Source organism: Caldimonas taiwanensis NBRC 104434, from assembly GCF_001592165.1.
Classification (GTDB): Bacteria; Pseudomonadota; Gammaproteobacteria; order Burkholderiales; family Burkholderiaceae_C; genus Caldimonas; species Caldimonas manganoxidans.
Window position 1 is genome coordinate 113484 of sequence record NZ_BCWK01000003.1, and the last position, 114547, is coordinate 228030.

Consider the following 114547-nt stretch of genomic DNA (forward strand, 5'->3'; position numbering starts at 1 on the left):
ATTGCAACTCGTTGCGGTAATAGTGGGCGGCGGTGTTGTACAGCCCGCGACGGAACTCCACGGGACGATCACCATAAGTGAAGGACAGCCGCTCGACGCTGAGCAAGGGATAACCGCGCTCGACCTGCAACAACCCGGCACAGGATTCGTCGGCAGCCACCGCACGCAGTTTTTCTTCGGCACGAATCATGCGCACGCCGAATTCCGTTTCGAACAATGCGTACATCGGCCCTCGGTACTCCCCCAGCCGCTCGGCCGTCAGCCCCTTGAAGAGCTGCCCGTTGAGCCAGATGTCGTCGAGCACCACCGGCACCCCCTTGGCGCTGAGCAGACGACGGATTTGCACTGCCGTATCCCCAGACTTGAGATCCAGCGCGCGCCACCTCGGCCGGGGCGCGAAGACGGCGGCAATCGATCACGCGACGCTCGAACGGCGTGCCGCCTGGCTCATCGGGGGTCAGGCGCAAGAAGCGATACTGCACACGCTCCTCGGCATGGGTGGCCACGAAGGTGCCCTTGCCTTGGCGTCGCACCAGCAGGTTCTCGGCCGCCAGCTCGTCGATGGCCTTGCGCACCGTGCCTTGGCTGACGCGATACCGCGCCGCCAGCTCGACTTCACTGGGAATCGCTTCCCCCGGACGCCACTCCCCGCCCTGCAGGCTGCGCGTGATCAGCACCTTGATCTGCTGATAGAGCGGACTGAAGGCCGGCCCCGCCGCATCGGGCGAGGAGGGATCGATCGCGCTCGGAGGGGGCTGCTGTGCCATGGACGGGATTGCAACACATCGCCTGCACGAAGTCTAGAGACAGATGTCTTATATAAGACATAAGATGACAAACCTCGTGGTTTCCCGCCCCACTTTGGCCTAAACTTCAGGCCGGTCACAACCCTCCCTTCCCCCTTGGAGCCAACCATGAGCAAGAAACCCGTTCGCGTCGCCGTCACCGGCGCCGCCGGCCAGATCGGCTACGCGCTGCTGTTCCGCATCGCCTCCGGCGAGATGCTCGGCAAGGACCAGCCGGTCATCCTGCAGCTGCTGGAAATCCCTGACGAGAAAGCCCAGAAGGCGCTCAAGGGCGTGATGATGGAGCTGGAGGACTGCGCCTTCCCGCTGCTGGCTGGCATGGAAGCCCACAGCGATGCCAAGGCGGCCTTCAAAGACACCGACTATGCCTTGCTGGTGGGCGCGCGTCCGCGCGGCCCCGGCATGGAGCGCGCCGACTTGCTGGCGGCCAACGCCCAGATCTTCACGGCGCAAGGCAAGGCCTTGAACGAGTCGGCTTCGCGCAACGTCAAGGTCCTGGTGGTGGGCAACCCGGCCAACACCAATGCTTACATCGCCATGAAGTCGGCCCCCGACCTGCCGCGTCGCAATTTCACCGCGATGCTGCGCCTGGATCACAACCGCGCGCTCAGCCAGATCGCGGCCAAGACCGGGAAACCCGTGGCCTCGATCAAGAAACTGTGCGTGTGGGGCAATCACTCGCCCACGATGTACGCCGACTACCGCTTTGCGACGATCGACGGCGCCTCGGTGAAGGACATGATCAACGACCCGGTTTGGAACAAGGAGGTGTTTCTGCCCACCGTGGGCAAGCGCGGCGCGGCCATCATCGAAGCACGTGGCCTGTCGTCGGCGGCCTCCGCTGCCAACGCCGCCATCGACCACATGCGCGATTGGGCCCTGGGCACGAATGGCGAGTGGGTCACGATGGGCGTGCCCTCCAACGGCGAGTACGGCATCCCGAAGGATGTGGTGTTCGGCTTCCCGGTGACCTGCGAGGGTGGGGACTACAAGATCGTCGAGGGCTTGGAAATCGATGCCTTCTCGAAGGAGTGCATCGACAAGACCTTGGCCGAGCTGCTGGCCGAGGCCGACGGCGTCAAGCACCTGCTGTAAGCTCCAACGGGCGCCCGTCTTGGTCGCGCTCTGACATCGAGGGCCGGCGCCAGCAGGTGCCGGCCCTTTCGTTTGCTTGCCTTGTCCCTCTCGCGGAGCCCATGATGACCTCTGCCGCCCCTGCCCTGCACCCCCGTCAGGCCCTGCTGGACGCGGGTGACCTTGCCCCGGAGCTGCCGGTGTGCGACCACTACGCTGGCGTGGAAGCCCGCATGCGCAAGAGCCTGGCGCTGCAGGCCGAGCTGGGCGAGGCCCATGGCCGGGCCCTCTTCGATGTGACATTGGATGCCGAAGACGGCGCCCCGGTGGGCGGCGAGTTGGAACATGTCGCGCTCATGGCCGAGCTGGTCAACAGCCCGGCCAACCGCTGGGGCCGAGTGGGCGCCCGGGTCCACCCAGGCGACCACCCGGCCTTCGAGGCCGAGGTGGACCTGTTGCTGTCACGCTGCGGTGCACGCTTGGCATATTTGATGCTGCCCAAGCCACGCGACGCCCGTGACGTGGCGCAGGCCATCGAACGCATCGATGCGATCGCCCGCAGCCGCGGCCTGTCGTGTCGGATTCCAATTCATGTGCTGATCGAGACCCACGGCGCCTTGCACGAGGTCGATCGCATCGCGGCCCACCCTCGGGTGGAGTCGCTCTCGTTCGGCCTGATGGACTTCGTCTCGGCTCACCGTGGAGCCATCAGCGCCACCGGCATGAGCGCCACGGGCCAGTTCTCCCATCCGCTGGTGCTGCGCGCCAAGCTGGAAATCGCAGCCGCCTGTCACCGCCATGCCAAGGTCCCCTCGCATTGCGTGGTCACCGAATTCCGCGACCGCCAAGCGCTTGGCCAAGCCGCACACCGCGCGGCCAAGCAGTTGGGCTACACGCGCATGTGGAGCATTCATCCGGACCAGATCCTGCCCATCGTGGAGGCATTCGCCCCCGACGCGAGCGAGATCGAAGAAGCTGGCGAGATTCTGCTGGCGGCACAGGCCGCCCAATGGGGACCGATCCGACATCGCACGCGCGGCGTGGACACCTTGCACGACCGGGCCAGCTACCGCTATTACTGGTACGTGCTGGAACGTGCCGAACGTACCGGCCGTCCGCTGCCCGACGGCATCCGAAAGGCCTTCTTCGGGGTTTCTACCGAGGACGCGACCGGCCCCGCCTCAGACTGAGGCGGAAACGGCAAAAATTCGCACATTGCGGGGTGCCAGCCCCATAAATTCTCTGTGTTACCAAATGCACCTCTCCACAATCGAGGTTGCTGCATCTCGGAGAAGGAGAGATTCATGAATGTCCGACGCATCGCGTTCTGTCTGGGCGGGGCGCTGGCCCTGGCCGTCTGTGGGGTGACGATGGCCCAGTCGTCGGCCTCCGTCAAGAAGAGCACCAAAGCGGCCCCCAGCGCCGCGGCCCTGTCGCTGGCCCCGGCCACGCCGGAACAACTCGAGGCCGCAGCCCGTGTCTACGTGGGCCGCAGCGACTGCGAGTTTGGCCAACATGTCACCGTGACGCCACATCCCGACCACGCCGGGTATTTCACTGTCACCTTGGCCAGCAAGACCTGGGTCGTCAAGCCCGTGCTCTCGTCCACCGGTGCGCTGCGCATGGAAGACGTCCGTGGCCAAGCGCTGTATCTGCAGATCACCGACAAGTCCATGCTGATGAACACCGCGCTGGGCTATCGCGTGGCCGACAACTGCGTGCACCCGAAGCATCGTGAGGCGATGGCCACCCACCAGCGAGAAAGCATCGGCATCGCCGCCAACTGAACGTGCGGCGCGGCTCCGCGCAGTCGCCCGCGCAGCTCATCGGCAACAGCACTCACTCCGACACTCGGGCGCGGGATCGATCCCTGCCCGTTCGCCGGCCGTTTGCTGGCGCAAGTCTTATATAAGACATAAAATACGAGAGCCGGGCGGCCCCGTCGGACCGCCCGATCCCTCCGGAGTGCCCATGCTGAAAAACTACCGCGACCACGTCGCCGAGCGCGCTGCGCTTGGCATCCCGCCCTTGCCCTTGTCGGCCCAGCAGACCGCTGAACTGATCGAGCTGATCAAGGCACCGCCAGCCGGCGAGGAGGACTTCTTGCTGGAGCTGCTGACGCACCGCGTGCCGCCCGGCGTGGACGATGCCGCCAAGGTCAAGGCCAGCTTCTTGGCTGCCGTGGCGCACGGCGACCTCTCGGTGGGCCTGATCAGCCGTGCCAAAGCCACCGAACTGCTGGGCACGATGGTGGGCGGCTACAACGTCAAACCCCTGATCGACTTGCTCGACGACCCCGAGGTGGCCAGCGTGGCCGCCGACGGTCTGAAAAAGACGCTGCTGATGTTCGACGCCTTCCACGACGTGGCCGAGAAGGCGCGCGCCGGCAATGCCAAGGCCCGTGAAGTCATTCAGTCGTGGGCCGATGCGGAATGGTTCACCAGCCGCCCTGAAGTGCCGCGCAAGATCACGGTCACCGTGTTCAAGGTGCCCGGTGAAACCAACACCGACGACCTGTCGCCCGCGCCCGATGCCTGGAGCCGCCCGGACATCCCGCTGCACGCGTTGGCGATGCTGAAAAACCGCCGGCCCGATGCCGCGTTCGAGCCGGAGGAAGACGGCAAGCGTGGCCCCATCCGTTTCATCGAGGAGCTGAAGAAGAAAGGCCACTTGGTCGCCTATGTCGGCGACGTGGTGGGAACGGGTTCGAGCCGCAAATCGGCCACCAACAGCGTGATTTGGCACACCGGCGAGGACATCCCCTATGTGCCCAACAAGCGCTTCGGCGGCGTGACCCTGGGTGGCAAGATCGCTCCGATCTTCTTCAACACGCAGGAAGATTCCGGCGCGCTGCCCATCGAAGTGGACGTCTCCAACCTGGAGATGGGCGATGTGATCGACATCTATCCCTACGAGGGCAAGATCGAGAAGGACGGCAAGGTCGTCGCCACCTTCCAGCTCAAGAGCGAGGTGCTGCTCGATGAAGTGCGCGCCGGCGGTCGCATCAACCTGATCATCGGCCGCTCGCTGACGGGCAAGGCGCGCGAATTCCTGGGGCTGCCGGCGTCCACGCTGTTCCGTCTGCCCAAGGCGCCCGCAGACACCGGCAAGGGCTACACGCTGGCGCAGAAGATCGTCGGGCGTGCCTGCGGCCTGCCGGTGGTCAATGGCAAACAGCAAGGCATCCGCCCGGGCACCTACTGCGAACCCAAGATGACCACCGTGGGCAGCCAAGACACCACTGGCCCCATGACGCGTGATGAACTGAAAGACCTGGCCTGCCTGGGCTTTTCGGCCGACCTCGTGATGCAGTCGTTCTGCCACACCGCCGCCTACCCCAAGGCGGTGGATGTGAAGATGCACCGCGAGCTGCCGGCCTTCATCAGCACCCGTGGCGGCGTCTCGCTGCGGCCGGGCGATGGGGTGATCCACTCCTGGCTCAACCGTCTGTTGCTGCCCGACACCGTGGGCACGGGGGGGGACTCGCACACCCGCTTCCCCATCGGCATCTCTTTCCCAGCGGGCTCTGGCCTGGTGGCCTTCGCCGCGGCCACTGGCGTGATGCCGCTGGACATGCCTGAATCGGTGCTGGTGCGCTTCAAGGGCCAGATGCAGCCCGGTGTCACCTTGCGCGACCTGGTGCATGCGATCCCGCTGTACGCCATCAAGCAGGGGCTGCTGACGGTGGAGAAGAAAGGCAAGAAGAACATCTTCTCCGGCCGCATCCTCGAGATCGAGGGGCTGCCCGATCTCAAGGTGGAGCAGTCCTTCGAGCTGTCGGACGCCTCGGCCGAGCGTTCGGCCGCCGGCTGCACGATCAAGCTCAACAAAGAGCCCATCATCGAGTACCTGCAGTCGAACATCGTGTTGATGAAGAACATGATCGCCGACGGCTACCAGGACCGCCGCACCCTGGAGCGCCGCATCAAGGCCGTCGAGGCCTGGCTGGCCAAGCCCGAACTGCTGGAGGCCGACCCTGACGCCGAATATGCCGCCGTCATCGAAATCGATCTCAACGAGATCAAGGAGCCCATCGTCTGCTGCCCCAACGACCCGGACGATGCCAAGTTCCTCTCCGAGGTGGCCGGCACCAAGATCGATGAGGCCTTCATCGGCTCGTGCATGACCAACATCGGACACTTCCGCGCCGCGGCCAAGCTGCTGGGTGGCCAGCGCGACATTCCGGTCAAGCTGTGGGTGGCCCCGCCCACCAAGATGGATCAAAACGAGTTGATCAAGGAAGGGCACTATGCGGCCTTCGGCGCCGCCGGTGCACGCACCGAGATGCCCGGCTGTTCGCTGTGCATGGGCAACCAGGCCCAGGTGCGCGAAGGCGCCACGGTCATGTCCACCTCGACGCGCAACTTCCCCAACCGCCTGGGCAAGAACACCAATGTGTTCCTGGGCTCGGCCGAGCTCGCGGCGATCTGCGCCAAGCTGGGACGCATCCCGACGGTGGCCGAATACCACGCGGAGATGGGCATCATCAACCAAGATGCTGCCAGCGTGTATCGCTACATGAACTTCGACCAGATCGAGGAGTACGCCCAGACGGCCAAAGAGGTCACGGTCTGAGGCGCAGCACCCACCCGTCACCCGAAACGGCCCCAGTGGGGCCGTTTTTTTGTCCTCGATGGCAAGCCTTGCTCGGTGAGGCTTGACCACAAGCCCCCGTGCGCCCTAACGTCATGATGTGCGGCCACAATGGTGTCGCGTTGCCGCGCTGCTACAACGACCAACCTCTCGCCTCACGGAGTCATTCATGACCCAAGCCGCTGCTCATGCTTTTGCCAAGACCCTGAAGTCCTTCAAGACGGCTTCTGGCAAGTCCGGTCAGTACTTCTCATTGCCCGAGTTGGCCCGACAGTTCCCCAACGTCAACCGGCTGCCGGTGTCGCTACGCATCGTGCTGGAGTCGGTGCTGCGCAACTGCGACGGCAAGAAGGTCACGCCCGAGCACGTGGAGCAATTGGCCCAGTGGGCCCCCAACGGCGAGCGGGTCGACGAGATCCCCTTCGTCGTGGCCCGCGTGGTGCTGCAAGACTTCACCGGCGTGCCCCTGCTGGCCGATCTGGCCGCGATGCGCTCGGTGGCGGCAAAAATGGGACGCAACCCCAAGACCATCGAGCCATTGGTGCCGGTGGATCTGGTCGTCGACCATTCGGTCATGATCGACCACTACGGCAACAAGCAGGCCCTGGACCTGAACATGAAGCTGGAATTTCAGCGCAATCGGGAGCGCTACCAGTTCATGAAATGGGGCATGCAAGCCTTTGACACCTTCGGCGTGGTGCCGCCGGGCTTCGGGATCGTGCACCAGGTGAACCTGGAGTATCTGGCTCGCGGCGTGCACAAGACGGCCCAGGGGGTGTACTACCCCGACACGTTGGTGGGCACCGACAGCCACACGACGATGATCAATGGCATCGGCGTGGTGGGTTGGGGCGTGGGCGGCATCGAGGCCGAAGCCGGCATGCTGGGCCAGCCGGTGTACTTCCTCACGCCCGATGTGGTCGGCTTCGAGCTGACCGGCCGCTTGCGCGAAGGTGTGACGGCCACCGACCTGGTGCTCACGGTCACCGAAATCTTGCGCCGAGAAAAAGTGGTGGGCAAGTTCGTCGAGTTTTTCGGCGAAGGCACGCGCAGCCTGTCGGTGCCCGACCGTGCCACCATTGCGAACATGGCGCCGGAATACGGCGCCACCATGGGCTTCTTCCCGGTCGACGACAAAACGATCGAGTACTTCCGCGGCACCGGCCGCACCAAGGCGCAGATCGAAGCCTTCGAGGCCTACTTCCGGGCCCAAAAGCTGTTTGGCATCCCAGGCACCCCGGACTTCGACGGCGGGCCCATCGAGTACTCCAAAGTGGTTCGGCTCGATCTGGGCACGGTCGCTCCCAGCCTGGCCGGCCCCAAGCGCCCACAAGACCGCATCGAAATCGGGCAGTTGTCGGCCAAGTTCACGGAACTCTTCAGCAAGCCCATCGAGGCCAATGGCTTCAATCAGCCGGCCGACAAGCTCGGTCAGGTCTACACCACCGCCAGTGGCCTGCAGATCCGCAATGGCGACGTGCTCATCGCCGCCATCACTTCCTGCACCAACACCTCCAACCCAGGCGTGCTCTTGGCCGCCGGCTTGCTGGCCAAGAAAGCGGTGCAAGCCGGGCTGAAAGTCGCACCGCACATCAAGACCTCGCTGGCCCCGGGCTCTCGCATCGTCACCGAGTACCTCGAAAAGGCCGGCCTGCTACCCTACCTGGAAAAACTGGGCTTCCACGTGGCCGCCTATGGTTGCACCACGTGCATCGGCAACGCCGGCGACCTGGCCCCCGAGATCAACGACGTCATCACCCGCAACGACCTGGTGTGCGCGGCCGTGCTGTCGGGCAACCGAAACTTCGAAGCACGCATCCACCCCAACCTTAAGGCCAACTTCCTGGCTTCGCCGCCGTTGGTGGTGGCCTACGCGATCGCCGGCAACGTCACCCGCGATCTGATGACCCAGCCGGTGGGCCAAGGCAAAGGCGGACGCGACATCTACCTCGGCGACATCTGGCCCAGCAGCGAGGAAATCTACGCGCTGATGAAGTTCGCGATGGACCGCAAAGCCTTCAAAGAGAACTACGAGAAAGTACGAACCAAGCCCGGCAAGCTGTGGAGCCAGATCGAAGGGGCCACGGGCCAGGTCTACGACTGGCCCAAGTCCACCTACATCGCCGAGCCCCCATTTTTCCGTGACTTCACGCTCACCCCGCCGAGCAAGGATCCAGGGGTCAAGGCCGCTCGCATCATGGCGCTGTTCGGCGACTCGATCACCACCGATCACATTTCACCGGCCGGCTCGATCAAGGAAAGCTCACCCGCGGGTCAGTGGCTAAAGGAGCAAGGCGTGCTCAAGGCCGACTTCAACAGCTACGGTTCGCGCCGGGGACATCACGAGGTGATGATGCGCGGCACCTTCGCCAATGTGCGCATCAAGAACCTCATGATCCCCCCCCTGCCCGATGGCTCGCGCGAAGAAGGCGGCCTCACGCTGTTCCAGCCCGGTGGCCAGAAAATGTTCATCTACGACGCCGCGATGAAGTATTTGGCCCAGGGCACCCCCACGGTGATCTTCGCTGGCGAAGAATACGGCACCGGCTCGAGCCGGGACTGGGCCGCCAAGGGCACGCAGTTGCTGGGCATTCGCGCGGTGATCGCCCGCAGCTTCGAGCGCATCCACCGCTCCAACCTGGTGGGCATGGGGGTGCTGCCGCTGCAGTTCAAAGGCGCGGATTCCTGGCAAAGCCTGGGGATCAAGGGCGATGAGCTGATCGACATCGTCATCGACGGTGAGCTGCGCCCTCAGGCCGACGCCACCTTGGTGATCCAACGCGCCGACGGCAGCCGCCAGGAGGTCACGCTGCGGCTGCGCATCGACACCCCGATCGAAGTCGAGTACTACCAGCACGGTGGGATCCTGCCCTACGTGCTGCGGCAGCTGTTGGCAGCCTGAACTCCCAGCCTGGTTCTACGCAGTCCGCCCGGTCGGCGGACTGCGCCAGCGGCAGCTCAGCACATCAGACGCGCATAGGTCGCCTCGTCGAAACCCACCAGCACGTGCTCGGCGACCTCGATCACCGGGCGCTTGATGACACTGGGCTGGGCCTGCATGAGCGCGCGTGCACCGGCTTCGGTGGATGCGGCCGCTTGGGCCGACGCATCGAGCCGGCGCCATGTGGTGCCTTGGCGATTGAGCAAGCGCTCAGGGCCTACGACCCTCAGCCAGTGGGCCAAGCGGTCCTCGGGCACCCCGAGCTTTTTGAAATCATGGAACTGATAGGCCAGGCCACGCTGGTCGAGCCAGCGTCGGGCCTTCTTCACGGTATCGCAATTGGAAATGCCGTAGACCTTGATCATCTTGCCACCACGGTGGAGCCCCCTGTGCCGCGACGCAGGAGCCAGTGAGCCTCTTCGTCCATCCCCTCACACAACGGATCGACACCATACCCGGTTTGTGTGACCCGCTGCGTGACCGCATCCAGACTCACCTGGAACCAGAGGCAAAACGGCGATTCGTACCGGTAGGACCAAACGAGTTCGTTGCGGCGCGGGATGCGTCGCTCCTCCGACGGGCGCCCCAGCCGGTACAGCAGCTCGTCGCGGCCCATGCCCACCGTCACGGCATTGAAGTGCGACTCGGTCAGCACCTGAGTCCACTGCCTCACACGCCCCTGGGCATCGAGGTCGGCCATGTACGTGTGCCGTCCATAGGGCCCCCGTGCAAACTCCAATCGACGCCGTCCATCGGGCCCGAGATGCTCCCCCGTCGGCGGGCCCATGCGTGCACGCACCTCGGACTCGGTCAGACCGGCGTCCAGCGCGCCCGGGGCATAGCGGATCGCGCAGCCTTGCAGCACGCCGGCCAACGCGAGCGTGGCGGCGACCACGACATGGCGCCCTTCGGCAGTGAAACGGGCAGCACTCTTCACGATGCGTTTCCAGGAGGTGGGTGCACAGTGTAAAGGCGTTGACCTTGGACAAACGCCGATCTGGGCGGTTCCCCCCCGGGGCGGCGCGTCGCCGGTGATAATGAAAGCCTTGGGTCCACGCTTGCTGCCATGTCTGCCCACGCCACCATGAACGAAACAGTCCGTGCATCTGCGTTAGCCGCCTCGAAGCGCACCCGCAAGGCGGCCGCAGCCCCCCGCACCAACGACCCGGAGCGCACGATGCAGGACATCCTGGAGGTGGCCACCCGGGAGTTTGCCGCCAAAGGGCTGACGGGGGCACGCATCGACGAAATTGCCGAGCTCACACGCACCAGCAAGCGGATGATTTACTACTACTTCGGCAGCAAAGAAGGCCTGTACGTTGCCGTGCTGGAGGAAGCCTACCGCCGCATTCGCCAGATCGAGGGCGAACTTCACTTGGAAGACCTGCCCCCCGAGGAAGCCTTGCGCACCTTGGTGGCCTTCACCTTCGACTACCAGAACGCCAACCCCGACTTCATCCGTTTGGTGATGAATGAGAACATCCATCGGGGCGAATTCCTCGCGCAGTCGCAAACCATTCAGCAGCTCAACGTGCCGGCCATCGACGCTGTGCGCGCCGTCTACGAGCGCGGTCGGGCCGCCGGCGTGTTTCGCGACGATCTCGACCCGGTGGACCTGCACATGTCGATCAGCGCCCTGTGCTTCTTCAACGTGTCCAACCGGTACACCTTCTCGCTGATCTTCAAACGCGACATGGCCTCGCCCGAGGCCCTGGCGGCCCGGCGCGCCAGCATCGTCGACCTCATCGTCCGCTACGTCCGTAAGTAAAGCCGCACGGCGCCATCGGCAGCCTCTGGGCGCCGATCCCGCAGTTCGGGAAAGTCCCTAGTGAAAAACTAACCAGTTCGTACATTATTCGGTCATGGCGGATGCCCAAGGATCATCCGCTCGAACCCGGCCATCTGGCCGCCTGCTGCGTCCGCGCGGGCGATCTGGCCTCTCAGACGAGAACTGCGGGTGAACCGACTCTTCGATCGCTATTGCCGCCTGCTCGATGGCCTGATGGCCGCCTTTCTGGCGGTGATGGTGGTGCTCGTGTTCGGCAACGTGGTGCTGCGTTATGTCTTCAATTCCGGCATCACCGTGTCCGAGGAGTTGTCACGCTGGCTGTTCGTGTGGGTCACCTTCCTCGGGGCCATCGTCGCGCTCAGGGACAAGGGCCATCTGGGCACCGATGTGGTCGTGGCCCTGCTGCCACGAGCCGGCAAGAAGGCCTGTTTGTTGCTGGGCCATGGGCTGATGCTGGTCATCTGTGGCTTGGTGTTCGACGGCAGTTGGAAGCAATTGCGCATCAACTGGGACGTGCAGGCCCCGGTCACCGGCTTGTCGATGGGTTGGTTCTACGCTCCGGGCGTGGTGTTTGCCGTCTCGGGAGCCGCGTTGCTGGTGCTCGATGTGCTCAAAGCCCTGCGCGGCCAACTCACCGATGCGGACATGGTGCAGGTGACCGCGTCCGAAGATCTCGCACACGGCCACGGCACAGCGCCCAACGATGCGTCTGCCGCCACCCCCAGTTCCCACGCGCGCTGAAGGAGTCTGCGATGACCGTGGCCGTCTTCCTCGTCTCGCTGCTCGGCGTCATGGCGCTGGGCGTGCCCATTGCGTTTGCCCTGCTGGCCAGCGCGGTGGCAATGATGTGGCATCTCGATCTCTTCGATGCGCAGATCCTGGCGCAAAACCTCATCAACGGCGCCGACAGTTTTCCGCTGCTGGCCGTTCCGTTTTTCATGTTGGCCGGCGAGATCATGAATGTGGGCGGCCTGTCTCAGCGCATCGTCAACCTCGCCTTGGCACTGGTGGGCCATGTCAAGGGGGGGCTGGGCTATGTGGCGGTGATGGCCGCCTGCCTGATGGCTGCACTGTCAGGATCGGCGGTGGCCGACGCGGCCGCGCTCACGGCCTTGCTGCTGCCGATGATGGTCAAGGCTGGACATGACAAGGCCACCTCGGCCGGCTTGATCGCCTCGGCCGGCATCATCGGGCCGGTCATCCCACCCAGCATCGGCTTCGTGATCTTTGGCGTGGCGGCCAACGTGTCCATCGCCAAGTTGTTCATGGCCGGTATCGTGCCCGGTGTGCTGATGGGCGCGGCACTGTGGTGCACCTGGTGGTGGCTGGTGCGCAAGGACAAGATCGTGCCGCCGCCGCGCAAGTCGGCACGCGAGATTCGGGTGGCGCTGCGCGAATCCCTGTGGGCACTGATGCTGCCGGTCATCATCCTGGTGGGCTTGCGGCTGGGGGTGTTCACGCCGACCGAAGCGGCCGTGGTGGCGGCCGTGTATGCGCTGTTCGTCTCCACCGTGATCTATCGCGAGCTGTCGCTGCGTCAGCTTTATCCGATTTTCGTCGCGTCGGCTCGCACCAGTGCAGTGATCATGTTCCTCGTGGCCGCAGCCATGGTCAGTGCCTGGTTGATCACGGTGGCGGATCTGCCGTCGATGGTCATCGATCTGTTGGAACCCCTCATCGACCGGCCCACACTGCTTTTGGTGGCCATTTTGGTGCTCGTTCTGGTCGTCGGCACGGCCATGGACATGACGCCCACGATCTTGATTCTCACGCCGGTGCTCATGCCGGTGATCAAGGCCGCCGGGATCGACCCCGTGTATTTCGGGGTGCTGTTCATCATCGTCAACGCCATTGGCCTGCTCACCCCTCCAGTCGGCACGGTGCTCAACGTGGTCTCTGGCGTGGGCCGCATGAAGCTCGATGCGGTCGCTCGCGGCGTGTTGCCCTTCATGGCCGCACAGACCGCCGTGCTGTTCTTGTTGGTGCTATTTCCTTCGATCGTCACCGTGCCGGCCCGCTGGTTCGGCGGCTGATGCGGGCCGTCGGCCCGCTCCACCACCCCACTGATAGGAGACATCCATGACCCTCAAAGCCCTGACTCGCGTACTGTGCCTGAGCGTTGCGGCCCTGATGCCGATGACGGCCTCGTTGGCCCAAGACATCAAAGAGCGCACCATCAAGTTCGCTTTCCAAAACCAAAAGGGTCACCCGCAAGCCGAGGGCGCACAAAAGTTCGCCGACCTGGTGGCCCAGAAATCGGGAAAGAAGATCACCGTGCGCTTGTTCCCCGGAGGCACGCTGGGCGGTGACCTGCAAACCGTCTCAGCCCTGCAAGGCGGCACCGTGGAGATGACCGTGCTCAACGCAGGCATCCTCACGGCCCAAGTCAAGGAATTTGCGGTCTTCGACTTCCCCTTCCTGTTTGCCTCGCCGCAGGAAGCCGATGCCGTCACCGATGGGCCTTTTGGCAAACACCTCTTGGCCAAGTTGGAAGAGAAGAATCTCGTCGGTTTGGGGTATTGGGACCTGGGCTTTCGCAACCTCACCAACAACCGTCGGCCGGTGACCAAGGTCGAGGACATCGCCGGCCTGAAGATTCGAGTGATCCAGTCGCCGATTTACATCGACCTGTTCAACACGCTTGGGGCAAACGCCACGCCCATGCCGTTCCCAGAGGTCTACACCGCGTTGGAGCAGAAAGCCATCGACGGACAGGAGAACCCGGAAACGACCATCTACGCATCGAAGTTCCACGAAGTCCAGAAGTACCTGACGCTCACCCGCCATGTGTACAACCCCCAAGCCTTGCTGGTGAGCAAGCGCCTGTGGGACAGCCTCAGCAACGACGAAAAGCGCATCTTCACCGAAGCGGCTGCCGAAGCCACACGCTTCCAGCGTGAACTGTCGCGTCAACAGGCCAGCGTGGCGCTGGACAACCTGCGCAAAGCCGGCATGCAGGTCACGGAGCTGTCCGCCGCCGAGCTGGCGCGCTTCCGCGAGAAGGTCAAGCCCGTCATCGACAAGCACACCCAGAGCGTGGGCGCGGACACCGTGGCCGCGCTCAATGCCGAACTGGCCAAAGTGCGCAAGTAATCAGGAAGCATCGCCGTGATCCAGGCTCCCACTCGCGTGGAAACGTCCACCCCGGCGCACCAGACGGTCTGCGTCGAGGATCGCAAGCTGCTCGTCGGCCTCATTGGCGCCGGGATCCAGCGCTCACTGACGCCGGCGATGCACGAGGAAGAAGCTCGCCACCACGGCCTTCGGCTGCACTACCAACTCATCGATCTGGACCGCACGGGCTCGGGCGTCGAGGCCCTGCCTGTCCTGCTGCAGGCCGTGCGCACGATGGGCTTTGCGGGACTGAACATCACCTACCCCTGCAAGCAGGCCGTGATCCCTCTGTTGGACGAGCTGTCCGACGAGGCCCGCGCGATGGGCGCGGTCAACACCATCGTGTGCCGCCACGGCCGACTGGTGGGACACAACACCGACGGCACCGGCTGGGCCTGGGGTTTTCGTCGTGCGCTGCCGGCAGCCGATCTGTCCGAAGTGGTGGTGCTGGGCGCCGGCGGCGCGGGAGCGGCCATCGCTCACACGGTCTTGCGGCTGGGAGCCCAGCAACTCGTGCTGGTGGATCGCGAGACCGAGCGTGCCCAGGCGCTGGCAGAGGCGCTCAACGCGCGCCATGGCCAAGGCCGGGCCCGCGCCGAAGCCGACATCGCGCGCGCGATGCACAGTGCCACCGGTCTGGTGCACGCCACGCCCACGGGCATGGACAAGCTGCCGGGCTTGCCGCTGCCGGTCGAGCTGCTGCGGCCCACGCTGTGGGTGGCCGAGGTCGTGTATTTCCCGCTCGAAACGGAGCTGCTCAAGACGGCCCGGCGCATCGGCTGCCCAACGGTGGACGGCGGGGGCATGGCCGTCGGTCAGGCCGTGGGCGCCTTCGAGCTGTTCACCGGCCTCGTCCCCGATGCACAGCGCATGGAATCGCACTTTCGACGTTTGGTCGCGCAGCGCCGCGGCGACTGAAAGGAAATCGGTATGACGGCATCGACCTGCTCCAACGCGCGCAACCGTGAAGCCATCGACGAGCCGCCCAACCCCCTGGGGCTGGACGGCATCGAATTCGTGGAATTCGCCACACGCCGGCCTCAAGCCCTGGGGCAGGTGCTGGAGATCATGGGTTTTCGGCCCATCGCACGGCACCGATCGCGCGAGGTGCTGTTGTATCGACAAGGCTCGATGAACATCGTCATCAACGCCCATGCCGAAGGAGTTCCCGAGGCCGTGCAACCGGGGGATGCCCCCGAGATCGCCGCCATCGCCTTGCGCGTGCGCGATGCCGGTGCGGCCTGGCGGCGTGCGATCGAGCGCGGTGGCTGGCCGGTGCCAGCACAACCCCAGCCCATGGAGCTCCACATCCCTGCACTGCACGGCGTGGGCCGCAGTCGCATCTACCTCGTCGACCGGTACAAAGACTTTTCGATTTACGACGTCGACTTCGTGCCCATTCCCACGGTCGATCCGCACCCCCCTGCAGTGGCCGGGTTGCACTGGTTCGGTGTGGTGCAGTACATCGGCCTGGGCCGGATGGATGATTGGACCGAGTTCTACGGTGAACTTTTCGGCTTCTCCGCCCTGCCCGACGAGACCCGCTTCGGCATCCTACCCCGCGGGCGCGTGCTGGCCAGCCCTTGTGGGCAGTTCTACTTGCAACTCATCGAGCCGGAACCGGACGCCATGGATGCAGACCCGGACGAAACCCTGCATCGCGTGGCCTTCGGCACCCCGGATGTACGCCAAGCGGTGCGCGAGCTCACGCGTCGTGGCATGAACTTCGTCGAATCCAGCAGCGTACATACCGAGGACCGCGGCGCCCTGACGCAGACATGGCTGGGCAGCGTGGCCTTCGAGCTGGTGCACCATCCTTTGCCGACCGCGTGAGGTGGACCATGCACTTCGACGACTTTGGGATGGACACCATCACCCTGGCCGGCGATCTGCGCGCCAAGCTTCGGGCCGTGCGCGAAGCCGGCTTTGGTCAGATCATGCTCTCGGCACGTGATTTGGTGGGGCATCCCGAGGGCTGGCGCGCGGCCGTGCAAGAGGTTCGTGCCAGTGGCTTGCGCGTCACCGGGTTTCAGGTCTTGCGCGATTTCGAGGGCTTGTCGGGCCACCTGCACGACTACAAGGTCGACATCGCCAAGGGCATGCTCGAGATGTGCCATGCGCTAGGCGCCAAGGTGCTGCTGGCGTGTTCGTCCACCTCACAACATGCCAGCAGTGACCTCGACGATCTGGCCCGCGACCTGCGCAAACTGGCCACGTTGGCCGTGCCCTTGGGCATCAAGGTGGCCTATGAAGGTTTGTCCTGGGGACGGACCGTCAATGAATACACCACGGCTTGGGAGGTGGTGTGCCGCGCCGACCGCTCCAACCTGGGATTGGCCATCGACTCCTATCACCTGCTGGCCGCCAAGACGCCTCTCGATGCCTTGGACGGCATCGATGCGAGCAAGATCTTTCTGGTGCAGCTGTCCGATTTCCTGTGGAACGAGGTGCGCAGCTTCGAAGAGCGCATGACCACGGCGCGTCACTTCCGAGTGTTTCCCGGCGAAGGTGTGCACACGGATGCGCTGGCTGACATCGTGGTGCGGCTGGATCGGCTGGGCTACCGAGGCGACTACAGCTTCGAGGTCTTCAACGACGACTACCAGCAACTGCCCTTGCCCACCGTCGCCCAGCGCGCGCGCCGCTCGGCCGTATGGCTCGCCGAGGACGTGCTGCGCCGCTCCACGCCCCTGCCCAACCGACTGCGCCTGCGCAGTACGTCCTGATCGGCGCCCCTCCGCAAGCGCCAGCGACCTCACAGATCGCGCGAAAACGACGCCGCAACGCGCCACCGTCGCACGGCAGTCGCATGGCTCGATCGACCCGCTTGGGGATCGCTATGGGAGCGCTTGGGGAGGTTGGTGGGCCCTGTAGGATTCGAACCTACGACCTACGGATTAAGAGTCCGCTGCTCTACCAGCTGAGCTAAGAGCCCCAGCCCTTGGGCCAGCGTCTGACCGGCACGGGCCAGACGGTATCGAAGGTGGTGGGTCGTGCAGGATTCGAACCTGCGACCAACGGATTAAAAGTCCGCTGCTCTACCGACTGAGCTAACGACCCGGAAAGCCTGTGATTATAGACATGAACTGGTCAATGCATCAAGCCTCACCGGCTGCCAGCCGGTCGAGCACAGCTCCTGCCGCCACGAGCCCAAAGGTGGCCGTGACCGACACCACCGATCCATAGCCGTGACAATTGAGGCTGCCATCGGTGCTGCAGGCCCCATCGGGCCGCCCGACCGGTTCCTTCGAATACACGCAAGCCACTCCGATGCGCCCCTGGCGCGGCGCCAGTCCTTGCTTGCGCAGGCGTTGGCGCAGCGAGGCGAGCAAGGGGTCATGGGTGACCTCGGCGAGGTCGGCCAGCTCGACCCGGTGCGCGTGACGCTTGCCCCCGGCCGCCCCGACGCAGACGTGCACGAGCCGAGGCTGGCTCAGCGCCCATTGCGCCAAGGCTTGCTTGGCTCGCACTTGGTCGCAGCCATCGATCAAGGCATCGATGGTGTGCCCGTCCAGCAGCGCAGGCCAGTTGTCCGGTTCGACGAACTCCTCGATCGCGCGCACCCGGCAGCCCGGATGGATGCCGGCGATGCGCTCGCGCAAGGCCAGCACTTTGGCCTGGCCGAGGGTGGCATCGAGCGCTTGGATTTGTCGATTGATGTTCGACTCGGCCACATGGTCCAGATCGATCAGCACCAATTCGGCCACGCCACTGCGTGCCAGGGCCTCCACGGCCCAAGAACCGACGCCGCCAACCCCCACCACGGCCACGCGGGCCGCGCGGATACGGCCGTAGCCCGCCGCACCGTACAGGCGGCGCAAACCGCCGAAGCGGCGCTCCAGCTCGAGGTCGTCGGAAGGAGGGACCAGCCCCTCGGCCCAAGAAGCCGCCGGTTCCATGCTCAAGCCATGCGCGCCAAGCGCCACGTCTGATACTTGAACGCCAGCACGGCGCCCATGAGGATGCCGGCCAAGGCCAGAAAACTCCCCAGCGACAGGGTGGAGATGCCAGACAGGCCCTGACCGATCGTGCACCCCATGGCCGTCACGCCTCCCACGCCCATCAGTGCCCCTCCGATCAGATGGTGGGCCGTGTCCTGGACGTCACGGAAGCCCTCCCAACGGAACGTGCCGCTGGCCAGCGCCTGGAGGGCCGAACCGGTCACCACGCCCGCACAGCTGACGATGCCCAGCGTGAGCGTCTTGCTGGTGTCGCTGAAATAAATCAACCAGTCCAGCGCATAAGCATACGGAGCGACGAAGCTGAGCGACTCCATGCGCCGCGAATTGGTGGCCAAGAAGGTGGCCTCGAGCGTCTCGGGGTGCTCGGCCACGAAGCCCAGCCGGCCAGACACCCACCACACCCCCACGATCACGGCGCCGATCCCCAGCCCGGCCAGCAGGGTGTTGCCACGGCGGCCCTCGGGCCGCGCCCAGGCCCACGCCAGGCAGGCGCCGCCGACCAGCAGCCCCCAGGTCCAGGCCGACAAGGACGGCTCCCATCCGGTCAAGCTGCTCCACAATCGGGGCAGATCTTGGCCCATCGGCAGCTCGACATAGACGGTATCGACCGTGTTCACACGCAGCACGCCGGTGATGCCGCGCAAGGTGGCAAAGGCCGCCAAACCGAGCACCAAGAACACCACCAAGGACTTCAGGTTGCCCGCACCGATACGCACCAGGGTCTTGCTGCCGCAGCCCGAGGCCAGCACCATGCCGAAGCCGAAAAGCAGCCCCCCCACGAGGGCCGACAACCACAAAAGCCGCGGTCCGGCATAGAAAGTGTCGGCGGCCGACACCCAGCCCAGGCCCACCATGACGTTGAAGCCGATGATGGCCACCCCCATGGCCATGACCCACATGCGCATGCGGCTCCAGTCACCCATCGTCACGATGTCCGACACTGCCCCCATGGTGCAAAAATGGGTGCGCTGTGCAATGGCGCCGAAGAGGGCTGCGAGCACGAAGGCCGCCCACAGCACCTGACTCGTGAGAGAGGACAGATCGATGTCTTGCATGGGCCTGATTGTAGGCAAGCCCCCATCCCGCACCGGAGGCTCAGGCCCTGCAAGAAGGACTCACTGCTTCAGGGCGGCCAGGCGTTCGCGCGCTTCGCGCGCAGCTTCGGACTGGGGGTAGTTCTTGATCAGGTCTTCCAGCGTGCGGCGAGCGCCGGGACGATCCTTCAGTTCGATCTGGCACATCGCAATGGACAACCACGCTTCGGGTGCGCGCGGATGATCCGGCGCGGTGGTGACGAGCTGCCGGAACGTGGCCAGGGCCTCTTTGTAGTCGCGCCGGCCGTAATGGGCATTGCCCAGCCAGTACAGCACGGACTCGGTGTAGCCACTGCCCGGGTAGCGACGCTGGAAAGACATGAACGCCGCTGCTGCGTTTTGGAAGTCGCCTTTGCGGAAGATGTCCAGTGCTGCCTCGTAGTCACGCCGCTCATCGGGCCGCACGACGATCTCTTTGCCATCGACCACCGTGCGTTGCGGCTCGACCTGACGGATGCGCTCGTCGAGCCCCTGGGCAAGGTCGGTCTGACGCCGCTGCAACTCGGCGATCTCGCGCGCCAGTTCCTCGTTGCGGCCACGCAAGCGGGCGATCTCGCCTCGCATCAGCTCGAGCTGGGTGTTCAGTTCGAGCACACTGCGGCGCAGCTGATCGAACTGCTCGGCAGTACGGGCCTGCTCGACCTTTTGCGCCTCGCCCGCCTGCTCGAATCGCTGGCGCAGATCGAGGATGGCCCGACGCGCTTCATCGTCGCCAAACAAAGCATGCGCCCCGGTGGGCAGGAACAGGGCCGCGGCCACGGCCAAGGCAGCCCCCGCAGGCGCCAGGCGCGGCCCTCGTGCGCGCTCCAGGCATCGGCTCAGAGACTTCGACATCGGGATCCTCAGCGCAGGATCAGTTCGGCCCGGCGGTTCTTCGCCCAGGCTTCCTCGTTGGAGCCGGCCACGGCCGGACGCTCCTTGCCATAGCTGACGGCCTCCAACTGCGACTCACGCACGCCCAGCAGTTCGAGGGCTCGGCGCACGGCCTCGGCACGCTTCTGACCAAGGGCCAGGTTGTACTCGCTGCCGCCGCGCTCGTCGGTGTGGCCTTCGATCGTCAGACGACGATTGGGATCCGCCGTGAGCAGTCGGGCATAGGCCGCCACGGTCGGACGGAACTCCTCCTTGAGCACGTAGCTGTCGAAGTCGAAGTAGATCACACGGGCCAGTTGGCTGGCCGCCTCCAGCTGGCTGCCCGAGCTGCCCGGGGCGGTCACCGTCGAAACCTGCGACTGCGCCTGGGACTGGCCAGAGCCGCCGGGCACCGGGGTGGCCGTGCGCGATTCCACCGGCGTTTCATCGAGCTTGACGTTGGAGCCGCAAGCGGCCAGGACGACCGACAGCAGCACGGTGCCGCCGAACTTGGCCAGGGAACGCAGATTCATGGACTTTTCTCCTTGGAATGACATCGGATACACGAAAGCAGCCCGAGGGCGCCAACGGGCTCAACGCCACAGCGGCCCGCCAGGCTGACACGAGACCGTGATGGGGTCGGGTTCATCGTCCGTAGGGCCCCCAAGCCGGCTCTCGAACATCGCCTCGATTGGACAACAACGTGGCCTTGATGCGGCCATCCAGCGTGGTGGTCATCAGCACGTTGCGGCCATTCTGACGCGTGGCGTAGACGATGAGACGGCTGTTGGGTGCAAAACTCGGGCTTTCGTCGTGCGCCGTGGTGGTCAACGCGGTCACGTTGCCTGTGGCCAGCTCCATCAGCTGCAAGCGAAACGCGTTGCCCTCGCGGGAGATGTAGGCCATCCAGCGGCCATCCGGGCTGATCGCAGGACTGATGTTGTAGCTTCCACTGAAGGTCACACGCTCGGCCGCGCCGCCCGAGGCCGACATGCGATAGATCTGTGGACTGCCCCCTCGATCACTGACGAAGTAGATCTGCCGCCCGTCGGGGGTGTAGACCGGCTCGGTGTCGATCCCCATGCTGGAGGTGAGCCGGCGAAGAGTGTTGCCACTGCGCTGGACGGTGTAGATCTGGGATGAACCATCGCGCGTGAGCACGACGGCGATGTGCTGACCGTCGGGCGACCAGGCCGGCGCACTGTTGGAGCCCTTGAAGCTGGCAATCGCACGCCGCTGCCCGGAAGCCACCTCTTGGGCGAAGACCACGGGCTTGCGCGTCTCGAAGGACACGTAGGCAAGCTCGCGGCCGTCGGGCGACCACGCGGGCGAGATGATGGGCTCGGCACTGGTCAGCGCCACCTGCGCCCCCTCACCGTCCGAATCGGCCACCCACAGCGTGTGTCGCTGCGCGGCCTGGGTCACATAGGCAATGCGCGTGGCAAAAACACCACGCTCCCCGGTGAGTTTCTCATAGACGTAGTCGGCAATGCGGTGCGCGGCCAGGCGCAAGTCGGCATCGGCCACCGCATGGGCTTCGCCGCCGAGGTCCTGCCCCCGCACGGCATCCCAGAGCTTGAAGCGCACGTCGACCCGGCCATCAGCCAGCCGAGTGATGCTGCCGGCCACCAAAGCATCGGCCCCGCGGCTGCGCCAGGCGGTCATCACGGGCATCGCGCGCTCGTTGAGCACGGCCCCGTCGGTGGGCACCATGCGAAACTGGCCAGACCGCTCCAGATCGGCCCGCACGATGGCCGAGACCTGCTGCGTGCGCCCAGCCTCGCCATCGAAGGCCAGGACTGCAATCGGGAACTGGGTGGCCCCCACGCCTGAAATGTCGACCCGGAACTGCGCCACGGCCGGCCAGGCCACCATGGCGGCCGGCACGGCCATGAAGGAACGTCGGGACCACATCCTCATCGAACTCCTTGGACTGATGCTGTTGCGGCGCTCACCCGGCCGACGGCTGCGCGCCCTCCAGGCGTGTGAGCCGGTTCATGCCGACAGGTTCCGTCGGCCTCAACCCCGTATTGTCGCCTGTGCGGGTGCTGCTGCGAGCATGCAGATGCAACAGTTCCCAACGAGGGCCCCGGGCAGACCCGGGGGGCCTTGTGTCTGGGCGCTCACGATAATGGACATCCTGTCCCCGCATCGCTTGCCCATCATGGCCCCTGCTCCCATCAGCCGCTACCCCGTGCCCGAGCTGCTCGACGTTCCCGAAGACCTGCGCCGGCGCTTTCTGGAGGTCCAGGACAAGGCCGGCTTCGTGCCCAATGTCTTTCTGGCCCTGGCGCACCGGCCCGACGAATGCCGAGCCTTCCTCGCCTACCACGATGCGCTGATGCTGCGCGAGTCGGGGCTGTCCAAGGGCGAGAAAGAAATGATCGTGGTGGCCACGAGCGGCGCAAACCACTGCTTGTACTGTGTGGTCGCTCATGGTGCCATCCTGCGCGTCTACGAGAAGCAGCCCCTGCTGGCCGACCAGATTGCGGTGAATCACCGCAAGGCCGACCTGAGCCCACGCCAGCAAGCCATGCTCGACTTTGCGCTGAAGGTCTGCCTGCGCTCGCATGAAGTGGTGGACGCCGATTTCGAGGCGCTGCACGCGCACGGCTTCTCGGACGAGGACATCTGGGACATTGGCGCGATCACCGCGTTGTTCGGCCTGTCCAATCGCATGGCCAACTTGATCAACCTGCGTCCGAATGACGAGTTTTACTTGATGGGACGAGTGCCCCGCTCCAAAGGCTGACGCCGATCACAGCAAGACGATGTCGTATTGCTCAGGCGACAGCGTGGGCTCGGTGCGCAGCGAGATGGGCTTGCCGATGAACTCGCTCAGCCCGGCCAGGTACTGGCTCTCCTCATCCAGCAACATCTCGACCACGGCCGCGCTGGCCACCACCCGGAATTCCTTGGGATTGAACTGTCGGGCCTCGCGCAAGATTTCGCGCAAGATGTCGTAGCACACGCTGCGCGCCGTCTTGACCGAGCCCTTGCCCTGGCAGGTGGGGCAAGGCTCGCACAGCATGCGGGCCAGCGACTCGCGGGTGCGTTTGCGCGTCATCTCCACCAGGCCGAGCTGGGTGAAGCCACTGACGGTCATCTTGACACGGTCGCGCGCGAGCTGACGCCGCAGCTCGGCCAGCACCGCTTCCTGATGGTCCTCGCGCACCATGTCGATGAAGTCGACGATGATGATGCCGCCCAGGTTGCGCAGACGCAGTTGGCGGGCGATGGCCTGAGCCGCCTCGAGATTGGTCTTGAAAATCGTGTCATCGAAATTGCGCGCGCCGACGTAACCGCCGGTGTTCACATCGATGGTCGTCAAAGCCTCGGTCTGGTCGATGATGAGATAGCCCCCAGACTTGAGATCCACGCGCCGGGCCAGGGCCCGCTCGATCTCCTGGTCGATGTTGTAGAGATCGAAGATCGGCCGCTCCCCCGTGTAGAGCTCCAACTTGCGCACCGCTCGGGGCGTGAACTCGCGGCCGAAGGCTTGCAGCGCCTCGAACTGCATGCGCGAGTCGATGCGGATGGATTGGGTGTCTTCCCCTGCGAGATCGCGCAGCACCCGCTGTGCGAGGTTGAGGTCTTCGTACAGCAAGGTCCCGGGCGGGCTCTTGAAAGAACGCTCGCGCACCCCTGCCCAAGTCTTGCGCAAGTACGCGATATCCGCGGCCAGTTCCTCGTCGCTGGCGTCTTCGGCATTGGTCCTCAGGATGAATCCACCGCCGCCGCCGTCTTGGGCTTGTCCGACCAAGCGAGCCATGCGCGCACGCAACTGCTCGCGCAATTCGGGGGAGCCAATCTTCTGCGAGATGCCGATGTGGTCGTCGTGGGGCAGGTACACCAGCAACCGTCCGGCGATGCTGATCTGGGCCGACAGGCGTGCGCCCTTGGTGCCGATCGGATCCTTGATCACTTGCACCGTGAGACTCTGGCCTTCGAAGACGAGCTTCTCGATGGGGGTGGCCGCAGCCGCCTCGCCAGTGCCGTTGCGGTGCACCAAGTCCCCCACGTGCAGGAAGGCCGCGCGCTCCAGCCCAATGTCGATGAAGGCCGATTGCATGCCCGGCAGCACGCGCACCACTTTGCCGGTGTAAATGTTGCCCACCAACCCCCGCTCGAGCGTGCGCTCGATGTGCAGCTCCTGCACCGCGCCATTCTCGACGATGGCCACACGGGTTTCCTGGGGCGACCAGTTGATCAGGATGTCTTGCATGCAACGCTCGAACCGATCACTTCAGACACGCACGCCAAAGCGCTGCAGCAGCAGGCCGGTTTCGTGCAGCGGCAAACCCATGATACTGGAGTAACTGCCGACGATACGGTCGATCCACACCGCCGCGCGGCTCTGGATGCCGTAGGCTCCAGCCTTGCCAAAAGGCTCGCCGCTGGCCACATAGCGGTCGATCTGATCCGGCGCCAGGATCGAGAAACGCACGCGCGAGACGTTGAGCAGCAGCTCACGCCGCGCCCCCTGCCCCACGGCCACGGCCGTCAACACCCGGTGTTCGCGTCCGGACAAAGCCATCAGCATCTCACGCGCCTGCACGGCGTCGGCCGGCTTGCCCAGAATGCGCCGCCCCAAGGCCACCGTGGTGTCCGCGCACAGCACCGGCGCCTCGGGCAAGGCGCGACGAGCCCGGCGCGCGAGTGCAGCGTCCAGCTTGGCGCAGGTGACGCGTTGCACATAGTCTTTGGCGGACTCCCCGGCGCACACGGCCTCGAGGGCCTCTGCGTCTTCGTCGGCCTCGGGCAGGAGGAGCTCGTAGGGCACGCCGATTTGGTCGAGCAATTGCCGGCGGCGAGGGCTTTGAGAAGCCAGGTAGATGAAGTTGAAGTCGGCGCTCATGCGAAGGTCGATGCTCATTCCCGGTGGTAGGGATGCCCCACGATCAGCGACCAGGCTCGGTACAGCTGCTCGGCCAACAGCACACGCACCATGGCATGCGGCAAGGTCAGGTCGGACAACCGAATGCGCTCATCGGCCCCATCGCGCAAGGCCGGGTCCAGACCGTCGGGCCCGCCGATCAGCAACGCCACGTCGCGCCCACCGTGCATCCAGTCCTTCAAGCGCACACTCAATTGCTGGGTGGTGAGCCGATCGCCGCGCTCATCGAGCACCACGGTGCGCGCTCCTTTCGGGCAGGCCGCCTCGATGCGTGTGCGCTCGGCCGCCAGCAAGGTGTCGAGCGACTTGGATCCGCGCGGTTCGGTCTTGACCGCCTTCAGTTCCAGCCGCAGTTCGGGCGGAAAGCGCCGGGCGTAGTCCTCATACGCCGTCTCGGCCCAGCCCGGCATCCGCTGGCCGACCGCGACGACGACGAGCTTCATGCTTTGCTGCGCGAGGCCGCCTTCTTCGCGGCAGGCCGTTTGGCGGGTGCAGACTTTGCGGCGGCGGTTTTTTTCGCCGCCCCGGTGGTCTTGGCGGCCGCCGTTTTCTTGACCGCGGTCGTGCTCTTGACGACAGCGGCTTTCTTTACTGCAGTCGGTTTCTTCGCTGCAGTCGTCTTCGCCGCGGTCGTTTTCTTCGTTGCGGTCGCTTTTTGGGCGGTCGCCGTCGTTTTCTTCGCAGAAGTCGCCGACTTGGCCGGCGTCGATGCCTCGGGCCCACGGGCTTGAGGCAGGGTCTTGGTCTGGCTCAGTTTGAGCCTGACGGGTTTGTCCCCCCAGATCTCCTCGAGGTTGTAGTACTGGCGAATGGCCGGCTGCATGATGTGCGCCACGGCCGCCCCGCAGTCGACGATGATCCACTCGCCGTTGTCCTCCCCCTCGGTGCTGATCACCGAAAACCCTTGCTTCTTGACCTCTTCGCGCACGCTGGCGGCCAGGGCCTTGGTTTGACGGTTGGACGTGCCCGAGGCCACGATCACGCGCTCGAACAGCGGCGAAAGGTGCTCGGTGTTGAAGATCACGATGTCCTGAGCCTTGACGTCTTCCAGGCCATTGACGATGGCGCGTTGCAGTTTGCGGATGTCCATTGAGGGGGTATTGAGGCGTGTCATTCGGTGAGATAGAGCCGATGGCAATCAATATAGCTTGCCACTGCCGGCGGAACCAGAGCGACGATGTCCAAACCTGCGGCCCGGCGTTGCCGCACCAGGGTGGAGGACACGGGTAACGGTGGCAAAGGCAGGGTGTGGAGGCGATGGGGCACCGAGCGCAGGGCCTCGGGCTGGGCTGGTTCGCATCCCTCGCGTCCGGCCACGGCCAACGTCACGCATTGCAGCAGCTCGCGCCAGCCGTGCCAGGTGGACAATGCGGCGTACTGATCCTGCCCCAAGATCAGGAACCACTCTTGCACCCCGGGCCATCGCTCACGCAGCTCCTTGACGGTGTCCAAGGTATAACTCGGGCCGGCTCGACGGATCTCGCAGTCGTCCACCTCGAAGCGCGGCTCATCGGCCACCGCGGCTCGCACCATGGCCAGGCGATGCTCGGCCGGCGCCAGGCGGCGGGCCTTCTGCCAGGGCTGGCCAGCGGGAATCCACACCACGCGATCCAAGGCCAGGTGGGCCAGCGCCAGCCGGGCCAGCGCCACGTGAGCGTTGTGCACGGGATCGAAGCTGCCGCCAAAGATCCCCACGCGCCGGGCTTCCATGGTGGCCGCCTCAGACCCAATCGCGCGGCACGAGAAACTCACTGTACAAACGCGCCTCGGGCGTGCCCGGCTGCGGCGTCCAGCGATAGCGCCATTGCGCACTCGGTGGCATCGACATCAAGATGGACTCGGTGCGTCCGCCAGACTGCAGGCCAAAGTGGGTGCCCCGGTCCCAGACCAGATTGAACTCGACATAACGTCCCCGACGATAGGCCTGGAAATCGCGTTCACGCTGCCCATAGGGCAGGGCTCGGCGCCGCTCGACGATGGGCAAGTAGGCCCCCAAGAAGGCGTCTCCGACGGCGCGCGTCAGCGCAAAGCCGGTATCGAAGCCGCCCTCATTGAAATCATCGTAGAAGATTCCGCCGATGCCGCGGGGTTCGTTTCGATGCTTCAGAAAGAAGTACTCGTCGCACCAGCGCTTGAAGCGGGGGTACTTGTCCGCGCCGAACGGAGCCAGGGCCTCGCGGCAACTGCGGTGGAAATGCACCGCGTCCTCTTCGAAGCCGTAGTAAGGCGTCAGGTCCATGCCGCCCCCGAACCAGGTGACCGGCTGCGCCTCGGCCGGCAAGGCCGCGAGCATGCGCACGTTCATGTGCACGGTGGGCACATAGGGATTGCGCGGATGCAGCACCAAGGACACGCCCAGGGCCTCGAACGGCGCGCCGGCCAGCTCGGGACGGTGTTGCGTGGCCGACGCCGGCAACCGGGGGCCTCGCACATGCGAAAAATTGCAACCGCCTCGCTCGAAGAGACCGCCTTCTTCCACCAAGCGCGTCAGGCCATCGCCTTGCAAAGTCTCACCAGGAGGCCGCGTCCATGCGTCGCGCAAGAAGGCTTGGCCGTCGGCCGCTTCCAAGGCGCTCACGATGCGCTCTTGCAGCGCCAGCAGGTAGTGACGTACCGCCGCGACATCCATGGCGCTTACCGCCGCAGGGCCCGAAAACCGATGTCGCTGCGGTACTGCATGCCGTCGAAACGGATGCCCCGCAGGGTCTCATAGGCGCGCTGCTGAGCCGCTTTGACCGAGTCGCCCAGCGCGGTCACGCACAGCACCCGGCCGCCGGCCGTCCGCAGCTGACCATCGCCATCGAGCATGGTGCCGGCATGAAAGACCATGGCGTCGGGCGCCTCGGCCGGCAAGCCCTCGATGGGATCGCCTTTGCGCGGCTGCAGCGGGTAGCCATGGGCGGCCAACACCACCCCCAGGGCCACCCGGCGGTCCCAAGTGAGCTCGACCTTGTCCAGCGTCCCCTCGGTGGCGGCCAGCAGCACCTCCAACAGATCGCTGCGCAGCCGCATCATGATGGGCTGGGTCTCGGGGTCGCCCATGCGGCAGTTGAACTCCAAGGTCTTGGGCCGACCCTGCGCATCGATCATCAAGCCGGCATACAAAAAACCGGTGTAGGGAATGCCGTCTTTGGCCATGCCCGCGATGGTGGGGCCGACGATCTCCTGCATCACGCGCGCGTGCACATTGGGCGTGACCACCGGCGCAGGCGAGTACGCCCCCATGCCGCCGGTGTTGGGGCCGGCATCGGCATCGAGCAAGCGCTTGTGGTCCTGGCTGGTGGCCAGGGGCAGCACGTTCTTGCCGTCGCACAGCACGATGAAGCTGGCTTCCTCGCCCTGCAGGTATTCCTCGATCACGACCCGGGCCCCGCCGGCGTTGTGCTGCACGCCGAGCTTGTTGTCCAGCAGCATCCAGTCCACCGCTTGATGGGCTTCGGACAAGCTCATGGCCACGACCACGCCCTTGCCGGCCGCCAAGCCATCGGCCTTGATCACGATGGGAGCCCCCAGGCGGTCCACATAGGCATGGGCTGCGGCCGCGTCGCTGAAGGTTTCGTAGGCCGCCGTGGGGATGCCATGGCGCTTCATGAAGTCTTTGGCGAAGGCCTTGGAGCTTTCGAGCTGGGCGGCCGCCTGCGTGGGGCCGAAGATGCGCAGGCCACGGGCGCGAAAGGCATCGACCACGCCAGCAGCCAACGGGGCCTCGGGGCCGACCACCGTCAGCGCGATCTTCTCGGACTGAGCAAAGTCGGCCAGTTCGGCAATGTCGGTGATCGGCACGTTGCGCAAGCGCTTGTCCAGCGCCGTGCCCCCATTGCCAGGGGCCACATACACGGTTTGCACGCGCGCGGACTGCGCCAGCTTCCAGGCCAGCGCATGCTCACGGCCGCCGGAGCCGATGACGAGAACTTTCATGGGGATGTCCGTAAAGCCCAGATCAGTCGTTGATCTCGGCGTTGTGATAAACCTCCTGGACGTCGTCGAGGTCCTCGAGCGCATCCAGCAGTTTGCGCATGCGCGCAGCGTCTTCGCCTTCCAAGGTGACGGTGTTTTCAGCACGCATCGTGACCTCGGCGACTTCGGCCTTCAGACCTGCGGCTTGCAAGGCCTGCTGAACGGTCTCGAAGTCGGCCGGCGCACACAGCACCTCGATGCTGCCGTCCTCATCGGTCAGCACGTCTTCGGCGCCGGCGTCCAAGGCCACCTCCATGACCTTGTCCTCGCTGGTGCCGGGCGCGAACACGAACTGCCCGCAATGCTTGAACTGGAAGGCCACCGAGCCTTCGGTGCCCAAATTGCCGCCATGCTTGTTGAAGGCATGACGCACCTCGGCCACCGTGCGCACGCGGTTGTCGGTCATGCAATCGACGATGACGGCTGCACCGCCAATGCCATAGCCCTCGTAGCGGACCTCCTCGTAATGCACGCCTTCGAGGTTGCCCGTGGCCTTGTCGATGTTGCGCTTGATCGTATCGGCCGGCATGTTGGCCGCCTTGGCCTTCTCGACGGCCAAGCGCAAGCGCGGATTGGCCGAGAGGTCGCCGCCCCCTTGACGGGCAGCCACCATGATCTCGCGGATGACACGCGTCCAGATCTTGCCGCGCTTTTCGTCCTGGCGGCTTTTACGATGCTGAATGTTGGCCCATTTGGAATGTCCGGCCATGGTCGGAAAGCTCCTGGCAGGCCGCACCGGCACGCAAAACCACCGGCGCAGCGCTTGGAAAACGGATTTGTTGGATAGACTGCGATTTTACTTGTGCCACCCACACCAGCTGCTGCCATGGCCGACCCTCTCTTGATCGCCCAGCGCGGCGACATCCAATGCCACCTGCTGCCCGCCCTGGCCAACCGCCATGGCCTGATCACCGGAGCCACGGGCACGGGCAAGACCGTCACCCTGCAAACCCTGGCCGAGAATTTCTCCAAAATCGGCGTGCCGGTGTTCATGGCTGACGTCAAAGGCGATCTCACCGGCATCTCGCAGCGCGGCAGCTTGCCCGACAAGGTGGCCAAGGTCCTGGCCGAGCGCGGCCTGAACCCGCCTGAGCCTTGGGCTTGCCCGACCACCCTGTGGGATGTCTTCGGTGAACAGGGTCACCCGGTGCGCGCCACCATCAGCGACATGGGCCCACTGCTGCTGGGCCGCATGCTCGACCTGAACGAAACTCAGCAAGGCGTGCTCACGCTGGTGTTCAAGATCGCCGACGACCACCAATTGCTGCTGCTGGACCTGAAAGACCTGCGGTCCATGCTGCAGTTCGTCGGCGACAACGCCAAGCAGTTCACCACCGACTACGGCCACATCAGCGCCGCCAGCGTGGGGGCCATTCAGCGGGGGTTGCTGCGCATCGAAGAACAAGGCGGTAACCGCTTCTTCGGCGAGCCCATGCTGGACATCGGGGACTTCATGCAAACCGAGGCCGGTCAGGGCGTCGTCAACATCCTGGCGGCCGACCGCTTGATGAACGCACCTCAGCTGTACGCCTCGTTTTTGCTATGGATGCTGTCGGAGCTGTTCGAGACGCTGCCCGAAGTGGGAGACCTCGACAAGCCCAAACTGGTGTTCTTCTTCGACGAAGCGCACCTCTTGTTCAAAGATGCGCCCAAGGCCTTGCTCGAGCGCATCGAGTTGGTGGTACGCCTGGTGCGCTCCAAGGGCGTGGGGGTGTATTTCGTGACTCAAAACCCGCTGGACATCCCCGACAGCGTGCTGGCCCAACTGGGCAATCGGGTACAGCACGCCCTGCGCGCCTTCACCCCGCGCGACCAGAAAGCCGTCAAAGCCGCGGCCAGCACGATGCGCGCCAATCCTTCGCTGGACCTGCAAGCCGCCATCACCGAATTGGCCGTGGGCGAGGCGCTGGTCAGTTTCCTGGATGAAAAAGGACGCCCAGGCGTGACCGAGCGCGTCTACGTGCTGCCGCCAGGCAGCCAGATCGGGCCGATCACGCCCGAGCAACGGCGCGTGCTGTTGCAACGCTCGCTGGTGGCAGGGGTGTACGAGAAGGTCCAAGACCGGGAATCGGCCTACGAGCTGCTCAAAGCACGCGCCCAGGCAGGGGCCGAGCAAGCTGGATCCCGTGCGACCCAGCCCCTGCCGGGTGCCGACGGTGCAGGCATGCTCGGCAACCTGGGCGACGTGCTGTTCGGCTCCACCGGCCCGCGCGGCGGGCGGCGCGAAGGGGTCGTGGATGCCTTGGCCAAGTCGGCCGCTCGCACCATCGGCAGCACCGTGGGCCGAGAAATCATTCGGGGCGTGCTGGGCAGCTTGCTGGGCGGCTCACGCCGAGGCCGCTGATCGGTCATCGAACCCCAACGCGACGCTGGCGCAGGCGCACGGCATGCTGCGCGTGCGGCAACTGTCTGGGCGCAGCCGGCCCGAGAAGCGGGCCGACAGACCAACGCTGCACAGCGCTGCCAGTCGAGGTGAGCGCGCGCCTCCTCGTCCGCGCCTAGGCCGGCCAGACTTCGATGCCGTTCAATCAGTAATGGGGGTGGCGCCAATGCTTGCGCGGCTTGCCGTAATACGGATAGGGATAGGCCACCACCGGCGCGGGGTGCACCACCACCGGCGCAGGCCGATACACCACCGCAGGGGCGGGATAGACCACGGCAGGGGCGTGATAGACCACCGGGGGATAGACCACCGTCGGCGGCGGCGCAACATGGTAGATCGGGCGGGCGTTCGACACGGTGGTCGTCACCCCGGGCGAGCTGATGCCGATGGACCAATAAACCTTGTCGGCATAGGCCGGCGTGGCAGCGCCCATGGCGGTTGCCGCAAGGGCCAGGCTGGCAAAGACGGTGCGTCGGTTCATAGCGTTTCTCCTTCGGCCCGACGTAGCGCGGACCTTGCCCCAATTAACGCATCGATCGCCGTCGTGGTGGGCTCGATCCGCCCATTTTTACGTTGCTTTACGTTGCAAGCAAATGCAAACCGCTGGAGTCGGCCCCACATGCCGACCATCGCGGCGTGAACCCCGGGGGCTCGACGAAAGTGTCCACTCACGCTCTGCGCCGGACGCCGCGTCTAGTACCCGATCAGCACCCATCCCAGGACGGCCACCAGCACCAGGCCCGCGGCACCGATCCACAGGGCCATCACCTCACCCCGGGTGTCCGCGAGTTGCTCATCGAAGTCCTGCTCATCCATGGCGCAGCCCCAACCGTGTGTCCACCCGTGCAGTCTAGGTCGCCTGCACAGGCGGCGCCTCGGCCTAAAGGGGGAGTCGGCCTCCCTCTGAAGGGGGGGAGGCTCGATAGAATGACCGTTCAGTCATCCAGAATCACAGCAGCCTCATGTCGGCCCCTGCTTCCAAAGACGACGCCAAAGTCAGCAACTTCCTGCGCCAAGTGATCGAGCGCGACCTGCTCCAGGGCCGCTACCATGGCCGCCGCTGGGCTGGCAGCCCCGGCGATGGCAGCCACCACGAAAGCGGTGGCATCGACCCGGCGCGGGTGCGCATGCGCTTTCCCCCGGAGCCCAACGGCTATCTGCACGTGGGCCATGCCAAGAGCATCTGGATCAACTTCAGCCTGGCGCAGGACTACGGCGGCGTGTGCCACATGCGCTTCGACGACACCAACCCCGAGAAGGAGGAGCAGGAGTATGTCGATGCCATTCTCGAGGCGGTGCGCTGGCTCGGTTGGACCTGGGAAGCCCATGGCAGCACCCACCTCTACTACGCCAGCAACTATTTCGACTTCATGTACCGCGCGGCCGAGTACTTGATCGAGACCGGTCACGCCTATGTGGACGAACAAACGCCGGAACAAATGCGTGCTCACCGCGGCACGCTGACCGAGCCGGGCATCGACAGCCCTTACCGCAACCGCCCCGCCGAAGAAAGCCTGGCGCGCTTTCGAGAGATGCGCGCCGGCCGCCACCCCGATGGCGCCATGGTGCTGCGCGCCAAGATCGACATGGCCTCGCCCAACATCAACCTGCGCGACCCGGCGATCTACCGCATCAAGCATGCCACGCACCACAACACCGGTGATGCGTGGTGCATCTACCCGATGTACACCTTCGCACACCCGATCGAGGACGCGCTGGAAAACATCACCCACAGCATCTGCACGCTGGAGTTCGAAGACCAGCGCCCCTTCTACGACTGGGTGCTGGAGCGCATCGTGCCCATCCTGCGTGCGCCGCAGTTCGAACGGGCCAAGCAGTTGATCGAGCGCATCGAGCAGCAAGGCTTGGAAGCGGGCAAGGAATTCGCGCTGCACTGCCACAACCACGCCCACAAGCTGGGCGCCAACAGCGAGCCCGAGCGCCAGATGCGCGCCCTGTTCACGACATGGGAACACGACCGCGATGCGGTGCTGCGCGATCTGCCCACATTCTTCTCGTTGCTCAAGACCCAGGCGCACCAGTTCACGCCCTTGCTCGCATCGGCTCTGGAAGCACACCAGATCGAGCCGTTCAACCTGCCGCATCAGTACGAGTTCGCACGGCTGAACCTCACCTACGTGGTCACCAGCAAGCGCAAGCTCAAGCAATTGGTGGATGACGGCATCGTCAGCGGCTGGGACGACCCGCGCATGCCTACCATCGTTGGCCTGCGCCGGCGTGGCTACACGCCCGAGGCCATTCGGTTGTTCTGCGAGCGTACCGGCGTCAGCAAAGCCGGCGGTTGGATCGATTACGCCAACCTCGAGATCGCCTTGCGCGACGACCTGGAAGGCAAAGCCCCGCGGGCGATGGCCGTGCTCGACCCTGTCAAGCTCAAGCTGACCAACTGGGCGCTCGTGTTTGGCAGCGCCGAGCACCTCGAGCCCTGCACGGCCCCGGTGCATCCGCAGCGACCGGAACTCGGCCAGCGGCGTTTCAGCCTGGGGCCTGAACTGTGGATCGAGCGCGAGGACTTTGCCGAAACCCCACCCAAAGGCTTTTTCCGCCTCTTTCCCGGCAACAAAGTTCGGCTGAAATACGGCTACGTGATCGAGTGCACCGGCTGCGAAAAAGACGACGCAGGCCGCGTGACGGCCGTGCTGGCCTCCGTGCTACCCGATACCAAAAGCGGCACGCCTGGGGCCGATGCCGTCAAAGTCAAAGGCACCATCACCTGGGTGGGCGCGCATGAGGCCCTGCAGGCCGAGGTACGCCTGTACGACCGCCTCTTCACCGACCCCCAGCCGGACGCCGGCGGCAAGGACTTCAAAGCCGTGCTGAACCCCGCCAGCCTGAAGGTCGTGACCGCTTATGTGGAGCCGGTGTTGGCCCAGGCGCAGGCCGAAGACCGGTTTCAATTCGAGCGGCATGGCTACTTTGGCGCCGACCGCAAGGACCATGCCGCCGGCCGACCGGTGTTCAACCGGATCACCGGGCTGAAGGATGGCTGGGGGAAGTGAGCCTCTCGTCCCTTCGGTCCCTCATCGCATCCGTGCCACCCGACGCAGCACCTCCCGGGCTTGCAGTTCGGTGCCCATCGAGCGTTCCAGCGGCTGCAGGCACAGGCCGGCATGCTCGTAGCGCAGGTTTTCATACACCTCGCCGGCGGCTGGGTAGGCATTCAGCACGGCCTTGAGCGCGTCGTCCACGGGCGTGGTCCGCAGCAAATCCTGTAAGCGCCGCACCACGTCGTGGTACTGCCGAGCATCGACGGGTTCGCGGCTGGTGTCCAGCCGCTGCAACAGCCGCGCCATCATCACGAGGCCCAGCAGGCGGGCCGGCACCTGGATGGTCGTGTCGTTCATGGCTGAATGGCAAACACTGTCTCGGTGGCAAAGCTGGGGTCAGAGACCCGGTTTTCAAGACGGTCTGCCCCGATCGCCGGGCATCCCCCCACCGTCGCAAGGCACGACCGAGGGGTGCGCATACTCCCGGCCCACCACGGCGCGGGCATAGAGGTAGTTTTCTCGTGCGCGATCGCTCAAGGCATCCAGGTCCACCCGCCCCTGGGCATCGCAGGGAAAGCACAGCCCGCGCCCGGGATGGAAAAGCGACTGAAAACGCAACTCATAGCGGGTCGCGCAGGCTTGGGGTTCAAGCACGGCTTCCATATGGAACTCCCCGAAAACGGTACGATGAGAACAATCTAGTGGCCACCCTGCGGGAATTCACTGCTTGCATCCCCATACCATGGGTCAGCGCGTTTCCAAGGCACACCTAGGAACTCGTCTGACAGGCTCGGGCCCGATTCGTGACACCCCTCACGCAACGCGCGCTCTTCATGACTGTGTACACCGTGCTCCTCATCCTTCATCTGCTGGCCGCCACCTTCTGGGTTGGGGGCATGGCCTGCATGCACTTTGCCGTGAGGCCAACCGCAATCAGCCACCTCGACCCTGCCCAGCGCCTGCCCTTTCTGACGGCCGCCCTGGGGCGCTTTCTCCATGGAGTGGCGGCCGCCATCGCGGTGCTCTTGCTCACGGGGCTGGCGATGGTCTTCGCGCAAGGGGGCTTCGGTGCGGTCCACTGGAGCGTGCATGCGATGGCCACACTTGGGCTGTTGATGATGGCCGTCTTCGGCCACATTCGCTGGGCGGCCTACCCGCGCTTGCAGCAAGCCGTCCGCAGCGGCCAGTGGCAGGCAGCCGCTTCAGTGCTGCAGGCCATCGGGCGTTGGGTGGCCACCAACCTGGGGCTGGGCGTGGCGGTCTACACCCTCGCGACCCTGGGCCGCATGCTGTGAGCCGAGGCCCGGCCCTTGGGCACGCCCACCGAGTCCCTCAGCCCGCCTCAGGCTTGCATGTCGAGCAAACGGCCCAGCGTGCGTTGATGGGTTTGCAATACCAGCGCATTGGCCATGTAGGCATCGCTGGCCGCCCTCTGCCGAAGCATTTCCTGGGCCAGCGCGACGCCAGGTTGCGATGCCGACACGATGGCGGCCTGCACCCCGCCGGCCGGTTGCGTCTCCAACACCACCTGCTGAGGCCGCAAACCCGGCGTCTGAGCATGGGCGATGTTGTGCGCCGCCACGCCCAGCTGGGTCGAGGCGGCTTGCAGACCGGACGAAGCGATCGCAGGCAGACGGCTCATCGGCTCCCCAGCTTAGCGCCACGCATGGCCGGTGGCTGAGCTCGTCTGGCACGCAAGCCGCCGGGGCCGTGGCATCTTTCACGGCCAGGCCGGCTTTGCCATTCAGCGGTTGCCGTCGGGCAGCTCGATCTTGACCTCCAGCACCTCCAGATGGTCCTGCCGTTCGAGGTGCACTTTGATGTCGTCGGGGTTGACCGACACGTACTTGGAGATCACGGCCATCAGCTCGCGCTGCAACTCGGGCAGATAGTCGGGGCTGCGACTGCGCTGGCCGCGCTCATGGGCCAGGATGAGTTGCAGCCGTTCCTTGGCCGTGCTGGCCGAACTGGGCTTCTTGTCGAGAAAGAATGAAAGAAAGCCCATGGGTCATTTACCCCCGAACAAGCGCTTGAAAAAGCTCGGCTTGGCCGCCTCGACGAAGCGCATGGGTCTGTCTTCACCCAAGAACCGAGCCACCACATCCTTGTAAGCCTCGGACACATCGCTGCCTTGCATGTGGATGACCGGCACCCCCTGGTTGGAGGCCGTGAGCACCGTCTCGGACTCGGGAATCACCCCGATCAGCGGGATGCGCAAGATCTCATGGATGTCCTCCAAAGACAGCATCTGTCCACCTTCCACGCGGTGCGGGTTGTACCGGGTGATGAGCAGATGCTCCTTGACCGGCTCGCGCTTGTCGATGGCGCGCTGGGTCTTGGAATTGAGCATGCCCAGGATGCGGTCTGAATCGCGCACCGAGGACACTTCGGGGTTGGTGACCACCAACGCCTCGTCGGCAAAGTGCATGGCCATCAGCGCGCCAGTCTCGATGCCCGCCGGCGAGTCGCAGACGATGTACTCGAAACCCATCTCCTCCAGCTCGGCCAGCACCCGCTGCACACCGTCCTTGGTCAGCGCCTCCTTGTCGCGGGTTTGCGACGCCGCCAGCACATACAAGTGCTCACAATGCTTGTCCTTGATGAGCGCCTGGTGCAGATGGGCTTCTTGGTGGATGACATTGATCAGGTCGTAAACCACCCGACGCTCGCAGCCCATGATGAGGTCCAGGTTGCGCAGCCCCACGTCGAAGTCGATGACGGCGGTCTTGTGGCCCCGCAATGCGAGGCCCGAGGCGAAGCTGGCGCTGGTGGTGGTCTTGCCCACGCCACCCTTGCCGGAAGTCACCACGATGATTTTGGCCATGGAAGGCAGTCCTTGTGTCTGAGAACGATTCGTCGTTGAACGGGGTCACACTGGCTGGAAGATGAGACGGTCACCTTCCAGCCGGATCTGGGCCGGCTTGCCCAGCACCTCGGCGGGCAACGGCGTCTCGGTGGTGCGGTAGGTGCCGGCGATGGCCACCAGTTCCGGTTCGAGGCAGGTGCTGAAGATGCGCGCATGGATGTTGCCCCGTGCCCCGGCAATCGCCTTGCCGCGCAGCGGGGCGTAGACATGCACATGGCCATCGGCGATGACCTCGGCACCGAAATTCACGGCCGCCAGCACGATCAAGTCCCCGCCCTTGGCATAGACCTGCTGGCCCGAGCGCAGGGGCCGCTCGATCACCATCGTGGGCACCTCCACCGGGACTTCGACGGGCACTTCCACCCTGACCTCGCGCACGACCTCTTGGATCGGCGCGCGGGGCTCGCGCATGCCCGAGGACTCCGGCGCTTCGATCAGCCCCAACGCACGGGCAGCCTCGCGGTCGGCCGCGGTGCCGCCGCGCACGGCCACAGGCTGCATCCGATAGGCCCGCAGCAGCGCCACCAAGGCGGCCAGATCCAACGGCGGCGCATCGTCAGCCACCGGCCCCAGGTCCACCAGGACCGGCTCCCCATCGAAAGCTCCGGGGCTGGCGCCCAGCTGCGCCTGCAGTGCGGCCTGCAGGACATCCAGGTCACGGGTGCGCAAAGACACGGTTTCCAGGGTCAGCGAAGCGCTGCGCAGTTCGAACGGAGCACAGCCGGGTGCCCCGAGGGATGCGGCCATCGGATCGGTGGTGCGCACAGTCATGCCATGGGGGTTTCAAAGGGCCCGAGTTTACCGGCTGGCCCCGAGCCTGCCGACCGGCCGACACATTCAGACACGCCCTGCCCACCGCGCCCACACCCTCGGGCGCCAACACAAACTCGTTTTTTACTGGCGCCCCGGATCCCGGGTCGTGATCAGCCGTCGCCATTCGGCCAGGCGCTCTTTGAGCCGCTGGCGTTGGTCTGGGCCCAAGCGCAGCATCAGCTTGTGCCCGGCCGACAGCGTCTGCAAGCGCGCATCCTCGTATTCGTACATCACCCAGGGCCGCGCTGGCTGCACCGGCCCCTGCACCTCGGGAAGCCGCACTGCCACCGGCTCGGTCGGCTCGGGGCAGTCCAGCAGATGGTCGACCACCGCGACCATGCGATCGTTGAAGTAGCGCCCGGGATACCCCAGTTCCTCATACGCCGCCTGGAAGCGCCCATAGTGACGCACGTACAGCGCTGCCGCTGCGGTCAGATCGATCGACTCGATGAAGCGCACGAACGGTTCGTAGCGGTCTGCATTGGCGGCCGCAATCACGGTGCGCCCCTGGCGTGACTCCACTTGGAAGCGCCCCGGTGCCGGGGCCACCGGCCACAGACGTGACGGCGCCTGCGGTCGGGCCAGCTGATCGGTGGTGGCCACCACGCGGCGCACGAAATCATCCGTGAGCAGAAATCGATGCACGGCCTGGCGCCCCAGCAGCCGGTTCAACGCCTCGAGCACCGTCTCCCCCGAGCGGTCATGCGCTTCGGCGTCGGCCGAGGCCGCCACCGCCAGCCGATCCACCGGATGCTGCAGGGTGGGCGCCGCCTCGACCGGCGGGGCGGGCGCCTCGGACGGCCGAACCTGGGAGGCCGAGCTGGCCACGGCCGCTTCGGAGGCCGCAGGCCGCATCTGGCGCTCCCAGACCAGCCAGGCCGCTGCCGCCAGAAACAGGGTCACCAACACACTGATGATGACGGTGGTCGCTTTGGAGGGCATGCCTCGTCGTCCTCGCAGGATGGGTCTCAGGGATCGCGGCCAGACGCGGGTGAGGGCGCGAGCCCATCGCCGCACGCGCGGCCGTCGCTCCACACCCATCCTCCGGCGCAACCCCGTGCTGTCAAGCCACGGCGCATTAACCCGAGGCCGCTTGGGGGCTTGGCGAACCTTCCGCGCGGTTTTTGATCGAATTCCTTGGAGTGACTCTGCAAGGGCACACACACCCGTCTCTCTCGTCTCTACACACCCGTCCTTCATCCCCCGACGACCTGCATGGAGCTCGGATTGAAAACATTCCTGTTGACCCTCTCGATGGCCCTGGCCGGCCTGAGCCTGGGCTTGGCCCCCTTGGATGCAGATGCGCGCCGCTTCGGCGGTGGCGGATCGGTGGGAATGCAACGACAGGCTCCGCCGCCCCGCCCGGCCGAAGCCACGCCGGCACGTCCAGCGCAGCACAACGGCTCGACCGCCACCAATCCTGCCCCGTCCAGTGGGGGGGCCGCTGCGGCCGGTCAGCGTTCATGGATGGGGCCAATCGCTGGCCTGGCCGCCGGTCTGGGTTTGGCCGCATTGGCCAGCCACCTCGGCTTCGGTGAGACCTTGGCGCATGCCATGACCTTGGTCCTGATCGCCTTGCTGGCGTTCGTGCTGGTCCGCTGGCTGCTGCGCCGCTCCATGCCCCAACCCACCCAAGGCGGGCTGCAGTATGCCGGTGCCACGGCCGCAGGCAGGGCCACGCCGTCTTGGGCCGGCGCACAGGGCGCCACAGCGGGTGTCGGCTCGTCGGCCGCCCCGGCGGCCGCGCCTGCCGTGACCGGGGCCTCCCCGTGGCCCGCCGATTTCGATCGGGCCGGTTTCGAACGCATTGCCAAGATGCTCTTCATCCGCATGCAGGCCGCGCATGACGCCGGCGAAGTCGAGGATTTGCGCAAGTTCACCACCCCCGAGCTGTTCGCCGCCGTGCAACTGGATCTGCACGAGCGCCGTGGCGCCCCTCAGCGCACCGATGTGCTGCAGCTCGATGCGCAGGTGGTGGACGTCGCACAAGAAGAGGGGCAGCAAGTGGTCAGTGTGCGCTTCCACGGTCTGATCCGAGAAGCAGCCGATGCCGCGGCCGAGCCTTTCGACGAGCTGTGGCATTTCGTCAAGCCGCTGGACGGTCATCGCGAGTGGGCCATCGCCGGGATCACCCAGAACACCACGCCGCCGGCCCTGCACTGACCCGGCGCCGAACCGCCCCAGGCGGCCCCCATGGGGCCGCCTTGTTTGTTGTTTGTTGTGTGTGTGTCCCGCCGTGTGCGTCCCACCGCCCCCGTGGCCAAGGCACAATGACGTGTCCCAGGGCACCGTCTGCTCCTTCCAGGTCTGCACGCAGCATCATGTTCCGTTCCTTGGCCCTGCCCTCAGGCACGACCGGCTCGCTCTGGCTGCATAGCATGCCCGGTCGCTTCGAACCCTGGGGCGAGTTTCTGGCCGAAGCCCAGCGCCGACGCCTCGACCGCATCCTGTGCCTGACCAGCCTGGAAGAGGTCAGAGCGCTGTCCCCAGCCTATGCCCAAGCCATCGGGCAAGGCAGCCTGCCATGTCGCTGGGAGCAGTTGGTGATGCGCAACTTCGGTCTGCCGCTGGACGAAGCCGAGTTCCGCACCGCGGTGCAACGGGTGGCCAGCGCCGTGGCCCAGGGTGAATCGGTGCTGATCCATTGCGCCGCAGGCATCGGACGCACAGGCACGATGGCGGCCTGTGTGCTCAAACAGCTGGGGTGGCCGACGACCACGGCCTTGCAGCAGGTGATTGCTGCGGGCTCGAACCCGCAAAACGCCCAGCAATCCGGACTGGTCCACTGGTTTTGAATCTTCTTGCCCACGGTAGAGCATGCACCATCTTTACATCATCACCGGCGCTTCGCGCGGGTTGGGCCTGGCCTTGGCGCGCCAACTGCTTGGGCCAGCCCATCGCTTGCTGTGCTTGTCGCGCCGCACCAACGAAGCGCTGGCCGATGAAGCCCGGGCCGCAGGCGCCTCTTGCGAGCAATGGAGCCAGGATCTGGCCGATGCCCAGACCGCGGCCCAACGCCTGAGTGCCTGGTTGAAGGGCCACGACCCCAAGGCCGTGGCCAGCGCGACACTGATCAACAATGCCGGCGTGATCTCACGCGTGGGCCCGTTGGAGGACAGCGACGCGACCGACCTGGCCCACGCCTTGCGCGTGGGGCTGGAGGCGCCACTGCTACTGACCAGCGCCTTCTTGCGAGCCACGCAGCACTGGAGCGTTCCGCGCAAAGTGCTCAACGTCTCCTCGGGCCTGGGGCGACGGGCGATGGCCGGGAGTGCCGCCTACTGCGCGGCCAAAGCCGGAATGGACCACTTCAGCCGCTGTGTCGCACTTGAACAAGCCCGGCTTCCCCACGGGGCGCGCATCGTGTCGCTGGCCCCCGGGGTCATCGACACGGACATGCAGGAGCAGCTGCGACACAGCGACCCTGCCGGTTTCCCCGACCATGAGCGATTCGTGCAATTGCAGGCCCAGGGGCTGCTCAGCACCCCCGAAGACGCTGCACGCCGGCTGCTCGAGTACCTGGAGCGGCCAGACTTCGGTCAGCACCCCGTGGCCGACGTGCGCGAGGCCTGATCCCCCTACTGGGGGTGCGCATCTCCCACTCCAGGGGGACGCGTTGGTGCTGGGATCACTGGCATCGTCGGCCTATCATCGACTCGATGGACTCGCCGGTCTGCGATGCAACCTCCACCCCGCTCCCTCGTCACCGCGATGGTCGATCCCATGGCGCTGTGGCAACGCATCCCTGGCTTGGTGGTGGTGCTCACGCCACAAGGGCGGGGCCTGTTCATCAGTGCAGACTACGCCGCCTCGACCGGCACCGCGCTCGATCTCGACCAAGGCAGCGGCTGGGACGCCGCGTTGGAGCCGGCCTCCCGCTCGACCCTATGGGAACGGTTGCCTTCGCGCAGCCACTTCGTCGCGCAAGTGGTGCTGCGCTTCGTCGATGGCAGCGATCACTGGATCGAATGGACGGCCCACTGGCAGCCTGAAGGCGGCCATTATCTTTGCCTGCTGCACGACGTGACGACCCTGATGCGCTCGGCGCGCACGCAGGCCGAACAGCTGCGGCTGCTGGCGGACAATGTGCCCTCGGCCTTGGCGTACTACGATGCTCATGACTTCCGCTGCATCTTTGCCAACCGCACCTACGCCGAGGCATTTGGTTGGGATGAGCATTCCATCGTCGGACACACCTTTGCGGAGGTGATCGGCGAGCAGGCCGCCCGCGAGATCGAGCCTTACGTGCAAGCCCTGCTGACCCAGCGGCGCTCGATCAGTTATGAACGCCAAGCCGTGCGTCCGGATGGATCGACGCAATGGATCAAGGTGAACTTGATGCCGCATCTGGACGCCTCGGGGGCACCACAGGCCGCGCTGGTGCTCATCACCGACGTGACGCAACAGCGCCAAGCCGAGCAGGCCTTGCGCGAATCCGAAGAACGCATGGCCCGCTTCATGCACGCCAGCGCCGAAGGGGTGGTCTTCCACAGCAACGGCATCATCGAGGATGTGAACCAGCCGGTGTGCGACCTCACCGGCTACAGCCGCGAGGCATTGATCGGCCGCAACGCGCTGGACTTCGTGCCGCCAGAGCACCATCCCAAAGTCCTGGCGGTTCTGGCCGCCGCACAAGACGCAACCTACGAAAGTGAGATCATCCACCGAGACGGCCATCGCATTGCCGTGGAGTTCATCGGCCGCACGATGATGCGCAACGGCCAGCGGCTGCGCATGTCCATCGTGCGAGACATCCGCGATCGGCACCTGGCGCAGGCCCGCATCCGCCACTTGGCCCACCATGATGCGCTCACCGGTCTGCCCAACCGCATGTCCTTCATGGAACACCTGGACCAACGCATGGACCAGGCGCGCCGCACCGAAGACGCACTGGCTTTGCTGTTCGTCGATTTGGACGATTTCAAGCGTGTGAACGACTCGCTAGGCCATCTCGTGGGCGACAGGCTGCTACAGACGGTCGCGCAGCGCATCACCGCGAGCCTGCGTCACAGCGACCGTGTGGCCCGCTTCGGCGGCGACGAGTTCATGGTGTTGCTGGGCGCGGTGCGCGATCGCGCCGACGTGGAGGACGTGGCACGCAAGCTGCTCGAAGCCATCGAGCAACCCATCGAGGTCGATGCGCTGCGGCTCAGCGTCACTCCGTCGATAGGCATCGCGCTCTTCCCCGCGCATGCCCAATCGCCCGGCGAATTGATCAAGCATGCCGACCGTGCCATGTACCAGGCCAAAGCCCAAGGACGGGCCACGTTCCGGTTCTTCGACCCCGCGCTGGGCAGCGCCGCCCGCGCTGCCCTCGAACTGGAAAGTCAATTGTCCCGTGCCCTGGACGAAGACCAGTTCCGACTGCAGTTCCAGCCCCAGGTGCGGGCCGCCGACGGCGCCATCGTGTGCGTGGAAGCCCTGCTGCGCTGGCAACATCCCGACGACCGCCTGCTCGTGCCGGGCGACTTCCTCGCCGTGGCCGAGCAGCAGCGGCTGATGCTGCCCATCGGCCACTGGGTGATGCGTCAGGCCTTGCGCACCACACGGCGCTGGCGCGAACGGGGCCTCACGGATGCACGCATGGCCCTGAACGTGTCGGCCACCCAATTCCAGGCCCCCGGCTTCGTGGAGGGGATCGAACGGATGCTCGCCGAGGAAGGCGCCGACGGGCAATGGCTGGAATTGGAGTTGAACGAGCGGCTGCTGATGCACGATGTGCCGCAGGTCAAGCAACGCTTGTCGCGCCTGAAAGCCTTGGGCGCACGCATCGTGATCGACGACTTTGGCACCGGCCACTTTTCGATGCGCCATTTACGTGAGCTGCCCGTGGACAAGATCAAAATCCACCGGTCCTTCGTCGGCGACTTGCCACTGGCGGCGGACTCGGCGGCCATCGCCTGCGCCATCATCCAGATGGCTCGCCATTTCGGCCACGACATCGTGGCCGAAGGCGTGGAAACCCTGGACCAGCGCAACTTCCTCATGGCCCAGGGCTGCGAGGTCTTTCAAGGGGAAGTCATCACGCTGCCGCTGACGGCGGACGCCTTCGAGGCTTGGGTCCAGGCGCAAAGGCCCTGCCGGCAGCCATGAGCCCTCACGGCCCCTGGAAGCCGCCGGCGCGCAGGGTCACGACCAGCGTATCGCGGTAACCCGGTCCATCCCGCGGTTGGATGGGGGTGCTCTCATGGATCACGCGCTCATCATCCAGCAGCAGCGCCGACCAGGGTTCGGTCAGCGTGAAGCGGATGCCATGGCTGCCGTGCGCCTCGAACACACGCGTCTCGCCCCCCTTGATCCCCGAACGGGCCACCAACACCACCGCAACGAGATCGACGCCGTCGCGATGCGCCCCTTCGGGGGTGGGGCGGCCGATGCCATCGGTCGTGTCGATGCGGAATTGATGCACCTCCACGTACCAGGGCTGCTCGCCTTTGAGCCGACTGGCGCAGCGGCCCAAGGCGTGCATCAGATGAACGAACGCCGGCGCCTGCAGCAGACGATCCGACACCGGCTCGAACCAACGCTCCATGCCTCCGTGCAAGGCGTTGTATTCCACGGGCTGCCAATGAGCCCGGTGCGGCACCACCCGATGCTGCCCTTCCTCGAGCACCAGGCTGGCATGTCGGCGGCGGCGATAACGGCCCCCGTCGCGCAAGTAGGCATCCAGCGGCAGGTCCTCCCACAAGGGGGACAGCTCGCCAAAACTGCCCGAGGCCACACCGCTGAAAGCGGCCAGGCCGGCAGCATCGAGCACGGCAAACCCCCGCTCCCGCAGGGCGTCATCCACCAAGGTGGGTGGGGTCACAGGTGCAGGCAACAACATACGATCGGGCAACAGTCGGACAGGCTCCAGACTGTAGCGCCGCCACAGCCATCCTGCAGACGCTAACGCGGCTCAGCGAACGGCGACGAAGGCGTCACGCGCCCGCCGGCCCTGCTCAGGGTGGTCGGTGAAAAATCCATCGACCCCTTGCGCCAGCAAGGCGTGAACCCATCCGGCCATGTCTCCCAGGGCGTGCGGATCGCCTCCGACATCGAAGTCATCGGGCAGGAACGCATTCTCGGCGCGCACGGTCCAAGCATGCACCCGCAACCCTGCCGCATGGGCATTGCGCACGAGCGGGGTCGGCTCGCCCAAGCGACCCGCAAGCTGCGGAAAAATCAACGAGGTCTGCACCCCGATGCCCTGGGCATAGGTGGCCACGTCGGTCAGCCCGGCCGGCTGAGCGAGTTCACGATAGCCGCGGGCATCGCCGCTGAGGCTGAAGTCGTAGGGTCGCCCACGCGCTGCCAGCAGCTGCACCAGCGGCGCGCCCGTCATTCGGCGCAAGCGTCGCAGGGACTCCACCTCGAAGGACTGGATGAACACCGGCGCATCCTCGGCACCATAGCCGTATCGGTCCAACAACGCGACCAAAGGCTCCTCCAGCGGCAGGCCGATGTGGCGAAAGTAGCTCGGGTGCTTGGTTTCGGGATAGACCCCCACGGGCCGGTCGATCGCAGGCCGGTCGATTGCAGGCCGGTTCGATGCGCGGGCCTCATCACGCGCCTGCGATCGTCGCCGCGCATTGACCTGGTCGATCAGATGCAGCACCTCCTCGAAGGTGGGAACCTCGAACTGGTCGTCCCAACGTGTGTTGGCCGCACGCAACTGGGGCATGCGCTCGCGGGCCCGCAAGGTCTTGAGTTCGGCCAGTGTGAAGTCTTCGGTGAACCATCCGGTCTGGCGCCGGCCATCGATGGTCTTGGTCGTGCAGCGATCGGCGAACCGCGCCCGCTCGGCCACGTCGGTGGTGGCCTCGCGCACCTTGCCATCGGCATCGAGGAGGGCCAGCGCATTCTCGTGACGTGCCACCAACACGCCGTCTCGGGTGCTCACCAGGTCGACTTCGATGTGATCGGCCCCCTGCTCGATCGCCAGCGCATAAGCTGCCAGCGTGTGCTCAGGCCGCTGACCGCTGGCCCCACGATGGGCGATCACCAGCGGCCGAGCCTGCGACACGGACGGCCCCGCCTCCGAGCGCTCGTCCCGAGCCCGCCCCGGCACCGGCCACGGCCCAATCGCAGCGCCGAGCAGGCCCGCCCACCTCAGCCAGCGGCGCCGCTCCAAGCACGGGGGCGGGTTCAGTCGCGCATCAACCGCCATGTCAGAAACGTGCTCAGGCCCGCATTGACCAAACCCAAAGCCCCGACGAGCCCCCGCCCCAGCGACGTCAGCGGCAGGGCCTGTAGCGCCCACACACATAGCGAGGACAACACCCCGAAGATCAGCATCAGCCAAAACATCGGATGCCTGGGCTGGAACCACCGTGAAAGCTTCATGCAGTCAATGATGCAGCAAACGCGCACGATCGGCGCAAGTGGTGTATAGTGCGCAGCAGGTACACGCCAGACCGTCGGTCTTTGAGGTCTTCCCCGTCTTGCCAGGGCTCACCTGCGCAAGTCTCGTTCGAATCCCCGGGTTCCGTCTCTAGAGTGTTTCCTGCAGGTGCTTCGTGCACGCTGTGCATGCCTGCTTTTTTTCATGTCATTTTCAAAGGAACGCTCCATGAGCACCCAAACCGGCACCGTCAAATGGTTCAACGAAAGCAAGGGCTACGGCTTCATCGCCCAGGACAACGGCGGCGCCGATCTGTTCGCCCATTTCCGTGACATCCAAGGCACGGGCTTCAAGACCCTGCAGGAAAACCAGCGCGTCGAATTCGAGGTCAAACAAGGTCAAAAAGGCCTGCAGGCTGCCAATATCCGCCCGCTGTAACGCCCCCTCGGGCTTTGCCCCGGACGAGAAAACCGCAGCAGCCGCTGCGGTTTTTTTTTCGTCTGTTCCGCCCGCATCGGCCCCCTTGCAAGGCCTTGCTTGACCGCAGTGGCAGGGCTGGTCTCACAATCGCGCATGACCCGCTACACACAGCTTCCGACACGGCCCTTGCGTATCGGTATCTCGGCGCGCCTGCTCTACCAGGTGCCGCCGGAGTTGGGCTTTCGCAACAAGACCTTGCAGTATCTGGAGCAATCGCTGGCCCACTGGATCATGGAGCATGGTGCCATGGCCTTCATGGTGCCGGCAGTGGCCGAAGACAGCCGCCGAGCCGCCCGTCACTTGTCGGTCGATGAATACGTGGCCGAGCTCGACGGCCTGGTGCTGCAAGGCGGCGCCGATGTCGCCCCCCAAACCTACGGTCAAGAGCCGATCGACCCGCGCTGGAGCGGCGATCCGGTGCGAGACCGGTATGAACTCGCGCTGCTGCGCTCCTTTCTCGACCAAGGCAAACCCGTCATCGGCGTGTGCCGCGGCTGCCAACTGCTCAATGTGGCTTTCGGCGGCACCCTGTACCAGGACCTGCAGACGCAATGCCCCAATACCCACCGTCATGTCGATGCCGAGTTGTATGACCAGTTCGAGCACGACATCACCTTCTTGCAAGGCTCGCAGCTCGCCCAGCTCTACCCAAACGCCACCCAACTGCGCGTCACCAGCATCCACCACCAGGCCGTGGCGCAACTGGGCAAGCAAGTGGTGGTGGAAGCCGTGTCCTCACTGGATGGCGTGGTCGAGGCCATCCGCTGGACCGGCGACGGCTACGCGCGCGGCCTGCAGTGGCACCCTGAGTTCCATCATGGCCGCAACAATCTGATCGACAGCGCCCCGATCATGCTCGACTTCTTGCAAGCGGCTGCCGAGACCGCCATGCGCAAACTCGACGATCCGGCCTGCCCCGACCGCCGACCGCCGCGCGCCCCACTGCGGCTACGCGCCGATCGGCAGGCTGCCACGACGGCCCCGTCGTCTGCGTCGCCTAAGTGACGGCGCGCGACCGCGGGCCGTGGTGTCATTGCTGAGTGGGCCGGCCAACACCGGCTGCGACATGCTCAAAAAGGAACGACCATGACTGCGACCCTCAACCACCAGATTCGCCTGGCCTCACGCCCCGTGGGGCTGCCCACGGATGCCAACTGGCAGTTCACCGAAGAACCCGTCGCCCAGCCAGGTCCCGGCGGCGTGCTCATCAAGACGCTCTATCTCTCGCTGGACCCGGCCATGCGCGGCTGGATGAACGAGGGCAAGTCCTACATCCCGCCGGTGGGCCTTGGGGAGGTGATGCGCGCCGGTGGCGTGGGCCGGGTGATCGCGTCGAACAACCCTGCGTTTGCGGTGGGGGATGCCGTCAGTGGCAGCCTGGGCGTGCAGGAGTATTGCCTGATCCCGGAGTCGGAGATCCGCCGCAGTGGCCTGAGCCGCATCGACTTGCGCCTCGGCAGCTGGACCCAATGGCTCAACGTCCTGGGCATGCCAGGCATGACGGGCTACTTTGGGCTCATGGACATTGGCCAGCCCAAGCCGGGCGACACCCTGGTCGTCTCCGGCGCGGCCGGTGCCGTCGGCCAGACCGTGGGGCAACTCGCCAAGATCAAGGGCTGCCGGGTGGTGGGCATCGCCGGCGGGCCGGCCAAGTGCGAATGGGTGGTGCGCGAACTGGGTTTCGACGCCTGCATCGACTACAAGAACAGTGATGTGCGCGCCGGGCTGAAAGAACATTGTCCCCAGGGAGTGGACATCTATTTCGACAACGTGGGCGGGGACATCCTCGATACCGTGCTCACCCGCATCAACCGCAAAGCTCGCATCGTCATCTGCGGGGCCATCAGCCAGTACAACAACACCACGCCGGTGGCCGGCCCGAAGAACTATCTGTCGTTGTTGGTCAACCGCGCCCGCATGGAAGGCATGGTCGTGTTCGACTATGCCGACCGCTATCCCCAGGCCATCGCCGAGCTGGCCGGCTATCTGCGTGAAGGGCGCATGCATTCCCGAGAAGACGTGGTCCGCGGACTGGAGCACTTTCCGCGCGCGCTGCTCAAGCTGTTCAACGGCGAGAATTTCGGCAAGCTCGTCTTGCAGGTGGCCGACGATACGGCCTGAGGGCAGCCCACACCGTCGGTCGGCATGGGCGCCCCAGCTCAGGGCTTCGGTGAGACGGTCAGCAAGTTGTCCACGCTGCGCACGCCCGGCACCGCAGCAGCCAACTGGGTGGCGCGATCGCGCGCCTCGGGGCTGGGTGCGGTGCCGCTCAGCCTCACGCGCCCGGCCTTCGTGTCCACATCGATGGTCAAGGCACTGAGCTGCGGATCTCGGGCCAGCGCCGCGCTGACCTGGGCCGAGAGGGCCGCATCGTCGAAGGCTTCGGCCGCGCGCTCGACCCGATCACCCACGGCCTGGCCGGCGCGCTCCAAGCCCTGACGGGCTTGCTCGCCCAGTTCACGCACCGAGGACTCGGCCTGGGCGATGGCCGCATCGGCCTGCGATCGCTGGGCCTGTTCCTGCTGCTCCTGGCCGCAGCCGGCCAACGTCAGCACCGCAATGACGGGTGCGACCCACACGGTGGTTTTGTTCATGGCGCTTGTCCTTTCGAGTCCTCTGTGCCGCACGAGGCGGCGGATGCCGCCAGATCATCCAGACCCGGCGCTCGAACCGATCGAATCGATGCGGTTGAGACGAACTCTAGGCAGACCGCGGCAGCGCCACTGTCGGCGCACGCCCGAACGACGCTGTCGGCCCGCACCGACAACGGTAACGATTGGGAACGAATGCATCCATGTCCAGACGTTTTTGCCCCCTGATCGATCGTCCGCAGACGAGGAGTGCCCCGTTCTGACAGAATCGAACGATCGTTCGATAATGCTCATTTCTTCACGACGCACAGGTGCCCATGGACGCCCCGACCCCCTTGTCCCGAGTGTTGGCGCAGCGCCGACGTGACGGCGATGCCGTCGTCTTGCCGGTGCTGCCGGACTGGCTGCAAGGCCGCACGGCCTTTGGCGGCCTCATCGCCGTCTATGGCGTGGTCGCCATGCGAGACATCGCCCCCAGCGCGTGGCCGCTGCGCGCCTTGCAGACCAATTTCGTCGCGCCGGTGAATGCCGGCGAAGTCCGAGTCACCGTGGAGCTGCTGCGCACGGGGCGGCATGTCCGGCAGGTGCAAGCGCGGGTATGGCAGGGTGAACAGGTCGCTGCCGTGCTGCTGGGGGTGTTTGGCGCCGGACGGCCGACACAGCTGCCAGCCTTGGACCCGCGCCGCCCCGACGTGGCGCGGCAGCCCGACGAGCTGCCGGCGCGGCCCTATGTGCCGGGCCTGGCTCCCGCATTCACCCAACACCTGGACTTCCGATGGGCCGAAGGCGGCTGGCCGATGTCGGGAACCGACACATGGTCGTCGCGCATCCACCTGCGGTTGCACGAGGCCCGGGACGTCGACGCCGAACTGCTGTCGGTCCTGCTGGCCGATGCCCCGCCCACGCCAGCGATCAGCCGCTTCAACGCGCCCGTTGCGGCCAGTTCGGTGTCGTGGTCACTGGAACTGCAACCCCATGCCCTGCCCGATGCCACCTCGGCGGCAAGTGGCTGGTGGCGCGTGGACAAGGACACACACGCAGGCGCTGAGGGCTACGTCAGCGAAAGCACCCACTTGTGGTCCCCCGATGGACGGCTGGCCGCGCTGGGCTATCAGGTGGTGGCGGTGTTTGGATGAGCCGATCCGCTGCGCGCCTTGCGCCGGCCGCAGGTGAGCGACGTGCGCAAGGCCCTACCGTCTGGCACGGCCGATCACGGCAGCCAGCGGATGTCGCACTGACGCCACTGGGCATCCGCGCCTCATGAGGCAGGCGCGGCACGCGCGCGCTCCTCCTCGCGCAGCCGCAGCACCCGCCGCTGCACCTTGCCGGTGGTGGTCATCGGCAGCGCATCGATGAACTCGATTTCCTTGGGATATTCATAAGGAGCCAGCCGGGCGCGCACGTGCTGCTGGAGCGACTCGACCAGCGCCGCATCCCCCACATGCCCCGGCGCCAGCACCACATAAGCCTTGACCACCGCACCGCGTTCGGGATCGGGCTTGGGCACCACTGCGGCATTGGCCACCGCCGGGTGCTTGACCAGGCAATTCTCGATTTCACTGGGCCCGATGCGATAGCCCGCGGCCTTGAAGACATCGTCGCTGCGCCCCTGATACCAGAGGTAGCCGTCCTCATCCATCACCGCGGTGTCGCCCGTGCGGCACCAGGAGTCGTTCGGATCGCCGGTGAACTTGGCGCGCGTGGCCTCCTCGTTCTTCCAGTAACCAAGGAAGAAGATGGGATCGAGCTGCCCGTGGACATCCCGACGGTGCACAGCCACCTCACCCGGCACGCCCGGCGGACACTCACGGCCTTCGTCATCGATCACCGCCACCCGATGGCCCGGATACGGCCGCCCCATGCTGCCCGGCTTGGCAGGCCACCCCGGATGAACCCGCCCCGCCGTGTCCAGGAACTCCCCGCAGTTGCCGACCACGTAGTTGATTTCGGTCTGACCGAACATCTCGTTGATCGTCACGCCCAACTGCTCTTGTCCATAGGCAAACACCGCATCCCCCACCGCCTCCCCCGCACTCATGATGGCGCGCAGCTTCAGCCGGTAGCACTTCCGCGGCTGCGGCACGGCCTTCATCATCGCCTTCAAGGCCGTGGGAAACAGAAACGTGTTGGTCACGCCGTGACGTTCCATCAACTCGAAGGCCTTCTCGGGACTGAAGCGGCCCTGATAGGCCACGATGGGCCGGCCGAAGTACAGCGTGGGCAACAGCGCATCCATCAAGCCGCCGGTCCAGGCCCAGTCGGCCGGCGACCAGAACACGTCGCCCTTGCGGGGAAACCAATTCTGGCTCGCCACGAAACCCGGCAGGTTGCCAATCAGCGCCCGATGCGGGATCAGCGCGCCCTTGGGCGGGCCCGTGGTGCCGCTGGTGTAGATCAGCACGGCCGGGTCGTCCGCTCGCGTGGCCCGCGCCACGTAAAGCACAGACTCGCGCGCCAAGGCAGACTCCCAGTCGAGGTCGCCCAGGCCACTGGCCTCCCCCACGGCGACCACGTGTCGCAGCGCTGGGCACTGGGCGCGCGCTTGGCGCAAATTGGCGATCGAGGTCTCATCGGCTATGGCCACCACCGCCTCGCTGTGCGCGAGTCGATAGGCCAAGGCTTCCGGCCCAAAGAGCATGGACAGCGGCATGGCCACCGCCCCCATCTGGTACACCGCCATGTGCGCGATCGCGGTCTCCAGTCGTTGCGGCATGACCAGCGCCACACGGTCGCCCGGCTGCACGCCCAGCCTCTCCAACGCATGCGACAGCCGGTTGGCTTGCCCATGGAGCTCGGCAAAATTCAGCGTCCTGCGCCGGCCGGCTTCATGCTCGTAGACGATCGCGGTGCGCTGCCCTGCCGCCTGTGCCCAGCGATGGCAACAAACCTCAGCGATGTTGAAGAACTCCGGCACCCGCCAGCCAAACGCAGCATGCAACGCCGTGTGAGCATCCCAAGCCATCCCCTGCTCCACCTCCTCCCGAATTGAAACTCGGGTGACCGATTCTGTGGGCAGAGTCCAGCGTGATGCAATGAGGAATGCCTCCCCCTTTGGCCGCAGGCCTCGCGCCACGGCGGCCGCCCCGCTCGGTGAATCGGTGACGGGACGACACAGACGACCGTGTAACAACCGGACAAGCACACGAGCTGGGCGCGCTAGGCATTCATGCGAGAATTCACCATCCGAGCAAACCCTCATGTGGACCTTGACCTGAGCTCTCATCGTCGATTTCGTCGTCGCGCATTCCCAGCCACGCCACGGCCCAGCCCGATTTGCGCGAGTCTGCCCCGTTGAGACGATGCCGCGCTGCGTCTGCGCGGACCCGCAGCACAGCCCAATGCAGCCTGCGCGGCATGTCGGTTCTCGTTGCTTTTCGACTCGATATGACCCCCAACCTGACCTACCGCCGAAAAAATCTCGTCATTTTGCGTGCTGGGGACGATTCACTCCATGATGGTTGGATCGCACAGCCCGAGCGAGATTTCGACCTCTTCATCAGCTATTACGGCACGACCCCGGGCCGGCACCAGGCCAGTGCGGACTACTATGAAACCCGCCGCGGACCCAAGTGGCCCTGTATCGGTGAACTGTTGGAACAAAACCCCGACCTCGTGAATCGCTATGACGCGTTTTGGTTTCCAGACGACGACATCGCTGCGACGACGGACACTCTCAACCGGATGTTCGCGCTTTTTCATGGATTCGGGCTGTCCTTGGCTCAACCCGCTTTGACGCGCGACTCCTACTACACGTGGGACACCTTGCTGCAACAACCCGACTACCTGTTGCGCTTCTGTCGGTTTGTGGAAGTGATGGTCCCGATCTTCGATCGGGCCGCGCTGAAGGCTTGCATGCACACCTTTTCCGAAAGCCGCTCGGGTTGGGGGCTGGACTGGGTATGGCCTGAGCTTTGTGGCAAGGGACGCCCCGACAGCATCGCGGTGATCGATGCCACGCCGGTGCGGCACACGCGGCCACTGGGCGGCAACCTCTATAAAAACAACCCAGACTTGGACCCGCGTGCAGACGAGCGCCGAATCCTCGAAAAATATCAGCTCACCGAACATCGGTACTTTAGCAAATATGCCTTCGCCGCAGGCGCGATCGCCAAGGTCCGTCTGCCGTGGCATCAGCGCTTTTGGTTGCAGCTCCGACGGCTGAATGCGAAGCGGCGCCTGCATCGCCAAACGAAAAAATGAGCGCGACGCCATCCACCAAGTGTCACGGTCGATGCGCTTAGTCAGATCAGACGGTCTTGATTCCCCACCCCCAGGAGTCCCGGAGCTTGAAACACCATGTTCTCATCGTTGGCGCCGGATTCGCCGGCGCCAGTGTCGCCCGCGTGCTGGCCGAAGCAGGCCATCGCTGCCATATCATCGACAAGCGTTCTCACATCGGTGGCAATGCCTATGACCACGTGGACGGGGCCGGCGTCCTGATCCATCCCTATGGCCCGCACATCTTTCACACCAACAGCAAGCGTGTGTTCGAGTTTCTCTCACGCTTCACCGATTGGCGTTTTTATGAACACCGAGTGTTGGCCCAAGTGAACGGAAAGCTGTATCCGATTCCGATCAATCGGACGACGCTCAACCAGCTGTATGGCCTGAACCTGACCGAAGAGCAGGCCAAAGAGTATTTGGAAAAGGTGCGTGAACCTCGCGACACCATTCGCACCAGTGAGGACGTGGTGCTCAACAGCGTGGGCAAAGACCTGTGCGAGAAGTTTTTCCGGGGCTACACCCGTAAACAGTGGGGACTGGACTTGTCCGAACTGTCTGCGGGCGTGGCGGCTCGGATCCCCACCCGCACGAATGACGACGACCGCTACTTCACCGACACCTATCAATTCATGCCCGCCCAGGGGTATGGCCAGATGTTCCGACGCATGTTGGATCATCCGTTGATCTCGATCGAACTGGAGACGGACTTCGCCCAGGTGCGGGATCGTTTCTCAGGCGCCCACGTGGTCTACACCGGCCCCATCGACGCCTATTTCAACCATTGCTATGGCAAGCTGCCTTACCGCAGCCTGCGCTTCGAGCATGAGCATTTGCCCGACGTGCCGCAGTTTCAAGCCGTGGGCACTGTCAATTACCCCAACGACCATGCCTACACTCGCATCACCGAGTTCAAACACCTGACCGGACAAACGCACACCGGCACATCGATCGTGCGGGAGTATCCTCAGGCCGAAGGGGATCCTTACTATCCGATCCCGCGCCCGGAGAACGAAGCTTTGTATAAAAAATACGCCGAGTTGGCCGACAAAGAAGAAACCGTGACGTTCATCGGCCGTCTGGCTCAGTACCGCTACTACAACATGGATCAGGTGGTGGCCGCTGCGCTGAAGGCCGCCGAGGATCTGCTTGCTCGTTGGAATCAGGAATGAGCCTCAAAGTCACCGCCAGACGTTTGCTGGAGTACATTCGTCCGCACAAGGCGGGTGTCATTCTCGGCATCATCTGCTTCTTCTCGTCAGCCGCCATCGAGCCGCTCGTGCCGGCATTGCTGAAGGTGTTGCTCGACAGCGGATTCAAAGCCGACATTGGCTTTCCCCTGTGGATGGTGCCACTGGTGGTGATCGGCCTGTTCGCCGTGCGTGGCGGGCTTGCGTTTTGTGGCACCTATCTCTTCAACTGGTCCACCTCACAAGCGGTGCTGAAGTTGCGCACCGACTTGCTGGCCGCGGTGATGCGAGCCGATGCCAGCCTGTACAGCCAGATGAGCCCCGGGGTGATGGCCACCCGGGTCATCAATGACCCCCAAAGCGCCACCCAATCGCTGGCCGGCGCATTGACCACGCTGCTGCGTGACGGCACGACGCTGGTGGCCTTGCTGGGCTATCTTTTTTACCTCAATTGGCAATTGACGCTGGTGTCGCTGCTGACGATGCCGGTGTTGGCCTATGTCGTCAAAACGGTCCAGCGCAGGGTGCTCCAAGTGGGGGGCCGCGCCTATGACACGCAGTTGAAGTTGGTCGGCATCGTGGACGACATCAGCCGCGCATGGCGCGTGGTGCGCACCTTCGATGCCGAGGAATTCGAACGCCGCCGCTTCAGCGAGGAAGCCACCCGCCTGCGCCGGTTGGTGCTGAAGAACGTCGCAGCGGCCTCGTCGATGACCCCGCTGACACAGGTGGTCGCCAGCACGGGAGTCGCGTTGATTTTGACGCTGGCACTGATCCAGGCCAACCGGGGTGAGGCGTCCGTCGGGGAGTTCGTGGCCTTCATCACGGCGCTTCTGATGACCATCTCTCCGATGCGTCATCTGACCGACGTGACCCAGCCGATCATCGGTGGATTGATCGGTGCACGCGCCTGTTTCGGTCTCATGGACACCCCTCCAGAACCCGATCCGGGGACGAAACTGATCGACACGAACACCTGCAAAGGGCATATCGAATTCCGCGACGTGAGCGTGCGCTACCCAGGCAGCGAGCAGTTGGCGTTGAACCGATTGAGCCTGGAGGTGCCTCCGGGGAAAACCGTGGCCTTGGTGGGCCCTTCCGGATCGGGCAAGTCCACCGTGATCAATGCGATGCTGGGCTTCGTGGCGCCTGCCGAAGGGCGGATCACCTTGGACGGCATCGATGTGCAAGACGTCCGCAAAGTGTCCTTGCGCCGCCAGTTTGCCGTGGTGTCGCAAGACATCGTGCTCTTCGACGGCCCGATCGCCGACAACGTGGCCTACGCCCAGCCGAAGGATCCCGCACGCATCGAAGCCGCTTTGCGGGCTGCCAATCTCTGGGACTTCGTTCAGGCGCAACCCGAAGGGCTCCAGGCCACGATTGGCACCAACGGCAGCAAGCTGTCCGGCGGACAGCGTCAACGTTTGGCCATTGCCCGAGCGCTGTACAAAAACGCCCGCATCTGGGTCTTCGACGAAGCCACTTCGGCGCTGGATACCGAGTCGGAACGCATCGTCCAGCAGTCCATCGAACAGTGGCACGGCGAAAAGACCTTGATCTTGATCGCCCACCGGCTCAGCACGGTGCGCAATGCAGACATCATTTATGTGTTGGCCGAGGGTCGGGTGCTCGAATCCGGACGGCATGATGACTTGATGCAGCGCAACGGGTTGTACGCCAGCATGGTGCGCGCCCAAGCTTTGGAGTGAGTGGGGTCATGGTCCCGGCCGATGGCAGCCATCCCTATGTCGTGCGCCGGCCATCGGAGTCGACCTTCCTCACCATCCGGGGCCTGCGCTATCACGTGCGCCGCTGGGGCTCGCCCGAGTGGGTGAGGCCAGAATCCCCGGCGCTGGTGATGCTGCATGGTTGGATGGACGTGGGAGCCTCCTTCCAGTTCGTGGTCGATGCGATGGTCTCGCCGCGCTACGTGCTCGCCCCCGACTGGCGTGGCTTCGGGCTCAGTCAGGCCGCTTCGTCCGACAGCTACTGGTTTGCCGACTACCTGGGCGATCTGGACGCCCTGCTCGACGAGCTGTTGCCCGGACAGCAGGTGGACCTGCTGGGCCACAGCATGGGGGGCAATGTGGCCATGCTCTATGCGGGGATTCGCCCGCAACGCATCCGCCGGCTCGTCAACCTCGAAGGCTTCGGCCTGCCCGCCAGCCAGCCCGACCACGCGCCCAAGCACTATGCCGCCTGGCTGGATGAGCTGAAGATGCCGCAGAGCTTGCACCCCTACCCCAGCCTGGAGGCCGTGGCCCAGCGCCTGCGTCGCAACAATCCATTGCTGCGCCCCGAATTGGCCGCCTGGCTGGCCCCGCACTGGGCGCGCCAGCGCGACGATGGTTGGTGGGAGATCCTCGCCGACCCGGCACACAAACGACGTCATGCGGTGCTCTACCGCAAGGAAGAAGCCTTGGCCTGCTGGGCCGCCATCACGGCGCCAGTGTTGTGGGTGGAAGGCGACCGCACCGACATGGCCCGCTGGTGGGGGCAGCGCTATTCGCGCGCCGAGTTCGAGGAGCGGCTCCAGGTGGTCAGGCAGCTGCAGCGCCGCGTGCTTTCGCCGGCCGGCCACATGCTGCATCACGACCAACCCGAGGCGCTGGCGGCCCATCTCGAGGCCTTCCTGCGCTGAGCCCATGCGAAAATGCTTCTTTTCGCAGCACATGCTGCGCGGCGAGATTTTGGCCGCCGCCCACGAACAAGGACAGCATCATGGAAGCAGAACGCATCAACCTCATCGGCACCACGTTGGAAGACCTGCGCGAGCGCACCAGCGAGCTACGGAGGTATCTTTGACTGGGACCAAAAGTCCATCCGCCTGAGCGAGGTCAACGCCGCCCTGGAAGACCCGGCCGTCTGGAACGATCCCAAGCGGGCTCAGGAATTGGGTCGAGAGAAGAAGTCGCTGGAAGCCGTGGTTGACACGATCGCCCGGCTGGAGCGCGAGCTGGCCGACAACCTCGAGCTCTACGAAATGAGTCGCGCCGAGAACGACCTCGATGGCTTGCAGGCCATCGAGGCCGAAGCGGCGGCACTGGCCCGCGAGGTCGAGCAGCTGGAGTTCCGGCGCATGTTCAGCAACCCGGCCGACCCGAACAACTGCTTCATCGACATCCAGGCCGGCGCCGGCGGCACGGAAGCCTGCGACTGGGCCAGCATGTTGCTGCGCCAGTATTTGCGCTACTGTGAGCGCAAGGGTTTCAAGGCCGAGGTGTTGGAGGAGTCTCCCGGGGATGTGGCGGGCATCAAGAGCGCCACGATCAAGGTGGAGGGGGACTATGCTTTTGGCTACCTGCGCACCGAAACCGGCGTGCACCGATTGGTGCGCAAGAGCCCGTTCGATTCATCCGGCGGTCGCCACACGTCCTTTGCCAGCGTGTTCGTCTACCCCGAGGTGGACGATTCGATCGAGGTCGAGATCAACCCTGCCGATGTGCGCACCGACACCTTCCGAGCCAGCGGCGCCGGGGGGCAGCACATCAACAAAACCGATTCGGCCGTGCGCCTGACACACATTCCCACCGGAATCGTGGTGCAGTGCCAGACCAGTCGTAGCCAACACAGCAACCGCGAAGAAGCCTGGCGCATGCTGCGCGCGCGCTTGTACGAACACGAGATGCGCAAGCGCATGGCCGAGCAGCAAAAGCTCGAAGACAGCAAGACCGACGTGGGCTGGGGGCACCAGATCCGCTCCTACGTGCTCGACCAAAGCCGCATCAAGGATTTGCGCACCAACGTGGAAATCTCCAACACCCAAAAAGTGCTCGATGGCGACCTGGATGCGTTCATCGAGGCCAGCCTCAAGCAAGGCATCTAAGGAGCCGGACCATGCGCGAAGGCAGCTCCCCCCTGATCCGGCGCGAGGATTACACCGCGCCGGCTTATTGGATCCGCAACGTCGACCTCAGCTTCGATCTCGACCCGGCCAAGACGCTGGTGGTCAACCGGATGCACATCGAACGCAATGCCGCGGCCGCCCCAGGCCAGCCGCTGCGGCTGGATGGCGAAGATCTCAACCTGACCCGGGTGTTGGTCAATGGTGAATCGGTGTCCTTCCGTGTCGAGCAGCAGCAGCTGGTGATCGAGAACCTGCCTGAGGAGCCGTTCACGCTGGAGGTGCGCACCACCTGCGCCCCCGAGAAGAACACTCAGCTGTCGGGCCTATACACCTCGGGTGGCGGCTTTTTCACTCAGTGCGAGGCCGAAGGCTTCCGCCGCATCACCTACTACCTCGACCGCCCGGACGTGATGGCCACCTTCAACGTCACGATCAAGGCCGATGCCGAGAAGTACCCGGTGCTGCTGTCCAACGGCAACCTCGTCGAGCAAGGCCGGCTCGAGGGCGGCAAGCACTATGCGAAGTGGGTCGACCCCCATCCCAAGCCCAGCTACCTGTTTGCGCTGGTGGCCGCCAAGCTCGTGTGCCGTGAACAACGGATCCGTTCCCGCTCGGGCCGCGAGCATTTGTTGCAGGTGTATGTGCGCGCCGGCGATCTGGACAAGACCGAGCACGCGATGAACTCGCTCATCGCGGCGGTGGCCTGGGATGAAGCCCGCTTTGGCCTGTCGCTCGACCTCGACCGCTTCATGATCGTGGCCGTGAGCGACTTCAACATGGGGGCCATGGAAAACAAGGGCCTCAACATCTTCAACACCAAGTACGTGCTGGCCAACCCGGCCACGGCCACCGATGCGGATTACGCCGGCATCGAAAGCGTGGTGGGACATGAATACTTCCACAACTGGACGGGCAACCGCATCACCTGCCGGGATTGGTTCCAACTCTCGCTCAAAGAGGGCCTGACCGTCTTTCGCGACCAAGAGTTCAGCCAGGACTTGGTGGCGCACAGCCCCAGCGCCCGGGCCGTCAAGCGCATCGAGGATGTGCGCACCTTGCGCCAACACCAGTTCCCCGAGGATGCGGGCCCGATGGCCCACCCGGTGCGACCCGACAGTTATGTCGAGATCAATAACTTCTACACCGCCACGGTCTATGACAAAGGCGCCGAGGTGGTGCGCATGATGCAAACCCTGGTCGGGCGCGAGGGGTTCGCGCGGGGAATGACGCTGTACGTCCAGCGCCATGACGGCCAGGCCGTCACCTGCGACGACTTCGCGCAGGCCATTGCCGATGCCAACCCCGGCAGCATGCTGGCAACGCACCTGGAGGCGTTCAAGCGCTGGTACAGCCAGGCTGGCACGCCCCGCCTGCGCGCACGTGGTCGTTACGACCCCGATGCCCGCACCTACACGCTGGAGCTGTCCCAGCAGGGTCTGCCCTCACCTGGGCAGCCGGACAAGCAACCCTGGGTGATCCCCGTGAGCATGGGTTTGATCGGCCCTGGCGGTGAGCCCTTGCCGCTGCAGCTGGCCGGCGAAGACGCCCCGGTGGGGACCGAGCGTGTGCTCGTGCTGCACCAAGCGCGCCAGCTGTTCGAGTTCGTGGGCGTGGACGCCGCACCGGTGCCGTCGTTGCTGCGTGGATTTTCCGCGCCCGTGCTGTTGGACGACGGACTCAGCGATGCCGATTTGCTGCATCTGCTGAACCATGATGCGGATGCCTTCAACCGCTGGGAAGCTGGCCAACGCCTGGCAATGAACCGGATGTTGGGCGCCATTCGCAGCGGTCAGATGCTGCATCTGGATGCGGCCTTCATCGAAGCGATGCGTGGTGTGCTGCGCCACCCCGGGCTCGATGCCGCCTTCAAGGAACTGGTGCTGACGCTGCCCAGCGAAGGCTATCTGGCCGAACAGCTCGACGAAGTCGATCCGCAGCGCATCCACGCCGTGCGCGAAGCGGCCCGGCTGCAACTGGCTCTGGCGCTGCAGCGTGATTGGGAATGGGCTTACGAGACCCATCAGGTGCGCGGCGGCTACAGCCCCGATCCGGTGTCGGCCGGACGTCGCGCCTTGGCCAATCTGGCGCTGGCCCATCTTTGCCTGGCCGCGGCCCAGACGGGCGATCCGGTGTGGCCGGGGCGGACCTATCAGCGCTTCAAGGATGCCACCAACATGACCGACCGCCTGGGCGCGCTCAATGCCCTGGTCAACAGCCATGCCGAATTGGCCCCGGCGGCGCTGGAACGCTTCCACGCGATGTTCCGCCACGAAGCGCTGGTGATCGACAAATGGTTCGCACTGCAAGCCTCGGCCAGCGAGAAGGACGGCCGCGTCTTCGCACGCTGCCGGGCCTTGTTGTCGCATCCGGACTTCTCGCTGCGCAATCCCAACCGGGCGCGCAGCCTGATCACTGCGCTGTGCTTCATGAACCCGGCCGCCTTCCATCGCACCGATGCGGCCGGCTATGTGTTCTGGGCCGACCGTGTGCTGGAGCTCGATCCCATCAACCCACAACTGGCCGCTCGCGTGGCCCGGGCCATGGATCGTTGGAAGCAGTTGGCCGAACCCTATCGCAGCGCCGCGCGCGAGGCCATCGCCCGCGTGGCGGCCAAAGCCGAGTTGAGCAAAGACGTGCGCGAAATCGTCACCCGCGCCCTGGCCGATTGATGGCAAGACACCTCGAGGACACGACATGGGCAAGAGAATCAGCCTGACTCAATACCTGATCGAGCAGCAGCGCATGCATGGCCACATCCCAGCCCAGCTGCGCCTGCTCATCGAGGTCGTGGCGCGAGCCTGCAAGCGCATCGCCATCAGCGTCAACAAAGGGGCGCTGGGCGACGTGCTGGGCAGCGCCGGCACCGAGAACGTGCAGGGCGAAGTGCAGAAAAAGCTCGATGTGATCTGCAACGAGGTGCTGATCGAAGCCAATGAATGGGGCGGTCACCTGGCGGCCATGGCCTCGGAGGAAATGGACGGCATTTACGTGGTGCCGAATCGATTTCCGCAAGGGGAGTACCTGTTGCTGTTCGATCCGCTGGATGGATCGTCCAACATCGACGTCAACGTGAGCATCGGCACCATTTTCTCGGTGCTGAAGAAGCCGGATGACCATGCCGGCGTGAGCGAGCAAGACTTCTTGCAGCCAGGCTCCAAGCAGGCCGCCGCCGGCTACTGCATCTACGGTCCGCAGACCACGCTGGTGCTCACCGTGGGCGATGGCGTGGCCATGTTCACCCTCGATCGCGAGCAGGGCTCTTGGGTGCTCACCCAGGACGGGGTGACGATCCCGGAGGACACCAAGGAATTCGCGATCAACATGAGCAACATGCGCCACTGGGCCCCACCGGTGAGGCGTTACATCGACGAATGCCTGGCCGGCAAGGACGGCCCGCGTGGCAAGGACTTCAACATGCGCTGGGTGGCCTCGATGGTGGCCGACGTGCACCGCATCCTCACCCGCGGCGGCATTTTCATGTACCCCTGGGACAAGCGCGAGCCCGACAAGCCCGGCAAGCTGCGCCTGATGTACGAGGCCAACCCGATGAGCTTCATCGTCGAGCAAGCCGGCGGGGCCGCCACCAATGGGCAGCAGCGCATCCTGGACATCCAGCCCAGCAAGCTGCACGAGCGCGTCAGCGTGATCCTGGGGTCGAAGAACGAGGTCGAGCGTGTGACCGCCTACCATCGGGAAGCCGGCGGCGCTTGACCTGCAGTCTGCGATTCTTGCTAGAATTGCGTTCTTTGCTGCCGGTGTAGCTCAGTTGGTAGAGCAGCGCATTCGTAATGCGAAGGTCACCAGTTCGAATCCGGTCACCGGCACCAAATCGGCTTACAACATCGCCATCCCCAAGAGCCCTTCGTCGAACCGGGGCCCGACGTGAGATCGGGCCCCGGTTCTTTTTGGGGCCTGCGTTGATGGGGCCCGTGTTGATGGGGCCACATCAGAGTGGCCCCCACGACAGGCACGCCCGATGCACGAGCCCCCTCTGGTCACCCTTGACGGCGCGGCTGCGTGCCAAAGACCTCGGCGGGCCCGCTGTCTTCGGGCAGGCGGGTGGCCAGCACCTTGTCGATGCGCTTGCCATCCATATCGACCACTTCGAAGCGCCAGCCTCCCCATTGCACCGTGTCGGTGACCTGCGGCAGGCGCCCGAGCAGCAGCATCACCATGCCGGCCAGGGTGTTGTAGCGGCCGCGGTCCTCTTCGGGCAGGTCTTTCAAGCCCAATCGGTCTTTCAGTTCCGGCACCGGAATGAGGCCATCGATCAACCATGAGCCGTCCTCGCGCGGGACCGCCCAGGCCTCGTCCGGCTCGGCGGTGTGGAATTCCCCGGTGATGGCCTCCAGCACGTCTTGCAAGGTGATCACGCCTTGGACCTCACCGTACTCGTCGACCACGAACACCATTTGCATGCTCGAGGCCCGAAAGCTCTCGAGCAGCTCCATCCCCGTGAGCGTTTCTGGCACGAACACCGGCGCTTGCAGGTTTTCGGTCAGGCGGATCTCCCGCCCCTGGGCCATCTGCTGCAGCAACTGCCGGGCGGTGACCACGCCCAGCACGTCGTCCAACCCACCGCGGCACACGGGATAGCGGGAATGCTCGGCCTGGGCGATGGTGGCCAGGGCCTGCTCCACCGGCGCCTGGGCATCGAGCCAAACGATGTCACCGCGCGGGATCATCATCGAGCTGATCGGTCGCTCGTCGAGGCGGAAGACATTGCGCACCATTTGATGCTCGTGCGCTTCGATGACGCCGGCATCGACGCCTTCTTCCAAACTGGCAGCGATCTCCTCCTCGGTGACGCCGCGGTGGGGTTGGTCGGTGATGCCCAGCAAGCGCAGCACCGTGGCCGTGGCCCAGGACAACAGCACCACGAAGGGACGCGCGGCCAATGACAACCACTCCATCGGGCGGGCCACCAAACGTGCCACGGTCTCGGGGTACATTTGTCCCAGGCGCTTGGGCACCAGCTCGCCGAAGATGATGGTCAAGAAGGTGATGATGACCACCACGATGCCCGTGGACACCACGCTGGCCACCGTGGCCTGCAGGTTCCACACATGCATCATCCATTCGGCCAAGGGCGCGGCGAAGGCCGCCTCACCGACGATGCCGTTGAGGATGCCGATCGAGGTGATGCCGATCTGTACCGTGGAGAGAAACTTGGTGGGGTTGTCGTGCAGCGCCATGGCGGCCGAGGCCCCTGCCGCGCCGTTTTCCACCAGCACTTGGAGGCGGGCTTTGCGTGCGGCGGTCAACGCCATTTCCGACATCGCAAATGCACCGTTGAGCACGATGAGGAAGATCAGTATCGCAACGTCCATGCAGCGCCCCGCGCCTCGCCGGCGCGGGGAAAGTGGTCTATTCGGACGGGCAAGCGTAGCAGAATCGCAGCCATGATCTATCTCATCGGAGACTTGCAAGGCTGTTGCGACGCACTGGATCGCCTGCTGGCCGAGCTCGGGTTTTCCCCCTCACGCGACCAGTTGTACCTGCTGGGCGATTTGGTCAACCGGGGTCCGTCTTCGTTGCAGGTGCTGCAGCGCCTGGTGTCTTTCGGCGACTCGGCCACTTGTTTGCTGGGCAATCACGACTTGCATTTGCTGGCCGTCGCGCATGGCGTGCGTCGGCCCCATCGCAGCGACACGCTGGCGCCGATCCTGGGTTCGGCACAGCGCGAGCAGTGGATCGAGTGGCTGCGCCAGCAGCGCCTGGCCGTGCAGGCGCACGGCTGGTTGATGGTGCACGCCGGTGTGGTGCCTCAGTGGGACGCGGCCCAAACCCTGAGACTGGCCGCCGAAGTCGAAACGCATCTGCGCAGTGAGGCCCTGGGCGAATTCCTACAAGTGATGTACGGCAACGAACCCGCGTGCTGGCAAGACGATTTGCAGGGGCATGATCGCTTGCGCTTCGTGGTCAACACCCTGACACGCATTCGCTATTGCAGCGCCGAGGGTTGTTTGGAGTTCACCACGAAAGAGGGTTTGGAGGCCGCGCCGGCGGGCTACTATCCGTGGTTCGAGGTACCGGGCCGACGCACGGCCGGCACGCCCGTGGCTTTTGGCCATTGGTCGACCTTGGGGCTGATCAATCGACCGGACTTGCTGGCCATCGACACCGGTTGTGTGTGGGGCGGATGCTTGACCGCCGTGCGCATCGACGGGGGGCGGCGCGAGGTGACCCAAGTCGCATGCGCCCAAGCCCAAGTACCGGGCCGCTGAGGTTCACGCAGCGCTCGACGCCGCCTGCGGGGCCTGCACCGGACGCAAGGACTGGGTCAATTCCTGCAAGGCCGCCTCGTCCAGCGTCTCGCGCGCCAGCAACTCGCGAGCCCCGCGCTCGAGCACATCGCGGTGCGAGCGCAGCAGCTCCAAGGCACGATCGAAAGCGCGCGTGACGATCTCGCGCACGGCTTCATCGATGCGGTGCTGGGTGTCCGGGCTGATGTGCCGCGCCGGCTGCAGCGCGCCGGGCACCTCCAGGAACCGCGTGGGCTGGGCGTCATAGGCCACATGCCCCAGGCCCTCGACCATGCCGTAGCGCGTGACCATGTCGCGCGCGATGTCGGTCACGCGCGCCAGATCGTCGGCCGCACCGGTGGACCAGTGATCGAACACCAGTTTTTCGGCCGCCCGCCCCCCGAGCAACACCATCAGCTTGTGTTCGAGCTCTTCTCGCGTCATCAGGAAACGGTCCTCGGTGGGGCGTTGGATGGTGTAGCCCAGCGCGCCGATGCCACGCGGGATGATCGAGACCTTGTGCACGGTGTCGGTCCCGGGCAGGGACAGCGCCACCAGCGCATGGCCCATTTCGTGGTAGGCGACGATCTCGCGCTCGCGTGGGTTGAGCACGCGATTTTTCTTTTCCAAGCCAGCGACGATGCGCTCGATGGCCACGGTGAAGTCCTGCAGCTCCACCTCGGCAGCACCCCGCCGGGTGGCGGCCAAAGCCGCCTCGTTGCACAGATTGGCCAAGTCCGCCCCGGAAAAGCCGGTGGTCAGCGCGGCGATTTGCTCCAGGTCCGTCTGTGGCGACAGGCGGATCTTCTTGACGTGCACCTTCAGAATCTGCACACGGCCGGCCTTGTCCGGTCGGTCCACCAGCACCTGGCGGTCGAAGCGCCCGGCTCGCAGCAACGCGGGATCGAGAATCTCGGGGCGGTTGGTCGCAGCCAAGAGCACGAGGCCGGAGGTGGAGTCAAAGCCGTCGAGCTCGACCAGCAGCTGGTTGAGCGTCTGCTCACGCTCGTCATGCCCGCCGACGGCGCCGGCCGCCCCCCGGGCTCGGCCCAGGGCATCGAGCTCATCGATGAAGATGATGGCCGGCGCCTTCGCACGGGCCTGCTCGAACAGGTCGCGCACGCGTGCTGCGCCCACACCGACGAACATTTCGACGAACTCAGAGCCCGAAATGCTGAAGAAGGGCACCCCGGCTTCACCGGCCACGGCCTTGGCCAGCAAGGTCTTGCCTGTGCCCGGTGGGCCCACCAGCAGCACGCCTTTGGGGCTGCGCGCACCCAGCCGGCCTTGCCCTTGCGGGTCTTTCAAGAAGGCGACGATTTCCTGCAGCTCGGCCTTGGCCTCATCCACCCCGGCCACATCGGCAAAGGTCACGCCCGTGTCTTTTTCGACGTAGATCTTCGCGCGGCTTTTGCCGATGCTCATGAAGCCGCCCATGCCCTGCTTTTCGGCGAAGCGGCGCACCAGGAAGAACCACACGCCGAAGAACACCAAGGCCGGCACGACCCAGGACAGCAAATCGCGCAAGAAGGTGCTCTCGACCACCCGGGTGTAAGGCACGCCATATTGCGACAAGCGCTCGGCCAGCGCGGGCTCGACCCGGTTGGCCACGATGACGCTCGTGCCGCGCGGCTCGGGGTTCTTGAGCTTGCCCGTCAGCGTGGTTTCACCGACCACCACCTCGGCCACGCGGCCTTCGGCCAGCGCACGCTCGAATTCGCTGTAGGGCACCGGCTCGACCAAGCGCTGGCTTTGCCACAGGTTTTGCAGCGACAAAAGCGCCAGCAGCGCCAGCAACCAGTAGCCCACATTCCAGCGGGTTTGCGCATCGGGGGATTTCATCGCCATGGTCTGCTCCTCACGAAGGACGGCTCGTCAACCCACGAAACGGGCCAGCTGACTGCGCAGCGCCTCGATTTCTTCATGCATGTCCGCCACCAGGGCCGCCAACTCCGGCACGGCATCGAAATGCCGCTCCAGATGCACCATGTAGCGCACACGGCGCAGCGCGGCTGCATCGAAACGCCAGGCCGACTCGCCATCGGCACTGCACGGCGCGATCAAGCCAGCGCGCACCCGCTCCAGCACCCATTCGGGGCTGACCAGGGCGCAACGGCACAGGGCCTGCAGGTCGAGCAAGGTCTGATCGCCTGCGAGGGTCGAAACCAAGCGGGTCATGAGCGGGCACCTCCAGACTCGGCATCGGCCGCCGCCTGCCGACGCGCATCGAACTGCGGCAAAGCGGCCGCCATTTGCTCATACAGCTCTCGCGCCTTCGGGTGGTGGGCGCTGGGCAGGATCACGCGCACGATCAACTCGAGATCGCCGGGCGGTTGACTGGGCAACCCCTGGCCCCGGACGGTGAGGTGCTGACCGCTTTGCGCGCCGGCAGGCACCCGCACCCGCAAGGTCTGTCCCCCGGGCAGGCTCAAGGGCACCACCGCGCCAAGCGCCGCTTCCCACGGAGCCACGGGCAGCTCGGTGATCAGGGTGTTGCCATCCAGGCGGAAGCGCGGGTCGGGACGGAACTGCACTTCCAGGTACAAGTCGCCCGGCGCCGCTGCCCCGGGCCCGGCCCCGCCTTGGCCGGCCAGCCGGATCAACTGCCCTGGCCGCACGCCGCGCGGAATCTGCACCTGCAAGGTGCGGGTCGTCAAGCGCACGCGGCCGTCGGCATCGACCTGGGGGCTGCGCAGGGTGATTTCCTTCTGGGCGCCCAGCCAGGCATCGGCCAAATCGAGCACGATGCGGGCATGGTGATCCTCGCCCCGGCCGACCGAGGCCCGCGCGCCGGCAGCCCGGCTGCGCGCGCCCATGCGACCGAACAACTCGGCAAAGAAGTCGCTGACATCGTGCAGATCGACTTCTTCGAAGCTGTCGGGGCTGAATTCGAAGCCCGCATCCCAATCGGGCGGCGGGGTGAAGGGCTCACCAGCACGGCGGCCCGCGCCCACGGCATCATAGGCGGCGCGGCGCTGCGGGTCGGACAGCACGGCATAAGCTTCATTGACTTCGCTCATGCGTGTCGCGGCATCCGGCTCGCGGCTGACGTCCGGATGGTATTTGCGTGCCAGGCGCCGGTAGGCCTGCTTGATTTGATCGGCCGTGGCATCGCGTGGCACGCCCAGGACCTGGTAGTAATCTTTGAACTGCGCCATCGGCATGACTCCCGAATGCCTGTCAAGTGACGGCAACCCGCTGCCGTTTCAAGCCCCCGCGGCCGGCTGCGGCGCCATGAGGCAGGTAAACTTCGGACTTTGGCATCATCGTCGGTGCAAGACGATGACAGGGGCTTGACGGGGATCAAGTCCCGCAGGGACTTGGGGCGGTGCCCATATCGCGCAGCGATGTGAGCGCCGACCAAAACCGGCAATTCATTGAAGATACAGCGAATTTTGGAAGCGTGGCAGAGTGGTCGATTGCACCGGTCTTGGTCAAGTCCCGCAGGGACTTGGGGCGGTGCCCATATCGCGCAGCGATGTGAGCGCCGACCAAAGCCGGCACTTCAGTGAAGATTCAGCGAATTTTGGAAGCGTGGCAGAGTGGTCGATTGCACCGGTCTTGAAAACCGGCAACCCGCAAGGGTTCGTGAGTTCGAATCTCACCGCTTCCGCCAAAGCTAGCCGCTCAGCCGCCAGCGCGCATGGCTGGGCCGTCTGGGCCGCATCTCAAGCCACGCAGGTGCGGTTCTTGCCCGTGCGCTTGGCCTCGTAAAGCGCCTCGTCCGCGCGGTCCAGGGCTTCTTCGAGACGCTCGCCCGGGCGAAAGACGGTCACCCCCGCCGAGAAGGTGACGAACACCTGACGTTGGTCATGCATGAAGAAATTGGCCGACAGTGTGCGCTGCAGCCGCGTGAGCACGACACGAGCTTCCTCGGCGGTGGTTTGCGGCAGCAACACGACGAATTCCTCGCCGCCATACCGCGCCACGGTGTCCATGGGCCGCAGCGCCTGCTTGACATGTGCTGCCAGAAACTTGAGCGCTTCATCGCCGGTTTGGTGGCCCAGGGTGTCGTTGAGCTTTTTGAAGTTGTCGATGTCGAGCAAGCCGATGGCGAGTTCGCCGCCTTGCCGCTGTAGGCGTGCCTGCTCGACCTCGAAGGCTTGGATGAGCCCGCGGCGGTTGGCGACCTCGGTCAGCGGGTCGGTGGAGACCTCGGCCGACAGACGCTGCAACTCGGCCTCCAGTTCACGCACGCGCTGCTGCAAGGCCTCGGCCTGAGCGTGTTCGCTGCGCAACTGTTCGTGCGTGTCGTGCACCGCGGTCTGCACGTTGCGGGTGTCTTCGACCAGCTCTTTGACGACGCTGGCCAAGCTTTCCAGGGTGTCGGCCTGTTCGATGACCTGCACGTAGCGGTCCATGCGGTCCTGGAAGCGCCCGGTGTGGGCCCCGAGCTCACCAATGCGCTGGACCATGCTGTTGATGAGCTGTTTGATCATGTCGCGCGAACGCGCGCGCTCGGCTTTGATCTCGCCTTGGCGACTGCGAGCGGCATGCAGCAGGTGGCTGACCGAACGCACGCTGCGCGCGGTGAGCCCCGCGCGCAGATGCTCGCGCATCAAAGCGGCTTGCCCTTGTACCCAGCTGCCGTCTTCGGCCAGCTCGCCCAGGCTGGCACTGAGTTCGTCACACAGGCCTCGCAGCTGGTCGGTGAGGTGGGCGCGATGACTCAGCAAGCGCTTGGCATCAGCAGCCCAGCCGCGCCAGTCTTCGGCCAGGTCTTCGTCGGGCTGGGTCGCCAAGGGGGCCAACAGATCGGCCAGCCGGGCGCGCAGGCGCATGCAGCGCGGGTCGTCTTCGGGCAGGGCCTCGGTGATGGCCTGCGCCAGATCGGCCACGACCTCGCCCCAAGACCGGTCCAGGCCCTGCGCGGGCTGCGGCAAGCCGGCCAGCAGGGGGTCGTCCAGGGGCGCCGGCTGGGTCGGCGTCGCTGCGCCGCCGGCCAGTGCATCGGCCAGCACCGGGTCGTCGGCCAGCACCGGGGACTCCGCAGGCGCATCGCTGTCCCAGGTCGCCACGAGGTGCTGCAGGCGCTGCCGCAGGCGCGCCGGATCGCCACGGCTGGCGGCCAGCACCCGTTGCAAGCTTTCTTTCTTGCGGGCGCTGGTCCACAGCCGGCCGCCACGCTCCACGCCTTTGACCAGGCGCTGGATCAGGCTGGCCCAGACCTGGGCATCGCCACCGGCACCTTCCGGAACATCGGCCAGCCAGCGTTCGGCCTGCTCATGGCGACCGCGGGCCAGGGCCTCCAGCAGCGGGGCAGGATCGGCGTGTAGGCGCTGGGCCAGCTGCTCGATGAGGCGCTGCACCGCCGGCGGCAGGACCAAGGCGTCGGGGGATTCTCCGGCTTCGGCGCGGTAGGCTCGCAGGTAGTTTTCGGGGGTGGGCTCCAGCCGGTTCAGCGCCAGGCGACGCAGGGCCGCTTTGGCGATTTGGGCCGGTGTCTGGACCGATCCCAGCGGGGCCGGCTGGGTGGCGCCTGCAGGAGAACGCGAATCGGGAGAAGACGGCAAGGAGCTCATGGACGGCAGGCTTTACGAGGCCACCCGGGTCGACCCGGACCGGCCAGCGGCCGCCTCGGAGGACTCGAGCGGCTGCATCCAGACCGCCCGGCGCGGCAGCACGGTCTGACGCAACCATTGTTCGAGCTCGGCCGCCGGCAAAGGGCGACTGAAGAGAAAACCCTGCATGGTGCTGCAGCCCAGGCGGCTGAGGACTTCCATCTGGAGCCTGTTTTCGACGCCTTCGGCGATCACCCGCAAGTCCAGGGAGCGGGCCAGCGCGATGATGGCGGTGACCACCGCGGCGCTTTCGGCACGCACGCCCAGCTCGCGCACGAAAGATCGGTCGATCTTGAGTTCGCCGATGGGCAGTGTGGTGAGGTAGGCCAGCGAGGAATAGCCGGTGCCGAAGTCGTCGATGGAGATCTCCAGGCCGAGCTGGTTGAGCCGGCGCAACGATGGCATGACGTTTTGCAGGTCTTTCATCAGCCCGGTCTCGGTGATCTCGAGTTGCACGCAGTTGGGGCTGGCTTGGTGTTCTTGCAACGAGGTCTGGATGTTCTCGACCAGGTCGGTGCGCAAAAACATGCGGCTGGGCAGGTTGACGGCCACGGGCAGGTCCATGCCGAGCGCTTGGCGCCAGCAGCGCGTCTGGCGAATGGCTTCTTGCAAGGCCCAGTAACTCATCGGGACGATGAGACCGGTCTCCTCGGCCAGGGGGATGAAGTCCGCCGGTGAGATGAGTCGATCGCCGCGCTGCCAGCGCATCAGCGCTTCCACGCCGATCAGCGTGCCCGCCGCCACATCGACCTTGGGCTGGTAGTGCAGCACCAGCTCGCCACGCTCGAGGGCTTTGTGCAAGGCCGACTCGAGTTCCAGCTTGGCCCGGCCCATGCCTGCCAGCTGCGGTGAATACAGGCTGCACGCATTGCGGCCTTGGTTCTTGGCGGCATACATGGCCACGTCGGCGTTGCGTTGCAGGTCGGCCACCGTGGTGCCATCGCGAGGGAACAAGGCCACGCCGACGCTGGCCGTGACGAAGCACTCCTGTCCGCCCACCAGCACGGGCTCGCGCAGGGCTTCCAGGATGCGAAGGGCCACGCGCTCGGCGTCGGCCTCGCCCCCCACTTCGGGCAGCAAGGCCACGAACTCGTCGCCGCCCAAACGGCCCACGGCTTCCAGCGTGCGGTGGGCCCGTGAACCCAGGGCGTCCAGCGGCGCGTCGATGACCTGGTCGGAATGCCGCACGCAGGCACGCAGCCGCCTGGCCACTTCGATCAACAGTTCGTCGCCGGCGGCATGGCCTAAGGTGTCGTTGATGATCTTGAAGCGGTCCAGGTCGATCAGCAAGAAGCCGACCTGGAGCTGCAATTGCTTGGCATGCTCGATCGCCCGCTCGGCCCGCCAGATGATTTGCCGGCGGTTGGGCAAGCCGGTGAGGGAATCGAAGTTGGCCAGATGCTTGATCTTGTCCTCGGCGATGCGCCGGTCGGTGACATCCTGAACGATGCCGTTGTAGAGGCTGAGATTGCCATGTTCATCGAACTCGGGCTCGGCCTCGACATGCAAGACACGCTGGCGGCCATCGGCGAGTTGGACGGGCACGTCGGTGCACAACACGGTGTTGTGACGCAGCACCTCGCGCAAGATCGCCAAGAAGCCTTTGCGCTCCTCGTGCGGAATCATGTGCAGCACGTCGCGCATGCCCAGGGTGTCGCCGGGGCCCATGCCGAAAACGCGCAGCCCTTCGACCGAGAAACTCAAGACGCCTTTGTCCACGTACCAGTCGAAGCTGCCCATGCGGGCCAGATCTTGCGCGCGCGCGAGCTGGGCCCTGCTGCGCTCCAAGGCCTGGCGTGTGCGGGCCGAGCGCAGCAAGTAGCGCAGACGGCCAGCCAGCAAGCTCCATTGGTTGGACTTGACGAAAAAGTCGGTGGCGCCCGCCTCGTAGGCACGCGCGATGGAGGCGTCGTCGTCCAGCCCGGTGAGCATGAGCACCGGAATGGCATGGAACCCCGGCATGGCGCGCAGCTCCCGGCAGGTCTGGAAGCCGTCCATGTCGGGCATGATGGCGTCCAGCACGATGACATCGGGCGACCAGTCGGCCAGCAGGCGCAGCGCCTTTTCGCCGCTGGACACCTCGGTGATGGCAAACCCGCGTTCACGCAGGGCGATCGAGGTCAGCAGCAGATTGACCTCGTCGTCATCGACCAGGAGCACCTGAGGCTGCTCCAGATCGACATCGTCAGCGAACGGGGAAGATCTCATGGCATGGATCAGGCTTGGTGCAAATAGGCCCTCAGGCTGGCAAGCACACGGTCGGATTCCTCACGCACGGCGGCGATTCGTTCCTCCAGCGGTTCGGCACTGCCGCCTCGGATCAAGGTCTCGATCTCGGCGCACTGGGCCGACAGCTTCAGGGCCCCCACACTGGCGCACGAGGATTTCAGTGTGTGGGCCGTCAGTCGGATTGTCGCCAGATCTTGCGCTTGGTGGGCTTCCACCATTTGGGGGATGAGGCGCTGCAGCGAGGCTTCGAAGGTGCGAAACAATCGGTCCAGCAGTTGATTGTCGCCCTTCGGATCGAGCTCGCGCAGGCGCTGCACGGCCTGGGGGTCGAAAACATCGGGATCCGGAGTGCGCATCGAAATCTCCACGGCTGGGGCGACAAGGGGCGGAGTCGGGGGGGCGGTTTCGACACCAGCCAGCGGCTCGGCTTCGGGCAGCCAGCGCGCCAGCACGGCCAGCAGCTGGTTCTGACGGAAGGGTTTGGACAGATAGTCGTTGAACCCCTGGTCCAAGAATCGCTCCTGGTCGCCGCCCAGCGCATTGGCCGTGACGGCCACCACCGGGACGTGCGGCGGCGTGAGGAACGCAAATCGCCCGCCGGGCCCCTTGCGGAACCATCGCAGCGTGTCCACGCCGTCCATGCCGGGCATCTGGATGTCCATGAGCACGAGGTCGAAGCGATGTTCGCACAAGGCGCGCAAGCCTTCCAGCCCCGAGGCCGCCAGGTGGACTTGGCAGCCCAGGCGACGCAGCATTTGCTGGATGACCTCTTGGTTGACGGGGTTGTCCTCGACGACGAGCACGCGGTGCGGGAAGCAAGCCTCGGGCGCGCGAGAACGGGCCGGGGTGGCCGACACGCCAAGAATCGCTTGGCGCAGCTCGACCTTGCGCACCGGCTTGGTCAAGAAGCGCTGAAAGCCGGCTTCGTGCGCCAAGCGCGCGTCATCGGGCGAGGACATCGATGACAGCAGGATGAGTTTGGTGCCGGTGCCGGCCGGGTGCTGGCGCAATGAGCGGGCGAATTGCACCCCGTCGAGGCCGGGCATTTGCATGTCCACCAGCGCCAGGTCGAAGCGCCGGCCGGCGCGGTGCTCGTGCTCGACGAGGTCCAGCCCGGCCTGGCCGCTTGCCGCCGCGCTCACCTGCAAGCCCCAGGCGCTCAACATCTGTTCGAGCACCTCGCGGTTGGTCTCGTGATCCTCGACGACGAGCACCCGCAGTTTGGGCATGTCCAGCGCATCGAGCTCGGCGGCCGCGTTCGAAAACGGCGAAACGCCCACGGGCACGCGGACGCGGAAGGTCGAGCCGCGGCCGGGTTCACTGTGCACGTCGATGTGTCCGCCCATCAGCTCGACGAGCTGACGGGAAATCGCCAGGCCCAGCCCGGTGCCACCGTAGCGCTTGGTGGTGCTGCTGTTGGCCTGGGTGAACGGACTGAACAAGCGCGGCAGCACCTCGGGCTCGATGCCGATGCCCGTGTCGCGCACGAGGAATTCCAGCTCCACGCGCCGCTGGTCGGCAGCCCCGTTGGATGCGCCCTGCGGCGTCTCATGGCACCGCACCTCCACCACCACTTCGCCCGACTCGGTGAATTTGATCGCGTTGGCCACGAGATTGGTGAGCACCTGACGCAGCCGCAGGGGATCGCCATGGACCAGCGGGGGCACGCCCGGGGCCTCACGGAAGCTGAGCTCCAGACGCTTGTCGTGGGCGCGCGGGGCCAGCAGCTCCAAGGTGTCCTCCACCACCGAACGCAGCACGAAATCCGAGGTGGCCAACTCCATCTTGCCCGCTTCGATGCGGGAGAAATCCAGAATGTCGTTGATGATTTCGAGCAGGTTCTCGCCGGAGCGATAGACCGCTTGGGCGAAGCGACGCTGCTTGTCCGTCAGCGCAGTGCCCAGCAGCAATTCCGTCATGCCCAGGATGCCGTTCATCGGCGTGCGGATCTCATGGCTCATGTTGGCCATGAACTGGCTCTTGGCCTGGCTGGCGGCCTCGGCCAGATCGCGCGCGCGCTGCAAATCGGCCTCGCGCTCGTGCTCTGCGGTGACATCGGTGCTGATGCCGTAGACGCGAATGCTGCCATCGGCGCGGCGCTGGCTGCGGGTGCGGGTTCGCAGCCAGCGCAGGCCCCGTTCGGGGTGGCGCACGCGGTGCACCACATCGGTGGGCTGCAGCGCTTCTTCCTTGTGGCGGCACCGTGCCAACAGCGCTCGGTCCTCCTCGGGAACATGGGCCCAGGCACGGCCGGGATCGCTCACCACTTCCTGCGGCGTCAGCCCCCAAAAAGGGTAGACCCGGGGGCTGAGATACTCGAAGTGGCTGCGGTCCGGGGTGGTGATGAAGACATGGTCTTCCAGGGTGTCGACCAATTCCCGGAAGCGCGCTTCGGATTCCAGCAACGCCTGCTCGGCCTTGCGCCGGTCGGTCACGTCGCGCGCGACCACCAACAGCGCATGGGGCGTGCCGTCGTCGCGCCGCAGCGTGATGTAGCGCACATCGACATGGCGCTGGCCGCGCCGATGGGTGGACCACAGGATCTCTTCCTCGATCCACATCCCGTGACCGGCCAAGGCTCGCTGCACCGAGGGCCGCAATATCGCCGCGAGCTGGCGACCATAGGCGTCCTCCGGGGGGCGGCCGATCAAATCTTCCCGCCGCAGCCCGAACTCCCGTTCGGCCTGCCGGTTCACTTGGATCAGACGCAAGTCCAGCGGATCTATCACGAACAGGCTGACGGGCAAGTGCTCGATGAGGTCGTCGAGCCAGCGCCGTTCACGCTCGATTTGCTCGGTGCGGCGCTGCAAGCCGACGGTGGCGGCCTCCACACGTGCCATCAGCCCGAGCTGGCGGCACGCCAGCCTCAGCAAGGTGCCATCGGCAGCTTCATCCGTGAGGCGCGCGCCGCGCAGCTCGAGCAAGCCGGCGGGCGCCTGGTCATCCCAAACGGGCACCCAGATGCGGTCTGCGTCTTGGCTCCACCACGGGGCTTGGCGGGCGATCGCGCAGCCGCCCTGCCGGTCGTCGTGGCGCACGGTAGTGATGGCGTCCAGATCGACATGGTGGCGGGCTGGGTGGGCGTCTTCGCTCCAGGGGTAGATCAGTCCGCACTGACCGTTCCAGTCGTCCACACGCCACACGGCCCAGTCTCGGGCCTGGAACAACGCGGCCAGGCGGCAGCCCACCGCGCGAAGCGCCGCGCCCAGCCCGGGGGCGTCGAGCACGGCGTCCACCACGGCCCGCTCCCGAGCCCCGCGGTCGAGCGCAGCCTCGGCCGCAAGGGATTCAGCCGGCAAGGGGGAAGGGGCAGACATCATCATGTGGTTACGACATCCTGCCGCACCACGGCGGTGCGGGGTCCTCGTCTGGTCTTCGGCGCCGCTGGCGGGAACTTGAGCCGGTCTCGGCGTGTGTGCGGTGCGGCGCGTTCGCGCAAGATCATGGGGCTTGTGAGGCATCTGCAAGCCAAGCCCGACGGGGAAAAACGAGAAAGAGTTGGCAAACACGCGTCCTTACAATGCGTCGCATGAGCGAAAGGCCCGCAGCCCCTGCCCCCAGCCTCGACCGCCCCACGGGGGGTGGCTCCTCGTCCCTTGCAGGGGCTCATCTGCTGGTGGCCGCCGGGCTGGGCGCAGCGCTGACGCTGGCCTGGCTGGCCTTGAGCGTGCTGGGGGCGGCCTGGATGCGCTCGTCCTGGGCCGAGGGATGGCAAGCCGTGGCCGGCTCCGACGTGTTGCTGCTGGTGTTTGCCTTGGGCCTGGTGCTGCTCGGCGGGGTGTCGTGGTGGTTCATTCGGCGAGACGACGCGGCTCGTCAGGCGCAGGCGCTGGCCCGCACCCAGGTTCGGGAGCTGCTCGAACTGCTGCCGTTTTGGTATTGGGAAACCGATGCCCAGCATTGTCTGACCCTCCTGCGCCCGCCGCCGCAAGCGGCGGCCTCGGACTGGCATTTCGAGCAGCGCCTGGGCCGTCCGCTGTGGGAGGACTTCGGCAGCGACGCCGGCTCATGGCAGGCCCACCGCCGCATGCTCGATGGGCAACGCCCCTTTCACGAGCTTCCCACCCACCGACGCGAGGCCGACGGGCACATCAGCCTGTGGCTGCTGAGCGGCCGCCCCCGCTTCGACGCCCAAGGGCGATTCGTGGGCTACCAGGGTACGGCGCGCAATGTGTCGGCCCGGGTGGAGCTGCAGTTCGACCGGCAAATCGGCCTCAAACTGCTCGATGCCGTGCCCAGCGCAGTGGTGCTGGCCGAAGCCGTGGCAGACGAGCCAAGCACCTACCGGATACGCTACTGCAACGAGCGGGCTGCACGCTGCATCGGGCAATCGGCGGCATTGCTGATCGGGCGCGAGGTGGTGCAAGTCGCCCGCGAGGCGCGCACCTGGCCGCTGGGGCCCTTGTTGCAGGCCTTGGGGCAGGAGGCGCCACAGGCCGACGCCGCGCCTGCCCCGTCCCCGGATCGCCGCTGGGAGATGCGCGTGGAGTCCTTCACATTCGAACATGGGGGCTCGCAGCGCAAGGCCCTGCTGCTGGTATGCACCGAGGCCCAGCCCACGGCCGACGAGGCCACCCAGGCCGAACGGCTGGCCGTGCAGCGCGAGCTGGAGTCGTTCAGCTACACGGTGTCGCACGATTTGCGTGCGCCCATCCGCGTGATCGAAGGTTTCACGAAGATCCTGAAAGAGGATTACGCCCGGGCGCTGGATCGCATCGGTCATGATCACCTGGACCGGGTGCTGGGTGCGGCGGCTCGCATGAACGGCATGATCGATGCGTTGCTGGCGCTGTCGCAGCTGACGGCCAAGCCCATGGTGACGCAACCGGTGAACCTCAGTCAGCTGGCGCATTACATCGTCGAAGATCTGCGCCGCCAGGCGCCGCAGCGGCGCGTGGAGGTATCGATCCAGGAGGGTCTCAGCGTGCAGGGCGACCCGACCCTGATGCGCGTGGTGTTGGAGAATTTGCTGGGCAATGCGTGGAAGTATTCGATGCACACCGAGCAGGCCCGCATCGAATTCGGCGCCGTGGAGCAAGACGGGCGCTGGATTTACCACGTGAAGGACAATGGCGCGGGCTTCGACATGCGCTTTGCCGACCGTCTGTTCGGCGTGTTCCAACGCCTGCACAGCGCCACTGACTATCCCGGCACCGGCGTGGGGCTGGCCACGGTGCAGCGCATCATCCGTCGCCACGGCGGGCAGATTTGGGCCGAATCGGAAGTGGGCGCCGGTGCGCGGTTTTATTTCACGTTGGGCGAGGTTCGCCCCAGCGGCCCCCTCAGCCCGGGGCGCTGAGGACTTCCAAGGCCTCGACGAAGCGGCGGGCCTGCTCCTCCAGGCTCAAGCCGTCTTGTCGTGCTTGGCGGCGCAGTCGCTCCAGGGCCTGCCGGCGGTCCAGCGAGAAGCGATGCATGGCAATGCCCACGGCCAGCGCGACGAGTTGCTGCAGGATCTCGTCGTCCCCCGAGCCGCCAGGATCGTTGGCCGGCCGCATGGTCTCACCCTGCCGCGACTGCTGATGCGCGAAGGCGGCTTCCACCGCCGGCACGATCTGGCGAATGTCCAAGGGTTTGACGAGGTAGGCCACGGCCCCCAGCGCCTTGACCTTCTCCAGGGTGGCTTCGTCGGAGAAGGCCGACAGGAACATGAACGGCGTGTGCAGCGAAGTGCGCAGGTATTCGGCCACGTCGAAGCCGCTCTTGCCCTCCATGCGGATGTCGAGCAAGGCAAGCCCGGGTCGATGCTGACGGGCGAGCAAAATGGCATCGTCGCCGTTGTCGGCATCGATGACTTCATACCCGGCCTGAGACAGTCCATGGGTGAGCGTGGCCAACACCAGCCGGTCATCGTCCACCACGAGGATCTTGCCTTTGTTCTTCACGCTGCGCCTCGCCACCTGCATCGGACTCCGGGAAGCAGGGCCCCCGGCGTTTGCATGGTTGTGTATTGTCGTCCAATTCCGGCCGGGGATCACTCGGGTTGCCGCGTGGCGCCGGGAGGCACGATGCGCACCGTGGCGCGCACGCCGTCTTCTGCGTCGGACTGCAATGCGAAGCGGGCGCTGCGCCGCGGCAACAGCGCGCGAATGAGGCCCAGCCCCGACACGCCGGCGGGCACCTGCTCGAGCGTGAAGCCTTCAGGCAGCCGGCCGCGGTTGCACACCGTGATGCTGACCGCGTCGGGCTCGCCTTCGAGCATACAGCGCACCTCGCCTCCGGGGCTGTGTTTGACGGCGTTGGTCAGCAATTCGTTGACGCACAGCGCAATCGGGATGGATTCGGCCTCGGGCAAGACCCACTCGCCGATGCCGGTGCCCTGCTCCTGCAAGACGATGACACGGTCGAAGGTGCGCTGCACGGAGCCGGTGATGGCCTGCACCACCTTGCGCAGTCGCAGCGGGCCGCTGGCGCCCACTTGCAGGCCATAGACATGCGCAATGGCCTGCACTTGGCCAGCCACCTCGCTGATCGGGCCGGCCATCTCGGGCTTGCGCTGCGCGATCTGCTGCAGCAAACCGGCCACCCCTTGCAGGTTGTTCTTGATGCGGTGATGCACCTCTTTGACGAGCAATTCACGTTGGGCAATGGCCGCCTCCAGACGGGCCTGCTCGGCAGCGCGCTGCTCGGTCACGTTGGTGGCCACCAGCAGGAGCTGGTCTGGCGGCTCACCCGGCTGAGCCAAGGGCATGAAGCGCGCATCCCATACCGTGGGCTGCCCCTTCACGCGCACTCGGTACTCTTTGTGCGTGACCCCCTCGGCACGCAAGGCCTCCAGCATGTCGGCACGAAACTGCGCCGCCTCGGTCGGGCCGTAGATCTCTTCAGGGGTGCTGCCGACCAATTCCTCGATGGGCCGCCCGGCGATGTCGGCGGCCGTCTGGTTGATCTGCAAGATCTTCAGGGTGCGTGCGTCGCGCAGGGTGATGGCCAAAGGCGCCAGCTCGATGATGCGCTGCAGCGAAGCCCGTGCCTGGGCGATGCGACGTTCGGCCTGGCGGCGCTGGTCGATGTCCAGCAACGCGAAGGTCAGCTCCCGCCCGCCCAAGGCATGTGCACCGGTGAGCACCGCATTGCCCACCACCCAGAAGCGGCGGCCGTCCCGTGCGGCGACCTCGCATTCGAAGTTGTGGATCTGTCCTTCGTCCAATCGCGACAGCAAGGCCTGGTCACGGAAAGGATGGGCCGGATCCTCCGGCGCCACGACGCTCATGGGCTGCCCCAGGAAATCGGCCAGCTCTCCGCCGAACATTCGGCGCGCCGAGCGGTTCATCCACTCGATGCCATGCGACCCCACGGTGACGATGCCGACGAACACCGAGTCGAGAATGGCCCGCGTGCGCTCGGCCTGGGTCACCAAGGCCTGCTCGGCGCGATGGCGGGCATCGACGTTGACATAAGAGGCGATGACCCCGCCTTCGGGCCGGCCGGGTTCGACCAGGCGCTTGCTCACCTGCACCCATTGCAGCCGCCCATCTTTGCGGCACAGCACGCGCTCGCCGGTCCAGTGCCCTCCCTCGGCCAAAGCGCGAGCCTCGGCCTGCTCCCGCTGCGGTGGGTCCCACTGTGCATCGAAGAGCTCGGCTTCGGTGCGTTGCTCGAGCTCTTCCAGGGGATAGCCACTGAGCAGGCTGAAGCCTTCGTTGGCCCGCTGCACCCGACCGTGGCGCAGGAACACGATGCCCACGTCGGACAGGCTGAACATCAGCTCGCGGTCGCGCACCACGGCTTCAAGCTCCATTTGCTGGGTCTTGAGCCGGGTGATGTCCGATAGCACCGCGATCGATTCGAGTTCAGGGCCGGGGCTGTCCATGCGGCGCATCGACAGGGCACACCAGCGGGCCTCGCGCCCAGGCAGGCGGATCTGGATTTCGGTTTCGAACTGGCCCACCGACGCCAGCGTGTTCAAGGCTTCGAGCGCCAAGTCTTGATCCAAGCCGGCGTCGCGCAGCAGCTCTCCCAGGCGGGGATCGACCGCGGTGTGCCCCTCCAGGCCGAGCAGGGTCTCGAACTGCCGGTTGTAGCGCAGCAAGGTCTGTCCACGCAGATAGGCGATGCCGGCGGAGGTGCTTTCGAGGATGGTGGTGAGCTCGCGCAGCAAGCGGTCGTTGCGCTGCTGGGCCTGGTGCTGCTCGGTCACGTCCAGCGTGATCACCGAGGTGCTGCGCTTGCCTGAGCTGAGCACCCGGGGCTCCACGCGCGTGAGCAGCCAGCGCAGCCCCAGCTCCGGATGGACGATGGCATAGCGCGCCTCGGCCCGCTCGCCGTGGCGCAGCGCGTGTTGCACCCGATCGAACTCGGCCAAGGTGTCGGAGCGCACGAGTTCTCGGCTGATGGCCTTGAGCTGGCTGGAGGGCAGCACCTCACCGGCGGCGGCCGCCCCGACCGGGCGGAAGCGGCCTCGCTGGTCATCGAACAACGCCAGTCCCGCATGGGCCGTCTCCACCAGAGCGCCGAGCTGGGATTGTGCCCGGTCAAGCTCGTCCTCGGCGGTGCGGTCTTCGATGACCGACATGAAACGCCGCTGTCCTTGATGGCTGTCGAGGCAGCGCACCACGGCGCGCAGCGAGCGCTCCGCGCCATCGGGATGTTCGACCCACCCATGTCGCAGCAGCGGCGCGCTGCCCGGATGCAGCGCGGCCAGTGGCCCACCGCTGTACCAGCCCAGCAGCTCTCTGAGGCTCTGATGCACCTGCGTGAGCGAGCCCGGCAATTCCCCCACGAGTTGGACCAGCGCCGGGTTGCTGCGCACGATGAGCCCATCCTCATCGAAAAGCAGCATGCCCACCGGCGACAGGTCGAACCAGTGGCCGAGCTCGGCGGCCGAGCGCTCGGCCATCTCGCGTGCGAGCACTTCACTGGTGCAGTCCTGCAGCACCGAAAAGCGCCAAGGCGCACTGCCAGCCAGGCCACGAATCACATGGGTGACGGCCCGGTACCAGCGCGTCTGGCCTTTGGCATCGATCAAACGATGCTGGGCGAAAGCGGGAGCATCGGCGCCCTCCTCCAGCGCCAGGTCGAGTTGCTGACGCGCTTCGAGTTGCGCCTCACGATCCTGCGGGTGCAACAGCACGACCGGATCGAGACCGATGAGGTACTCCCGTGCGAAGCCGGTGTAGTCGATGAAGGCCTGGTTGACATCGGCCATGCGCAGCTGCGCGTCTTGCACGATGACTGGAAAGGGAGACCCCCAAAACATGCGCCGCAGTTCGCGCAGCGCTTCGGGCTCCGACGGCGCGCCCACCGGCGCCTCGGGCGCCTGGGCCGGGCTCAGGCGCAGCCACCAGCGGCGCCCAGGCTGCTGCGCCAGGGTCAAGCGCCAGGGGCGTCGGCCAGGGCCCATGACCCGCGGCCCGAGCATCCAGGCCTGGGGCACCTCGACCGGCGCCGCACGCCCCGCGTGCCTGAGCTGCGCCAGCACCCACTGCACGGCGGACAATCCCAGCGCACCCACCAGGGTGTGCACCATGGCCCCTGGGGCCGTGCGCAAGTGCTCCCGTGCGGCGCGATTGGCGAACTCGATGCGGCCGGCATCGTCCAGCCACAAGCTGGGATCGGGCTGATCCTCGAAGTCGGGGGCCTGATCGGACGGCGACTCGGCGTTGACGGCACTCATCGAGTTGGCGGGCGAGGCGGGCACGGGATGACACAGGCCCTCAGGGACTGACGCAGCGCGTGGGCCGCGCGCGACCGGGCCCGACGACCGTCAGGGGCGTTTGTGGGCCTCAGTGTAGACCAGCCCCGGGGCAGCGCAAACCCGGGGCCGGCCACGCCCCCCCGGAACGTCAGTCGAGCTGGTTGGCCATGGTCAGCGTGGCCAGCACCGCGCGGTTGACTTCCTGCAGGCTCAGCAGCAAAGGGTCGGCGCATTCATGGATGACCGGGGCCGTCTCGGTCTCGACGGCGCGGGCCAGTTCCAGGTAGGGATGGTGCGGCCCTTCGCCGTCGACCAAGGCCTGGTAGACGCGCTCGGGCACCGGGATGGTCTGGAGCAGATCGCTGAATGGCTTCTGGAAGATCTTGTCCAGCAGCGAGAACACGCCGCAAATGAACACCTCGCCACGAATCTCTTCGTCGCCCATGTGAGCCACGAGCTGCTCCATGAAGATGCCCCGGCGCACCGAGGCGTACATGACCGGACGCATGTTGGCGTCCTTGCTGGCCGTCGCCAGCAGCAGGGCCAGCCAGCGCTTGAGACGCTTGTAGCCCAGCAGCATGATGGCATGACGGAAGGAGCCGATCTCCACGGACAGGCCAAAGGCCGGGGAGTTGATGTAGCGCATGAGCTGGTAGGCCAGCGAGGGGTCTCGCTTGAGCACGGCTTCCAGTTTGTCGATGTCTTCGCCGGCGTCGACGCGGCGGATCAGCTCGACGAGCACCGCCATGTCCGGCTGCCCGGCTCGGCCGCCGGAGGATGCCGCCGCACTGGTCACCTCCTCGATGGGCCAGCCCAGGATGGCCAGCGCCCCACGTGCGAAGCTGCTTTCCATCTCGGCCACGGTACGCACGTTGCTCTGAATGAAGCCCATGTGGCGCGCCATGCCGGACTCGACCTGGCCTGGCATCTCGTTCTTGCGGCGATCATCGGCCAGATCGACGATGGAATGCTTGAAACACGGCAGGAGCTCGCGCGGCAGCAATGAAGGTGGGCGGCCATGCAGCAGCAGGACGTTGCCGCGGGCGTGAAGCTGGGCGATGACCTGCGTGTTGGCCGGATCGCAAGCGATGAACGATGGAATCTCGATCATGACCGATGACTGCGGCCGCGCGCGCAGCAGGTCGTTGAGCAAGGTCTCGCTCATCACGTTGAGCGAGACCGGCTGTCCGCCTTCGGGCCAGACCTCGGCGATGGCCGCCAGCAGCTGGTCGGCTTTGAGCACTTCCTGGGTGCGCAGTGACGAGACGGTCAGACGGGTGGCCACGATCTTGCGATGGCGGTCCACCATCGGGGAATAGCTCAGCGCGATGTTGCGCAGCACGTCGTTGTCCATGGGCAGCGATGTTCGAGGCGGAAGGTGAAGGGATTCAGCCCAAGTACTGGAACAGGCTCATGCGTTGGACCATGCTGTAGGTCTTGAGCACCGCATCGTAGCCGGTTTGCTTGTTCTGGAACTCGGAAATGGCCTGCACCATGTCCAAATCTTCCGCATTCGAGCGATCTGTTTGCGCGTTGAGCTTGAGAGCCGACAGGCGGTCTTCGACACCATCGATGCGATGCAGGGTGTCGCCCACGGCACTGCGCACGCTTTGCAGGCGCGCCAGCACCGAGTCGAGATTGCGCAGTCCATCGTTGGTGGTCTGTATGACATCGGTCGGCGCGGCGCTGTCCGAACGCAAGCCTTCGATCGCGCGGTCCAGCGCATCGAAGACGCTCAACGTCGGGGTGCTGGGCATGATGCGAAATTCATCGCCGTCGGCAGGCGTGCCCGTGATGGTGAACGCAATCCCGTCGATCGAGATGGCCGAGCCCGACTGGTAGGTGCCGCTGCTGGGCGCACCGACGGCAGTGCCGGTGTTCGGATCGCGCGGCTGGATGGTGTAGGTGGTGGTGCCGCCGGTGACGCTGAAGGTCACGTCATAGCGCAGGTCTTGCACCAAGGCCGGGTCGGTGACGCGACCGGCATCGATCCAGGCCGCACCGCTGACGTTGACGCGTTGCGTCTCGAACACACCGTTGCCGGTGGCCGCACTCATCCATGCCGCCTGTCCATCCACCGTGGCCGGCAACACTTCGCCGGAGGCCACGGAGACCACACCGCCCACCCCGGTGAATTGCACACCGCTGGGCGAGCTGACGAAGGGGGCGCCGGCTGCCCCCTGGCCGGCAAAGAGATAGTTCCCGGCACCGTCCTGTTGGTTGGCGATGGACAACAATTGGTCGCGAATCTGCTGCAGTTGCGCGGCCAGCCCTTTGCGTTCGGCGGCGGTATAGCTGCCGTTGCCGGCGGCCACCAGGGTTTCGCGTGCCGTCTGCACCAGGTTCACGGCATTGCCCAAGGCGCTCTCGGCCAGGGTCATGGCCGTGCGGCTGGCCTCGACGGCGCGCTGCGAGACGGTCGAGCGATCGATCGCGGCTGCGGCACGCTCGGCACGCGCTGCGGCGGTGGGATCGTCGCCGGCCCGCAGCACGCGCTTGCCGCTGGTCAAGCGCACTTGGGTCTCGGTGAGATCGACCTGCCGGTCTTGTAGATTCTGGATCGCGACTTGGTAGGCGGTGGCGGTGGCAATGCGCATGAGGTCGTCTCCGAGAGATCAGGGCAGCTCAGCGGCCGGCCGTCTGCAAGATGGTGTCAAAGACTTGCTGGGCCACCTGCAGCACCTTGGCCGCCGCTTGGTAGGCCTGCTGGAACTGGATGAGCCGTGCGGCCTCTTCATCGAGATTGACGCCCGAGAGCTCGTCGCGTGCCACCTGGGCCTCGCGGGCGATGGTCTTGGACATCTCGGCCGAGGACTGGGCTCCTTGAACGCGGATGCCCACGTCGGCCAGCACGCTGGCATAGGCGTCGGTCAGGGTCTCGCCACCGACCATGGGTTCGTCGCGCAAGGCCAGCAAGGCCAGCGCGTTGCCGTTGTTGCTGGCCAGCGCACCGGCAGTCACCGCGGTGGAGCGGACCTCGATCACGTCGCCGGCCTGAGGCACCCCAGTGACGCTCAGCTCCCAACCGTTGATGCGTATGGGCTCACCAGGCACGAGGGTGGTGCTGGGCGTTCCACTGACCGTCCCGACGATATTGAAGGTCGTGGGCGAGGTGAAGACGATTTGCAGCGGCTGCCCCAGGTTGGGATCGGCCTGCTTGGGCAACAAGGTGCTCACGCCCATGGTGCCTTGGTTGGCCGGGCTGACCGCAGCCACCACCGGGGCGGCTGCCGCAATGCCGTTCGGATCGGTCAAGGCCGCACGCAGGTCCGTGGCGGCAAAGCGCACCGGCTGGATCAGGAATCGATCGCCGTCGGCAGGCGTGCCTGCCGGCACGCTGAGGGTGATGCCCGCCACTTGCGTGCCCGGCGTGTAGGGCGACCACGCCCCATCGGGCAGGCGGCGCAGCTGCCAGGCCCCGCCCTGAAAACGCAGCTCATGGTCAGCCGCCTCCAAGGCCGTGGCCTCGGTGATGGCCACCGTGACCTGCGCCGTGCCGGTGTTGCTCGCATGCGGCAAGCTGCGCGGTGAACCGGTGCTCAGCAAGGGCCCGCCGACGTTGCCATTGAGGTCGTAGCCCAGGGCCTGTTGTTCGTTCAGCCGGGCCGCAAGCACCGCGGCCATGCGCCCCACTTGGTTGATCGCCGCGGGCAGGTCTTGATTCTGAATGCGCAGCATGCCCGCCAGCGTGCCGCCGCCCAGGCTGCTTTCGACCAGCGGCCGGTCCACCCCGGCCTCACGCAGGCCCAGCCGGCCGATGCTGTTGTCGTAGGGGTCCGGCACCAGGGTGAGCGGCAGTGCGTCATTGCCCAGCACCAGGCGCTGCCCGCCCGCAATGAACAGACCCACCGTGCCATCGGATGCCGGGATTTGCGTGACTTGAATGAACTGGCTGATTTCGGCGATGAGCTGGTCGCGCTGATCGAGCAAGTCGTTGGGTTGGTGGCCCAGCCCCTTGACGCGCGCGATCTGCTGGTTCAGGTCGGCCACGCGCTGGGTCAATTCGTTGACGGTGGCAATGGAAGTCTTGAGATCCTGCGTGAGGCCCTGTTGCAGCGCGGTCAATTCGCCGGCGGCCGAGCGGTAGCGTGAGGCCAGTGATTCCAAGCGCGACAACACCACTTGACGCGCCGAAGCATCCGACGGATTGCTGGCCACGTCGACGAAGGCATTGAGCAACTGTCCGGCTGCAAAGCCCAGGCCGGACTCGCCCAGGCGGAACACCTTCTCCATGCGCTGCAGGTAATCCAAGCGCGTGGCGTCGCCAGCGGCCACGGCCGCGGTGTTGGCCACCTCGGCACTGAGGAAGGCATTGTGGGCCCGCTCGACGGTGGTGATCTTCACCCCCTTGCCGAAAAATCCAGCCCCGGTGAACTGGCCGCCGGCCGTCTCCAGCTGCACCGTCTGGCGCGAATAGCCCGGCGTGTTGGCATTGGAGATGTTGTTCGCCGTGGTGTTGAGCTGCGCCTGCGCAGCGAACATCGTGCGTGTGCCCAGGCTGATGAGTCCGCTCATGATGGATCCTTAACTCATGGCACGCTGCAGTCGCAAGGTGGTGTTGATGACGCGCGTGAGTTTGTCGGCATAGGCCGGGTCGGTGGCATAGCCGGCCTCTTGCAGTCCTTGCGCGAAACCTTGGGCCGTTTGCCCCTGCTCGATCACGCGGGCATAGCGCTGGTTGTTCTTGATCAGGCGGGCGTAGTCGCGATAGGCCTCGTGCAGCGAGTCGTACGAACGGAATTTCTGCACCATCTTGCGTGGCACGCCGTTGACATACTCGGTGGTGACGACCTCGGCCACCTTGCCCTTCCAGCCCCCCGTGGCCTTGATGCCAAACACGTTGTACGAAGGGCTGCCATCGGCATTGCGGATCTCGCGCTGCCCCCAGCCGGATTCGTGGGCAGCCTGCGCCAGAATGAACTGTTCCGGAATGCCGGTCTCGCGTGCGGCCAGCTGTGCGGCCGACCAGTGTTCCCGCAGAAACTCACCCTGCGGCCCCACGGCACGCGGGGCGGACAGGGCTGCAGGCAGCGGGCGCGGCGCCGCCGGGCCCGGGGACGTGGCCGGCGGGCCGATGTGACGCTCCAGCTGCCGCACGATCATGTCGGCCAATCCGCCGGGCAAGCCGGCCAGGCCATTGGCATATTGCTGGTCCAGCAGCTCGGTGCCCAGCTCGGCGCCGGCGTTGTCGGTCAGGCCAGAGGCCATCGTGGTGGCGCGCATGCTCTTGAGCAGTTCCTGCATGAACACGGCCTCGAACTGACGGGCCGCCTCCTTCACGGCCGCGCGCGGGTCCTGTCCTGCGCGAGCACGAAGCCGATCCAGCGACTGGACGTCGCTGGACAGGCCTTGCAGCGGCGTCAAGGGCGAGTTCATCAGATCACCTCGATTTCGGCCTGCAAGGCGCCGGCTGCCTTCATGGCCTGCAAGATCGCCAGCAGGTCCATGGGCGTGGCCCCCAAGGCGTTGAGGGCGCGCACCACCTCGGTGAGCTGCGTGCCGGCCGGCACCTCGATGAGCGAGCCGCCGTCTTGCTTGATGCGGATGTCGGCCTGCTCGGCCACCACGGTCTCGCCACGCGAAAACGGCGCGGGCTGGCTGATGACCGGCGTGGAACTGATGGTGACCGACAGGTTGCCATGTGCCACGGCCGCCGGCAGCAGGGTGACGGCCTGGTTCATCACGATGGAGCCGGTGCGGGCGTTGAGGACCACCTTGGCCGCCGGAGCCGCACCCTGTACGCTGAGGTTTTCGATGTCGGCCAGAAAGGCCACGCGCTCGCCCGGCGATTGGGGAGCACGCACGCGCACGGTACGCCCATCCAGGGCCTCGGCCACGCCCTCGCCCTTGGCTCGGTTGATCGCCTCGGCCACCTGGCGCGCCGTATGGAAGTCGGCGGCGTTGAGGTCCAGTTGCAGATACTCGCCCTGGTGCAGCGGGGTGGGCACACTGCGCTCGACGGTCGCCCCGCCAGGAATGCGGCCGGCATTCAAGTGGTTGACCTGGACCTTGCTGCCGCCGGCCGAGGCCCCGGCCCCGCCGACGATGAGGTTTCCTTGCGCCAGCGCATAGATCTGGCCATCCGCACCCTTCAGCGGGGTGGCGATCAGCGTGCCACCGCGCAAGGATTTCGCATTGCCCAGCGAGGCCACGTTCACATCGATGGTCTGGCCGGGTTGAGCAAAGGGGGGCAATTGCGCCGTCACCATCACCGCGGCGACGTTCTTGAGCTGCATGTTGACGCCGGGCGGAATGGACACGCCCATTTGCTGCAGCATCGCGGTGATGCTCTGGGCCGTGAAAGGCGTTTGCGTGGTCTGGTCACCCGTGCCGTCCAGGCCCACGACCAGGCCATAGCCGACCAGCTGATTGGGGCGCACCCCCTGAACGGAAGCCAGCTCCTTGATGCGCTGGGCCTGCGCCGGCACGGGCCACCACAGCGCCGTGCTGGCGGCCACGGCCGCCACGGCGATGGCCAAGCGCAGAAATCGATCGTAGCGGGTATTCATCGGCCCATGTCCTCGAAACTTGAGGACATTGTTGGCCTCGCTTAGAAGGGAATAACGCTCAAAAAGAAGCGGGCCAGCCAGCCAATTCCCTGCGCTTCAGCCTGTTGGCCGCGGCCACGGTAGTCGATGCGCACATCGGCGATCTGCGAGGAATTGACGACGTTGCCGGGCTGGATCGAACGCGGGTCGACACGGCCGGTGAAGCGCATCACTTCCACGTTTTGATTCAAGCCGATCTGCTTTTCGCCACCGATGATCAGGTGTCCATTGGGCAGCACCTCCAGCACGGTAGCGCTGATGGTGCCAGTGAAGTTGTTGGTGGCTTCCGTGCCCCCTTTGCCGGAGAAAGTGTTCTCGGACTTGCCGCCCACACTGGCACGCCCGAACGAGTTGGGATTGATGCCAGGCAAGGCCGTGATGCTGCCGGAGATGCTGCCGGTTTTCTCCACCGTGGAGGCCGAACGCTGACTGGCCTGCACGCGCTCGACGATGTTGACCGTGAGACTGTCGCCCACCAGACGGGCGCGATGATCTTCGAACAATGGTCGATAGCTGGCCGCTTGGAACAGCCCCCCGTTGTGAGCCGGCGCATAGGCCACGGCCTGGGGCCGTGCGGTCATCGTCTCGGGCATCTCGACCTTGGGGGCCAGGGTCTGGCAGCCGGCCAGCAGGCCCGCACCCAGGACCAGACTGCAGGAGATCCAGCGTTGCATCATCGGTCCTCGATCGGTGAGTCTCAGAGCTGAGCCAGGCGCTGCAGCATCTGGTCGGAGGTTTGGATGGCCTTGGAGTTGAGCTCGTAGGCTCGCTGGGTTTGGATCATGCCGATCAACTCCTCGACCACGTTGACATTGGACGTTTCGAGAAAGCCTTGCTGCAAGGTGCCCAAGCCTTCGCTGCCGGGCACGCCGGCCGTGGGCGGGCCGGACGCGGCCGTCTCGACGTAGAGGTTTTGCCCCCGCGGATCCAAGCCGCCGGGATTGACGAAACTGACCAGCTGCAAGGTGCCCAATTGCACCGGCTGGGCCGAGCCGGGCACCACGGCGGTGACCACACCATCGGCTCCGATGGTGATGCTGCTGGTATTGGGCGGGATGGTGATGCCTGGGGCCACCGGAAAGCCATTGTTGGTGACCAGCCGGCCGGTGGCATCGGTCTTGAACGAGCCGTCCCGGGTATAGGCCGAGGTGCCATCGGGCATTTGGATCTCGAAGAAGCCGTTGCCATTGATCGCCACGTCCAGCGGGTTGCTGGACTGTTGCAAGCTGCCTTGGGTGAAACTGCGTGCCGTGGCCACAGCGCGGGTGCCCAGGCCCACTTGCAATCCGGTGGGCAACTGGGCTTGCTCGGCCGTGTTGGCGCCGCTTTGACGCAGGTTCTGATAGATCAGGTCCTCGAATTGGGCGCTGGACCGCTTGTAGCCGGTGGTGGCCACGTTGGCCAGGTTGTTGGAGACATGATCCAGCTGGATCTGTTGAGCCTCCATGCCGGTCTTCGAGATCCATAGCGAACGCATCATGGCAGGAGCTCCTTCAGGGGTTGGTCGACAACAGCTTGGCCGAGACGTTTTCGTTTTGCTCGGCGGTCTTGAGCATCTTCATCTGATGCTCGAACTGGCGCGCCGCGGAGATCATGGCCACCATGGTCTCGATGGCGCTCACGTTCGATCCTTCGAGCGCGCCATCTTGGAGGCGGGCATTCGGGTCGGCAGGCAGTTCCTGGCCGTCGGCGCTGCGAAACAGGCCGTCCGCCCCCCGCTTGAGCGCGGCCTCGGGCGTCACCAACTTCAAGCGGGCCACCGGAAGGTTTTGTCCATTGGGGGCTCGCGCACTGACGGTGCCGTCCGGCGCGATGCTCAGCTGCGCATTGGGCGGGGCCTGTATCGGCCCGCCATCGCCAAGCACGACCAGGCCGCTTTGCGTCATCAACGTGCCGTCAGCCGCCACGGTGAGCGCTCCGGCACGGGTGTAGGCTTCGGTGCCGTCCAGCGCCTGCACCGCCAACCAGGCATTGCCTTGCAGGGCCACATCCAGCGGCCGGCCGGTGTGCTGCACCGGGCCGGGCGCAGCGTCGTAGCCAGTGGTGGTCTCCAACGCATAGACCCGGGTGCTGGCACCGTCGCCGCGCACCGGCACGGCCCGGAACGCCTGCAACTCGGCGCGAAATCCGGTCGTGGACACATTGGCCAGGTTGTGCGCCAGCACATCCTGGCGCTGCATCGTGGCCTTGGCGCCGGACATGGCCAGATAGATCATGCGGTCCATGGAGGCTCCTGCGGTTCAAGCCTGAGGATCAACGCAGGCTGACCAGCGTCTGCAACACTTGGTCCTGCGTGCGGATGGTCTGGGCATTGGCCTGGTAGGCGCGCTGTGCGGTGATCATGTTGACCAGTTCGGCCGTCAGGTCGACGTTGGACTCCTCCAAGGCGCCGGCCTGAAGCACCCCCATGTTGCCCGAGCCCGGCGCACTGACGGTCGGGTCGCCCGAGGCATAGGTGGCCGCCCACACATTGCCACCCAGAGGCTGCAGACCCTGCGGATTGCGGAAGGTGGCCAACTCGACTTGACCGGCCGGGCGCGATTGACCGTTGGAGAAGCGGGCCATGATGATGCCGCTGCTGTCGATCGTCACCCCCACCAACTGACCCGGCGCATAGCCGTTTTGCGTCAGGTTGGTCACGCCGAAGGTGGTGCCGTACTGGGTGGAGTTGCCCATGTTGAGCTCGATGCCGTTGATGGGCAAGGTCGAGCTGCCATCCGGACGCACGGTGGCCGGCACGTCGATGGGGATGCGTCCGTCCGTCGAAGTGCCACCCCCGCCCATGTAATAGGTGATCGAGCCGCCACCGGCGGCCGTGGGGTTGCCGCCCGAGGCCGGTGGGTAGTTGATCGTGGCCACCGGAGCCGGGCTGGCGCTGGTGCCCATCAGCGGCACGCCATTGGCCGTGGCATACACGTCCCAGGTGTTGGCCGCGGTCTTCTGAAAATAATAGGTCACGGCAACGTCTTGTCCCATCGCATCGAACAGCGTCACCGAGGTGGCGTTGTTGAAGGTGGTCGGGTCGTTGAAGTTGATGCCGCCACCGCTTGGGAGGGTGATGGCCGCCCGCGAGTCGAGGTTGAATTCGAGTTCGATCGCCGTGGTGGGATTCGGGTTGATACCCGCGGTGGGCAGCTGGATCGGGCGCGCCTGCTGAGGTGTGATGACCCCGGTGGCATTGGCCACGTAGCCCAACAAGACCTGCCCTTGATTGTTGACGATGTAGCCGTTGCGATCGACCTTGAATTGCCCATTGCGCGTGTACAACGGCGGCCCATCCATCGTAGGCGGCGTGTTGGGAGCGGCATTGGGGTCGCGCACCACGTCGGCCACTTGGAAGAAGCCTGCGCCATTGATGGCCAGATCCAATGGATTTTCGGTGGTGGTGATGTTGCCCTGGGTGAATTGCTGGGCCACCGCGGCCAGGCGAACCCCGATGCCGATGTTGGTGGCGCCAGAGCCGTTCATCGCGGCGGCATACATGTCGGCAAACTCGGCACGTGCCGTCTTGGCCCCGAAGGTGCCGGCGTTGGCCACGTTGTTGCCGATGACGTCCAGGTTCTTGCTCGAAGCATTCAAACCGGAGAGACCTTGCTGGAAGCCCATGGTGCGTTGTCCTCGTGGATGGTGAAGCGGGCTCGCTTCAGTGGTAGACCACAGCAGCGACCTTGTTGTACGGCACGGTCGTTCCGCTGAAGAGATCGAGTTCGAGGCCGTTGGCCGTGGTGCTGACGGCACCGACGGTTTCACGGGCGAAGGTGTCGGCTTGGATCGTCGTCTTGCCCGATGTGGCGCTCACTTTGAAGCTCACCTGCGATGGCTGCGTGCCTTGCGGCGGCGTCCAGACGAAATGATGGCGGCCCTTGCCCAGGGCGCCCAGGCTGAGGCGGTCGATCACCTGGCCCGATGCATCGATGATTTCCACATTGACCAGGTCCGCATCGCCGTGCAACTCGAAGGCTGCGCGCGCCTCGCCGTCGACGATGTTCATGTGGTTGCCCGCGACCAGCACGTCGCGCCCAATGAGCGCCGCGCCTTGCAGCGCCTGGGCCTGGGTGAAGGAATACGCCATGGTCTGCAGGCTGGCATTGAGCTTCTCGATGCCGGTGACGGTCTGGATTTGCGCCATCTGGCTGGTGACCTGCGCGTTGTCCAAAGGATTGAGCGGATCCTGGTTCTGCATCTGTGCCACGAGCAGCTTCAGGAAACGATCCTGCGCCCCGATGTCATTGCTCGTGGAGATGCCCGAGGTGCTGCTTTTGGTGGTACCGTTGATGGCGGACAGGTCCATGGTTTGCCTTCAGGGGGTGCGGACTCACTGGCCCATTTGCAAGGTCTTGAGCAGCAGGCTCTTGGCCGTGTTCATGACCTCGACATTGTTTTGATAGGAGCGCGACGCGGAGATCATGTTGACCATTTCCTCCACGACGTTGACATTGCTGTAAGTGACATAGCCTTCGGCATCGGCCTGCGGATGAGACGGGTCGTGTACGCGGCGCCCAGGGGTGGCATCTTCGACGACCTTGGCGACTTTCACACCAGCGGCCGAGACGTCGCCGGAGTGGGCGCCCATCAGCACGGTCTGGAAGACCACTTGGCGCGCCTTGTAAGCCTGACCGTCGGGGCCGGCCACGGTGTCTGCATTGGCCAGGTTGCTGGCCACCGTGTTCAGCCGTTGCGACTGAGCGCTGACTGCGCTGCCCGAGATGTTGAAGATGTTGAACATCGACATGCGTCGCTCCTCACTGTCCGGTGATGGCACTGAGCAGGCTGCGCACACTGCCATTGATGAAGCGCAGCGTGGCTTCGTAGCGCACGGCGTTGTCGGCAAAGGCCGCTCGCTCGCGATCCATGTCCACGGTGTTGCTGTCCAGGTTGGTTTGCGCAGGCCGTGCGTACAGCAACGTGGTGGGCGTGCGAGCGGGGGGCGCCGCAGCGATGTGTGCGGCATGGCTGGTGAGCATCACTGGGCCTGCGGCTGCATTGCTGCGCCCGGCGGTGGCTTGTTGGAGCGCCGCGGCAAAGTCCATGTCGCGCGCCACATAGCCGGGGGTGTCGGCATTGGCGATATTGCTGGCGATGATGCGTTGGCGCTCGGCCCGCAGCACCAAGGCCTCGGACTGGAAGTTCAGCGATTGAGTCAGACGGTCCAACATGGCGCCATTCCCGTGCGCCCATGCGGGGCGCGGCGTCCGGCTCGGCAGCCCCAAGGGGATGCAGGGCCGGCAGATTGAGGGCCATTGTTCTGCGCCAAGCCGCCGAACATTAGTGGAAATAGCCGCACAAAACCTGTCCATTTCCCGCCCCGCAGGCCACAGGCGCGGCACTAAAGTGCGCTGGGTCGAAGTGCCAAACGCCATGAACCCCGTCTGCACGCCCTACCACCGCCTCCTGCACCGACCGACGCTCGGATGCTGGCTCGTGTGGGCTGCCTGCGTGGGCATGCCCGCTGCCGCAAACCCCTTGGACATCGATCTGCCCACGCAGCTGCGTTCGCTGGCCCAGGCTCATCATCAGCAACTGTCGAGTGCCGCGGGCGCGCCCGCAGCCCGCCCCACCCGCATCGAGGTGGAGGTCGGTGCACTCGATGCCCGGGTGAGACTGGCGCCGTGCTCACGCATGGAGCCCTATCTGCCGGCCGGTGCGCGGCCATGGGGCCGCACCCGCGTCGGGGTGCGCTGCGTCGAAGGACCCACACGCTGGAATGTGTTCCTGCCGGTGACGGTGCGTGTGTTCGGTCCGGCCGTCGTGGCCGTCAGCGCGCTGCCAGCAGGCACGCGGCTGCAAGCATCGCTGTTGCGCACCGTCGAAGCCGACTGGGCGGCCGAGCCTTCACCAGCGCTCAGCGATGCATCCGCACTGACCGACCGGGTACTGGCCCGGCCTCTGGCAGCCGGCCAGGTCTTGAGAGACAGTCATCTGCGGCCGATACAGTGGTTTGCCAGCGGCGATACGGTGCGCATCATCGCTCGAGGCCAAGGTTTTGCCGTCAGCAGCCAGGGACGGGCGCTGACGCCCGGACTGGCCGGTCGCCTGGCCCGCGTGCGCACGGACAACGGCCGCATCGTCACCGGCGTGGCCAGCGCCGAGGGCGTGCTGGAGGTGAATTTGTGACCAAATGTAAAAATTTCGAGATCGGGGCTCAAGTTCGCCATCGAGCGGTCGATACAGCGATCATGTCGGACCGGACTCGGTCCAGGAGCAGGTCATGAAGATCGTTCACACCACGGATTCCGCTGCCCTTGCAGCAGGCCAAAGCCGCCTGGCCGCAGGTGAGGCACGTCCGGCTGCCGCTGGCACCGCCACCGCAGCCTCCACCCCCAGCGAAAGCGCCACCGTGAAGCTGTCCAGCACCGCGGCCAGTCTCATGGCCAGCACGCCCGAATTCGATGCCGAAAAGGTGGCCGCCATCCGCCAAGCCATTGCCGACGGCACCTTCAAGCCCAATGCCGAGGCGATTGCCGACAAATTGATCGCCAACGCGCAGGAGCTGCTTCAACGCATGAATCGCTGATGCCTGCCCGGGGCCAGTTGCCCCGGCTCCTCTCTGATCCAGACCTTCTCCTCCGGACCGAGCCACCGATGTCTGCACACGCCCTGCCCCCGACCACGGCCGCCCTGGCGGCCACCGCTGCTTGCGACCTGGAACCCGCCATCGCCGAGGTGGAGACGCGATTGCAGGCCCTGGGCGATGCGCTGCTGTCACGCGATGCCACGGCGCTGGAACGCTGCGCCGGCGAACTGCATCGCGCCTTGACCGAGGCGGTGACACGTTTCAGCCTAGCGGCCCGCCACGGCGCTCAGGTGCCCCGTGCGTTGCGCCAGCGTCTGGTGCGGGCCACCGGCGCCGTGGCGGCCCAGCGTGAGAGCCTGTCGCGCGCCACGGCCGCGCTCGATCGCGCCATGGACGTGCTGATTCCCACCGAGCCGCAGCCCGTCTACCGGGCCGTGCCAGGGCGCGCCTTCGGCACCGCCACACGCGGATCGCTGCGGGTCTGAGCCTCGAGCCCCCTGTTGAAGCCGCCAGGCGCGGCCGCACCTTGCCTCAGGCCGCAGGCGCCAATTGCGCAAGCAGCTCCCGGACATGGGTCGCCAGCTGCTGCACCTGGGGAGCGCGCAAGATGCTCAAATGGTCGCCGGGCACTTCGCGCACCACGAGCCGGCTGAGCACGTCTTGCCATCCCAAATCGGGCGTGAGCGCTTCGGTCTCGAGCGCACGCACGAGCATCACCAAGCCGTCGTAGGGCCGCGGCTGGTAAGCGCGGCGCGCTCGCTGATACAGGCGTTCACGGACGCGAAGCAGCTCGGCGTCGGGCCCCTCGCCTCCAGCGGCCTGCGGGGGGGCCACCGTCACGCGCCCGCGCCCCAGGCGTGCGGCCAGCGGCAGGCGGCCCCGCGCCAACCGATGGCCCTGACGACGCAGCCATTGCAAACCCTCCGGCACGAGGCGCAGGGGGCGGGCCGTATCGAACATCAGCACACAGTCCACCACTTCACCGGCCATGCGCAGTTGCCTGGCCATCTCGAGGGCCAACAGTCCGCCGAAGGACAGCCCGGCCAAGCGATACGGTCCGCTGCGCTGTCGTTCGCGCAACAAACACAGGTAGTCGGCCGCCAGACGCTCGACGGTGAGGCCGCCATGACGGGGATGCCCGTGCGCATCGAGGAATCCGAGCTCGGCAGGAACGAACAAGCCATACACAGGCATCTGCGGGGCCAAGGCGTCGGCCAGCGGCTGATAAATGTGCACACCGCACACACAGTGCAACGGTGGCTGCGTGCCCTGCGCTTGCAAGCACACCATCGTGGCTTCGTGCAGCCGGGACCCGCTGTCCAACGCCTCGCACAGGGTGGCCACGGTGGGATGCTCGAACACCTGAGCCAGGCTGCAGGGCACGCGCAGCCGAGCCTCGATGCGTTGGACCAATCGAACGGCCAACAAGGAATGCCCACCCAGGTCGAAAAAGTCTTCGTGCACGCCGAAGCGGCGGTGTCCAAGCACGTCGGCCCAAATGTCCCACAAGGCCTGTTCGGCCGCATGGCGAGGAGGCACCCACCGATCGGATGCCACCGGCTCGGCCGGGGCTGGCAGGCGACGACGGTCGAGCTTGCCATTGGGCAACACCGGCAGGCGGTCGATGAAGACGAGGTGCTGCGGCTGCATGTAGTCGGGCAGGCGGGCGCGCAACCGCTCGCGCAAGGCATGGCGCAAATCGTCGTGGGCGGCGGCCGGCACATCGGCCTGGACATAGGCCACCAGCCGAACATCACCCGGACGGTCTTCACGGCGGATCACGACAGCCCGGTGCACCTGCTCGTGCGCGGTCAGCACGGCCTCGATCTCGGCCGGCTCGATGCGGTGGCCACGCAGCTTGATCTGATCATCCCATCGGCCCAAGTGCTCGAGCTGGCCGTCGGCGCGCCAGCGCACCCGGTCGCCGGTACGATAGAGGCGCTGCGGCGGCTCTCCAGGGCCCATGCGCCACTGGATGAAGCGCTCGGACGTCAGTTCCGGGCGGCGCCAATAGCCCAGAGCCAAGCCTGCCCCCCCGAGATACAGCTCACCGGCCACGCCCTGCGGGCACGGCTGGCGCTGCGCATCCAGCACCCAGGCCACGGTGTTGGCGATGGGGCGTCCGATCGTCAGCTGTTCAGGACATGCAGAGACGATGCGCGCACAGGTGGACCACACGGTGGTCTCGGTGGGGCCATACAGGTTCCAGACTTCGGCCCCCGCCGCGAGCAATCGCGCGGCCAGCTCTTGCGGCAGGGGCTCACCGCCCACCAGGGCCTTCAAGCCGCCGGCAGGGCCATGCCAGCCGGCCTCCAGCACCCATTGCCAGCGCGACGGCGTGGCCTGCATGCCGGTGATGCGGCCGCTTTCAAGCCAGTGCCTGAGCGCGCTGCCGCTGCGAGCTTGCTCGTCCGTGGCCAGCACGATGCATGCACCGCAGCCCAGGGGCAGCAAGGTTTCCAGCACGGCGATGTCGAAGCTCAAAGTGGTCACGGCCAGCCACCGCTGGCCCGGCGCCATGCCCGGCTCACAGGCCATGCTGGCCAGAAAGTTCACCACCGCGCCGTGCGGCACGACCACCCCCTTGGGGCGCCCGGTCGATCCCGAGGTGTAGATCACGTAGGCCGGGTCCTGCGCCGCGATCGGCCAGGCGGCGTCGTCCTCAGGCAGGGCCTGCCCCTGCTCCACCAAGTCCGCGACACGGGCCGTGGCCACCCCCGCGGCCCAGGATGGCACGGTCTCGGCAATCAGCAAGGCCAAGGCGGCGTCCTCGGCCATGTCGGCCAGGCGGGCGCTGGGATAGGTCGGGTCCAAGGGCACGTAAGCCGCCCCCGAGCGCAGCACGCCCAATTGAGCCACCAACAGGTCGGGGTGCCGGCGCAAGCTCAACCCGACGCGCTGCCCCGTGCCGATGCCACGCTGGCGCAAGGCGCGCGCCAAGGCCAGGCTGCGCCGCCCCAGCTGCTCATAGCTCAGCACGCCATCGGCGCTTTCCACCGCCGGCTGGGTGGCCTGCCGCTCGAAGGCCGGTGCCAGCCAAGACCAAACGTCGCCCGCAGGCAAGGGCCGCACCGGCCCTGCGGCCCAGGCGCGCAAGGTCTCCAGCTCCTGCGGCGCGAGCATGGGCAGCTCGGCAATGGGCCGCGCCGGCATGCTCACCACGGCCTCGAGCAAGGCAAGATAGTGACGCGCCCAGCGCTGCACGGTGGACGGCTCGAACAAATCGAGCGCGTACTCGAAGATGACCGAGCGATCCAGCTCCGCATCGACGATGACGGCCACATCGAACTGGGCCGCCTGGCGGTCGAAATCCAGCCGTGACCAGCGCAGCCCGGGAAATTCGATCTCGCCCAGCGGAACGTTGACCATGTTGAAGAGCACTTGAAAGAGCGGGGAGCGGCTGCTGTCACGCCCCACCCCCAATTCGCGCACCAACAGCTCGAAAGGCATGTCCTGGTGAGCATAGGCTTCCAAGGCGGTGTGACGCACCTGTGCCAAAAAGGTCTCGAAGCTCGCGCAAGGGTCGAGCCGGTTGCGCAGCACCAAGGTGTTGACGAAGGTGCCCAGCAGGTCTTCGGTGGCCAAGTGGTGGCGGTTTGCGATGGGCATGCCGAGGGCCAGATCGGTCTGTCCGCTGTGCCGGTACAGCAAAATCTTGAAGACGGCCATCATCACCATGGCCAGGCTCGCCCGATGGCTTGCCCCCAGGGCCGTCAGCCGGTGCAGCACGTGCTCCGTCAAGGGCAAACGCACGCGCGAACCTTGGTAGCCCGGCTGAGGCGGGCGGGGATGGTCGGCCGGCAGCTCCAAGGGCTCCAAGTCGGCCAGCTGCTCGCGCCAATACGCCAGCTCTTGGGCATGACGGCATCCCGCATACCACTGACGATGCCAAGCCGCGAAATCGGCGTACTGCCATGACGGGGCGCTCGGCGCAGGGCCCGGCTTGCCACCGTGGTGGCGGGCATACGCGGCCGCCAGTTCCCGAGCCAACACGGCAAAGGACCACTGATCCCCGATCAGATGGTGTTGCACGATCAGGAACACGTGCTCGTCGCTGCCCAGTGGCAGCAGGTACAGGCGCATCAGTGGCCCTCCAGCGAGATCGAAGGGCTGTTGCGACAGCCGTGCCAGCAAGGCATGGACGGCGGGATCGTCCGCCCCCCGCGCCTGCCCCGGCGGCTGCACGGTCTCGATGGCGATGGGCGCTTCGGCCCGCACCTGGGGACGCACGGTCTGCCCCTCCAGCACGAACACGGTGCGCAGGATGTCATGTCGCCGCACCAGTTCGTCGACCGCGGCTTGCAAGGCCTGGGCATCGAGTCGGCCGAGCAAGCGCAAGGCCAGCGGCATGTGGTAGGCCGTGCTGGCCGGTGCCAGCTGTTGCATGAACCACATGCGTTCCTGGGCAAAGGACAGCACCGGTTCGACAGCCACAGGCAACGGCGTGGGCGCCAAGGCCGGGGCCCCCGTCGCGGCCTGTTCCAAGCACCGGCTCAAACCGGCCGGCGTGGGCGACTCGAACAGCTGACGAACCGACAGCTCGACCCCGCTGAGAGCCCGCAGCCGCGACACGAGCTGCGTTGCCGTCAGGGAGTCGCCGCCCTGCTCGAAAAAATGGGCCTGCGGGTCGGCCGCCCGTCCGGCCCCCAGGACCGCGTCCCAGGCGGCCGCAACGGCAGGATGCACCCCCTGGGGCGCTGCGGCCGCGACCTCGGGGCCAAGTGGCCAGGCCTGCGCCCGCCAGCCATCCTGCCGGTAGCGTTCCCGAGCCAGTGCCCGTTGGGGTTTGCCGCTGGCGGTGCGCGGCAAACTGCCTGCGCGCAGCACCAGCACCTCGGCCACCTCGACCTCGAAGGCGGCCGACACGGCGGATCGAACGGCTTGCGCGATCGCCCCTGCCTCGGTGAGGGCCACGCGGCCGCGGGCTTCGGCCAAGACCACCACCGCCTCGCCTGCGGCGGCCTCGACGCCAAAAGCCAGCGCCGTCCCTTCGGCCAGCGCCGGGTGGGCCCCCAGCGCTTCGGCCTCGATGTCCTGGGGATACAGATTGCGCCCGCCGACGATGATGAGGTCTTTGAGCCGGCCGGTGATGTACAGCTCTCCTTCGTAGACGAAGCCCAGATCGCCGGTACGCAGCCAAGCCTCGCCTTCACCCCGCAACCGTGCCGAGAACACCTCATCGGCCGCGCCCTGCCAATAGCGTTGCGCGACACTGGGGCCACGCACCCAGATCTCGCCGACCTGTGCCTCGCCCAGCGCATGCGCTGCCGCCGGGTCCACGACCTGCAGCATCAGCCCCGGCAAGACCGGCCCACAAGACACCGAGGTGCGCGCGTCAGGGGCATCGGGAGCGACCAGTTGGACCCGCCCCTGCTCGAGGGCGGCGGCCGACAGCACCAGACGCCGTGGCGCACGGACCTGCGGCGACAGGCTGACCGTCAGCACCGCTTCGGCCAAGCCGTAGGCCGGCGCGAAGGCGGCAGGGTCGAATCCGAAAGGCCCGAAAGCCGCTTCGAAAGCCGCCAGCGTCGGCGCCCGCACCGGCTCGGCGCCACAGCTGGCCAGTCGCCAACATCGCAAGTCGGCGCTCCACCCCGGCTCGCGAGACAAGGCGCGCACGCAAGCGGCATAGGCAAAATCCGGGGCCCCGCTGATGAAGATGCCATGACGCGCAATGGCTTCCAGCCAACGCAGCGGTCGCCGCATGAAGACCCGCCGCGGCATCAAATACGACACGCTGTCGCGCAGCAAGGGCTCGATCACGCCCATCACGAGCCCATAGTCATGAAACCAAGGCAACCAACTCAAGGCGCGTGCCGGCAGCGACGCCCGCTGGCCCACGACATGGGCCAGTGCCTGCCCATGCGCCAGCACCTGGGCATGGGTGATCACCACCCCCCGAGGGGCCTGCGTGGAGCCCGAGGTGTACTGCAAATACGCCGCATCCTGGGGCTGCACGCCTGCGCCATCGGCCATGCCCGCTGGGGCCGCCCCATGCGCATCCCACAGGGTTTGTGGCGTGACCCATGCCATCGGCCCCAAGGCTGGGGGGGCCTCGCCCCGATCGCCCCCCCCACACACGCCGAGCGCGGCGTCGGCATCTTCGGCGATGCGATGCAGACGGTCCCAGCCTCGCGCGCCCAGGCGCAGGTCCGGCGCGGGCGCGGGGATGGGCACCAGGGCAGCCAGCACACAGGCCCAGAACAGCTCGACCGCCTCGACACCGCCCTCGAAGGCCAGCAACACCCGCGCGCCCGCCGGGGCCCGCTCACGCAACCCGTGAGCCAGGTGCGTAGCGCGCTGGAGCAATTCGCCACGAGCGCGCGTCCAAGCGACCTCCCCTCGCTCATCGAGCCCCACATAGGCCAGCGCCTGCCCATCGGCACGGCAGCGCGAAAGAAACAGCCCCGCCAGCGTCTGCGCCGATGCGCAACCGGCGCGATCCGGCACCTTCGCAGTGGATGAACAAGCCCCAGGAACGAGGACGGACGACGACACGATGAGGACGCGGAGAAGGCACTCGCGCCCTCCCCCGATGCATGGAAATCACCGCCGATGATGACCGATAGGCCTGCGGCGTTCATCCTCCATTTGGGGGAGCGCCCCCGCCGGCGCAGGCCGGCGCCGAGCGATGCCCGGGCCGCAGCGCCACGCCGGCGGCCCGGCCGTGGCTCAAAACTGGTAGGCCAGCCGCAGGCCACCCCAGTGCCGCCCCAGCACCTCGATGGGTGCAGAAACCTCCTTCATCAACACGAAGCGGCCGCCGCCCATGTCGCGGCGGTAGGTTTGCAGCAGGAAGGGCCGACGGTTGCGGGCGCTGGCCAAGCCGGTGCGGTCATTGAAGATGCGGCGGTAGCGGCTGTGGGCGGTGTTCCACACCACGTCACCGGGACGCTGCGGCTGGCAGTACTTGCGATTGTGGGTCGGCACATAGCCGTTGCGGTCCACGGCAATGCAAAACACCACTTTGGGCGACAGCTGCAGCATTTTTTCCTGCACCTGAGGAAACAGCCGATCGGCCAAGGCCACGAAGCGGGTTTCACACTGGGGCGGATTGGTTCCAGGAAGCGGACGGTATTGCTCGTCGAACAGGTCCTCCAGGCTGATCGCGCCGCTGCGCACGGCTTCTTCCAACAACTGCGCGATCTCGGAGGCGGCTTGCTGAGCTGCTTGGATGTAGGGCGTGTCCTCGGTTTCGATCCCGCTGGCGGCGGTCAGCTCCATCATGCGTTCGCTCAGCTTGAGGAAGGATTCGCTGCGCTGCAGGGCCTGCTGCAGGGCCTGGGTCGTCTGAGCGGTCTCGCGCTCGATGAGCGCCATCTCCTCATTCATGCCAGTGCTGAGCTGCCGGCTGTGCGCCGCCGCTTGGGCGATGCGCTGCACGCCGCTTTCGACTTCGGCCAATGCGGCGTGGAATGTGCCTTGTCGGCCTTCACTGCCGTCGCTACGAATCTCACGCGCCAGAGTGCCGATACGCTCGTCCAGCGTGCCAACCGTGCTCATGATTTGTTTGGAAGAAGCCTCCACGCGCGCGGCCAAGTCCTTGACCGCGTCGGCCACGACCGCGAAGCCTCGGCCGGCCTCGCCGGCCCGCTTGGCCTCGACCGACGCATTGAAGGCCACAAGCCGCGTCTGCATGGCAATCTGCGTGATCTGCTGCGCAGCATCGGCGACTTCGCGCAGCGTATCGACCACGCCAGCCACACCGTGGCCCACACCTTCGACCGCCTCGCGCGCGCGCCCCACGGCCTGCAGACTGTGCTCGGTGACGTGCCCAATGCCATCCTGCGCTTCGACGATGGCGCGCAGATGTTGGGCCAGCGTCGAGACCGCCTGCTGCTGGCGTTGTGCACTGCGAATGCTGTCATCGAGCACGCCGCGCACCTCGGCGGCCTCGCGGCCGAGGCCCGAGGTCTCCTGCTGCAGCGACTGCACCAGCGCGCGTGCATCCATCGCGGCGCCCACGGCAGGCTCGGTCATCGGGGACTGGGGGGCGGGTGCCGGTTCAGGTCGGCCTTTGAACAACATCAACATCGTGTGCCTCCTCACCGTGCAGCGCCGCAACGGCTCGTTTCAAAAACTGGACTCACCAATCGCGCAGCTTGACCCGCAGCCGGGCGATCGACTGGCTGTGCAGCTGGCACACCCGCGATTCGGTCACGCCCAGCACGGCGGCGATTTCCTTCAGGTTCATGTCGTGTTCGTAGTACATGCTCATCACGAACTGCTCGCGCTCGGGCAGGGTCTTGATGGCGGCGACCAAGGCCTCGCGCAGTCGCCGGTCGTTGAGCTGGCTCAGCGGATCGGCCTCTTTGTCGACCACATGACGATCCAGGTAGTCGTGGTCCCCCTCCTCGCCACTCATGTCCTCCAGGTAGACGAGCTGGGTGCCACGCACCTTGTTGAGCAACTCCTGGTACTCCGCCAAGCTGATCCCCATTTCCTGGGCGATCTCGCTTTCCAGTGGCGCGCGGCCCAGCTTTTGTTCGAGCCGATGCACGGCCGCCTCGATGGAACGCTGCTGCTTGCGGCTGCCACGACTCATCCAATCGGCCCCGCGCAGCTCATCGAGCATGGCGCCACGGATGCGCTGGGTCGCGAAAGTCTCGAACTGCACGCCCTGGCTGGTATCGAAGCGGCTGAGCGCCTCGCTCAGACCGATCATGCCGACCTGAATGAGGTCGTCGATCTCCACGTTGGCCGGCAGCTTGGCGATCATCTGGTGCGCCAACCGACGGACCAACGGGCTGTATTGCTGCAGCATCGCGTGGTGGTCGAGGCGGCCTTTGGCGGTGTACATGGGCAAGCGCTCCACAATCAATTGAACGCATGAGCGGTGGCCGGATTCGTCACGAACCGGGCCGAGCCACCCCAGTCTTCGCTTGGGTCCTCAGGCATCGAGAACGACAAGGCGTGGTGCAACAGGGTGGTGGACAAGGGGTGCAACGCGCGGGCCAGATCGGCCTCGGACTGCAGTGCCGTGCAAGCCACGGCCTCCAAATACACCGTGCCGCCCAGGAACTGCTTCACACAATGCGCCAGGCGAGTCGCCGCCACAGGCACCCCCAAGGTCGGCGTGCCCAGGTCCATCACGACGGCATGCTCTCCCAGGCCGGCGTACTGCAGCAAGATCTTGATCGACGCATAGGCCTCGGTCAGGCTCGCGGCATCATCGCCGGCAAAAATCAGAGGGCGCACCCGCCTGCCGGCGAACAAGCCACTGAGCAGCGCGGCATCGGCGTGAAAGACGATCACATCGGCACTGGGGGCTGCTTCTCGCAAAGCTTCGAACAGCAGCGCGGCCGAGCCGGGCGCCTCGCCGAACCAGGCCAAGGTCGGGCTGGCCGCCAGCACACTGGTGTGGGCATCGAGTGGGTCGATCCACTGGCCCAGGTCGAGATCCCGAGCCACGGCTTCGGCCACGTCCACCCCGGTGGTGTAGGGGCTGGGCGCCGCATCGACCACCAAGGTATGAAAATCCTGGGCCGCAAAGCCATGGCACAGTCCTTCGAGGAGCACATGCGCCCCCGGCGTGAACGGATTGGCCGCCACTGGCAGCAAATGCACGGTGTGGTGGGCGAACAGGCGTCGCAGCCCGTAGGCCTGATCGACGGCACGCTCAGACATGCACCGCTCCGGCAGCCAGCGCCCGCGAGGTCGGCGGCGCAGTGAAAACAAGATTGACGTCATCGCTGTCCAGGCGGTAGGCCGCGCTGCCTCCGCCCCGCAGCGCCCGGTGCACCAAGGCCTGGGCCGACATGCGATGCCAGTCCTCGGGCACACGCTGCCCGTTGGCCACGCCCAGCACCGGCAATTTGTGGCGGATCATCGCGTCCAGCGCCGGCCCGAGCTTGACCGCCTCATCGATTTTGGACAGAACCACTCCCTTGCACTGGTTGGCTCGGTACCCGATGAGCACGTCCTCGATGGTCTCGCCCTGCGCCGCAGCATTGACCACCAGCAGGCGCTGGATGCGCCGGTGACTGACCATCTCCAGCAGTTCCTGCGTGCGGGTATCGCGCTGCGCGATGCCCGCCGTGTCGATCAACACCATGCGCTTGGAGGCCAGCAGATCCAGCAAGTCTTCCAACGCGGCACGATCGTGCGCCGTGTGCACCGCCACCCCGATGATGCGACCATAGGCCCGCAATTGCTCGTGCGCGCCGACACGGTAGGCATCCAAGGTCACCAGCCCGAGGTTCGCTGCACCATAGCGCGCGGCAAAGGCCGCGGCCAGCTTGGCCGTCGTGGTGGTCTTGCCCACGCCGGTGGAGCCCACCAGGGCGTAGACACCGCCCTCGTCCTCCAGCGCCGGGCCATGCTCGCCGGTCAGCAAATTGCGCTCCAGCACATTGGCCACCCAGGCATGCAGGTCGGCCGCATCCTGCGGAATGTGGGAAGCCAGCTTGCGAATCAGCGCCGGGGAAAAGCCGCAATCGAGCAGCTTTTGCGTCAGCTGGGCCTGAGCCGGATTGCGCTGCATCTTCTCCATGAAGGCCAGCGCCCCGAAGCGCTCCTCGATCAGGCCTTTCATCTCACGCAGCTCCGCAAGCATCGCGCGGTCCTCGGCCGACGGCGTGGCCTGAGCCGCCGGGCTGCGCAGCGGCTCGTCAGCCAGCGCGGGCACGGGCGCTGCGGCGGCCGGCTGCGGTGCCACGCCGAACTCCTGCGCCGCTGTCGTCATGCGGGCCGCCTTGCGTTGCGCGGCCCGCTCGGCCAGGCGTTGCTCCACAGGCACACTGGCTGCCGACGGCGCGGCCGCAGCCGGCGCGGCCGAGGGCATCGCCGCCGGATGCGTGGCGGCGGCGGCCATCTGCGCTTGTTGTTGCAAGGCCGCCTGCCGCCGCTTGAGCATGCGCTCACGGACATAGTCCTGGAACGACAGCGTGCTCATCGCCAGCTGCTCCACGTCCTTGGCCACCGCAGGGGCCGCAGGAATGGTCTTCGGTGCGCCCTCCGGATGGCGGGTCGGCGCCTTCGCAGCCGCCGTCGGTTGACTGAAGGTCTCCAGTGCGGCGATGCTCTCGGGTGCCATGGCCAGCACCTCCACCCCTTCCTTGCAGGGGCGGGTGGACAGGATCACGGCATCCTGGCCGAAAGCCTGGCGCACCTGCACCAAGGCGTCGCGCGACGTTTTCGCGACAAAGCGTTTGACGTTCATGCGGTGCCTCCAATCACGGAGCCGATGCGAATGGTGTGGGTATCAGGAATTTCGCTGTGGCCCAGCACAGCCAGACGCGGGGCCGCCCGCCGAAGCAACCGGGCCAACGCGGGTCGGATGGCATCGGGCACGAGCAGGCAAGCCGGCACCCCCAGATCCTCTTGCTTCTTGCTGGCCTGGGCTGCAGCCTGTGTGAGATGCTCGGCCACGCCGGGATCGAGGGTGGCGCCGGCAGGTGAGGTCAGGGCCTGGGTGACCAAGCGCTCGAGCTCCGGTTCGATGGCGATCACATTGAGCTCCTTGACCGGACCGAAGATCTGCTGAACGATGGCTGGCGCCAAAGCCACTCGAATGCGGCGCACCAGCTCGGCCGGATCGGTCACGCTGCCGGCATGTTCGGCCAGCGTCTCCACGATGGTGCGCATGTCGCGGATGTGCACCGACTCCTCCAACAGCATCTGGAGCACCTTTTGCAGCGTGGCAATGCTGATCATCTTGGGTACCACGTCTTCGATGAGCTTGGGAGCCAACTTCGTCACGTGATCCACCAGCTGTTGCACTTCGGTGCGGCCAAGCAGCTTGGCGGCATGGACTTGCATCAAGTGTGAGAGATGAGTGGCCACCACGGTCGAGGAATCAACCACGGTATAGCCGGCCATTTGAGCGCTTTCTCTTTGGGCTTCTTCGATCCACACCGCCGGCAGGCCAAAGGCCGGATCGGTGGTGGCCGTGCCGATCAAGGGGGTGTTGGCATGCCCTGGGTTGATCGCCAGCAGCAAACCTGGAAAACATTCGCCTTCGCCGACCACGGCGCCGCGCAGCGTGATGCGGTAGACGCTGGGCTTGAGCTCAAGGTTGTCGCGGATGTGCACCGACGGCGGCAGAAAACCCACTTCCTGCGCGAACTTGCGCCGCACGCCCTTGATGCGAGCCAGCAAATCCCCCTGCCGATCCTTGTCCACGAGCTGAATCAGCCGGTAGCCCACCTCCAGGCCCAGAACGTCCACGGGCTGCAAGTCGTCCCAGCTCGCCTCGGCATTCGGGCTGACTTGCTGGGCGGCGGCCGACGTATGCTGGGCTTGGCGGCGCGCCCTCTGCTGGTGCTCATGCAAACGGTAGGCCGCAAAACCCAGCCCGGCGGCAATGGCCAGAAACACCAGGTGCGGCATGCCCGGGATCACCCCCATCAGCCCGATGACGCCCGACGTGATCCCCAAAGCCTTGGGCGACTGCAGCACCTGGCCTGTGATTTGTGTGCCCACATCATGCTCTTTGCCCACGCGCGAGACCACCATCGCAGCGGCAATGGAAATCAACAATGCAGGGATCTGGGCCACCAGGGCGTCGCCGACGGCCAGCAAGATGTACGAGTTGGCCGCTTGCGAGGCACTCAAACCGTGCTGGACCATGCCGATGACCAGCCCTCCCACGATGTTGATGATCAAAATCAAGATGCCGGCGATCGCATCGCCACGCACGAACTTGGACGCACCATCCATCGAGCCGAAAAACTCCGCCTCCTCGCCGACCTCGGCGCGACGGCGTTTGGCCTCTTTTTCGTCGATCAGGCCGGCGTTGAGGTCCGCGTCGATGGCCATCTGCTTGCCTGGCATGGCATCCAGCGTGAAGCGCGCACCGACCTCGGCGATGCGCTCGGCGCCTTTGGTGACCACGACGAAATTGATCACCACCAGAATCGCGAACACGATCAGGCCCACGGCGAAATTGCCGCCGATCAGGAAGTGCCCGAAGCTCTCGATCACCTGGCCGGCTGCGCCCGTGCCGGTATGCCCCTCCAGCAGCACGACGCGCGTGGACGCCACGTTGAGCGACAGGCGCAGCATCGTGGTCAACAGCAACACCGCGGGGAAGGCCGCAAAGTCCAGAGGCCGCACCATGTAGGCCGACACCATCATCACCATCAGCGCACAGGCGATGTTGAAGGTGAACAGCAAATCCAGCATGAACGGCGGCAGCGGCAGCACCATCATGGTCAGGATCAGCACCACCAGCAACGGCGCCGCCAAGGCCTTCAGGGGCAGGCCGCCCAGCAGATCCTGCAAAGGGCGAGGCAGGGCAGGAATGGAAGCGTGGCTCATCATTCAGTCTCGGCAGTCTCAGCCGGCGTCTTGCCGTGGTGTGGGTCCAGCTCGGGCGGCACGTGCAGGGCCGGCAGCTCTCCCGGCATCGGCGCCTGTCCGGCCATCGCCGCGCGCAGCTGATACACGTAGGCCAGCACTTGCGCCACCGCGGCATACAAGGACGCCGGGATCTCGCGGTCGAGTTCGGCGTGGGCATACAGCGCCCGCGCCAGCATCGGCGCCTGCAGCACCGGCACCTTGGCCGCCTGGGCCACGTCACGGATGCGCAAGGCCAACAAATCTGCGCCTTTGGACACCACCCGCGGTGCGTTCATGCGGCCTTCCTCATACTTCAGCGCCACCGCGTAGTGCGTGGGGTTCATCACCACCAAGTCGGCCTTGGGCACTGCGGCGATCATGCGGCGCTTGACGTTCTCACGCATCAGGGCCTTGACCTTGGACTTGACTTCCTGGTTGCCCTCGACTTCTTTGTGCTCGTCCTTGAGCTCGCGGTGGCTCATCTTGAGCCGGCTCTTCAACAGATGCCGCTGCAGCGGCACATCGATGGCAGCAAACCCGCCCAGGGCCAGCAACAACAGGGCCACCCCGGCCACGATGAGGTCGGTTGCCTGCGCCACCGCCGCCGGCAGCGCCATGCCCAAGACGGCCGGAAACGCATCGAGCCGACGGTACAAATAGATCGCGCCGATCAGCCCCAGGATCACGGCCAGCACGCTGGCCTTGAGCGCCTGAACCAAGTTGTCTTTGGAAAACAACTGCCCCAGCCCCTGGACGGGATTCATCTTCCCGAACTTCGGCCTGAGGGCCTTCATCGTCCAGTTCCAGCCTCCGCTGACCACCGCGCCCAAGGCCGCGACACCGGCCACCACCAAACCCAGCGGTACCGTCAACGCCAGAAATTTGGCGATCGCGCCAGCCAGACGCTCGGCCATGCGGGCGCTGTCTTGCACCTCGGCAACGCCAAATCGCAGCTCCGTGGCCATCATGTCCAGCAGCCAGCCGGTCATCCACGGGCTGGCGGCCATCACCACGACGATGCCACCGGCCACGATGAGGAAATGGCCCAAGTCACGCGAGCGCGCAACCTGGCCTTCCTCACGCGCCTTGCGAATCTTGCGCTCGGAGGCTGGTAGGTTACGGTCTTGGGCGTCGCTGGACATGGCGATGGTCGGATGAGCTCATCGCCATTGTGAAAAGCCAAGCCCCACTCTTGAGCCGGAATAGCGAGGGAATTTCGGCCAGTTCCGCAGGTATCAGGCAGGGGCCTGGCAGCGGCCCGGCAGCCGCCCGCATGGCACCCCAATCTTTAAGGGCGATCCAGCGCCATCAAGCGGCGCTGCTTCTGCGTTTGGTCGATGAAACGCTGCAGCGCGCGCAACGACTCGCCGCTCATGCCCTCCATCTCGCACCCCATACGGACCCCCTGGCCCGTGTCATTCACGGCAGAGATGTGCGCGATTCTCAAGCTGGCATTGAAACGAGTATCGTCATCGAGTTCGATGAACGACTGCGCGATGACGGTCCCCGGCTCCAGCAGCGGCGTGCCCTCAGGCACGAAAACGGCCAAGCCGCCGATACTGACATCGATGATGCGCAAATCCAACCACACGTCTTCCAGCGCGGGGTGCCGCATGCGCAACGAAGGTCCGACCTTCGACAGCGGACGCACCCGGTAGCTGGCACGGCGTTGAAATCGGAACAACTCGCGGGGCAATTTGCCATTGAGGGCGGTTTCACCACGAGTTCCGTGCACATGGACCAAGCCTTCCAGGTCGAACTGGATCTTCACACTGTCCAGGTAGCCCACGGCCACCACCTCATCGGCGTCGAGCACCCGCTCGAGTTGCGGCTCATGCGCATCGACCGCAAAGCGCAACACGCCCTTGGCTTTGTTCAACTCGAAAATGGTCGTGACGAAGCTCGCACCACGTGGCGTCGCAATCGTGAGCAAGGACCTCTGCTCCTGCATTTGGCGAAGCAAGGCCACGATCTCGAACGGGTCGGTGATGCGGAAGTCGTCCAGGGCCGAGCGTGCCTCGGGCTCCGAGGGCTGCAACGGCATGGGCATGGTTTCCATGGCAAGCTCCCGTGGCGCGCCCGCGGCCTCCGGTGGCAACGAGGCCGGCGCGCTCAATGCAGTGTACGCGGCGAAGCAGCCAACAGTCGATCCAGGTCATCCAACCAGGGCTCGGCCAATTGGCGAATCTGTGCGTCATTGTGCAGGATGCGCATCATCATGCGGTGCTTGGCGCGTGCCTGCTCTGGATCGAGTTGGCGTCCGACGGCAGCCTGCTTCAGGCGCGAGATCAGCACGGCGCAGGCACCTTCGAGGTGTACCACCCGGTCCCAGTCGCCACGTCGCGCCGCTTCGAGCATCTCCTGACTGGCGCGCTCGATGGCCTCGTAGCAGTCCAGCAGCGCGTTGTCATCCATGGAAGGCTCCGGTGCAAGGGGAATGTTCGTGAACGACTCGGACCACATCGATCGCAGCACTCGGTTCATGACTTGATCGACGACCTGATGGCCACCCAGGCATCCCGAATCGGAGACAGCAGTCTGATGCATTCCTGCAAAGCAGCGTCGTCGTTGTGCAAGTTGGCCTGCGTCAGCCGGGTCGTCAGATACAGGTAGGTCTGATTCAGGTTCTCGGCCAACTCGCCACCGTCTTTGCGATTCAAGGCGCTGCGCAGACCTTCCTCGATGATGCGCACGGCTTGGCCAATGGCGTGGCACTTGCCTTCGATATCCCCGCGAGCCAAGGCGCCGCGGGCCCGTGCGATCGCATCCAGCGCTCCGTCATACAGCATCTCCACCAGTTTGTGCGGGTCGGCTGCGGCTACACCGGTTTCGACTTGGACATGACCGTAGGCCGTGGCTTGGCTTCGGAAGGGTGCAAACATGGTCATTGCTCGCTGTGATGGATGTCTTGACCGTGATATCGACCACTGCAAGCCCCACTTGAGATCAGAATGAACCCTTCCCCCCTTCCCACGAATGCACAAAGGGCCTGCGATGCAGGCCCCCATGCTGAGCGGTGCCACGCGGCGCGCGGCCTCACTTGGACTTGTTCCAATTGTTGATCGCGCTCATTTGCTGACTCACATAATTGCTCAGGCTATTGAGTTGGCCAAGGCTGGCGTCCAGCGCCTGGTACTGGCGCAACAGCCGCTGCTCCACCAAGGCCACTCGGTCTTCATAGCGCGCTTGTTGCTGTTCATTGCGCCGAATGGTCTCTCGCAAGCCTGCCGTGCGCGCGGTCAATAAGCCCTCGGTCCCCACGATCGCATTGGTCAACAAACGGAAGCGCTCGCCAAAGCCGTTCAAGCTCGGATCCAGCGAATCCGACCGGCTGAACGCTGCCGCCAATTCGCTGCGCTGATTGAGCGCCTCGCTGAAGCGAGACTCCTTCAGTGTCAGCGTGCCATCGCGCTGCATCTCTACGCCAACGCTGGACAATGTGGCAAACACGCTCGACGCCGCCGAGGACTGAGACACCAAAGTGCGCAGTTGGGTCACCAAGCCCACGGCAGTGCGGTCGCCCTGTAAAGACCCCGCCTTCTTGGTGGCTTCGTCATAGGCGGTTTCCTTGGCCAGAAAACGGCTGAGGTCGTTGTAGGCATTGACGAAATCCTGCACCGCCTTCTTCACGGCCTGGTCATCGGCCGACACTTGCACCTCCACCGCCGACGTGGTGGTTCGCGACAGCGTGAGCGTCAATCCATCGACCACGCCACTGAGAGTGTTGGAAACGGATTCGATGTCCAGCCCGTTGATGCGAGCCAGCGCGTTACGGGCCGCTTGCGTTTCCTGCACTGCGCCGGGCACACCGGCCTCGTACGCCAAGGCTTGCAAGCCTGGATCTCCGCTCACGTCGATCCGTGTGACCGCCGCATCCAGCCCGGTGGCCGAGGAGGTCAAGACCAGGCGCGCCCCTGAGGCATCTCGCACGATGGACGCACTGACGCCGACTGCAGCCGCATTGATGCGGTCGCGAATGCCCGCCAGCGTGGTGTCCGTCGGGCCGATCGTCACGCTGGCCGTGCTGCCATCGCCTTTGGTGAAGGTCAGTGTCCCTTGGCCCAGGACGACCGAGCTGTCCGCGTAGGCCGACGAGGCCAGCGACTGCGCCCTGGCCAGCTGCATCACCTCGACGTTGTAGCTGCCAGAGGCCGCAGCGGCCGAGGCCGTGACGCTGACGGCGGCAGTATCCGAGGATGTCGCGGCGGTCTGGCTCCAAAGGCTGGCGCGGGTCAGCTGCGTGGCGGCCGATTGCAGGTTGCTCACATAGCTTTGCAACAGACCGAACGACGACAACTGCGTCGACAGCTTGGACGCCTGTTGCTTGAGCAAGTCGATCGGCCGACGTTCGAGCGCGACGAGCTGGGAGACGATGCCCTGCACGTCCAAGCCGCTGCCTATCCCTGGAGACGAAATCGTCGCCATCGGTCACACTCCTGATCGGGACCGCAGCGCGCGGCTTGCGGTCGCACGCTGCGTCCCTCAGATTATCGGCCGCTCGCGGACGGACTTGAACGGTACTCTTTAACGTTGCAGCAACGAAAGCACCTGTTGTGGCAGCTGGTTGGCCTGCGCCACCATGGCCGTGCCGGCTTGCTGCAAGATCTGCGCTCGCGACAGCTCCGACGTCTCGGCAGCGAAGTCGGCATCCATGATGCGACCTCGCGCGGCGGACTGGTTCTCTGCAGCCACCTGCAAGTTGGCGATCACGCTTTCGAAACGGTTCTGCGCCGCACCAAAGGTGGCTCTCAAATCATTGACCACATCCAGCGCCCGATCGATCACGTTGATGGCTTCGTCGATTTCGGCCCCAGGATCGGTCGGCGCCGTGGTCCAGCCGCCGATCGCAATGCCGTTGGCCCCCGAGGTCGCTGCCGTGGTCGTGACCGTGGCGAGCACGTCGGCTGCCGCCGACGCGCTGGTGATCGTGCTGCCCTCGGCTGGCGTGCCAGACAAATTGACCGAATCGACATCGATGCGATCGTTGGCCGTGGTGTTGGCGCCCACTTGAAAGCTCAAGGTCGCCTCGAAGGTGGCATCCGTCCCATCGAACAAGGATTTGCCATTGAACCGTGACGATTTCACGGTACGGAAAATCTCTTCCTGCAGTTCCTGGAATTCTTTCTGCAGATTGGCCCGGTCGCCAATGCTATTGGTGGCGTTGCGCGACTGCACGGCCAGCTCGCGCATGCGCTGCAGCATGTCCCCCATCTTGCCCAAGGCGCCTTCGGCCGTCTGCGCCAGCGAAATGCCGTCGTTGGCATTGCGGATCGCCACGTTCATGCCCTTGATTTGGGTGTTCATGCGCTCGGCAATCGCCAAGCCGGCGGCATCGTCTTTGGCGCTGTTGACCCGCAGCCCGGATGACAGGCGCTGCATGGCCGTGGCCAACGAGGACTGAGAGGCGTTGAGGTTGCGCTGCGCGTTGAGCGAAACCACATTGGTGTTGATGGTCTGAGGCATGGCAGCTCTCCTTCAAGAATCAAGACTGACTCCGGCTTCGAGCGCCGGCGCTCCACCATTTCGGTTCGGATCATTGTGAGACCGCGCCTCACGCGCCGAATCTCGAAAAAGCAAGGCATTTGCGCCTCAGATCTGCATCCAGATCCGCATCGGAAAAAAAATGCCCGGCCGAAGCCGGGCTGCGAAGCCAACTGCCGAGCGTGGATCAGCGCAGCAGCGACAGGACCTGCTGGGGCAGCTGATTGGCCTGCGAGACCATGGCCACGCC

The 114547-nt window shown here is 65.7% G+C and carries 99 protein-coding genes, 4 tRNA genes and 1 pseudogene (2 of these 104 only partly in view); 38 read left to right on the forward strand and 66 right to left on the reverse strand.

The features are described from left to right. Positions 1-767, reverse strand: a pseudogene (locus tag CTA01S_RS03880) (GntR family transcriptional regulator); it reaches 2 nt to the left of the window's first position. Between the two features lie 147 nt (positions 768-914). Here CTA01S_RS03880 and CTA01S_RS03885 point away from each other — a divergent pair. The 5 genes from CTA01S_RS03885 to acnA all read left to right on the forward strand — a co-directional run bounded on the left by CTA01S_RS03885 (position 915) and on the right by acnA (position 9375). Further along, positions 915-1901, forward strand: coding sequence for a malate dehydrogenase (locus CTA01S_RS03885; RefSeq protein WP_019559241.1), 987 nt, complete (start codon positions 915-917; stop codon positions 1899-1901). 104 nt (positions 1902-2005) lie between these two features. Continuing rightward, positions 2006-3070, forward strand: a complete 1065-nt coding sequence (locus tag CTA01S_RS03890) for an HpcH/HpaI aldolase/citrate lyase family protein (protein ID WP_062192657.1) — start codon at positions 2006-2008, stop codon at positions 3068-3070. A gap of 114 nt (positions 3071-3184) precedes the next feature. Further along, complete coding sequence (locus CTA01S_RS03895) at positions 3185-3667, forward strand: hypothetical protein (protein ID WP_062192397.1); 483 nt, start codon at positions 3185-3187, stop codon at positions 3665-3667. A gap of 184 nt (positions 3668-3851) precedes the next feature. Then, positions 3852-6455, forward strand: coding sequence for a bifunctional aconitate hydratase 2/2-methylisocitrate dehydratase (gene acnB, locus CTA01S_RS03900; protein ID WP_062192400.1), 2604 nt, complete (start codon positions 3852-3854; stop codon positions 6453-6455). 187 nt (positions 6456-6642) lie between these two features. After that, on the forward strand, positions 6643-9375 hold the full coding sequence (acnA, locus tag CTA01S_RS03905; protein WP_062192403.1) for an aconitate hydratase AcnA: 2733 nt from the start codon (positions 6643-6645) through the stop codon (positions 9373-9375). Between the two features lie 56 nt (positions 9376-9431). Here the strand turns inward: acnA and CTA01S_RS03910 are convergent, their stop codons facing one another. Together CTA01S_RS03910 and CTA01S_RS03915 are read right to left on the reverse strand one after the other, a co-directional pair. Beyond that, positions 9432-9779: an ArsC family reductase gene (locus CTA01S_RS03910; protein WP_019559236.1), complete on the reverse strand. Its 348-nt coding sequence runs from the start codon at positions 9777-9779 to the stop codon at positions 9432-9434. Then, the gene (locus CTA01S_RS03915; RefSeq protein ID WP_062192406.1) at positions 9776-10351 is read right to left on the reverse strand and encodes a hypothetical protein; all 576 of its coding nucleotides are present in this window, start codon (positions 10349-10351) and stop codon (positions 9776-9778) included. Before CTA01S_RS03915 ends, CTA01S_RS03910 begins: the two co-directional genes overlap by 4 nt. Before the next feature lie 147 nt (positions 10352-10498). Between CTA01S_RS03915 and CTA01S_RS03920 the strand changes: the two genes are divergently transcribed. From CTA01S_RS03920 to CTA01S_RS03950, 7 genes are all read left to right on the forward strand, one after another. Next, on the forward strand, positions 10499-11182 hold the full coding sequence (locus CTA01S_RS03920) for a TetR/AcrR family transcriptional regulator (RefSeq protein WP_026329892.1): 684 nt from the start codon (positions 10499-10501) through the stop codon (positions 11180-11182). A gap of 189 nt (positions 11183-11371) precedes the next feature. Continuing rightward, positions 11372-11944 carry a TRAP transporter small permease gene (locus tag CTA01S_RS03925; RefSeq protein ID WP_062192409.1) on the forward strand — a complete coding sequence of 191 codons (573 nt, stop codon included), beginning with the start codon at positions 11372-11374 and terminating at the stop codon, positions 11942-11944. Positions 11945-11955: 11 nt separating this feature from the next. Beyond that, the gene (locus CTA01S_RS03930; protein ID WP_062192413.1) at positions 11956-13236 is read left to right on the forward strand and encodes a TRAP transporter large permease subunit; all 1281 of its coding nucleotides are present in this window, start codon (positions 11956-11958) and stop codon (positions 13234-13236) included. A gap of 46 nt (positions 13237-13282) precedes the next feature. Further along, positions 13283-14296 carry a TRAP transporter substrate-binding protein gene (locus CTA01S_RS03935; protein WP_062192416.1) on the forward strand — a complete coding sequence of 338 codons (1014 nt, stop codon included), beginning with the start codon at positions 13283-13285 and terminating at the stop codon, positions 14294-14296. Between the two features lie 15 nt (positions 14297-14311). Continuing rightward, entirely contained in the window at positions 14312-15235 is a 924-nt protein-coding gene (locus tag CTA01S_RS03940) for a shikimate dehydrogenase (protein WP_084362283.1), read from the forward strand. A 12-nt stretch (positions 15236-15247) separates the two neighbouring features. Further along, complete coding sequence (locus CTA01S_RS03945) at positions 15248-16150, forward strand: VOC family protein (RefSeq protein ID WP_019559229.1); 903 nt, start codon at positions 15248-15250, stop codon at positions 16148-16150. Between the two features lie 8 nt (positions 16151-16158). After that, positions 16159-17043 carry a sugar phosphate isomerase/epimerase family protein gene (locus CTA01S_RS03950; protein ID WP_019559228.1) on the forward strand — a complete coding sequence of 295 codons (885 nt, stop codon included), beginning with the start codon at positions 16159-16161 and terminating at the stop codon, positions 17041-17043. A gap of 133 nt (positions 17044-17176) precedes the next feature. Here the strand turns inward: CTA01S_RS03950 and CTA01S_RS03955 are convergent. The 7 genes from CTA01S_RS03955 to tolB form a co-directional block, all read right to left on the reverse strand. Next, positions 17177-17252: transfer RNA gene (locus CTA01S_RS03955), tRNA-Lys, on the reverse strand. A 49-nt stretch (positions 17253-17301) separates the two neighbouring features. Next, a tRNA-Lys gene (locus CTA01S_RS03960) sits at positions 17302-17377 on the reverse strand. Between the two features lie 38 nt (positions 17378-17415). After that, entirely contained in the window at positions 17416-18216 is an 801-nt protein-coding gene (locus CTA01S_RS03965) for a tRNA threonylcarbamoyladenosine dehydratase (RefSeq protein ID WP_062192418.1), read from the reverse strand. A gap of 2 nt (positions 18217-18218) precedes the next feature. After that, complete coding sequence (locus CTA01S_RS03970) at positions 18219-19334, reverse strand: YeeE/YedE family protein (RefSeq protein ID WP_062192419.1); 1116 nt, start codon at positions 19332-19334, stop codon at positions 18219-18221. 60 nt (positions 19335-19394) lie between these two features. After that, positions 19395-20207, reverse strand: a complete 813-nt coding sequence (gene ybgF / locus CTA01S_RS03975) for a tol-pal system protein YbgF (protein WP_084362284.1) — start codon at positions 20205-20207, stop codon at positions 19395-19397. An 8-nt stretch (positions 20208-20215) separates the two neighbouring features. Continuing rightward, complete coding sequence (pal, locus tag CTA01S_RS03980) at positions 20216-20758, reverse strand: peptidoglycan-associated lipoprotein Pal (protein WP_019559224.1); 543 nt, start codon at positions 20756-20758, stop codon at positions 20216-20218. A gap of 112 nt (positions 20759-20870) precedes the next feature. After that, the gene (tolB, locus tag CTA01S_RS03985) at positions 20871-22145 is read right to left on the reverse strand and encodes a Tol-Pal system beta propeller repeat protein TolB (RefSeq protein WP_062192423.1); all 1275 of its coding nucleotides are present in this window, start codon (positions 22143-22145) and stop codon (positions 20871-20873) included. A 244-nt stretch (positions 22146-22389) separates the two neighbouring features. Here tolB and CTA01S_RS03990 point away from each other — a divergent pair, with 244 nt between their 5' ends. After that, positions 22390-22977: a peroxidase-related enzyme gene (locus tag CTA01S_RS03990; protein ID WP_026329888.1), complete on the forward strand. Its 588-nt coding sequence runs from the start codon at positions 22390-22392 to the stop codon at positions 22975-22977. A gap of 6 nt (positions 22978-22983) precedes the next feature. Here the strand turns inward: CTA01S_RS03990 and rng are convergent, their stop codons facing one another. The 8 genes from rng to CTA01S_RS04030 are packed head-to-tail and all read right to left on the reverse strand — an operon-like array spanning position 22984 to position 29788. After that, on the reverse strand, positions 22984-24450 hold the full coding sequence (rng, locus tag CTA01S_RS03995; RefSeq protein ID WP_062192427.1) for a ribonuclease G: 1467 nt from the start codon (positions 24448-24450) through the stop codon (positions 22984-22986). Positions 24451-24471: 21 nt separating this feature from the next. Continuing rightward, positions 24472-25101, reverse strand: a complete 630-nt coding sequence (locus CTA01S_RS04000; RefSeq protein WP_232300982.1) for a Maf family protein — start codon at positions 25099-25101, stop codon at positions 24472-24474. Beyond that, positions 25098-25565 carry a 23S rRNA (pseudouridine(1915)-N(3))-methyltransferase RlmH gene (gene rlmH, locus CTA01S_RS04005; RefSeq protein WP_062192430.1) on the reverse strand — a complete coding sequence of 156 codons (468 nt, stop codon included), beginning with the start codon at positions 25563-25565 and terminating at the stop codon, positions 25098-25100. The genes CTA01S_RS04000 and rlmH overlap by 4 nt, the downstream gene beginning before the upstream one ends. Next, entirely contained in the window at positions 25562-26212 is a 651-nt protein-coding gene (rsfS, locus tag CTA01S_RS04010) for a ribosome silencing factor (protein WP_084362285.1), read from the reverse strand. The genes rlmH and rsfS overlap by 4 nt, the downstream gene beginning before the upstream one ends. A 20-nt stretch (positions 26213-26232) precedes the next feature. Continuing rightward, complete coding sequence (gene nadD / locus CTA01S_RS04015) at positions 26233-26832, reverse strand: nicotinate-nucleotide adenylyltransferase (RefSeq protein WP_062192435.1); 600 nt, start codon at positions 26830-26832, stop codon at positions 26233-26235. A 10-nt stretch (positions 26833-26842) separates the two neighbouring features. Next, positions 26843-27751, reverse strand: coding sequence for an oxygen-dependent coproporphyrinogen oxidase (gene hemF, locus CTA01S_RS04020; RefSeq protein ID WP_062192438.1), 909 nt, complete (start codon positions 27749-27751; stop codon positions 26843-26845). 5 nt (positions 27752-27756) lie between these two features. Continuing rightward, the gene (gene purD, locus CTA01S_RS04025; RefSeq protein WP_062192440.1) at positions 27757-29040 is read right to left on the reverse strand and encodes a phosphoribosylamine--glycine ligase; all 1284 of its coding nucleotides are present in this window, start codon (positions 29038-29040) and stop codon (positions 27757-27759) included. A gap of 22 nt (positions 29041-29062) precedes the next feature. Continuing rightward, on the reverse strand, positions 29063-29788 hold the full coding sequence (locus CTA01S_RS04030; protein WP_062192441.1) for a YebC/PmpR family DNA-binding transcriptional regulator: 726 nt from the start codon (positions 29786-29788) through the stop codon (positions 29063-29065). A gap of 117 nt (positions 29789-29905) precedes the next feature. Between CTA01S_RS04030 and CTA01S_RS04035 the strand changes: the two genes are divergently transcribed. Continuing rightward, a complete protein-coding gene (locus CTA01S_RS04035; RefSeq protein WP_062192443.1) occupies positions 29906-31423 on the forward strand; it encodes a helicase HerA-like domain-containing protein in 1518 nt (505 codons plus the stop codon). Between the two features lie 184 nt (positions 31424-31607). Here CTA01S_RS04035 and CTA01S_RS04040 read toward each other — a convergent pair whose 3' ends face one another. Both CTA01S_RS04040 and CTA01S_RS16950 read right to left on the reverse strand, forming a co-directional pair. Beyond that, the gene (locus CTA01S_RS04040; RefSeq protein ID WP_084362286.1) at positions 31608-31943 is read right to left on the reverse strand and encodes a hypothetical protein; all 336 of its coding nucleotides are present in this window, start codon (positions 31941-31943) and stop codon (positions 31608-31610) included. Between the two features lie 212 nt (positions 31944-32155). After that, entirely contained in the window at positions 32156-32278 is a 123-nt protein-coding gene (locus CTA01S_RS16950) for a hypothetical protein (RefSeq protein WP_259370074.1), read from the reverse strand. A gap of 146 nt (positions 32279-32424) precedes the next feature. On the opposite strand from CTA01S_RS16950, the gene CTA01S_RS04045 reads away from it, so the two are divergent. Further along, the gene (locus CTA01S_RS04045; protein WP_062192446.1) at positions 32425-34482 is read left to right on the forward strand and encodes a glutamine--tRNA ligase; all 2058 of its coding nucleotides are present in this window, start codon (positions 32425-32427) and stop codon (positions 34480-34482) included. A gap of 21 nt (positions 34483-34503) precedes the next feature. On the opposite strand, the gene CTA01S_RS04050 is transcribed toward CTA01S_RS04045, so the two are convergent. Both CTA01S_RS04050 and CTA01S_RS04055 read right to left on the reverse strand, forming a co-directional pair. Then, complete coding sequence (locus CTA01S_RS04050; protein ID WP_062192450.1) at positions 34504-34827, reverse strand: hypothetical protein; 324 nt, start codon at positions 34825-34827, stop codon at positions 34504-34506. A gap of 54 nt (positions 34828-34881) precedes the next feature. Continuing rightward, positions 34882-35133, reverse strand: a complete 252-nt coding sequence (locus CTA01S_RS04055; protein WP_019559208.1) for a hypothetical protein — start codon at positions 35131-35133, stop codon at positions 34882-34884. Positions 35134-35303: 170 nt separating this feature from the next. Between CTA01S_RS04055 and CTA01S_RS04060 the strand changes: the two genes are divergently transcribed. Beyond that, positions 35304-35765 (forward strand): CopD family protein, encoded by a 462-nt coding sequence (locus tag CTA01S_RS04060; RefSeq protein ID WP_019559207.1) that lies wholly within the window; start codon positions 35304-35306, stop codon positions 35763-35765. A 47-nt stretch (positions 35766-35812) separates the two neighbouring features. Here the strand turns inward: CTA01S_RS04060 and CTA01S_RS04065 are convergent, their stop codons facing one another. The 5 genes from CTA01S_RS04065 to CTA01S_RS04085 all read right to left on the reverse strand — a co-directional run bounded on the left by CTA01S_RS04065 (position 35813) and on the right by CTA01S_RS04085 (position 39091). Further along, positions 35813-36112 carry a flagellar basal body rod protein FlgC gene (locus CTA01S_RS04065; RefSeq protein ID WP_062192454.1) on the reverse strand — a complete coding sequence of 100 codons (300 nt, stop codon included), beginning with the start codon at positions 36110-36112 and terminating at the stop codon, positions 35813-35815. Positions 36113-36214: 102 nt separating this feature from the next. Next, positions 36215-36475, reverse strand: coding sequence for a cell division topological specificity factor MinE (minE, locus tag CTA01S_RS04070; RefSeq protein WP_019559205.1), 261 nt, complete (start codon positions 36473-36475; stop codon positions 36215-36217). 3 nt (positions 36476-36478) lie between these two features. Beyond that, positions 36479-37294 (reverse strand): septum site-determining protein MinD, encoded by an 816-nt coding sequence (gene minD / locus CTA01S_RS04075; RefSeq protein WP_062192459.1) that lies wholly within the window; start codon positions 37292-37294, stop codon positions 36479-36481. Positions 37295-37339: 45 nt separating this feature from the next. Next, positions 37340-38107 carry a septum site-determining protein MinC gene (minC, locus tag CTA01S_RS04080; RefSeq protein ID WP_084362287.1) on the reverse strand — a complete coding sequence of 256 codons (768 nt, stop codon included), beginning with the start codon at positions 38105-38107 and terminating at the stop codon, positions 37340-37342. A 123-nt stretch (positions 38108-38230) separates the two neighbouring features. Next, complete coding sequence (locus CTA01S_RS04085) at positions 38231-39091, reverse strand: DUF3014 domain-containing protein (RefSeq protein ID WP_062192463.1); 861 nt, start codon at positions 39089-39091, stop codon at positions 38231-38233. Positions 39092-39376: 285 nt separating this feature from the next. Between CTA01S_RS04085 and CTA01S_RS04090 the strand changes: the two genes are divergently transcribed. The 4 genes from CTA01S_RS04090 (at position 39377) to CTA01S_RS04105 (ending at position 44242) form a co-directional block, all read left to right on the forward strand. Continuing rightward, complete coding sequence (locus CTA01S_RS04090; protein WP_062192669.1) at positions 39377-40312, forward strand: Tim44 domain-containing protein; 936 nt, start codon at positions 39377-39379, stop codon at positions 40310-40312. Between the two features lie 158 nt (positions 40313-40470). Further along, entirely contained in the window at positions 40471-40944 is a 474-nt protein-coding gene (locus CTA01S_RS04095; RefSeq protein WP_062192468.1) for a protein-tyrosine phosphatase family protein, read from the forward strand. 22 nt (positions 40945-40966) lie between these two features. Continuing rightward, positions 40967-41722 carry an SDR family NAD(P)-dependent oxidoreductase gene (locus CTA01S_RS04100; RefSeq protein ID WP_062192471.1) on the forward strand — a complete coding sequence of 252 codons (756 nt, stop codon included), beginning with the start codon at positions 40967-40969 and terminating at the stop codon, positions 41720-41722. Positions 41723-41827: 105 nt separating this feature from the next. Beyond that, a complete protein-coding gene (locus tag CTA01S_RS04105; protein ID WP_232300983.1) occupies positions 41828-44242 on the forward strand; it encodes a putative bifunctional diguanylate cyclase/phosphodiesterase in 2415 nt (804 codons plus the stop codon). A 4-nt stretch (positions 44243-44246) separates the two neighbouring features. On the opposite strand, the gene CTA01S_RS04110 is transcribed toward CTA01S_RS04105, so the two are convergent. The 3 genes from CTA01S_RS04110 to CTA01S_RS16380 form a co-directional block, all read right to left on the reverse strand. After that, positions 44247-44975, reverse strand: coding sequence for a 2OG-Fe dioxygenase family protein (locus tag CTA01S_RS04110; protein ID WP_062192479.1), 729 nt, complete (start codon positions 44973-44975; stop codon positions 44247-44249). Between the two features lie 72 nt (positions 44976-45047). Continuing rightward, positions 45048-46154 carry a glycerophosphodiester phosphodiesterase gene (locus CTA01S_RS04115; protein ID WP_062192484.1) on the reverse strand — a complete coding sequence of 369 codons (1107 nt, stop codon included), beginning with the start codon at positions 46152-46154 and terminating at the stop codon, positions 45048-45050. Positions 46155-46276: 122 nt separating this feature from the next. Further along, a complete protein-coding gene (locus CTA01S_RS16380; RefSeq protein WP_083932354.1) occupies positions 46277-46474 on the reverse strand; it encodes a hypothetical protein in 198 nt (65 codons plus the stop codon). Positions 46475-46700: 226 nt separating this feature from the next. Here CTA01S_RS16380 and cspE point away from each other — a divergent pair, with 226 nt between their 5' ends. The 3 genes from cspE to CTA01S_RS04130 all read left to right on the forward strand — a co-directional run bounded on the left by cspE (position 46701) and on the right by CTA01S_RS04130 (position 49073). Beyond that, positions 46701-46910 (forward strand): transcription antiterminator/RNA stability regulator CspE, encoded by a 210-nt coding sequence (gene cspE, locus CTA01S_RS04120; protein ID WP_019559194.1) that lies wholly within the window; start codon positions 46701-46703, stop codon positions 46908-46910. Between the two features lie 135 nt (positions 46911-47045). After that, positions 47046-47957, forward strand: coding sequence for a gamma-glutamyl-gamma-aminobutyrate hydrolase family protein (locus CTA01S_RS04125; protein WP_062192487.1), 912 nt, complete (start codon positions 47046-47048; stop codon positions 47955-47957). An 81-nt stretch (positions 47958-48038) separates the two neighbouring features. Further along, positions 48039-49073 (forward strand): NADP-dependent oxidoreductase, encoded by a 1035-nt coding sequence (locus tag CTA01S_RS04130; RefSeq protein WP_019559192.1) that lies wholly within the window; start codon positions 48039-48041, stop codon positions 49071-49073. A gap of 38 nt (positions 49074-49111) precedes the next feature. Here the strand turns inward: CTA01S_RS04130 and CTA01S_RS04135 are convergent, their stop codons facing one another. Beyond that, complete coding sequence (locus tag CTA01S_RS04135; RefSeq protein WP_019559191.1) at positions 49112-49546, reverse strand: BON domain-containing protein; 435 nt, start codon at positions 49544-49546, stop codon at positions 49112-49114. Positions 49547-49860: 314 nt separating this feature from the next. Here CTA01S_RS04135 and CTA01S_RS04140 point away from each other — a divergent pair, with 314 nt between their 5' ends. Further along, positions 49861-50679, forward strand: a complete 819-nt coding sequence (locus CTA01S_RS04140; RefSeq protein ID WP_062192490.1) for an acyl-CoA thioesterase — start codon at positions 49861-49863, stop codon at positions 50677-50679. A gap of 122 nt (positions 50680-50801) precedes the next feature. On the opposite strand, the gene CTA01S_RS04145 is transcribed toward CTA01S_RS04140, so the two are convergent. Then, positions 50802-52505: an acetate--CoA ligase gene (locus tag CTA01S_RS04145; RefSeq protein ID WP_062192494.1), complete on the reverse strand. Its 1704-nt coding sequence runs from the start codon at positions 52503-52505 to the stop codon at positions 50802-50804. A 392-nt stretch (positions 52506-52897) separates the two neighbouring features. Here CTA01S_RS04145 and CTA01S_RS04150 point away from each other — a divergent pair, with 392 nt between their 5' ends. From CTA01S_RS04150 to CTA01S_RS04185, 8 genes are all read left to right on the forward strand, one after another. Continuing rightward, a complete protein-coding gene (locus CTA01S_RS04150) occupies positions 52898-53743 on the forward strand; it encodes a DUF707 domain-containing protein (RefSeq protein ID WP_157451289.1) in 846 nt (281 codons plus the stop codon). Positions 53744-53829: 86 nt separating this feature from the next. Then, positions 53830-54936, forward strand: coding sequence for a UDP-galactopyranose mutase (gene glf, locus CTA01S_RS04155; RefSeq protein ID WP_019559186.1), 1107 nt, complete (start codon positions 53830-53832; stop codon positions 54934-54936). Continuing rightward, entirely contained in the window at positions 54933-56663 is a 1731-nt protein-coding gene (msbA, locus tag CTA01S_RS04160) for a lipid A export permease/ATP-binding protein MsbA (RefSeq protein ID WP_019559185.1), read from the forward strand. The genes glf and msbA overlap by 4 nt, the downstream gene beginning before the upstream one ends. Positions 56664-56671: 8 nt before the next feature. Next, positions 56672-57595, forward strand: coding sequence for an alpha/beta fold hydrolase (locus CTA01S_RS04165; RefSeq protein WP_062192498.1), 924 nt, complete (start codon positions 56672-56674; stop codon positions 57593-57595). An 80-nt stretch (positions 57596-57675) separates the two neighbouring features. Continuing rightward, positions 57676-58780 (forward strand): peptide chain release factor 2 gene (gene prfB / locus CTA01S_RS04170; protein WP_156824485.1). Its coding sequence is split into 2 segments (ribosomal slippage): positions 57676-57756 and positions 57758-58780, totalling 1104 coding nucleotides; the frame shifts between segments, so codons are not numbered across the junction. A gap of 11 nt (positions 58781-58791) precedes the next feature. Beyond that, positions 58792-61470 carry an aminopeptidase N gene (pepN, locus tag CTA01S_RS04175; RefSeq protein WP_019559182.1) on the forward strand — a complete coding sequence of 893 codons (2679 nt, stop codon included), beginning with the start codon at positions 58792-58794 and terminating at the stop codon, positions 61468-61470. A gap of 25 nt (positions 61471-61495) precedes the next feature. Next, positions 61496-62512, forward strand: a complete 1017-nt coding sequence (locus CTA01S_RS04180; protein WP_019559181.1) for a class 1 fructose-bisphosphatase — start codon at positions 61496-61498, stop codon at positions 62510-62512. 40 nt (positions 62513-62552) lie between these two features. Next, positions 62553-62628, forward strand: a tRNA-Thr gene (locus CTA01S_RS04185). 168 nt (positions 62629-62796) lie between these two features. On the opposite strand, the gene CTA01S_RS04190 is transcribed toward CTA01S_RS04185, so the two are convergent. Beyond that, on the reverse strand, positions 62797-64131 hold the full coding sequence (locus tag CTA01S_RS04190) for a hemolysin family protein (RefSeq protein WP_019559180.1): 1335 nt from the start codon (positions 64129-64131) through the stop codon (positions 62797-62799). 72 nt (positions 64132-64203) lie between these two features. On the opposite strand from CTA01S_RS04190, the gene CTA01S_RS04195 reads away from it, so the two are divergent. Next, positions 64204-65028, forward strand: a complete 825-nt coding sequence (locus CTA01S_RS04195; protein WP_062192502.1) for a symmetrical bis(5'-nucleosyl)-tetraphosphatase — start codon at positions 64204-64206, stop codon at positions 65026-65028. A 3-nt stretch (positions 65029-65031) separates the two neighbouring features. On the opposite strand, the gene ftsH is transcribed toward CTA01S_RS04195, so the two are convergent. Genes ftsH through CTA01S_RS04210 form a run of 3 tightly spaced genes read right to left on the reverse strand, consistent with a single transcriptional unit; the run spans position 65032 to position 68210 of the window. Next, positions 65032-66894: an ATP-dependent zinc metalloprotease FtsH gene (ftsH, locus tag CTA01S_RS04200; RefSeq protein WP_019559178.1), complete on the reverse strand. Its 1863-nt coding sequence runs from the start codon at positions 66892-66894 to the stop codon at positions 65032-65034. Positions 66895-66921: 27 nt separating this feature from the next. Beyond that, positions 66922-67224 carry a chaperone modulator CbpM gene (locus CTA01S_RS04205; RefSeq protein ID WP_019559177.1) on the reverse strand — a complete coding sequence of 101 codons (303 nt, stop codon included), beginning with the start codon at positions 67222-67224 and terminating at the stop codon, positions 66922-66924. Continuing rightward, positions 67221-68210, reverse strand: a complete 990-nt coding sequence (locus CTA01S_RS04210) for a DnaJ C-terminal domain-containing protein (protein WP_084362288.1) — start codon at positions 68208-68210, stop codon at positions 67221-67223. Before CTA01S_RS04210 ends, CTA01S_RS04205 begins: the two co-directional genes overlap by 4 nt. Positions 68211-68574: 364 nt before the next feature. Here CTA01S_RS04210 and CTA01S_RS04215 point away from each other — a divergent pair. After that, positions 68575-68662 (forward strand) — tRNA-Ser (locus CTA01S_RS04215). Positions 68663-68714: 52 nt separating this feature from the next. Here the strand turns inward: CTA01S_RS04215 and CTA01S_RS04220 are convergent. Genes CTA01S_RS04220 through CTA01S_RS04230 form a run of 3 tightly spaced genes read right to left on the reverse strand, consistent with a single transcriptional unit; the run spans position 68715 to position 76159 of the window. Continuing rightward, entirely contained in the window at positions 68715-70568 is a 1854-nt protein-coding gene (locus CTA01S_RS04220) for a GGDEF domain-containing protein (RefSeq protein WP_019559175.1), read from the reverse strand. A 12-nt stretch (positions 70569-70580) separates the two neighbouring features. Beyond that, positions 70581-72815, reverse strand: coding sequence for a putative bifunctional diguanylate cyclase/phosphodiesterase (locus CTA01S_RS04225; protein WP_062192506.1), 2235 nt, complete (start codon positions 72813-72815; stop codon positions 70581-70583). A gap of 8 nt (positions 72816-72823) precedes the next feature. Beyond that, a complete protein-coding gene (locus CTA01S_RS04230; RefSeq protein WP_062192510.1) occupies positions 72824-76159 on the reverse strand; it encodes a response regulator in 3336 nt (1111 codons plus the stop codon). Positions 76160-76365: 206 nt separating this feature from the next. On the opposite strand from CTA01S_RS04230, the gene CTA01S_RS04235 reads away from it, so the two are divergent. Beyond that, the gene (locus CTA01S_RS04235; RefSeq protein WP_157451290.1) at positions 76366-78135 is read left to right on the forward strand and encodes a sensor histidine kinase; all 1770 of its coding nucleotides are present in this window, start codon (positions 76366-76368) and stop codon (positions 78133-78135) included. Here CTA01S_RS04235 and CTA01S_RS04240 read toward each other — a convergent pair. The 14 genes from CTA01S_RS04240 to flgB form a co-directional block, all read right to left on the reverse strand. Further along, positions 78119-78721, reverse strand: coding sequence for a response regulator (locus tag CTA01S_RS04240; protein ID WP_232300984.1), 603 nt, complete (start codon positions 78719-78721; stop codon positions 78119-78121). The genes CTA01S_RS04235 and CTA01S_RS04240 overlap by 17 nt on opposite strands. 89 nt (positions 78722-78810) lie before the next feature. Beyond that, positions 78811-82452, reverse strand: a complete 3642-nt coding sequence (locus CTA01S_RS04245) for a PAS domain-containing sensor histidine kinase (RefSeq protein ID WP_062192519.1) — start codon at positions 82450-82452, stop codon at positions 78811-78813. 169 nt (positions 82453-82621) lie between these two features. Then, positions 82622-83827, reverse strand: coding sequence for an EAL and HDOD domain-containing protein (locus CTA01S_RS04250; RefSeq protein ID WP_062192523.1), 1206 nt, complete (start codon positions 83825-83827; stop codon positions 82622-82624). 34 nt (positions 83828-83861) lie between these two features. Further along, positions 83862-85070, reverse strand: coding sequence for a flagellar hook-associated protein FlgL (flgL, locus tag CTA01S_RS04255; protein WP_019559168.1), 1209 nt, complete (start codon positions 85068-85070; stop codon positions 83862-83864). Positions 85071-85098: 28 nt separating this feature from the next. Beyond that, positions 85099-86988, reverse strand: coding sequence for a flagellar hook-associated protein FlgK (gene flgK / locus CTA01S_RS04260; protein ID WP_062192530.1), 1890 nt, complete (start codon positions 86986-86988; stop codon positions 85099-85101). A gap of 9 nt (positions 86989-86997) precedes the next feature. Then, positions 86998-87849, reverse strand: coding sequence for a flagellar assembly peptidoglycan hydrolase FlgJ (flgJ, locus tag CTA01S_RS04265; RefSeq protein ID WP_019559166.1), 852 nt, complete (start codon positions 87847-87849; stop codon positions 86998-87000). Beyond that, complete coding sequence (locus CTA01S_RS04270; protein WP_062192535.1) at positions 87849-88982, reverse strand: flagellar basal body P-ring protein FlgI; 1134 nt, start codon at positions 88980-88982, stop codon at positions 87849-87851. Before CTA01S_RS04270 ends, flgJ begins: the two co-directional genes overlap by 1 nt. A 41-nt stretch (positions 88983-89023) precedes the next feature. Further along, entirely contained in the window at positions 89024-89698 is a 675-nt protein-coding gene (locus tag CTA01S_RS04275; RefSeq protein WP_019559164.1) for a flagellar basal body L-ring protein FlgH, read from the reverse strand. A 20-nt stretch (positions 89699-89718) separates the two neighbouring features. Next, on the reverse strand, positions 89719-90501 hold the full coding sequence (gene flgG, locus CTA01S_RS04280; protein WP_019559163.1) for a flagellar basal-body rod protein FlgG: 783 nt from the start codon (positions 90499-90501) through the stop codon (positions 89719-89721). 13 nt (positions 90502-90514) lie between these two features. Beyond that, entirely contained in the window at positions 90515-91246 is a 732-nt protein-coding gene (flgF, locus tag CTA01S_RS04285; protein ID WP_019559162.1) for a flagellar basal-body rod protein FlgF, read from the reverse strand. A gap of 28 nt (positions 91247-91274) precedes the next feature. Next, positions 91275-92627, reverse strand: a complete 1353-nt coding sequence (flgE, locus tag CTA01S_RS04290) for a flagellar hook protein FlgE (RefSeq protein ID WP_062192540.1) — start codon at positions 92625-92627, stop codon at positions 91275-91277. A gap of 37 nt (positions 92628-92664) precedes the next feature. Then, positions 92665-93312, reverse strand: coding sequence for a flagellar hook assembly protein FlgD (locus tag CTA01S_RS04295; protein WP_062192543.1), 648 nt, complete (start codon positions 93310-93312; stop codon positions 92665-92667). A 24-nt stretch (positions 93313-93336) separates the two neighbouring features. Beyond that, positions 93337-93753 carry a flagellar basal body rod protein FlgC gene (gene flgC, locus CTA01S_RS04300; protein WP_019559159.1) on the reverse strand — a complete coding sequence of 139 codons (417 nt, stop codon included), beginning with the start codon at positions 93751-93753 and terminating at the stop codon, positions 93337-93339. Positions 93754-93763: 10 nt separating this feature from the next. Then, positions 93764-94177, reverse strand: coding sequence for a flagellar basal body rod protein FlgB (gene flgB / locus CTA01S_RS04305; protein WP_062192546.1), 414 nt, complete (start codon positions 94175-94177; stop codon positions 93764-93766). A 286-nt stretch (positions 94178-94463) separates the two neighbouring features. Here flgB and flgA point away from each other — a divergent pair, with 286 nt between their 5' ends. The 3 genes from flgA to CTA01S_RS04320 all read left to right on the forward strand — a co-directional run bounded on the left by flgA (position 94464) and on the right by CTA01S_RS04320 (position 96020). After that, positions 94464-95135, forward strand: a complete 672-nt coding sequence (flgA, locus tag CTA01S_RS04310; protein ID WP_156824482.1) for a flagellar basal body P-ring formation chaperone FlgA — start codon at positions 94464-94466, stop codon at positions 95133-95135. A 94-nt stretch (positions 95136-95229) separates the two neighbouring features. After that, a complete protein-coding gene (flgM, locus tag CTA01S_RS04315) occupies positions 95230-95535 on the forward strand; it encodes a flagellar biosynthesis anti-sigma factor FlgM (RefSeq protein WP_019559156.1) in 306 nt (101 codons plus the stop codon). A 68-nt stretch (positions 95536-95603) separates the two neighbouring features. Next, the gene (locus CTA01S_RS04320) at positions 95604-96020 is read left to right on the forward strand and encodes a hypothetical protein (RefSeq protein ID WP_019559155.1); all 417 of its coding nucleotides are present in this window, start codon (positions 95604-95606) and stop codon (positions 96018-96020) included. A gap of 46 nt (positions 96021-96066) precedes the next feature. On the opposite strand, the gene CTA01S_RS04325 is transcribed toward CTA01S_RS04320, so the two are convergent. The 13 genes from CTA01S_RS04325 to CTA01S_RS04385 form a co-directional block, all read right to left on the reverse strand. Further along, positions 96067-101985, reverse strand: a complete 5919-nt coding sequence (locus CTA01S_RS04325; protein WP_062192550.1) for a non-ribosomal peptide synthetase — start codon at positions 101983-101985, stop codon at positions 96067-96069. A gap of 222 nt (positions 101986-102207) precedes the next feature. Then, positions 102208-103515 carry a methyl-accepting chemotaxis protein gene (locus CTA01S_RS04330; protein WP_232300985.1) on the reverse strand — a complete coding sequence of 436 codons (1308 nt, stop codon included), beginning with the start codon at positions 103513-103515 and terminating at the stop codon, positions 102208-102210. A 106-nt stretch (positions 103516-103621) separates the two neighbouring features. Continuing rightward, the gene (locus tag CTA01S_RS04335) at positions 103622-104335 is read right to left on the reverse strand and encodes an RNA polymerase sigma factor FliA (RefSeq protein ID WP_019559152.1); all 714 of its coding nucleotides are present in this window, start codon (positions 104333-104335) and stop codon (positions 103622-103624) included. A gap of 17 nt (positions 104336-104352) precedes the next feature. Continuing rightward, entirely contained in the window at positions 104353-105162 is an 810-nt protein-coding gene (locus CTA01S_RS04340) for a hypothetical protein (protein ID WP_062192559.1), read from the reverse strand. Beyond that, on the reverse strand, positions 105155-106696 hold the full coding sequence (gene flhF, locus CTA01S_RS04345) for a flagellar biosynthesis GTPase FlhF (RefSeq protein WP_062192564.1): 1542 nt from the start codon (positions 106694-106696) through the stop codon (positions 105155-105157). The genes CTA01S_RS04340 and flhF overlap by 8 nt, the downstream gene beginning before the upstream one ends. Further along, positions 106693-108795, reverse strand: a complete 2103-nt coding sequence (flhA, locus tag CTA01S_RS04350; RefSeq protein WP_157451291.1) for a flagellar biosynthesis protein FlhA — start codon at positions 108793-108795, stop codon at positions 106693-106695. Before flhA ends, flhF begins: the two co-directional genes overlap by 4 nt. Further along, entirely contained in the window at positions 108795-109958 is a 1164-nt protein-coding gene (locus CTA01S_RS04355; RefSeq protein WP_062192569.1) for an EscU/YscU/HrcU family type III secretion system export apparatus switch protein, read from the reverse strand. The genes flhA and CTA01S_RS04355 overlap by 1 nt, the downstream gene beginning before the upstream one ends. Before the next feature lie 146 nt (positions 109959-110104). Beyond that, entirely contained in the window at positions 110105-110875 is a 771-nt protein-coding gene (locus CTA01S_RS04360) for a flagellar brake protein (RefSeq protein WP_084362291.1), read from the reverse strand. Positions 110876-110928: 53 nt separating this feature from the next. Continuing rightward, entirely contained in the window at positions 110929-111231 is a 303-nt protein-coding gene (locus CTA01S_RS04365) for a flagellar protein FliT (protein ID WP_019559146.1), read from the reverse strand. A 65-nt stretch (positions 111232-111296) separates the two neighbouring features. Further along, positions 111297-111698, reverse strand: a complete 402-nt coding sequence (gene fliS / locus CTA01S_RS04370; RefSeq protein WP_232300986.1) for a flagellar export chaperone FliS — start codon at positions 111696-111698, stop codon at positions 111297-111299. Between the two features lie 154 nt (positions 111699-111852). Continuing rightward, positions 111853-113241: a flagellar filament capping protein FliD gene (gene fliD / locus CTA01S_RS04375; RefSeq protein ID WP_084362292.1), complete on the reverse strand. Its 1389-nt coding sequence runs from the start codon at positions 113239-113241 to the stop codon at positions 111853-111855. A gap of 99 nt (positions 113242-113340) precedes the next feature. Continuing rightward, entirely contained in the window at positions 113341-114279 is a 939-nt protein-coding gene (locus CTA01S_RS04380) for a flagellin N-terminal helical domain-containing protein (RefSeq protein WP_019559143.1), read from the reverse strand. Positions 114280-114484: 205 nt separating this feature from the next. Beyond that, positions 114485-114547 carry the 3' portion of a flagellin N-terminal helical domain-containing protein gene (locus CTA01S_RS04385; protein ID WP_062192582.1) on the reverse strand. The gene runs 873 nt beyond the window's last position, so the window shows 63 of its 936 coding nt (coding positions 874-936); its start codon lies off the right edge, out of view; the stop codon is at positions 114485-114487.

What these genes read in the sequence shown, in the direction of transcription:
- CTA01S_RS03885 (WP_019559241.1), top strand. Translation starts at nt 915, where the DNA reads ATGAGCAAGAAACCCGTTCGCGTCGCCGTCACCGGCGCCGCCGGCCAG.
- CTA01S_RS03890 (WP_062192657.1), top strand. Translation starts at nt 2,006, where the DNA reads ATGACCTCTGCCGCCCCTGCCCTGCACCCCCGTCAGGCCCTGCTGGAC.
- CTA01S_RS03895 (WP_062192397.1), top strand. Translation starts at nt 3,185, where the DNA reads ATGAATGTCCGACGCATCGCGTTCTGTCTGGGCGGGGCGCTGGCCCTG.
- acnB (WP_062192400.1), top strand. Translation starts at nt 3,852, where the DNA reads ATGCTGAAAAACTACCGCGACCACGTCGCCGAGCGCGCTGCGCTTGGC.
- acnA (WP_062192403.1), top strand. Translation starts at nt 6,643, where the DNA reads ATGACCCAAGCCGCTGCTCATGCTTTTGCCAAGACCCTGAAGTCCTTC.
- CTA01S_RS03910 (WP_019559236.1), bottom strand. Translation starts at nt 9,779, where the DNA reads ATGATCAAGGTCTACGGCATTTCCAATTGCGATACCGTGAAGAAGGCC.
- CTA01S_RS03920 (WP_026329892.1), top strand. Translation starts at nt 10,499, where the DNA reads ATGAACGAAACAGTCCGTGCATCTGCGTTAGCCGCCTCGAAGCGCACC.
- CTA01S_RS03930 (WP_062192413.1), top strand. Translation starts at nt 11,956, where the DNA reads ATGACCGTGGCCGTCTTCCTCGTCTCGCTGCTCGGCGTCATGGCGCTG.
- CTA01S_RS03935 (WP_062192416.1), top strand. Translation starts at nt 13,283, where the DNA reads ATGACCCTCAAAGCCCTGACTCGCGTACTGTGCCTGAGCGTTGCGGCC.
- CTA01S_RS03945 (WP_019559229.1), top strand. Translation starts at nt 15,248, where the DNA reads ATGACGGCATCGACCTGCTCCAACGCGCGCAACCGTGAAGCCATCGAC.
- CTA01S_RS03950 (WP_019559228.1), top strand. Translation starts at nt 16,159, where the DNA reads ATGCACTTCGACGACTTTGGGATGGACACCATCACCCTGGCCGGCGAT.
- CTA01S_RS03965 (WP_062192418.1), bottom strand. Translation starts at nt 18,216, where the DNA reads ATGGAACCGGCGGCTTCTTGGGCCGAGGGGCTGGTCCCTCCTTCCGAC.
- CTA01S_RS03970 (WP_062192419.1), bottom strand. Translation starts at nt 19,334, where the DNA reads ATGCAAGACATCGATCTGTCCTCTCTCACGAGTCAGGTGCTGTGGGCG.
- ybgF (WP_084362284.1), bottom strand. Translation starts at nt 20,207, where the DNA reads ATGTCGAAGTCTCTGAGCCGATGCCTGGAGCGCGCACGAGGGCCGCGC.
- pal (WP_019559224.1), bottom strand. Translation starts at nt 20,758, where the DNA reads ATGAATCTGCGTTCCCTGGCCAAGTTCGGCGGCACCGTGCTGCTGTCG.
- tolB (WP_062192423.1), bottom strand. Translation starts at nt 22,145, where the DNA reads ATGAGGATGTGGTCCCGACGTTCCTTCATGGCCGTGCCGGCCGCCATG.
- CTA01S_RS03990 (WP_026329888.1), top strand. Translation starts at nt 22,390, where the DNA reads ATGGCCCCTGCTCCCATCAGCCGCTACCCCGTGCCCGAGCTGCTCGAC.
- rng (WP_062192427.1), bottom strand. Translation starts at nt 24,450, where the DNA reads ATGCAAGACATCCTGATCAACTGGTCGCCCCAGGAAACCCGTGTGGCC.
- CTA01S_RS04000 (WP_232300982.1), bottom strand. Translation starts at nt 25,101, where the DNA reads ATGAGCATCGACCTTCGCATGAGCGCCGACTTCAACTTCATCTACCTG.
- rlmH (WP_062192430.1), bottom strand. Translation starts at nt 25,565, where the DNA reads ATGAAGCTCGTCGTCGTCGCGGTCGGCCAGCGGATGCCGGGCTGGGCC.
- rsfS (WP_084362285.1), bottom strand. Translation starts at nt 26,212, where the DNA reads ATGGACATCCGCAAACTGCAACGCGCCATCGTCAATGGCCTGGAAGAC.
- nadD (WP_062192435.1), bottom strand. Translation starts at nt 26,832, where the DNA reads ATGGAAGCCCGGCGCGTGGGGATCTTTGGCGGCAGCTTCGATCCCGTG.
- hemF (WP_062192438.1), bottom strand. Translation starts at nt 27,751, where the DNA reads ATGGATGTCGCGGCGGTACGTCACTACCTGCTGGCGCTGCAAGAGCGC.
- purD (WP_062192440.1), bottom strand. Translation starts at nt 29,040, where the DNA reads ATGAAAGTTCTCGTCATCGGCTCCGGCGGCCGTGAGCATGCGCTGGCC.
- CTA01S_RS04030 (WP_062192441.1), bottom strand. Translation starts at nt 29,788, where the DNA reads ATGGCCGGACATTCCAAATGGGCCAACATTCAGCATCGTAAAAGCCGC.
- CTA01S_RS04035 (WP_062192443.1), top strand. Translation starts at nt 29,906, where the DNA reads ATGGCCGACCCTCTCTTGATCGCCCAGCGCGGCGACATCCAATGCCAC.
- CTA01S_RS04040 (WP_084362286.1), bottom strand. Translation starts at nt 31,943, where the DNA reads ATGAACCGACGCACCGTCTTTGCCAGCCTGGCCCTTGCGGCAACCGCC.
- CTA01S_RS16950 (WP_259370074.1), bottom strand. Translation starts at nt 32,278, where the DNA reads ATGGATGAGCAGGACTTCGATGAGCAACTCGCGGACACCCGGGGTGAG.
- CTA01S_RS04045 (WP_062192446.1), top strand. Translation starts at nt 32,425, where the DNA reads ATGTCGGCCCCTGCTTCCAAAGACGACGCCAAAGTCAGCAACTTCCTG.
- CTA01S_RS04050 (WP_062192450.1), bottom strand. Translation starts at nt 34,827, where the DNA reads ATGAACGACACGACCATCCAGGTGCCGGCCCGCCTGCTGGGCCTCGTG.
- CTA01S_RS04055 (WP_019559208.1), bottom strand. Translation starts at nt 35,133, where the DNA reads ATGGAAGCCGTGCTTGAACCCCAAGCCTGCGCGACCCGCTATGAGTTG.
- CTA01S_RS04060 (WP_019559207.1), top strand. Translation starts at nt 35,304, where the DNA reads ATGACTGTGTACACCGTGCTCCTCATCCTTCATCTGCTGGCCGCCACC.
- CTA01S_RS04065 (WP_062192454.1), bottom strand. Translation starts at nt 36,112, where the DNA reads ATGAGCCGTCTGCCTGCGATCGCTTCGTCCGGTCTGCAAGCCGCCTCG.
- minE (WP_019559205.1), bottom strand. Translation starts at nt 36,475, where the DNA reads ATGGGCTTTCTTTCATTCTTTCTCGACAAGAAGCCCAGTTCGGCCAGC.
- minD (WP_062192459.1), bottom strand. Translation starts at nt 37,294, where the DNA reads ATGGCCAAAATCATCGTGGTGACTTCCGGCAAGGGTGGCGTGGGCAAG.
- minC (WP_084362287.1), bottom strand. Translation starts at nt 38,107, where the DNA reads ATGACTGTGCGCACCACCGATCCGATGGCCGCATCCCTCGGGGCACCC.
- CTA01S_RS04085 (WP_062192463.1), bottom strand. Translation starts at nt 39,091, where the DNA reads ATGCCCTCCAAAGCGACCACCGTCATCATCAGTGTGTTGGTGACCCTG.
- CTA01S_RS04095 (WP_062192468.1), top strand. Translation starts at nt 40,471, where the DNA reads ATGTTCCGTTCCTTGGCCCTGCCCTCAGGCACGACCGGCTCGCTCTGG.
- CTA01S_RS04100 (WP_062192471.1), top strand. Translation starts at nt 40,967, where the DNA reads ATGCACCATCTTTACATCATCACCGGCGCTTCGCGCGGGTTGGGCCTG.
- CTA01S_RS04105 (WP_232300983.1), top strand. Translation starts at nt 41,828, where the DNA reads ATGCAACCTCCACCCCGCTCCCTCGTCACCGCGATGGTCGATCCCATG.
- CTA01S_RS04110 (WP_062192479.1), bottom strand. Translation starts at nt 44,975, where the DNA reads ATGTTGTTGCCTGCACCTGTGACCCCACCCACCTTGGTGGATGACGCC.
- CTA01S_RS16380 (WP_083932354.1), bottom strand. Translation starts at nt 46,474, where the DNA reads ATGAAGCTTTCACGGTGGTTCCAGCCCAGGCATCCGATGTTTTGGCTG.
- cspE (WP_019559194.1), top strand. Translation starts at nt 46,701, where the DNA reads ATGAGCACCCAAACCGGCACCGTCAAATGGTTCAACGAAAGCAAGGGC.
- CTA01S_RS04125 (WP_062192487.1), top strand. Translation starts at nt 47,046, where the DNA reads ATGACCCGCTACACACAGCTTCCGACACGGCCCTTGCGTATCGGTATC.
- CTA01S_RS04130 (WP_019559192.1), top strand. Translation starts at nt 48,039, where the DNA reads ATGACTGCGACCCTCAACCACCAGATTCGCCTGGCCTCACGCCCCGTG.
- CTA01S_RS04135 (WP_019559191.1), bottom strand. Translation starts at nt 49,546, where the DNA reads ATGAACAAAACCACCGTGTGGGTCGCACCCGTCATTGCGGTGCTGACG.
- CTA01S_RS04140 (WP_062192490.1), top strand. Translation starts at nt 49,861, where the DNA reads ATGGACGCCCCGACCCCCTTGTCCCGAGTGTTGGCGCAGCGCCGACGT.
- CTA01S_RS04145 (WP_062192494.1), bottom strand. Translation starts at nt 52,505, where the DNA reads ATGGCTTGGGATGCTCACACGGCGTTGCATGCTGCGTTTGGCTGGCGG.
- CTA01S_RS04150 (WP_157451289.1), top strand. Translation starts at nt 52,898, where the DNA reads ATGTCGGTTCTCGTTGCTTTTCGACTCGATATGACCCCCAACCTGACC.
- msbA (WP_019559185.1), top strand. Translation starts at nt 54,933, where the DNA reads ATGAGCCTCAAAGTCACCGCCAGACGTTTGCTGGAGTACATTCGTCCG.
- CTA01S_RS04165 (WP_062192498.1), top strand. Translation starts at nt 56,672, where the DNA reads ATGGTCCCGGCCGATGGCAGCCATCCCTATGTCGTGCGCCGGCCATCG.
- pepN (WP_019559182.1), top strand. Translation starts at nt 58,792, where the DNA reads ATGCGCGAAGGCAGCTCCCCCCTGATCCGGCGCGAGGATTACACCGCG.
- CTA01S_RS04180 (WP_019559181.1), top strand. Translation starts at nt 61,496, where the DNA reads ATGGGCAAGAGAATCAGCCTGACTCAATACCTGATCGAGCAGCAGCGC.
- CTA01S_RS04190 (WP_019559180.1), bottom strand. Translation starts at nt 64,131, where the DNA reads ATGGACGTTGCGATACTGATCTTCCTCATCGTGCTCAACGGTGCATTT.
- CTA01S_RS04195 (WP_062192502.1), top strand. Translation starts at nt 64,204, where the DNA reads ATGATCTATCTCATCGGAGACTTGCAAGGCTGTTGCGACGCACTGGAT.
- ftsH (WP_019559178.1), bottom strand. Translation starts at nt 66,894, where the DNA reads ATGGCGATGAAATCCCCCGATGCGCAAACCCGCTGGAATGTGGGCTAC.
- CTA01S_RS04205 (WP_019559177.1), bottom strand. Translation starts at nt 67,224, where the DNA reads ATGACCCGCTTGGTTTCGACCCTCGCAGGCGATCAGACCTTGCTCGAC.
- CTA01S_RS04210 (WP_084362288.1), bottom strand. Translation starts at nt 68,210, where the DNA reads ATGCCGATGGCGCAGTTCAAAGATTACTACCAGGTCCTGGGCGTGCCA.
- CTA01S_RS04220 (WP_019559175.1), bottom strand. Translation starts at nt 70,568, where the DNA reads ATGAGCTCCTTGCCGTCTTCTCCCGATTCGCGTTCTCCTGCAGGCGCC.
- CTA01S_RS04225 (WP_062192506.1), bottom strand. Translation starts at nt 72,815, where the DNA reads ATGAGATCTTCCCCGTTCGCTGACGATGTCGATCTGGAGCAGCCTCAG.
- CTA01S_RS04230 (WP_062192510.1), bottom strand. Translation starts at nt 76,159, where the DNA reads ATGATGATGTCTGCCCCTTCCCCCTTGCCGGCTGAATCCCTTGCGGCC.
- CTA01S_RS04235 (WP_157451290.1), top strand. Translation starts at nt 76,366, where the DNA reads ATGAGCGAAAGGCCCGCAGCCCCTGCCCCCAGCCTCGACCGCCCCACG.
- CTA01S_RS04245 (WP_062192519.1), bottom strand. Translation starts at nt 82,452, where the DNA reads ATGAGTGCCGTCAACGCCGAGTCGCCGTCCGATCAGGCCCCCGACTTC.
- CTA01S_RS04250 (WP_062192523.1), bottom strand. Translation starts at nt 83,827, where the DNA reads ATGGACAACGACGTGCTGCGCAACATCGCGCTGAGCTATTCCCCGATG.
- flgL (WP_019559168.1), bottom strand. Translation starts at nt 85,070, where the DNA reads ATGCGCATTGCCACCGCCACCGCCTACCAAGTCGCGATCCAGAATCTA.
- flgK (WP_062192530.1), bottom strand. Translation starts at nt 86,988, where the DNA reads ATGAGCGGACTCATCAGCCTGGGCACACGCACGATGTTCGCTGCGCAG.
- flgJ (WP_019559166.1), bottom strand. Translation starts at nt 87,849, where the DNA reads ATGAACTCGCCCTTGACGCCGCTGCAAGGCCTGTCCAGCGACGTCCAG.
- CTA01S_RS04270 (WP_062192535.1), bottom strand. Translation starts at nt 88,982, where the DNA reads ATGAATACCCGCTACGATCGATTTCTGCGCTTGGCCATCGCCGTGGCG.
- CTA01S_RS04275 (WP_019559164.1), bottom strand. Translation starts at nt 89,698, where the DNA reads ATGATGCAACGCTGGATCTCCTGCAGTCTGGTCCTGGGTGCGGGCCTG.
- flgG (WP_019559163.1), bottom strand. Translation starts at nt 90,501, where the DNA reads ATGATGCGTTCGCTATGGATCTCGAAGACCGGCATGGAGGCTCAACAG.
- flgF (WP_019559162.1), bottom strand. Translation starts at nt 91,246, where the DNA reads ATGGACCGCATGATCTATCTGGCCATGTCCGGCGCCAAGGCCACGATG.
- flgE (WP_062192540.1), bottom strand. Translation starts at nt 92,627, where the DNA reads ATGGGCTTCCAGCAAGGTCTCTCCGGTTTGAATGCTTCGAGCAAGAAC.
- CTA01S_RS04295 (WP_062192543.1), bottom strand. Translation starts at nt 93,312, where the DNA reads ATGGACCTGTCCGCCATCAACGGTACCACCAAAAGCAGCACCTCGGGC.
- flgC (WP_019559159.1), bottom strand. Translation starts at nt 93,753, where the DNA reads ATGTCGATGTTCAACATCTTCAACATCTCGGGCAGCGCAGTCAGCGCT.
- flgB (WP_062192546.1), bottom strand. Translation starts at nt 94,177, where the DNA reads ATGTTGGACCGTCTGACTCAATCGCTGAACTTCCAGTCCGAGGCCTTG.
- flgA (WP_156824482.1), top strand. Translation starts at nt 94,464, where the DNA reads ATGCCCGCTGCCGCAAACCCCTTGGACATCGATCTGCCCACGCAGCTG.
- flgM (WP_019559156.1), top strand. Translation starts at nt 95,230, where the DNA reads ATGAAGATCGTTCACACCACGGATTCCGCTGCCCTTGCAGCAGGCCAA.
- CTA01S_RS04320 (WP_019559155.1), top strand. Translation starts at nt 95,604, where the DNA reads ATGTCTGCACACGCCCTGCCCCCGACCACGGCCGCCCTGGCGGCCACC.
- CTA01S_RS04330 (WP_232300985.1), bottom strand. Translation starts at nt 103,515, where the DNA reads ATGACCGAGCCTGCCGTGGGCGCCGCGATGGATGCACGCGCGCTGGTG.
- CTA01S_RS04335 (WP_019559152.1), bottom strand. Translation starts at nt 104,335, where the DNA reads ATGTACACCGCCAAAGGCCGCCTCGACCACCACGCGATGCTGCAGCAA.
- CTA01S_RS04340 (WP_062192559.1), bottom strand. Translation starts at nt 105,162, where the DNA reads ATGTCTGAGCGTGCCGTCGATCAGGCCTACGGGCTGCGACGCCTGTTC.
- flhF (WP_062192564.1), bottom strand. Translation starts at nt 106,696, where the DNA reads ATGAACGTCAAACGCTTTGTCGCGAAAACGTCGCGCGACGCCTTGGTG.
- flhA (WP_157451291.1), bottom strand. Translation starts at nt 108,795, where the DNA reads ATGAGCCACGCTTCCATTCCTGCCCTGCCTCGCCCTTTGCAGGATCTG.
- CTA01S_RS04355 (WP_062192569.1), bottom strand. Translation starts at nt 109,958, where the DNA reads ATGTCCAGCGACGCCCAAGACCGTAACCTACCAGCCTCCGAGCGCAAG.
- CTA01S_RS04360 (WP_084362291.1), bottom strand. Translation starts at nt 110,875, where the DNA reads ATGGAAACCATGCCCATGCCGTTGCAGCCCTCGGAGCCCGAGGCACGC.
- CTA01S_RS04365 (WP_019559146.1), bottom strand. Translation starts at nt 111,231, where the DNA reads ATGGATGACAACGCGCTGCTGGACTGCTACGAGGCCATCGAGCGCGCC.
- fliS (WP_232300986.1), bottom strand. Translation starts at nt 111,698, where the DNA reads ATGTTTGCACCCTTCCGAAGCCAAGCCACGGCCTACGGTCATGTCCAA.
- fliD (WP_084362292.1), bottom strand. Translation starts at nt 113,241, where the DNA reads ATGGCGACGATTTCGTCTCCAGGGATAGGCAGCGGCTTGGACGTGCAG.
- CTA01S_RS04380 (WP_019559143.1), bottom strand. Translation starts at nt 114,279, where the DNA reads ATGCCTCAGACCATCAACACCAATGTGGTTTCGCTCAACGCGCAGCGC.